Source organism: Pseudomonas sp. B21-031, assembly GCF_024748985.1.
Lineage (GTDB): Bacteria > Pseudomonadota > Gammaproteobacteria > Pseudomonadales > Pseudomonadaceae > Aquipseudomonas > Aquipseudomonas kermanshahensis.
Map to the genome: position 1 here is coordinate 3,094,457 of NZ_CP087181.1, position 115,343 is coordinate 3,209,799.

General features: G+C 62.2%; 99 protein-coding genes and 2 pseudogenes (2 of these 101 running past the window's edge). 57 read left to right on the forward strand and 44 right to left on the reverse strand.

Annotation, left to right across the window (positions count from 1 at the left end):
• Window positions 1-188: the 3' portion of a hypothetical protein gene (locus tag LOY53_RS13520; protein ID WP_258702774.1), read on the forward strand. The gene continues 163 nt to the left of window position 1, outside the view; 188 of the gene's 351 nt are visible here — the last part of the coding sequence; its start codon lies beyond the left edge, outside the window; its stop codon occupies window positions 186-188.
• A 12-nt stretch (window positions 189-200) separates the two neighbouring features.
• Window positions 201-464, forward strand: a complete 264-nt coding sequence (locus LOY53_RS13525; protein WP_258702775.1) for a PAAR domain-containing protein — start codon at window positions 201-203, stop codon at window positions 462-464.
• Between the two features lie 77 nt (window positions 465-541).
• Here LOY53_RS13525 and ptrR read toward each other — a convergent pair whose 3' ends face one another.
• Entirely contained in the window at window positions 542-1,432 is an 891-nt protein-coding gene (gene ptrR / locus LOY53_RS13530) for a putrescine utilization regulator PtrR (RefSeq protein ID WP_099430907.1), read from the reverse strand.
• A 106-nt stretch (window positions 1,433-1,538) separates the two neighbouring features.
• Between ptrR and LOY53_RS13535 the strand changes: the two genes are divergently transcribed.
• A complete protein-coding gene (locus LOY53_RS13535) occupies window positions 1,539-2,924 on the forward strand; it encodes an aldehyde dehydrogenase family protein (protein WP_258702776.1) in 1,386 nt (461 codons plus the stop codon).
• Window positions 2,925-2,960: 36 nt separating this feature from the next.
• Here LOY53_RS13535 and LOY53_RS13540 read toward each other — a convergent pair whose 3' ends face one another.
• On the reverse strand, window positions 2,961-4,874 hold the full coding sequence (locus tag LOY53_RS13540; protein WP_258702777.1) for an AAA family ATPase: 1,914 nt from the start codon (window positions 4,872-4,874) through the stop codon (window positions 2,961-2,963).
• 81 nt (window positions 4,875-4,955) lie between these two features.
• Window positions 4,956-5,855: a helix-turn-helix domain-containing protein gene (locus LOY53_RS13545; protein ID WP_252824252.1), complete on the reverse strand. Its 900-nt coding sequence runs from the start codon at window positions 5,853-5,855 to the stop codon at window positions 4,956-4,958.
• A gap of 152 nt (window positions 5,856-6,007) precedes the next feature.
• Here LOY53_RS13545 and LOY53_RS13550 point away from each other — a divergent pair, with 152 nt between their 5' ends.
• The 4 genes from LOY53_RS13550 (at window position 6,008) to LOY53_RS13565 (ending at window position 10,769) form a co-directional block, all read left to right on the forward strand.
• Window positions 6,008-7,366, forward strand: a complete 1,359-nt coding sequence (locus LOY53_RS13550) for a glutamine synthetase family protein (RefSeq protein ID WP_027596784.1) — start codon at window positions 6,008-6,010, stop codon at window positions 7,364-7,366.
• Between the two features lie 129 nt (window positions 7,367-7,495).
• A complete protein-coding gene (locus LOY53_RS13555; RefSeq protein ID WP_258702778.1) occupies window positions 7,496-8,584 on the forward strand; it encodes a polyamine ABC transporter substrate-binding protein in 1,089 nt (362 codons plus the stop codon).
• Window positions 8,585-8,598: 14 nt separating this feature from the next.
• The gene (locus tag LOY53_RS13560) at window positions 8,599-9,894 is read left to right on the forward strand and encodes an FAD-binding oxidoreductase (RefSeq protein WP_258702779.1); all 1,296 of its coding nucleotides are present in this window, start codon (window positions 8,599-8,601) and stop codon (window positions 9,892-9,894) included.
• 197 nt (window positions 9,895-10,091) lie between these two features.
• Window positions 10,092-10,769 carry a DUF3313 domain-containing protein gene (locus LOY53_RS13565; protein WP_027596781.1) on the forward strand — a complete coding sequence of 226 codons (678 nt, stop codon included), beginning with the start codon at window positions 10,092-10,094 and terminating at the stop codon, window positions 10,767-10,769.
• 165 nt (window positions 10,770-10,934) lie between these two features.
• Here LOY53_RS13565 and LOY53_RS13570 read toward each other — a convergent pair whose 3' ends face one another.
• Window positions 10,935-12,311 carry an L-serine ammonia-lyase gene (locus LOY53_RS13570; RefSeq protein ID WP_252824257.1) on the reverse strand — a complete coding sequence of 459 codons (1,377 nt, stop codon included), beginning with the start codon at window positions 12,309-12,311 and terminating at the stop codon, window positions 10,935-10,937.
• Between the two features lie 146 nt (window positions 12,312-12,457).
• Between LOY53_RS13570 and LOY53_RS13575 the strand changes: the two genes are divergently transcribed.
• A complete protein-coding gene (locus LOY53_RS13575) occupies window positions 12,458-13,393 on the forward strand; it encodes a LysR substrate-binding domain-containing protein (protein WP_252824259.1) in 936 nt (311 codons plus the stop codon).
• Window positions 13,394-13,425: 32 nt separating this feature from the next.
• On the opposite strand, the gene LOY53_RS13580 is transcribed toward LOY53_RS13575, so the two are convergent.
• The 11 genes from LOY53_RS13580 to LOY53_RS13630 all read right to left on the reverse strand — a co-directional run bounded on the left by LOY53_RS13580 (window position 13,426) and on the right by LOY53_RS13630 (window position 25,575).
• On the reverse strand, window positions 13,426-14,841 hold the full coding sequence (locus tag LOY53_RS13580) for an undecaprenyl-phosphate glucose phosphotransferase (protein ID WP_258702780.1): 1,416 nt from the start codon (window positions 14,839-14,841) through the stop codon (window positions 13,426-13,428).
• Window positions 14,842-15,052: 211 nt separating this feature from the next.
• Window positions 15,053-15,817: a WecB/TagA/CpsF family glycosyltransferase gene (locus LOY53_RS13585; RefSeq protein WP_252824263.1), complete on the reverse strand. Its 765-nt coding sequence runs from the start codon at window positions 15,815-15,817 to the stop codon at window positions 15,053-15,055.
• A complete protein-coding gene (locus LOY53_RS13590) occupies window positions 15,817-17,004 on the reverse strand; it encodes a glycosyltransferase family 2 protein (protein ID WP_258702781.1) in 1,188 nt (395 codons plus the stop codon). The genes LOY53_RS13585 and LOY53_RS13590 overlap by 1 nt, the downstream gene beginning before the upstream one ends.
• Entirely contained in the window at window positions 17,001-18,203 is a 1,203-nt protein-coding gene (locus tag LOY53_RS13595) for a glycosyltransferase family 4 protein (protein WP_258702782.1), read from the reverse strand. Before LOY53_RS13595 ends, LOY53_RS13590 begins: the two co-directional genes overlap by 4 nt.
• 49 nt (window positions 18,204-18,252) lie before the next feature.
• Window positions 18,253-19,254, reverse strand: coding sequence for a VirK/YbjX family protein (locus LOY53_RS13600; RefSeq protein WP_258702783.1), 1,002 nt, complete (start codon window positions 19,252-19,254; stop codon window positions 18,253-18,255).
• 7 nt (window positions 19,255-19,261) lie between these two features.
• Window positions 19,262-20,239 (reverse strand): glycosyltransferase family 2 protein, encoded by a 978-nt coding sequence (locus LOY53_RS13605; protein WP_258702784.1) that lies wholly within the window; start codon window positions 20,237-20,239, stop codon window positions 19,262-19,264.
• A 5-nt stretch (window positions 20,240-20,244) separates the two neighbouring features.
• Entirely contained in the window at window positions 20,245-20,775 is a 531-nt protein-coding gene (locus LOY53_RS13610) for a serine O-acetyltransferase (protein ID WP_027596772.1), read from the reverse strand.
• Between the two features lie 8 nt (window positions 20,776-20,783).
• Window positions 20,784-21,740: a glycosyltransferase family 2 protein gene (locus LOY53_RS13615; protein WP_099429445.1), complete on the reverse strand. Its 957-nt coding sequence runs from the start codon at window positions 21,738-21,740 to the stop codon at window positions 20,784-20,786.
• Window positions 21,733-22,350, reverse strand: coding sequence for a DapH/DapD/GlmU-related protein (locus LOY53_RS13620; RefSeq protein ID WP_258702785.1), 618 nt, complete (start codon window positions 22,348-22,350; stop codon window positions 21,733-21,735). The genes LOY53_RS13615 and LOY53_RS13620 overlap by 8 nt, the downstream gene beginning before the upstream one ends.
• A 106-nt stretch (window positions 22,351-22,456) precedes the next feature.
• Window positions 22,457-23,923, reverse strand: coding sequence for an FAD-dependent oxidoreductase (locus tag LOY53_RS13625; protein WP_258702786.1), 1,467 nt, complete (start codon window positions 23,921-23,923; stop codon window positions 22,457-22,459).
• Between the two features lie 275 nt (window positions 23,924-24,198).
• A complete protein-coding gene (locus LOY53_RS13630) occupies window positions 24,199-25,575 on the reverse strand; it encodes an oligosaccharide flippase family protein (protein ID WP_252824273.1) in 1,377 nt (458 codons plus the stop codon).
• A 94-nt stretch (window positions 25,576-25,669) separates the two neighbouring features.
• Between LOY53_RS13630 and LOY53_RS13635 the strand changes: the two genes are divergently transcribed.
• From LOY53_RS13635 to galE, 3 genes are all read left to right on the forward strand, one after another.
• Entirely contained in the window at window positions 25,670-27,196 is a 1,527-nt protein-coding gene (locus LOY53_RS13635) for an O-antigen ligase family protein (RefSeq protein ID WP_258702787.1), read from the forward strand.
• Between the two features lie 5 nt (window positions 27,197-27,201).
• On the forward strand, window positions 27,202-29,802 hold the full coding sequence (locus tag LOY53_RS13640; RefSeq protein WP_252824277.1) for a cellulase family glycosylhydrolase: 2,601 nt from the start codon (window positions 27,202-27,204) through the stop codon (window positions 29,800-29,802).
• 108 nt (window positions 29,803-29,910) lie between these two features.
• The gene (galE, locus tag LOY53_RS13645) at window positions 29,911-30,879 is read left to right on the forward strand and encodes a UDP-glucose 4-epimerase GalE (RefSeq protein ID WP_252824279.1); all 969 of its coding nucleotides are present in this window, start codon (window positions 29,911-29,913) and stop codon (window positions 30,877-30,879) included.
• Between the two features lie 135 nt (window positions 30,880-31,014).
• Here the strand turns inward: galE and LOY53_RS13650 are convergent, their stop codons facing one another.
• The 7 genes from LOY53_RS13650 to LOY53_RS13680 form a co-directional block, all read right to left on the reverse strand.
• Window positions 31,015-31,821: a CpsD/CapB family tyrosine-protein kinase gene (locus LOY53_RS13650; protein ID WP_027596764.1), complete on the reverse strand. Its 807-nt coding sequence runs from the start codon at window positions 31,819-31,821 to the stop codon at window positions 31,015-31,017.
• An 11-nt stretch (window positions 31,822-31,832) separates the two neighbouring features.
• Window positions 31,833-33,392, reverse strand: coding sequence for a Wzz/FepE/Etk N-terminal domain-containing protein (locus LOY53_RS13655; protein WP_085273382.1), 1,560 nt, complete (start codon window positions 33,390-33,392; stop codon window positions 31,833-31,835).
• A gap of 20 nt (window positions 33,393-33,412) precedes the next feature.
• Window positions 33,413-34,528 (reverse strand): hypothetical protein, encoded by a 1,116-nt coding sequence (locus LOY53_RS13660; RefSeq protein WP_258702788.1) that lies wholly within the window; start codon window positions 34,526-34,528, stop codon window positions 33,413-33,415.
• 23 nt (window positions 34,529-34,551) lie between these two features.
• Window positions 34,552-35,118, reverse strand: coding sequence for a polysaccharide biosynthesis/export family protein (locus LOY53_RS13665; protein ID WP_252824282.1), 567 nt, complete (start codon window positions 35,116-35,118; stop codon window positions 34,552-34,554).
• Window positions 35,119-35,465: 347 nt separating this feature from the next.
• On the reverse strand, window positions 35,466-35,642 hold the full coding sequence (eppA, locus tag LOY53_RS13670) for an EPS-associated small membrane protein EppA (RefSeq protein WP_077068395.1): 177 nt from the start codon (window positions 35,640-35,642) through the stop codon (window positions 35,466-35,468).
• 409 nt (window positions 35,643-36,051) lie between these two features.
• Window positions 36,052-37,170 carry a glycosyltransferase 61 family protein gene (locus LOY53_RS13675; protein ID WP_252824284.1) on the reverse strand — a complete coding sequence of 373 codons (1,119 nt, stop codon included), beginning with the start codon at window positions 37,168-37,170 and terminating at the stop codon, window positions 36,052-36,054.
• A 42-nt stretch (window positions 37,171-37,212) separates the two neighbouring features.
• The gene (locus tag LOY53_RS13680) at window positions 37,213-38,367 is read right to left on the reverse strand and encodes a hypothetical protein (RefSeq protein WP_258702789.1); all 1,155 of its coding nucleotides are present in this window, start codon (window positions 38,365-38,367) and stop codon (window positions 37,213-37,215) included.
• 331 nt (window positions 38,368-38,698) lie between these two features.
• Between LOY53_RS13680 and LOY53_RS13685 the strand changes: the two genes are divergently transcribed.
• The gene (locus LOY53_RS13685) at window positions 38,699-42,526 is read left to right on the forward strand and encodes a dermonecrotic toxin domain-containing protein (protein WP_258702790.1); all 3,828 of its coding nucleotides are present in this window, start codon (window positions 38,699-38,701) and stop codon (window positions 42,524-42,526) included.
• Window positions 42,527-42,546: 20 nt separating this feature from the next.
• Here the strand turns inward: LOY53_RS13685 and LOY53_RS13690 are convergent, their stop codons facing one another.
• The gene (locus tag LOY53_RS13690) at window positions 42,547-44,025 is read right to left on the reverse strand and encodes a bifunctional diguanylate cyclase/phosphodiesterase (RefSeq protein WP_258702791.1); all 1,479 of its coding nucleotides are present in this window, start codon (window positions 44,023-44,025) and stop codon (window positions 42,547-42,549) included.
• Between the two features lie 150 nt (window positions 44,026-44,175).
• Here LOY53_RS13690 and LOY53_RS13695 point away from each other — a divergent pair, with 150 nt between their 5' ends.
• The 3 genes from LOY53_RS13695 (at window position 44,176) to LOY53_RS13705 (ending at window position 47,634) form a co-directional block, all read left to right on the forward strand.
• Window positions 44,176-45,795 (forward strand): NADP-dependent glyceraldehyde-3-phosphate dehydrogenase, encoded by a 1,620-nt coding sequence (locus LOY53_RS13695; RefSeq protein WP_258702792.1) that lies wholly within the window; start codon window positions 44,176-44,178, stop codon window positions 45,793-45,795.
• 109 nt (window positions 45,796-45,904) lie between these two features.
• Entirely contained in the window at window positions 45,905-46,372 is a 468-nt protein-coding gene (locus LOY53_RS13700) for a VOC family protein (RefSeq protein WP_252824290.1), read from the forward strand.
• An 80-nt stretch (window positions 46,373-46,452) separates the two neighbouring features.
• Window positions 46,453-47,634 (forward strand): hypothetical protein, encoded by a 1,182-nt coding sequence (locus tag LOY53_RS13705; protein ID WP_252824291.1) that lies wholly within the window; start codon window positions 46,453-46,455, stop codon window positions 47,632-47,634.
• 121 nt (window positions 47,635-47,755) lie between these two features.
• Here the strand turns inward: LOY53_RS13705 and ilvA are convergent, their stop codons facing one another.
• From ilvA to LOY53_RS13725, 4 genes are all read right to left on the reverse strand, one after another.
• The gene (gene ilvA / locus LOY53_RS13710; RefSeq protein ID WP_099454010.1) at window positions 47,756-49,318 is read right to left on the reverse strand and encodes a threonine ammonia-lyase, biosynthetic; all 1,563 of its coding nucleotides are present in this window, start codon (window positions 49,316-49,318) and stop codon (window positions 47,756-47,758) included.
• Window positions 49,319-49,499: 181 nt separating this feature from the next.
• Entirely contained in the window at window positions 49,500-49,931 is a 432-nt protein-coding gene (locus LOY53_RS13715) for a PACE efflux transporter (RefSeq protein WP_027596753.1), read from the reverse strand.
• Window positions 49,932-50,031: 100 nt separating this feature from the next.
• Window positions 50,032-51,333 (reverse strand): ATP-binding protein, encoded by a 1,302-nt coding sequence (locus LOY53_RS13720; RefSeq protein ID WP_252824292.1) that lies wholly within the window; start codon window positions 51,331-51,333, stop codon window positions 50,032-50,034.
• A gap of 6 nt (window positions 51,334-51,339) precedes the next feature.
• Entirely contained in the window at window positions 51,340-52,041 is a 702-nt protein-coding gene (locus tag LOY53_RS13725; protein WP_027596751.1) for a response regulator transcription factor, read from the reverse strand.
• Window positions 52,042-52,198: 157 nt separating this feature from the next.
• Here LOY53_RS13725 and LOY53_RS13730 point away from each other — a divergent pair, with 157 nt between their 5' ends.
• The 5 genes from LOY53_RS13730 (at window position 52,199) to LOY53_RS13750 (ending at window position 60,011) form a co-directional block, all read left to right on the forward strand.
• Window positions 52,199-53,386, forward strand: coding sequence for an efflux RND transporter periplasmic adaptor subunit (locus LOY53_RS13730; RefSeq protein ID WP_099429461.1), 1,188 nt, complete (start codon window positions 52,199-52,201; stop codon window positions 53,384-53,386).
• Window positions 53,387-53,397: 11 nt separating this feature from the next.
• A complete protein-coding gene (locus LOY53_RS13735; protein WP_258702793.1) occupies window positions 53,398-56,526 on the forward strand; it encodes an efflux RND transporter permease subunit in 3,129 nt (1,042 codons plus the stop codon).
• Window positions 56,527-56,587: 61 nt separating this feature from the next.
• Window positions 56,588-57,163, forward strand: a complete 576-nt coding sequence (gene mobA, locus LOY53_RS13740; RefSeq protein WP_258702794.1) for a molybdenum cofactor guanylyltransferase MobA — start codon at window positions 56,588-56,590, stop codon at window positions 57,161-57,163.
• A 68-nt stretch (window positions 57,164-57,231) separates the two neighbouring features.
• Window positions 57,232-58,878: an MFS transporter gene (locus LOY53_RS13745; RefSeq protein WP_099429464.1), complete on the forward strand. Its 1,647-nt coding sequence runs from the start codon at window positions 57,232-57,234 to the stop codon at window positions 58,876-58,878.
• Complete coding sequence (locus tag LOY53_RS13750) at window positions 58,878-60,011, forward strand: HlyD family secretion protein (protein ID WP_186676797.1); 1,134 nt, start codon at window positions 58,878-58,880, stop codon at window positions 60,009-60,011. The genes LOY53_RS13745 and LOY53_RS13750 overlap by 1 nt, the downstream gene beginning before the upstream one ends.
• A 129-nt stretch (window positions 60,012-60,140) precedes the next feature.
• On the opposite strand, the gene LOY53_RS13755 is transcribed toward LOY53_RS13750, so the two are convergent.
• From LOY53_RS13755 to fdnG, 5 genes are read right to left on the reverse strand one after another with little or no spacing between them, the layout of a single operon-like run.
• Window positions 60,141-61,016 (reverse strand): AEC family transporter, encoded by an 876-nt coding sequence (locus LOY53_RS13755; protein ID WP_252824295.1) that lies wholly within the window; start codon window positions 61,014-61,016, stop codon window positions 60,141-60,143.
• Window positions 61,017-61,072: 56 nt separating this feature from the next.
• Window positions 61,073-61,975: a formate dehydrogenase accessory protein FdhE gene (fdhE, locus tag LOY53_RS13760; protein WP_252824296.1), complete on the reverse strand. Its 903-nt coding sequence runs from the start codon at window positions 61,973-61,975 to the stop codon at window positions 61,073-61,075.
• Window positions 61,972-62,607 carry a formate dehydrogenase subunit gamma gene (locus LOY53_RS13765; protein ID WP_252824297.1) on the reverse strand — a complete coding sequence of 212 codons (636 nt, stop codon included), beginning with the start codon at window positions 62,605-62,607 and terminating at the stop codon, window positions 61,972-61,974. Before LOY53_RS13765 ends, fdhE begins: the two co-directional genes overlap by 4 nt.
• Window positions 62,604-63,488 (reverse strand): formate dehydrogenase subunit beta, encoded by an 885-nt coding sequence (gene fdxH, locus LOY53_RS13770; protein ID WP_258702795.1) that lies wholly within the window; start codon window positions 63,486-63,488, stop codon window positions 62,604-62,606. The genes LOY53_RS13765 and fdxH overlap by 4 nt, the downstream gene beginning before the upstream one ends.
• Window positions 63,489-63,501: 13 nt before the next feature.
• Window positions 63,502-66,552 (reverse strand): formate dehydrogenase-N subunit alpha, encoded by a 3,051-nt coding sequence (fdnG, locus tag LOY53_RS13775; RefSeq protein WP_258702796.1) that lies wholly within the window; start codon window positions 66,550-66,552, stop codon window positions 63,502-63,504.
• Window positions 66,553-67,305: 753 nt separating this feature from the next.
• On the opposite strand from fdnG, the gene LOY53_RS13780 reads away from it, so the two are divergent.
• The 13 genes and pseudogenes from LOY53_RS13780 (at window position 67,306) to LOY53_RS13840 (ending at window position 82,073) form a co-directional block, all read left to right on the forward strand.
• Window positions 67,306-68,601: an MFS transporter gene (locus LOY53_RS13780; protein WP_252824301.1), complete on the forward strand. Its 1,296-nt coding sequence runs from the start codon at window positions 67,306-67,308 to the stop codon at window positions 68,599-68,601.
• A 205-nt stretch (window positions 68,602-68,806) separates the two neighbouring features.
• On the forward strand, window positions 68,807-69,112 hold the full coding sequence (locus LOY53_RS13785; RefSeq protein ID WP_099453998.1) for a hypothetical protein: 306 nt from the start codon (window positions 68,807-68,809) through the stop codon (window positions 69,110-69,112).
• Window positions 69,113-69,160: 48 nt separating this feature from the next.
• The gene (locus LOY53_RS13790; RefSeq protein WP_252824303.1) at window positions 69,161-69,712 is read left to right on the forward strand and encodes a YbhB/YbcL family Raf kinase inhibitor-like protein; all 552 of its coding nucleotides are present in this window, start codon (window positions 69,161-69,163) and stop codon (window positions 69,710-69,712) included.
• Between the two features lie 563 nt (window positions 69,713-70,275).
• A complete protein-coding gene (locus LOY53_RS13795; protein WP_252824305.1) occupies window positions 70,276-71,337 on the forward strand; it encodes a 3-deoxy-7-phosphoheptulonate synthase in 1,062 nt (353 codons plus the stop codon).
• Between the two features lie 79 nt (window positions 71,338-71,416).
• Window positions 71,417-71,698 (forward strand): peptidylprolyl isomerase, encoded by a 282-nt coding sequence (locus LOY53_RS13800; protein WP_027594867.1) that lies wholly within the window; start codon window positions 71,417-71,419, stop codon window positions 71,696-71,698.
• 127 nt (window positions 71,699-71,825) lie between these two features.
• Window positions 71,826-73,661 (forward strand): extracellular solute-binding protein, encoded by a 1,836-nt coding sequence (locus tag LOY53_RS13805; RefSeq protein WP_258704171.1) that lies wholly within the window; start codon window positions 71,826-71,828, stop codon window positions 73,659-73,661.
• Window positions 73,658-74,716, forward strand: a complete 1,059-nt coding sequence (locus LOY53_RS13810; RefSeq protein ID WP_258702797.1) for a microcin C ABC transporter permease YejB — start codon at window positions 73,658-73,660, stop codon at window positions 74,714-74,716. Before LOY53_RS13805 ends, LOY53_RS13810 begins: the two co-directional genes overlap by 4 nt.
• Window positions 74,716-75,732, forward strand: coding sequence for an ABC transporter permease (locus LOY53_RS13815; protein ID WP_252824307.1), 1,017 nt, complete (start codon window positions 74,716-74,718; stop codon window positions 75,730-75,732). Before LOY53_RS13810 ends, LOY53_RS13815 begins: the two co-directional genes overlap by 1 nt.
• A 139-nt stretch (window positions 75,733-75,871) precedes the next feature.
• Window positions 75,872-76,642, forward strand: a complete 771-nt coding sequence (hbdH, locus tag LOY53_RS13820; RefSeq protein WP_186702608.1) for a 3-hydroxybutyrate dehydrogenase — start codon at window positions 75,872-75,874, stop codon at window positions 76,640-76,642.
• 57 nt (window positions 76,643-76,699) lie between these two features.
• The gene (eco, locus tag LOY53_RS13825) at window positions 76,700-77,179 is read left to right on the forward strand and encodes a serine protease inhibitor ecotin (protein WP_027594862.1); all 480 of its coding nucleotides are present in this window, start codon (window positions 76,700-76,702) and stop codon (window positions 77,177-77,179) included.
• 145 nt (window positions 77,180-77,324) lie between these two features.
• A pseudogene (locus LOY53_RS13830) lies at window positions 77,325-79,282 on the forward strand (acetoacetate--CoA ligase).
• Between the two features lie 36 nt (window positions 79,283-79,318).
• Window positions 79,319-79,594: a peptidylprolyl isomerase gene (locus LOY53_RS13835; RefSeq protein ID WP_009686637.1), complete on the forward strand. Its 276-nt coding sequence runs from the start codon at window positions 79,319-79,321 to the stop codon at window positions 79,592-79,594.
• A gap of 145 nt (window positions 79,595-79,739) precedes the next feature.
• Window positions 79,740-82,073 (forward strand): autotransporter outer membrane beta-barrel domain-containing protein, encoded by a 2,334-nt coding sequence (locus tag LOY53_RS13840; RefSeq protein ID WP_258702798.1) that lies wholly within the window; start codon window positions 79,740-79,742, stop codon window positions 82,071-82,073.
• Here the strand turns inward: LOY53_RS13840 and LOY53_RS13845 are convergent.
• Complete coding sequence (locus tag LOY53_RS13845; protein WP_099453989.1) at window positions 82,070-82,693, reverse strand: LysE family translocator; 624 nt, start codon at window positions 82,691-82,693, stop codon at window positions 82,070-82,072. The two genes, LOY53_RS13840 and LOY53_RS13845, sit on opposite strands and share 4 nt — an antisense overlap.
• A 130-nt stretch (window positions 82,694-82,823) precedes the next feature.
• Here LOY53_RS13845 and LOY53_RS13850 point away from each other — a divergent pair, with 130 nt between their 5' ends.
• Both LOY53_RS13850 and LOY53_RS13855 read left to right on the forward strand, forming a co-directional pair.
• Complete coding sequence (locus LOY53_RS13850) at window positions 82,824-83,633, forward strand: AraC family transcriptional regulator (RefSeq protein ID WP_252824315.1); 810 nt, start codon at window positions 82,824-82,826, stop codon at window positions 83,631-83,633.
• A gap of 80 nt (window positions 83,634-83,713) precedes the next feature.
• Window positions 83,714-84,328: a LysE family translocator gene (locus LOY53_RS13855; RefSeq protein WP_258702799.1), complete on the forward strand. Its 615-nt coding sequence runs from the start codon at window positions 83,714-83,716 to the stop codon at window positions 84,326-84,328.
• Here LOY53_RS13855 and LOY53_RS13860 read toward each other — a convergent pair.
• Window positions 84,276-85,001, reverse strand: coding sequence for a metallophosphoesterase (locus tag LOY53_RS13860; protein ID WP_099453986.1), 726 nt, complete (start codon window positions 84,999-85,001; stop codon window positions 84,276-84,278). The genes LOY53_RS13855 and LOY53_RS13860 overlap by 53 nt on opposite strands.
• A 75-nt stretch (window positions 85,002-85,076) precedes the next feature.
• Here LOY53_RS13860 and LOY53_RS13865 point away from each other — a divergent pair, with 75 nt between their 5' ends.
• The 3 genes from LOY53_RS13865 (at window position 85,077) to LOY53_RS13875 (ending at window position 86,651) form a co-directional block, all read left to right on the forward strand.
• On the forward strand, window positions 85,077-85,592 hold the full coding sequence (locus LOY53_RS13865; RefSeq protein ID WP_258702800.1) for a DUF3016 domain-containing protein: 516 nt from the start codon (window positions 85,077-85,079) through the stop codon (window positions 85,590-85,592).
• Window positions 85,593-85,668: 76 nt separating this feature from the next.
• Entirely contained in the window at window positions 85,669-86,412 is a 744-nt protein-coding gene (locus LOY53_RS13870; RefSeq protein ID WP_258702801.1) for a carbon-nitrogen hydrolase family protein, read from the forward strand.
• The gene (locus LOY53_RS13875) at window positions 86,409-86,651 is read left to right on the forward strand and encodes a hypothetical protein (RefSeq protein ID WP_258702802.1); all 243 of its coding nucleotides are present in this window, start codon (window positions 86,409-86,411) and stop codon (window positions 86,649-86,651) included. Before LOY53_RS13870 ends, LOY53_RS13875 begins: the two co-directional genes overlap by 4 nt.
• A gap of 11 nt (window positions 86,652-86,662) precedes the next feature.
• On the opposite strand, the gene LOY53_RS13880 is transcribed toward LOY53_RS13875, so the two are convergent.
• Both LOY53_RS13880 and LOY53_RS13885 read right to left on the reverse strand, forming a co-directional pair.
• Window positions 86,663-87,163 (reverse strand): methylated-DNA--[protein]-cysteine S-methyltransferase, encoded by a 501-nt coding sequence (locus LOY53_RS13880; protein ID WP_252824323.1) that lies wholly within the window; start codon window positions 87,161-87,163, stop codon window positions 86,663-86,665.
• Between the two features lie 75 nt (window positions 87,164-87,238).
• Complete coding sequence (locus LOY53_RS13885) at window positions 87,239-88,039, reverse strand: lipopolysaccharide biosynthesis protein (RefSeq protein WP_252824325.1); 801 nt, start codon at window positions 88,037-88,039, stop codon at window positions 87,239-87,241.
• Between the two features lie 353 nt (window positions 88,040-88,392).
• On the opposite strand from LOY53_RS13885, the gene LOY53_RS13890 reads away from it, so the two are divergent.
• Window positions 88,393-88,599: a hypothetical protein gene (locus LOY53_RS13890; RefSeq protein ID WP_252824327.1), complete on the forward strand. Its 207-nt coding sequence runs from the start codon at window positions 88,393-88,395 to the stop codon at window positions 88,597-88,599.
• 212 nt (window positions 88,600-88,811) lie between these two features.
• Here the strand turns inward: LOY53_RS13890 and LOY53_RS13895 are convergent, their stop codons facing one another.
• Window positions 88,812-89,168: a hypothetical protein gene (locus tag LOY53_RS13895; protein WP_252824329.1), complete on the reverse strand. Its 357-nt coding sequence runs from the start codon at window positions 89,166-89,168 to the stop codon at window positions 88,812-88,814.
• Between the two features lie 191 nt (window positions 89,169-89,359).
• Between LOY53_RS13895 and LOY53_RS13900 the strand changes: the two genes are divergently transcribed.
• The 3 genes from LOY53_RS13900 (at window position 89,360) to LOY53_RS13910 (ending at window position 90,381) form a co-directional block, all read left to right on the forward strand.
• Window positions 89,360-89,581 carry a hypothetical protein gene (locus LOY53_RS13900; protein ID WP_258702803.1) on the forward strand — a complete coding sequence of 74 codons (222 nt, stop codon included), beginning with the start codon at window positions 89,360-89,362 and terminating at the stop codon, window positions 89,579-89,581.
• 78 nt (window positions 89,582-89,659) lie between these two features.
• On the forward strand, window positions 89,660-90,121 hold the full coding sequence (locus LOY53_RS13905) for a GNAT family N-acetyltransferase (protein WP_252824333.1): 462 nt from the start codon (window positions 89,660-89,662) through the stop codon (window positions 90,119-90,121).
• A gap of 50 nt (window positions 90,122-90,171) precedes the next feature.
• Complete coding sequence (locus LOY53_RS13910; RefSeq protein WP_027594847.1) at window positions 90,172-90,381, forward strand: hypothetical protein; 210 nt, start codon at window positions 90,172-90,174, stop codon at window positions 90,379-90,381.
• Between the two features lie 34 nt (window positions 90,382-90,415).
• On the opposite strand, the gene LOY53_RS13915 is transcribed toward LOY53_RS13910, so the two are convergent.
• Window positions 90,416-90,715, reverse strand: coding sequence for a hypothetical protein (locus LOY53_RS13915; protein ID WP_258702804.1), 300 nt, complete (start codon window positions 90,713-90,715; stop codon window positions 90,416-90,418).
• 212 nt (window positions 90,716-90,927) lie between these two features.
• Between LOY53_RS13915 and LOY53_RS13920 the strand changes: the two genes are divergently transcribed.
• From LOY53_RS13920 to LOY53_RS13940, 6 genes and pseudogenes are all read left to right on the forward strand, one after another.
• Entirely contained in the window at window positions 90,928-91,272 is a 345-nt protein-coding gene (locus LOY53_RS13920; RefSeq protein ID WP_258702805.1) for a hypothetical protein, read from the forward strand.
• Between the two features lie 95 nt (window positions 91,273-91,367).
• Window positions 91,368-91,703, forward strand: a complete 336-nt coding sequence (locus LOY53_RS13925; protein WP_258702806.1) for a hypothetical protein — start codon at window positions 91,368-91,370, stop codon at window positions 91,701-91,703.
• Between the two features lie 151 nt (window positions 91,704-91,854).
• Entirely contained in the window at window positions 91,855-92,112 is a 258-nt protein-coding gene (locus tag LOY53_RS13930; protein ID WP_099453975.1) for a hypothetical protein, read from the forward strand.
• Window positions 92,113-92,382: 270 nt separating this feature from the next.
• Window positions 92,383-92,732 (forward strand): annotated as a pseudogene (locus tag LOY53_RS26700) (integrase).
• Between the two features lie 32 nt (window positions 92,733-92,764).
• Window positions 92,765-94,351: an ABC-F family ATPase gene (locus LOY53_RS13935; protein WP_027594842.1), complete on the forward strand. Its 1,587-nt coding sequence runs from the start codon at window positions 92,765-92,767 to the stop codon at window positions 94,349-94,351.
• Between the two features lie 150 nt (window positions 94,352-94,501).
• Window positions 94,502-95,695 (forward strand): MFS transporter, encoded by a 1,194-nt coding sequence (locus LOY53_RS13940; RefSeq protein WP_258702807.1) that lies wholly within the window; start codon window positions 94,502-94,504, stop codon window positions 95,693-95,695.
• Here LOY53_RS13940 and LOY53_RS13945 read toward each other — a convergent pair.
• A complete protein-coding gene (locus LOY53_RS13945) occupies window positions 95,657-96,709 on the reverse strand; it encodes a dienelactone hydrolase (protein ID WP_258702808.1) in 1,053 nt (350 codons plus the stop codon). The two genes, LOY53_RS13940 and LOY53_RS13945, sit on opposite strands and share 39 nt — an antisense overlap.
• A gap of 198 nt (window positions 96,710-96,907) precedes the next feature.
• Here LOY53_RS13945 and yghU point away from each other — a divergent pair, with 198 nt between their 5' ends.
• From yghU to LOY53_RS13985, 8 genes are all read left to right on the forward strand, one after another.
• Window positions 96,908-97,747 (forward strand): glutathione-dependent disulfide-bond oxidoreductase, encoded by an 840-nt coding sequence (gene yghU, locus LOY53_RS13950; RefSeq protein ID WP_258702809.1) that lies wholly within the window; start codon window positions 96,908-96,910, stop codon window positions 97,745-97,747.
• A gap of 138 nt (window positions 97,748-97,885) precedes the next feature.
• Window positions 97,886-99,592, forward strand: a complete 1,707-nt coding sequence (locus LOY53_RS13955; RefSeq protein WP_252824388.1) for an amidase — start codon at window positions 97,886-97,888, stop codon at window positions 99,590-99,592.
• A gap of 74 nt (window positions 99,593-99,666) precedes the next feature.
• Window positions 99,667-100,359 carry a transcriptional regulator gene (locus LOY53_RS13960; RefSeq protein ID WP_027594837.1) on the forward strand — a complete coding sequence of 231 codons (693 nt, stop codon included), beginning with the start codon at window positions 99,667-99,669 and terminating at the stop codon, window positions 100,357-100,359.
• A 15-nt stretch (window positions 100,360-100,374) separates the two neighbouring features.
• Complete coding sequence (locus tag LOY53_RS13965; protein ID WP_252824390.1) at window positions 100,375-101,292, forward strand: pyridoxal-phosphate dependent enzyme; 918 nt, start codon at window positions 100,375-100,377, stop codon at window positions 101,290-101,292.
• A gap of 281 nt (window positions 101,293-101,573) precedes the next feature.
• Window positions 101,574-102,671 carry a carboxynorspermidine decarboxylase gene (locus tag LOY53_RS13970; RefSeq protein ID WP_186676554.1) on the forward strand — a complete coding sequence of 366 codons (1,098 nt, stop codon included), beginning with the start codon at window positions 101,574-101,576 and terminating at the stop codon, window positions 102,669-102,671.
• Window positions 102,672-102,702: 31 nt separating this feature from the next.
• Complete coding sequence (locus LOY53_RS13975; protein ID WP_027594833.1) at window positions 102,703-103,947, forward strand: saccharopine dehydrogenase family protein; 1,245 nt, start codon at window positions 102,703-102,705, stop codon at window positions 103,945-103,947.
• 146 nt (window positions 103,948-104,093) lie between these two features.
• The gene (locus LOY53_RS13980; RefSeq protein WP_099429500.1) at window positions 104,094-104,474 is read left to right on the forward strand and encodes a RidA family protein; all 381 of its coding nucleotides are present in this window, start codon (window positions 104,094-104,096) and stop codon (window positions 104,472-104,474) included.
• Between the two features lie 137 nt (window positions 104,475-104,611).
• Window positions 104,612-106,612 carry a U32 family peptidase gene (locus tag LOY53_RS13985; RefSeq protein WP_252824392.1) on the forward strand — a complete coding sequence of 667 codons (2,001 nt, stop codon included), beginning with the start codon at window positions 104,612-104,614 and terminating at the stop codon, window positions 106,610-106,612.
• Between the two features lie 335 nt (window positions 106,613-106,947).
• Here the strand turns inward: LOY53_RS13985 and LOY53_RS13990 are convergent, their stop codons facing one another.
• Window positions 106,948-108,270, reverse strand: a complete 1,323-nt coding sequence (locus LOY53_RS13990; RefSeq protein ID WP_027594830.1) for a sigma-54 dependent transcriptional regulator — start codon at window positions 108,268-108,270, stop codon at window positions 106,948-106,950.
• Window positions 108,271-108,612: 342 nt separating this feature from the next.
• On the opposite strand from LOY53_RS13990, the gene LOY53_RS13995 reads away from it, so the two are divergent.
• Complete coding sequence (locus LOY53_RS13995) at window positions 108,613-108,879, forward strand: hypothetical protein (protein WP_013972506.1); 267 nt, start codon at window positions 108,613-108,615, stop codon at window positions 108,877-108,879.
• 128 nt (window positions 108,880-109,007) lie between these two features.
• Here LOY53_RS13995 and LOY53_RS14000 read toward each other — a convergent pair whose 3' ends face one another.
• The 4 genes in view from LOY53_RS14000 to cobW are tightly spaced (at most 53 nt apart) and all read right to left on the reverse strand, a layout consistent with a single transcriptional unit that may run on beyond the window.
• Entirely contained in the window at window positions 109,008-109,622 is a 615-nt protein-coding gene (locus LOY53_RS14000) for a VWA domain-containing protein (RefSeq protein ID WP_252824394.1), read from the reverse strand.
• A 53-nt stretch (window positions 109,623-109,675) separates the two neighbouring features.
• On the reverse strand, window positions 109,676-110,686 hold the full coding sequence (locus tag LOY53_RS14005; protein WP_258702810.1) for an ATP-binding protein: 1,011 nt from the start codon (window positions 110,684-110,686) through the stop codon (window positions 109,676-109,678).
• Window position 110,687: 1 nt separating this feature from the next.
• Entirely contained in the window at window positions 110,688-114,449 is a 3,762-nt protein-coding gene (gene cobN, locus LOY53_RS14010) for a cobaltochelatase subunit CobN (RefSeq protein WP_252824398.1), read from the reverse strand.
• A 3-nt stretch (window positions 114,450-114,452) separates the two neighbouring features.
• Window positions 114,453-115,343, reverse strand: the 3' portion of a protein-coding gene (gene cobW, locus LOY53_RS14015) for a cobalamin biosynthesis protein CobW (protein ID WP_099429505.1). 177 nt of this gene lie beyond the right edge of the window; 891 of the gene's 1,068 nt are visible here — the last part of the coding sequence; its start codon lies beyond the right edge, outside the window; it ends in the stop codon at window positions 114,453-114,455.

The window sequence follows — 115,343 nt, forward strand, 5'->3', positions numbered from 1 at the left end:
TCCTTGACATGGTCATAGAGGAGACTGTAAAGGCAACGCTTTTTAGCTTTTTCTCAGTAATCGACGGCTCAAGAACTGTCGACAATGGTGTTGAAAAATTCATAATTTCAACGAGAGACTCACAGGGAGTTACAACACCAATAGCAAACACAGACTTTGATCTCCATAGTCACTTCGCGCCTGATTGAAGGATATCCTCAGTGAACAACATAGTAAGGATTGGTGACACGACGGATCATGGAGGTACTGTTACCGGATCGATTTCACACACAAACCTCAACGGCAAACCCATGGCAGGCAAAGGCAACATGGTCTTCTGCCCTCTGTGCAAAGGCGAGTTCCCAATCATCGAAGGCAGTGACACCTACCGAGTCGATGGCATCCCCGTCGCACTCGACGGCATGAAGACCGCGTGCGGCGCCAGCCTGATCGCCAGCGCTTCACACAGCAGCGTCCATCGCTGAGTTGATTAAACCAAGAAGAGAGAGCCTTCGGGTCGTGGCAAGCACCGGTAGCTACGCCCCCGCTCTCACAAGTTGATCTATACGGTATCTACAGCCATACCTAAACTCCCCTGCCGCTCTTCCAACAACTTCACAAACATACTCAAACTGCGCGAAACCGCCCCCCGCCGCCACACCAGCCAGGTCTTCAAATACCGAAAATCCTCCGACATCGGCCAGGCGCTCACCGTGCTGCAGCCCGGCATGTTGTCGAGCATGCTGCGCGGCATCATGGCCAACCCGGCACCAGCACTCACGCATGCCAGCATGCCGTGATACGACTCCATCTCGTGGATCTTGCCCGGCACAGCCTGATCCTGAACAAACCAGTTCTCGAAGTGGTGGCGGTACGAGCAGTTGGCCCGAAATGCGTAAATGTTCTCGCCGTTGACGTCTTGGGCGCGGGTTACCGGCGCATGGTTGAGGGGCGAGATGACCATCATCTCTTCCTCGAACACCGGCATGCCTTCCAGCGTCGGGTGCAACACCGGCCCATCGACGAACGCCGCGACCAATCGCCCAGACAGCACCCCTTCGAGCATCGTCCCCGACGGCCCGGTCGAGAGGTCCAGGTCGACTTTGGGGTAGCGCTGGTTATAGGCCGCCAGCAAGGCCGGGATCCGCACGGCTGCGGTGCTTTCCAGCGAACCCAAGGCAAAGGTGCCCTGCGGGTCTTCGCCGGCCACCGTTAGCCGCGCTTCGTGCACCAGGTCGAGAATGCGCCGGGTGTATTCGAGAAAGTTCCAGCCCGCTGGCGACAGGCGCAGGCGGCTTTTCTCGCGGATGAACAGTTCGACGCCCAGGTCTTCCTCCAGCTGTTTGATACGCGTGGTCAGGTTCGAGGGCACCCGATGGATATGCTGCGCGGCGGCACTGATGCTGCCTTGCTCGGCCACTGCCTTGAAGATTTCCAGTTGCACCAGGTCCACAGTCATTCTCCAAACGTGAATGTTTCGCTCATTATTATTCAGTTTTCATTAAATCCCTACACCACTAGTCTGGCGTCACGGATCAACAACAGCGAGAGTTTCCACCATGAGCGCGATCAGCAGCCTGACCCACGCCATCTCCCTCGACCCGCACAGCGGCGAGCAGATTGGCGCCTACCCGTTCGATACCGACGCCGCACTGGAAGCGGCGCTGCAACGCGCCAAGGTGGGCTATGGCCAATGGCGCCAGGTGTCGCTGGGTCAGCGCGGTGAGTGGTTGCTCGCCCTGGCCAACACGCTGGAAACCAAGGCCGAAGCGTTCGCGCAAATGATCAGCTGTGAAATCGGTAAGCCGATCACCCAGGCCCGTGGCGAAGTGAGCAAGTGTGTCGGGCTGTGCCGTTGGTACGCCGAGCACGGCCCTGCCATGCTGGCAGCGGAACCAACCCAGGTCGAAAAAGCGCGCATCGAGTACCGCCCGCTGGGCCCGATCCTGGCGGTGATGCCGTGGAACTTCCCGATCTGGCAAGTGCTGCGCGGTGCTGTGCCGGCGATCCTCGCGGGTAATACCTATGTGCTCAAGCACGCCCCGAACGTCATGGGCAGCGCCTACTTGCTGGGCGAACTGTTCAAGGATGCCGGCCTACCGGAAGGCGTCTTCGAAGTACTGAACGTCACGCCGGACGGTGTCACCCGCGCCATCAACGACCCTCGCATTGCCGCCGTGACCCTGACCGGCAGCGTGCGCGCTGGCATGGCGATCGGTGCGCAAGCCGGCGCCGCGCTGAAGAAGTGCGTGCTGGAGCTGGGCGGTTCGGACCCGTTCATCGTACTGGCCGATGCCGACCTGGATGCCGCAGTCAAGGCGGCCGTCATCGGTCGCTACCAGAACACCGGCCAGGTTTGCGCGGCGGCCAAACGCCTGATCATCGAAGAAAGCATCGTTGAAGCGTTCACCCAGAAGTTTGTCGAAGCAACGCGCCAGCTGAAGGTTGGCAACCCGCTGGAAGACGACACCTACATCGGCCCGATGGCCCGCTACGACCTGCGCGATGAACTCGATGGGCAGGTTCAGGCGACACTCGCCGAAGGCGCTACTTTGCTGCTGGGCGGCAACAAGATCGAAGGCGTGGGCAACTTCTACGCACCGACCGTGTTTGCCAACGTCACCCCGGAAATGACCGCGTTCAAGCAGGAACTGTTCGGGCCAGTGGCGGCGATCATCACTGCGCGGGATGCCGACCATGCCGTGGCATTGGCCAACGACAGCGAATTCGGCCTGGCGTCGACCATTTACACCGCCGACTATGCGCTGGCTGAACGCATGACCGCAGCACTGGATACCGGTGGCGTGTTCATCAACGGCTACTGCGCATCCGACCCCCGCGTCGCCTTTGGCGGCGTGAAGAAAAGTGGTTTTGGCCGCGAATTGTCGCACTTTGGTGTGCGGGAATTCACCAACGCGCAAACGGTGTGGCTGGACCGTAATTGACGGGACAATCGGGGCCGCCTGGCGGCCCCGATTTCCTCAGTCCCTGACCTGGTCCTTCACCCAGTCCAGCATTCCCCCCGGTACGATCAGTTCATGCCGTGCCCGCGAACAGGCGGTATACAACCCCGCCAGCATCCGCGCTCGTTCGTTGCGATTGCCCGCCGCCACGGGCGCGACCATCAGCTCCGGTGACACCATCACCCGGGCGAATTCCATGTTCTTCACGTCCCGCACCCGCCCCAGGAACAGCTTGGGCGCCTTGTCCCAGCGATAACGGCTCTTGGCCTTGGCGAAGTGCTCTGGCGTATAGCCCTTGCGCAGCATGTTGGCGACCGCCACGAAAGCTTTGTCATCGCCCTTGTCCTGCTCCAGCGCCTGCCAGCTGGCGTAGCGGAACAGCATGGGGTGACGCGGGCGGGTGCCGTAACGGTACAGCTCGATGCAGTCCTCGACGAACAGCTCGAAATCCTTGCGCGCACTCTTCAACAACACGAACGGCACCCCTTGGTGCGTAAGGCGCTGGAACCAGCCAAACAGGCCCCACTCGTCATCGACGATCAGTGCCGTGGGCTGCTCTGGCACCGTGACCGTATCGAAGAAACTGACCCGGGTGTAGTGCTCGGCACTGCCGCTGAATGCCGCCTGGATCTTGGCCGGGTGCGCCTGGATCAGCGGGTTGAGGACGTTATCCATCGCTGGCCCCGCGCGCAGCGAATGGTCGATGTAACGCTGGCGGATGAAGCCACCATGGTGCGGGCTCAGGCCATTGAGGTTCTGCAGCTCGTCGCCCAGGGTGATGATCGACTGCGGGCTGCGGTCCAGCACGGCGAGCATCGGTGCCGACAGCTCGTGGGCCTCGTCGACGATGACGTGGGTGTACCGACTGTCGATCATGTCAGCGGTCAGCGACAGCAGTTTGACCCGGTGGTAATCACGCACCGGCAGTTGAATCTCCCGCGCTGAGGGGCGAATCAGCTCCTGCCAGTACAGCCGGGCCTTTTCCAGCAGCACTTCCTGGTCCAGTGGCGAGGTGCCCGGCCCGGCCCAGGGCAAATGGTGCAGCTGGACCTCTGCATCGCCGCTGCGGCAGAAACTGCGCACGGCCTTGATGCACAAGGCAACCACGTCGCGGGCCGCGAGCGGGCCGATATCGGGGATATTCAGCCACTTCACCACCTGCGCCTCCTGCGGGCGCCAGGACAATTTGGTGCGGTACGGGTCACGCAAGCGCCAACCGTTGCTGGTGAGGTCTCGGTTGAGAAGCTCGTCTGCCAGTTGGCCGAAGGTCAGTGCGGTGTAGGCTTGGGCGTCCTTGACGCGTGCCTGCAACGCGCGCAGCTGGCCCTCGGTCAGGGCCAGCAGCAGCGTGCGCTGGGGGTCGAGCAAACGGGCGAACTGGTGAATCAGGAACGTCTTGCCGGTGCCGGCAAAGCCTTGCACCGCCACCGACTCGTCAACACCTGACAGAAACTCGCGCAGCAGGCGGTTTTGTTGATCGCTCAGCAGCAGGTCGCTGGCCAGCGATGGCAGATAAACCGGGTGCAGCGGCGTGACCTGTTGGCGGTAGGAATCGGCAAATTGGAAACTCCACTGGCCTTGGTCATCGTGCAGGTCCTCGACGTCGTATTTGACCTCGGCGGACAGCAAACCGATGCCATTCTCACCCAGCATGCCAAGGCCCATGGCGAATGCCTCGCGGTCGAAGTGCTGCGCCACCTGGCCTTGAAAGCGCCCCGGCGCGGCCGTTTCGACCTCGTTGGCGATGCGCACGATTTCGGCAAAGCGCCGCTCCTGAGCGTCGGCCGTTGCAGTGGCGGGCTGGCGTGGCAGATTTTGTACGAACAGCACCGCCGCGGCCTCCAGCAAACTGGCCGTCGGGAAAAAGTCGCTGGCGGTGGGTTCGCTGGCAAGGCGGTCGGCTTGGTCGCTGGGCAATGGCAGGTAGAACATCGGGACCTCGGGTGGGAACAGGTCGGCACGATAGCAACTTTCCGTGGGGGGTGCTGGGTTCAATGTGCCGGCTGCCGGCCCTCAGCCCCTGCCCCGCTTGAGGGTCTCGCTCGGCAACTCCTTGAACAGCTGCCGGTAACTCTCGGAAAACCGCCCCAGGTGCCAGAATGACCAGCGCATGGCGACTTCCGCTACCGTTACCTCGCCACCGCGCAACAAGTCCCGTCGCGCGCCGTTTAGCCGGCGTAACCGCAACCAAGTTCCCGGCGGCATACCGGTAAAGGCCTTGAACGCCTGCTGCAACTGGCGCAGCGAAACTCCGGCCACGTCAGCCAGTGCCACCAGGTTGAGGGTTTCTTCGGGGCAATCCGCCGCCCATTCACTGACTCGGCGCATGATCGAGCGCGCTTCACTGCGCCTGCCCAGCGCACCGCTGTCCAGCCGCTGGCAGGCACTGTCGAGGATGAACAGGCAGTCTTCCAGCAACTGTTCCGCCAGCGCCTGCCCCTGCAGCGGGCAATCGGCGTTGCCCAAACGGGTCAGGGTGGCGCTCAGCCAACTGCCGAACAAGGCGTTCTGGCCGCTGCCCAATGGCACCATGAACAAGCCTTCCAGGCGCTGCGTATCCAGGCCATGACGGGCCAGAAACGCCTGGTCGAACACCACGGCCACCTCTTCGTAGTTCTCCGGGGTGATCCAGATATTGCGGCTCTGCTCGTTGAGCAGGTACAGGCTGTTCTCGCTGCGGTCGAAACAGAACGCCAGCGATCCACTGGGGGGGCGGAAGAACTGCTCGACTCGGGTATTGAGCCGCTCTTCATAAACCTCCACGCCATCAAGCCCCAAGCAACGCAGTTCGCCGCTGAAATGCCCGGGCGACATCTGCCGGTATTGCTGTTGCCAGCCGGGGGTGGCACGCACCTGCTCGGTGACGTCGGTGGTGTGGAAAGCCTGAACCTGCAAGGCGTTGAGCGTTGTCACGCATTGTCCTGTATGCACTCTTTTGGTGCATTGATTGCCGGAGAAAGTGGATAGATCGCCCCTGGGGGCTGCGACCAAGATAGTCTCCAGCGCGTCACCTGGGAAGCCACCCGCTCCCGCCGCGCACACAAAAACCCAACCAAGAGGTCTGTATGAACGCCCCCTTCGATCAGCTGTCCACGTGGCTGAAAGAACACCGGATCACCGAAGTCGAATGCGTGATCAGCGACCTGACCGGCATCGCCCGCGGCAAGATCGCACCGACCGCCAAATTCCTGCACGAACGTGGCATGCGTCTGCCCGAGAGCGTGCTGTTGCAGACAGTCACCGGCGACTACGTTGACGACGACATCTACTACAGCCTGCTCGATGCCGCCGACATCGACATGGTCTGCCGCCCTGACCCGACTGCGGTGTACCAGATCCCCTGGGCAATCGAGCCGACCGCGATCGTGATTCACGACACCTTCGACAAGCAAGGCAACCCGATCGAGCTGTCGCCGCGCAACGTGTTGAAGAAGGTGCTGAAGCTGTACGCCGACAAAGGCTGGCAGCCGATCGTCGCACCGGAAATGGAGTTCTACCTGACCAAGCGTTGCGAAGACCCAGACCTGCCGCTGCAGGTACCCCTGGGGCGTTCGGGCCGCGCAGAAAGCGGTCGCCAGTCGTTCTCGATCGATGCCGCCAACGAATTCGACCCGCTGTTCGAAGACGTCTATGACTGGTGCGAACTGCAGGGCCTGGACCTGGACACCCTGATCCATGAAGACGGCCCGGCGCAAATGGAGATCAATTTCCGCCACGGCGACGCCCTGGACCTGGCCGACCAGATCACCGTGTTCAAGCGCACCATGCGCGAAGCCGCGCTCAAGCACAACGTGGCGGCCACCTTCATGGCCAAGCCGATCACTGACGAACCTGGCAGTGCCATGCACCTGCACCAGAGCGTGGTCGACATCGCGACCGGCAAGCCGGTGTTCGCCAATGAAGACGGCAGCATGAGCGAGCTGTTCCTGCACCACATCGGCGGGCTGCAGAAGTACATCCCCAAGCTGCTGCCGATGTTCGCACCTAACGTCAACTCGTTCCGCCGCTTCTTGCCGGACACGTCGGCACCGGTCAACGTCGAGTGGGGTGAAGAAAACCGTACCGCCGGCCTGCGTGTGCCTACCTCCAGCCCGGACGCAATGCGCGTGGAAAACCGCCTACCGGGCGCCGATGCCAACCCTTACCTGGCCATCGCTGCCAGCCTGCTGTGCGGCTACCTGGGCATGGTCGAGAAGATCAACCCGAGTGCGCCGGTGCAGGGCCGGGCTTACGAGCGACGCAACCTGCGCCTGCCCATCACCATCGAAGATGCCCTGCAGCACATGGAAGACTGCGAAACCGTGCAGCAGTACCTGGGCAAGCAGTTCGTCCAAGGCTATGTAGCGGTCAAGCGTGCCGAGCACGAGAACTACAAACGGGTGATCAGTTCGTGGGAACGTGAATTCCTGATGCTCAGCGTTTAAACCCAAGGGCACTGCCCGTGCGATGACGCAAGGCCATGCTTTCCTGTGGGGGCGGCCTTGCGTCGCGAAAGGGCTGCAACGCAGCCCCCGATACACCGAACCCAAGAACAAGACCAACGAGGTGTCGACATGCGTCATCTGCAATCCCTGGTTCCCGCTGCACTCACCTTACTGTTCGGCGCAGCTGCCCAGGCCGCTCCGACCGTCAGCGTGTACAACTGGACCGACTACATCGGTGACACGACACTGGCCGACTTCCAGGCCAGCAGTGGGATCAAGGTGGTCTATGACGTGTTCGATTCCAACGAAACCCTGGAGGGCAAGCTGCTGGCCGGCCGCACTGGCTACGATGTGGTCGTGCCCTCGAACCACTTCCTCGCCCGCCAGGCCCAAGCCGGTGCGTTTTTGCCGCTGGACCGCAGCAAGTTACCCAACTGGAAGCACCTGGACCCCAAACTGCTCAAACAGCTTGAGCAGAACGACCCCGGTAACCAGTACGCCGTGCCCTACCTGTGGGGCACCAATGGCATCGGCTACAACGTCGACAAGGTCAAGGCCGCGCTGGGCGTGGACCACATCGACTCGTGGGCGGTGCTGTTCGAGCCCGAGAACCTGAAAAAACTCAAACAGTGTGGCGTGGCCTTCATGGACTCGCCCGACGAGCTGTTCCCGGCCATTCTCAACTACCTGGGCATGGACCCACGCAGCGAAAAGCCCGAGGACTACGCCAAGGCTGAAGCCCGCCTGCTCGAACTGCGGCCCTACATCACCTACTTCCATTCTTCCAAATATGTCTCGGACCTGGCCAACGGCGATGTCTGCGTGGCCTTCGGCTACTCCGGCGACGTGTTCCAGGCCGCCAACCGCGCAGTGGAAGCCAAGAACGGCGTCAAGGTTGCCTACAGCATTCCCAAGGAAGGCAGCAACCTGTGGTTCGACCTGCTGGCCATCCCCAAGGACGCCAGCAACCCGAACCAGGCACTGGCGTTCATCAACTACCTGCTCGAACCTCAAGTAATCGCCAACGTCAGTGCCACGGTCGGCTATGCCAACGCCAACCCCGACGCCCAGGCCTACATGGATGCGTCCCTGGTGAACAACCCCGAGGTCTATCCACCCCAGCAAGTGCTGGACAAGCTGTACATCTCTAGCACGCCAAGCCCCAAGATCATGCGCGTGATGACCCGCTCCTGGAGCAAGATCAAGTCCAACCGTTGAGCCGAGAACGCACCATGCCTTTCGATACCCTGCACACCGCTTCGTACTACGCCGCCACGGCACGCGACGCGGCACCCTACCCCAGCCTGGACGGCGAACTGAGCGCCGATGTTTGCGTGGTCGGCGGTGGCCTGACCGGGGTCAATACCGCACTGGAGCTTGCCGAGCGCGGCCTTTCGGTGATTGTGCTGGAGGCCAGGCGCATCGGCTGGGGTGCCAGTGGGCGCAATGGCGGCCAACTGATCCGCGGTATCGGCCATGACGTCAGTGGTTTTGCCCGCTATGTCGGCCAGGACGGCGTACGCTACCTGCAACAGGCCGGTATCGATTCGGTGGCGTTGGTGGCCAGGCGCATCGAGCAATACGGCATTGCTTGCGACCTGCGGTGGGGCTTCTGCGAACTGGCCAATACACCCGCCCAGTTTGCCGCCTTCAAGGCGGAACAGGAGGACCTGGCCGCGCTGGGTTATCGCCACGAAACCCGCCTGGTCAGCGCCGCGCACATGCACCAGATCGTCGCCAGCGACCAGTACGCCGGCGGCCTGGTGGACATGGGCTCGGGCCACCTGCACCCACTGGACCTGGTACAGGGCGAAGCACGTGCGGCCGCTGACCTTGGCGTGCGCATTTTCGAGCAGAGCCCGGTGCTGCGCATCGAGCATGGCCCCACCGTGACCCTGCATACCGCCCACGGCAAGGTCAGGGCACAGAGCCTGGTGCTTGGCTGCAACGCGCACCTCGATGAACTGGAGCCGCGCCTGAGCGGCAAGGTGCTGCCGGCCGGCAGTTACGTGGTGGCCACCCAGCCACTGCCCGAGGCGCTCGCCAATAGCCTGATCCCCCAAAACATGGCGCTTTGCGACCAGAAGGTCGGCCTGGACTACTACCGCCTCACTGCCGACCGTCGTTTGCTGTTCGGCGGTGCCTGCCACTATTCCGGGCGCGACCCCAAGGACATCGCCGCGTACATGCGGCCGAAAGTGCTCAAGGTGTTCCCGCAGTTGGCCGAAGTACGCATCGACTACCAATGGGGCGGCATGATCGGCATCACGGCCAACCGCTTCCCGCAGGTCGGGCGGCTGCGCCAGCACCCTAACGTTTACTACGCCCAAGGCTATTCAGGACACGGGCTGAACGTGACCCACTGGACAGCCAAGCTGCTGGCCGAGGGCATTGCCGTGGGCCACAGCCAAGGATTGGACGTGTTCAGTGCGGTACCCCACCTGACCTTCCCGGGCGGCAAGGCATTGCGCTCACCGCTGCTGGCGTTGGGGATGTTGTGGTACCGGTTGCGCGAGGTGCTGGGGTAGCGCTCGACTCGAAGGTTGTTGCGCCTTTGAGATCGAGCGCCGCACGGGCGGCGCTCGATCTCAAAGGCGCTAAAAATCCACCGCCGTACCCATCGCAGCCTACCGCCTACACCGCCAAGAAATACACTGCCCACTGGCCAACTGCCCTGCACCTGCTAGCGTTGTTCTGGCCGACCTCTCATGGATGCATCACGATCATGAAATCATTGCCCCGCATCACCTTGTTGTGCGCAGCCTTGCTTGCCGTATCCGCCTGCTCCAGCAACCGCGTGGACCCCAGTGACTACTCCGGTTTCCTGAAGGACTACAGCCGCTTACAGCCCGCTGAGAGCCCATCCGGCGCGCCGGTAATGCGCTGGATCGACCCCAAGGTCAACGTCAATCAATACACCCAGGTGTTCATCGAGCCCAGCCAGTTCTACCCCAAGCCGCAACCGACAGCGGTCATTTCGGCGCAGACGCTGCAGGAGATCACTCGTTACTTCAACGAAGCCATGCGACGAGAACTGGGCAGCGTGCTGACCCTGGCCAAGGCCCCCGGCCCAGGCACCATCGTGGTACGCCCGGCGATCACCGCGGTGTCTACCAGCAACGAAGGCCTAAAGCCTTATGAGGTAATCCCGATTGCGCTGATCTCGGCGGGTGTCAATACCGCCATGGGCGGCCGTGACCAGGAAGTAGATGTTGGCGTAGAGGCGGCCTTCCTGGACGGTGCCAGTCAGAAAGTGCTCGCTCAGGTGGTGCGCAAGGGCGCTGGCAAGGAGCTGGAGAACGACACCCAGAAACTCACCCTGAATGACGTCAAGCCAGTGCTCGACGGCTGGGCCAAGGACATGCGCGCGAGCTTTCTGACGCTGAAACAGAAGAGCCGTTGACCGTGTAGGAGCAGCCTTGTGCTGCGAAGAGGCCAGTAATAGCAGCGAAGATTGATGATGTGTTCACTGGCCTCTTCGCAGCACAAGGCTGCTCCTACCGGGTAGCGTGTCAATGCCCTTGATCGGGTAAGGCAACGGCCCCCTGAGTAAACCTAGGGCTGCGAATCAGCACTCGACAAAGGCGACGGCCAGGCCGCCGCGCGAGGTTTCCTTATAGTTGGAATGCATGTCCGCACCGGTGTCGCGCAGGGTGCGGATAACCTGATCGAGCGAGATGAAATGCTCGCCATCACCGCGCAGGGCCATTTGCACGGCGTTAATCGCCTTGACCGCGGCAATCGCATTGCGCTCGATGCACGGCACCTGCACCAGGCCACCCACCGGATCGCAAGTCAGCCCCAGGTTGTGCTCCAGGGCAATTTCCGCGGCATTTTCCAGTTGCGGCGGCGTGGCGCCGAGCACTTCGGCCAGGCCAGCGGCAGCCATCGAGCAGGCCGAGCCCACTTCGCCCTGGCAACCCACTTCGGCACCAGAGATCGACGCGTTGGTCTTGCACAGGATGCCGACTGCGGCCGCCGCCAGCAGGAACCTCACCACATCATCGTCGCAGGCATCCGGGTTGAACTTCATGTAGTAGTGCAGCACAGCCGGGATGATCCCCGCCGCACCGTTGGTGGGCGCCGTCACCATGCGCCCGCCAGCGGCGTTTTCTTCGTTGACCGCCAGGGCAAACAGGTTGACCCATTCCATGGCGCTCAGGGTCGAGCCAATCACGTTCGGTTTGCCCAACTCCTGCAGGCTACGGTGCAAACGTGCAGCCCGGCGCTTGACCTTGAGCCCGCCCGGCAGGATGCCCTCATTGCGCAGGCCATTGTCGACGCATTCACGCATCGCCGCCCAGATGCGCATCAAGCCTTCGCGTACCTCGGCTTCCGGGCGCCAAACGCATTCGTTGGCCATCATCAGCTGCGCCACGCCCATTCCGTGCGCCTTGCACAGCGCCAACAGCTCAGCCGCACTGGCAAACGGATACGGCTGTTCGACCGCATTCGCCTCGCCTTGGGGGGCATCGATTTCTTGCTGCTCGACGATGAAACCACCGCCCACCGAATAGTAGGTTTGGCTGAACAGGCTGCCCTGCTCGTCCAGTGCTTCCAGGCTCATGGCGTTTGGGTGATACGGCAGGCTTTGCTCAAGCAGCAGCATGTCGCGGGCGTAATTGAACGCCAGGGGATGGCTGCCATCAAGCATCAGGCATTGCTCCTGCATCACCTGGCCGATGCGTGGTTCGATCGTGGCCGGGTCGATCCGGTCTGGCCACTGCCCCATCAGGCCAAGCAGGCAGGCACGGTCAGTGGCGTGGCCGACCCCCGTTGCAGAGAGCGAGCCATACAAACGCACTTCGACACGGCTGACCTGAGCCAGCAAGCCACGCTCACGCAGGGCCTGGGCAAAGGTTGCAGCTGCGCGCATCGGGCCTACGGTGTGAGAGCTGGAAGGGCCGATGCCGATTTTGAAGAGGTCGAAAACACTGATAGCCATACTAATGCCTGACCGCGTTGGGCAGAATCGCCAATGCGCGGTTCTCTGGGGAAATTGAACACTACTGCGAACTTGAGCGATACTGACCTGCTCCCGCGAAGATGACCAACGAAACTTCCTAAGCAAGGCTTTAGTGGTACTAAACGATGCGACGACAACTCAATGGCCAGATGTTCGTCTGGCTGCATGTATTCTCCTGTGCAGCCCGGCATTTGTCATTTACCCGCAGCGCCGAAGAACTGCACATCACTCCTGGCGCCGTCAGCCAGCAGATGCGGCAGCTGGAGGAACGGCTGGGCTATCGACTGTTCCTGCGCCGTGCCCGTGGGGTAGAGCTGAGCGCCGAAGGCCAACGCTTGGCGCAGACGGTTTCAGAAGCCTATGGCAGCATCGAGGCCGAGCTGCTGCGCCTGGACGCCGGCGAGATCCGCGGCACCCTGCGCCTGCGCTCAATCCCCTCCTTCCTGGCCAAATGGTTGACCCCGCGCCTGCCGCGCTTTCAGCAGCGGTATCCGGACATCGAGTTGCGGCTGGTGGCCGAAGACAGTGCGCAAGCCTTGCACCCGGGCGACTTCGACCTGGCCATCGACCTGAACGACGGCAGTTACCCTGGCATGTTGTCGACGCCATTGCTGGACGAGCAGATCTTTCCCGTGTGTTCCCCCACCCTGCTGCGCGGACGCCCGCCGCTGCACGGGCCGGCTGACCTGGCGCATTACCCGCTGCTGCACGACATCACCGCCTGGCGGGGGGCCTCGGAATACGCTGAATGGGAGTTCTACCTGGAAGGCATTGGCGCAGGTGGCCTGGACGTGCGCAGGGGCCACACCTTCAACCGCAACCACCTGACCATCGAAGCGGCGATTGCCGGGGTTGGCGTAGCAATCGCGCGGCGGACCTTGCTCAACGATGAACTGGAACGGGGGGCGCTGATCGTGCCGTTCGGTGTGGCGATCGCCAACCACAAGCGCTACGTGGTGCATTACCCACCAGGCGGGCTGACCCAGCCCGGTGCCCGCGCGGTGCATGACTGGCTGGTGGAAGAAGCCCGTGGGTTCAGAGAATTGCACCCGCTGGGTTGAGTGCCTGCCACGGGGCCGCTGGTCGGCCCCGGCTAATAGGCCTGCTTGCCGGTAAAGGCATTGAGCGTGCGCACCAAAATGACGAAATCGAGCCACAAGGACCAGTTGTTGATGTACTCGATGTCCGAGTCGATCCGTTGGATCATCTGCTCGATGTCCTTGGTCTCACCCCGAAAGCCCCTGACCTGTGCCAGGCCTGTCATGCCGGGCTTGATGTTGTGTCGCGCGAAGTAGTCGACAATATCCTGCGAATACAGCGTGTCGTGCTGAAGTGCATGCGGGCGCGGCCCCACTAACGACATTTCGCCGGTCAATACATTGAACAACTGCGGCAGTTCATCCAGGCTGGTCTTGCGAATAAAAGCCCCTACGCGGGTCAGCCGCGGGTCGTTCTTCTGGGCTTGTTTGACCACACCGTTTTCCGGTTGATGAACATGCATGCTGCGGAACTTCCAGATCCGGAACGATTCACCGGTCCAGCCCATGCGTTCTTGCCTGAAAAATACCGGGCCGCGACTGTCTAGTTTGATTGCAATGGCCACTGCCAACAGCACCGGCGATGCACACAGCAATATCAGTGCTGCCAGCACGCGATCTTCGAGGTTTTTAAGGAACAGGCTCATGCCGGTCAACGGCGTTTCTGACAACGTCAATACCGGGATACCGGCAATTTCGCGGACGCTGTGGTTGATCAAACGCAGCGAGAAAATATCCGGCACCCAGTTCACTGCAATGCACTTGTCGAGCAACTTCAAATACACTTCGTTAATGACCGCCGACCCCCCTAGTGGCGTCACCAGGTACACCGTGCGAATGGCATGTTTGGCAACGATCTCGTCAAGGTCAGCGACGTGGCCCAGCACAGGCAGGCGTTGCTTTGCATCAGCCGCGCCCTGTTCAGCCACATCGTCTATCAACACACACCCCAGCACACGCTCCCCGAACCACGGGTTGTTGCTGATCTTCTGGTGCAGGAAGTTGGCCAGGTCGCCCGCGCCAATAATAAGTGCGTTGTCCAGCCGGGCGTGCGCCGTAAACCGTTTTTGCAGTTCACGCACCGCAAAGTGCAAGAACAACTGCACCACATAACCAATGACAAACAACTGCACCACCAACAACCGCGAATAGGTTTCGCTCTGTTTGGTCAAAAACGCCATGACCACCAAAAAACAAAACGTTGCTGACCAGGCCTTGAATAACCTGAACGCCTTGATGGACAAGCCAACGTTGGTCCGGTAGATCGCGTAATGGTCATAGATAACCGCCAGCGCCCCAATCAACAAGAGCAGCATGATCACATAATCCGAGGTAATGTGACCAAACTGATCGTAGATCAAGTACCAGGCGACACCGGTGACTGCAATCCCATCAAGGCCGGCCTGAATGGCGTTACTTACGCTGCTTCTTCGTTGAAGTAAGGAACGACTGCTTCTGGGTTCGAGAACCATTTCAGACCTCATTAATTAGCGCGTAGCAAATGCCCGGCAGCTTATTCAGTCAATCAATACCAGCCTTTAAAATATAATCCTGTACACTGAATGGTCTTCGCCGCCCCCCTGGGCGCTTGCTATCACTGTAGCAGTCGCCCGCCCACGCGGCGGGCGGAATCACCCCTGCCATGGCTTTTGGCCGTTTCAGACGATTCAGTTGGCAGAATCATCAGATGCGCCTTGGGGTGTTTCGGGCCTCGAGCGACATCGCCTTGGTGCACATCAGGGTGCGTAAGAGGAACAGCGGATTGCCGACCACATAGCGCATGAACAAGCGCCTGGGCTCTCTCAGCAAGCGGTAGACCCACTCCCCGCCCAATCGCCGTAGCCATTGCGGTGCCCGGCTGACCTTGCCGCCGAGAAAATCCAGAATCGCCCCGCCACACACGATCAGGCACGGTCCCCCACTGGCAGCCAGGCGTGCGGCAACCGCCTCTTGCTTGGGCATCCCCATGCCCAGCACGATCAGCTCTGGCTGCGTTGCCCGCGCAAGCTCCAGGTAGGTGGCCATTTCAGCAAACCCGTCGTGAACAGACACCGGCAACACCCCAAACCGCGCCTCGCTGCACGCTACGGCCCGGCTCAAGAACGGCTCCTCAGTGCCCCAGAATGCCACCCGTCGCCCCTTGAAGGCCGCCAGCAGTTTGGGGATCAAATCCGTGCCATTCATGTTCAGCCCAGGGGCCAGGCCCAGGCGGCGATACAGGATTGCCATGCCGGCACCATCGCGTAACAAAACATCGGCCGAGGCCAGCGATTGGCAGTAATCGGCGTTGCCCGCGACCAGGTTCATGGCGTGGGCGTTGACGAAGCCCACTACCGTGGGCGCCTCAGGTTGGCACAGGGCCTTAAGCAAGCGCTGCTCGTGCGCAGGGTCACTGATGGTCTGAAGTTTGCCGATAATCGTTTTCCAGCTGTTTTGCCATTCGCCCATTAGCTGTCATCCCGTTTCGAGCGCACCCACTCCACCTGTCGCTTGATCAAGAACCCCAGGTACAGGGGAATCTTCCTCGCGGCGTAGAACGGGGCGTAAAGCAAGACCGAAAAGGGGATCAGTTCGCGAGAAAACCGGCCCCACGCCAGCAGAACTGCAACACCCAGCATGACCAGGGCACCCGTGACGACCCATGCAGGTGCAGTGATACCGAACAGCAGCGCGGCCAGCCAGGCAACACTTGCAACCCCTACCAGGGCCATGACCAGCAACGCCAACGGCGGCACCAGCAGGTCCAGAGTCATGGCCAGCAAGGGCGCGTTACGCCGAGTGACCGCGCTCACCAGCAGCTTGGGCACCTCAGCCAGGATCACCCCCAGGTGGCCATGCTCCCAGCGGGTGCGCTGGCTGCTCAAGCCTTCCTGGCTGAGCGGAAACTGGCTGGTGATCTGCGCGGCAGGGCAAAACAGCGGCGGTTTACCGATTCGGCAAAAGTCCAGGCCCAGCTTCAAGTCTTCCACCAGGTGTCCATTGGCCAAGTCGACCGTAGCCAGGTCGCGCCAGCTGAAGGCCATACCCGCGCCCATCAGCTGGCAGGGCAAGCCAAGGCGTGCCCAACCACGCGGGCGAACGAGGTTCTTGACCCGCCAGGCAAATTCAGCGATTTGCACTTTCAGGCCCGCGCCGACGGGTGCGCGCATCAGGTACAGCGCCTGCACCGGCCGTGAGGCTTCGAGGCAGCGGCGTGCCAGCAGGTCAATGGCGCCCTCGCCTACCTGGCAGTCGGCATCGACGATAATGACCACCTCGGGTGGACGCTGCGCCAGATGCCGTACACCGAAGTCCAGCGCATACCCCTTGCCGCGCAACAGGTCGTTGTCGCGCTCCACCACCTCAGCGCCCGCGCTGCGTGCCAACTGCGCGGTGTCGTCGGTGCAGTTGTCCGCTACCACCAGCAAGCGGTCATGCGCCAGCAATTGCGGGGCGACACTGGCCAAGGTCGACCGAATGATCAAGGCCTCGTTGTGCGCGGGCACCAGCACCGCCACGCGCGGGCGCCTACCATCCGCCCCTGGTCGTGATCGCACCGGCAGGCAAGCCAGCAATACCTGCGCAAACAACACCAGCGCGGGCACGAAGATGCAAAACGCCACCAGGCTCAGTAACCACGTCACCATGCTGATCATGCGGATGCCTTGAAGTAGCGGGCCAGCTTGGTGGCCTCGGTGTCGATGTCGTGGCGTTGCAGCACCCGCTCGTAAGCGGCTTCACCCATGCGCTGCAACACCTCGGCCGGTTGCGACAGGCAGTCGGCCATTGCTGCAGCCAGCTCTTCCACCGTGCCGGCGGGGAACAACCAGCCGTTTTCGCCCTGGCGCACCAACTCTGGGATGCCTGCCACATAGGTGGTCAGCACCGGCCGGCGCAATGCCATGGCCTCCATGATCACCACCGGCAGGCCTTCGGCGAAACTCGGCAGCACCAACGCACGGGCAGCGAGGATTTCTTCCCGCACCTGAGCGCTGCTGATCCAGCCGGTGATGCGTACCTGCGCCTGCAAATCATGCTGGGCGACCAGGGCTTCGATCTGCTGACGCATTTCGCCATCACCCGCCAGCACCAGCTCGAATGCAATGGCTTGAGTGGCCAGCAGGCGGGCTGCCTCGATCAGCAACAGCTGGCCCTTCTGCTCACACAGGCGCCCGACGCAGACCAAGCGTGGCGCCGAGGGTGCGGCAACGGCGGCAACCGCGTGGAAGTCGCGCTCCAGGCCGCAATGCACGACCTTCACCTTCTCCCAGTGCTCGTGCGCCACCCAACGGAACAACTGGCTGCGCCCATACGAGCTGACCGCCGCCACAAACGCGGCGCGCCGGACTTTTTCGCCCACGTGCAGAAACTGTGGTTTGTCGAATTCTTCCGGCCCGTGCACGGTAAAGCTGTAGGCAGGCCCGCCGAGGGCATGGGCCAGCATCACCACCTCGGTGGAGTTGGTGCCAAAATGCGCATGAACATGCTTCGCGCCAAAGGCCTGCAACCAGACCAGCACCTGACAAGCCTCGGCCAGGTACACCAAGTGATAGGGCCAGGCGCGGTCCGCCCGCTGGCCCAAGCGCAGGGCCAGCCACAGGGTGGCGAAAAAGCGTCGTGGCTCGGCACGCAGCACCTGCAGCGTGGGCGCCAACAACCCCTTCAGGCCGTGCTGCAACACGTAGCGGGTCTTGCCCCGCTCGGCGATGTCCTCGTCATCCTGCAGTTCGGCATCCCAACCCCGCAAGGCAATGCGCTGGATCTCCATGCCCTGGCGCTCCAACGCCAGAATTTCGCGTCGAATGAAGCTATGGCTGACTTTCGGGTACTGATTGATGAAGTAAGCAATGCGCATATAAATCCAGATCAATGCCTGCGTAATGAGCCTTACCAACTGCAACCCGTTACTTCAGGCTGTCGATCGCCGGCGGCGGGCTCCCTGCCGATGCACGTTCAAGCACATCCCCCTTCATCCCTTGTAGCCCATGGACGGGCTCGCTGCCTGATAAAGCCGCTTCAACGCGCGCGAATACCTCATCCAGCAAGGCATGCCGCCGGCGGTACATCGCACGTTTCTTCGGGGCGATGTCGTCTGCGGCGCGCTTGGCAGCGGCCAGCGGCAAGCTGAAGAAGTCGTCGCGCTCCGAAGCCGTGGCGCCATTTTCCAGCCAGATGGCATCATAGTGGGCGGCCAGGTCGTGCGCCTTGTCAGCGCCGAAGTAAGGATGGCGATGATGCCGGTGCGCATCGCCAACTGCGTAGATGCGCACCACCCCCAGCGTTCTGGCGATGCACTTGAAGGCCTCCAGCAGGAAGCTGCGCGGGCGCAGGCCCTCGAAGTCCTTGGTCAGGTCACGGTAGATGTTCAGCGAAGTTTCGCTGTCGATGCCTTTGTGAATGCCCTGCACGGCGCCAATGAACACGCACAGCTCACCGTGCTGGCGGCATAGGCTGAACGCCAGCGAAGCCACGCGCAAATCCCCTTGGAACAGGTTCAGCACCAGCTCCCCTTCGCGCTTGAACCAGATCGGCCGGTCCAGCACCAGGGCGCAGCCCTTCGAATAGGCCGACAGGTCGCACAGGGTCAGGCGCTCGTCGCGACCGAGCAGCAGCAACGTGGGAAACTGCCGGGCAACTACCTCAAAGTGCGACGCCACCACACCGAGCCGCTCCTGCGCCTCCCAGCCCTTGCTGATGTAGGGCCACTGCACGACGCCAATGCAATCGACCCCAAGCCTTGCAAACCGGTCATCACCCAGCGCCGTCGACATGCGCTGCATGAAGGCCTTCAGCGCGGGCCACTCGCGGGTGATCTGCCGCGTCAGCTTGACCTTGTTGTTCAAGGCCCGCAGCGAGTAGCCGGGCTGCAGGGTGAGCACACTTTTCACTATCGATCTGGCAATCATAGGAATCTCATTTGTACTCGATCAGCACGGCTTTGCCGGCAGAGAACCTGTTCATCAGGAACTTTACCTGCCCAAGCATTTCAGGGAATTTGCCGAGCACCAAAAACACCGCCTGTAGCCAGCGCTCGCGTGTCGGCTTGCCAGCGCGACGCGCCAGGCGCACCACTTGCAGCGGGTAGATCAGCAACAGCAGCAGCGCCCACACACCCAGCAGGCCACTGGCAAACACGATTGCCAGGGGGATGCCCAAGCCCCAGAGCCAGGCGCGGCGGGACTCTCGCAACCAATGGTGCTCTGGCGCTCGCCCGTGCAAAAAGGCACCTTCGGCATAAGCATGGCCGGCGCGCAAGCTGCGCCGCCACCACTGGCTGAAACGCGTCATGGCAGCATCGTGCAAGGTCATCTCAGCGGCCAGGCGCCAGATTTTCCACCCCTTGGCGCGCAAGCGGACGCACAGCTCCGGTTCTTCGCCGGCGATCAGGTCCGGGCGAAAGCCGCTCACCTGTGTGAAGGCGTCGACGCGCATCAACGCATCCCCCCCACATGCCTTGGCTTCACCGATGGGCGTGTCCCACTCCAAGTCACACAGCAGGTTGTACACCGAGCGTTGCGGGAACCGTTCACGGCGCCGCCCGCACACCACCGCTACGTCTGGGCGTGCGTCAAGAAAGGCCTGGGCGTTGCCCAGCCATGCCGCATCCACCTCGCAATCGCCGTCGACAAACTGCACGTAGCGCATCGACGGCAACAGGCGTTGCAAGCGGGTGAAGCCCTCGTTTCGGGCCCGGGCTGCGGTAAACGGGCGGCTCATGTCGAGCGCCAGCACTTCCACCCCTTGGGCCTGTGCCATCTGCACGGAACCGTCGGTGGAGCCTGAATCCACGTACACCACCCGGTCCGCACCGTGCGCCAACGAGCGCAGGCAGCGCTCCAGGCGTAGCCCCTCGTTGCGCCCAATCACTACAACGCCAATACCTGTGTCCATGGGCCTCACTCGACCGTGCACTGCGCCGCTTCGGTGGGGTTGCGCAGCTTGATGGTCGCAGGTACGCCGACCGCCAACGCGTTGTCTGGCACATCCACCAAGACCACGGCGTTGGCGCCGATGACCACGTTGTTGCCGATGCGGATGTTGCCCAGCACCTTGGCCCCAGTGCCAATATCGACGTTATTGCCGAACACCGGCGCAATCGGCTCGCTGACATTCTTCAGCCCCACCACCACCCCGTTGCGGATCCGGCAGTCATCGCCAAAACGGGCATAACCGCTGATTACGATGCCGCCGAAATGGTCGATGACGAAGTTGCGGCCGATCACGACCTCGCAGGGCAATTCAACACCCGTGATGATCTGCACGAACTTGAACAGGATCTTGTAGAGGATGGAGAACAGTTTGCGCAGCAGAGCCGGGCGCACGCTATAGCGCCAGCGCCCGAAGCGATACACCAGCAATACCCAGAACCCCTGGGCGCCCCAATCACCACCGTGTGCACGCAAGTCGGCGCGGATATTCTCGAACATGACGTCACCTACCGTGTGGGTTGGCTTGCGAACCGTGTCTTGAACAACAGCGACCACGTAGTTTGGCAGTGCCGCCAGCACGCCCGGATCGCCGCGCGGCCTCGCCCCTTCAGCAGTGCCTTGAGTGCCAGTACCAGGTCACCCACACACACCAACAGCATGTGCAGCGCCAGCCCGGCAACACCGTGATGCTTGCGAAAGTACAGCAGTTCGCTTTCGATCTGGTAGCTGGAAATCTGCCGGCTGGCCGCTTCCAGTTCGCTGACCGACTTGGAGCTTTCGCCGCCGATATGCACCACCGTGGTATGGGGATAGAAGACCACCTTCCAGCCCGCTTCCTTGACCCGCTTGCAATGGTCAACCTCTTCGTAATAGAGAAAGTAGCGCGGATCGAACAGGCCTACCTGGTCAAGCACTTCGCGACGCACCAGGTAGAAACAACCGGGCAGCCAATCGCATTCACGTACCGAGCCATGGTCCCAGGTCATCTCATCGACCATTTTCAACCCCGGGAAGAAACGGCCCAGCCCGGTGCGGCCGACAAACACGTTCAGGGGTGTCGGAAAGTAGCGGCAGCTGGGTTGCAGGTCGCCATCGCGCCCCTCCAGGCGCACGCCCAGCACGCCGCACTCGGGGTGGTTGTCCATGTACTCGAGGGTCTTGGCCAGTGAATCGGCCGCCACGAAGGCATCGGTGTTCAGCAGCAGTGCGTACTTGCCCTTCAAGTGCGCCAGCAGTTGGTTGTTGGCGCGCCCGAAACCGACGTTCTTCTTGTTGCTCAGCAACAGCGCCTCGGGGCACACCTTGGCCATGCGTTCCACAGAATCATCGACCGAGGCATTGTCGACGACCAGGTAACTGGCAAGCTTTTCGCTGTCGGCCTGGCGCAGCGCATCGAACATGGGCTGCAGCAAAGACGCAGTATTGAAATTGACCACCATCACATCGACGGGTTTTCTATCCATTGCTACCGTCCCCGAAGAAGTACTGCCGTCGTTGCGCGGCAAGGGCAGGCTCCACGGCCGGGTCAAAGGCACCTTTGCGCTGTTTGACCAGCTCTATCCACGGGTAGCTTTCGCAGCGCTCCTCCACCCTCTTGATCAGGGCTTCGGTGGTACAGATGAATTTGGCCGGGTTGCCACCCACTACAGTGCCTGGCAACACGTCCTTGGTGACCACCGCACCGGCAGCGACGATCGCATCGGGCCCGATGGTCACGCGGGGCATCACAATCGCGCCATGGCCGATGAAGCAGTTGTCCTTGATGTCGATATAGCCGACCGAATCGAGGTGCTTCCCGTAGCAGAGCTCGATCAATGCCACCACGCCGTCGTGGCCGATCAGTGTGCAATCCGACAGGCCGACGTTGTTACCAATGCGCACCAGCGCAGGGTCGGTCACGTTGCACCCTGGGTTCATATGAAAGTTGGCCCCTACCGAATGAAACTTACCCCAACGGGTTAAATAGCTCCCCCACTCTCGCCCCGTTGGATTGCACAATTTCTTGTACGTCGAGCTTCCCCGCCCGGTCGAGTTGACATAACGCGTCAGTGCACTCCGTATCCATCCATTCATTCTGCGAGCCTCGCAATTAAAGCGATTCTGAACTGTCCCTGAGGCGACTTCGGTCTCATTCTTCTTGGTGCTGACCGCCTCGCACTCAACCCATTTACAACGTGCGTTACACCGCGGCACCCGTAGCCGATTTCAACTTTTCATTGAGGTGGTCCGCCAGCCTGACGGCAAACTGCAACAACGGCATGGTCGGGTTGGAGGCGCCGCCCTTGGCAAAGATACTGCTTCCCGCCACGTAGAGATTCTGGGTGCCGAACACTTTGCAATTGGCGTCGACCACACCGAACTCAGGCGACGCAGCCATGCGTGTGGTGCCCATGTGATGGGCATGTGGCGCCATCTTCAGCGGCACTGATGTGTCGTAGACGAAGTCGTTGAGCTTGACGAAGCCCAAGTCCATGTCGGCAAATTGTTTGGCCAGTTCGGTACCGATGCACTTGATGGTGTGCCTGTCACTTTCGCTCAGTGCCCAATGCACGTTGACCTTGGCCACCCCCAGCTCGTCTTTCTCATTCAGCAATGAGATGCGGCTTTGCCGGTTGGGAAACTGCTCGATCATGGTGCCGATCACACCGTCGCCCGGGCAACTGAACTTGGCGACCAAGGCGATCTTGTCGGCAACGCCCATGTCACAGGCAAGGTTTTCCAGAAAGTGTTTGACCTCAGCCGTGCGGCCATACGTCTGCACGTCCGAGAGCAGTGCCGCAGTGATATTGCCTTTACCGGCCTGGTATTCCTCAACAAAGGCGTCGGTGGTGTAGTACTGACGCATCTGGGTGTCCTGGTCCGACTTCAGGATGAACGTGCCCATGTCGATGTTCAGGTGCTCCATGAAGCAACACCCAGTCAGCCCTTCCTTGCTGACGACACCCGCGGCCAGCAGGGATTCACTGTTCAATAACTGCCGGGCATTCTCGATGGCGCCCGTCGCCAGGATGAAGTTTCTGGCCACCACGCGCTGACGATGACGTTCGTAATCGGACACTACCGCAGCCACCACATGGCCCGACGCTTTGTCGAACTCCAGGTCGACGCAGTTGCAATTGATGAACACATCCAGCCCGTGGGTTTCGTTCAGTGCAGTCGCGTACTTCTGCGCAAAGCGCGTTGGGGGGCTCAGCAGGAAGCGGTCGGGTTCGAAGTCATCTCCCGCAAGCCCGGTGTTCATCGCGTGAAACTCAGAGCCTGGCGGCAAATCGACGATGTCCATGGCAGCAGCCAGGTAGCCCTCGATCTCCGAGTAGGGGATCGGCCAGCCGGGCAAGTCGCCGGGCGGCGCCACCGCGAAGTCTGAAGGGGTGAACGGCCGGCAGCGCCCTGCCCAGTGGTTGGACGTGCCGCCCAGGTAACGCAGGCGTGTTTCCTCGGCGTACAGTTCGAGCCCCGTCGAGGCGCACGTGTACAGCCCTTGCGAGTGCGGCGAATACTCACGCCCACCGCCCTCGGCCAGCAGCACGTTCCAACCCGCAGCTGCCAGCCGCAGGCCCAGGGTAATGCCAGCGGGGCCGGCCCCGATGATGCAAAAATCATAGTCGTCACGCAGCGTTTTCTGCTGCTGAAAGTCCTTGATCATGCTGGCTCGTTCCGGAAGTACTGAGAAGGCAACACCCAGCCGTTGATCACCACGAACCCGGTTTTTTCGACGGGTTTGCGTGCAACGTCTGCGGCCACCCCAAACACCGCGCCGCCAACACCCAGCAGGACACAGCTCTGGAGAAAACCCCTACGACCCAACTGCGGAGTACACAACGTAAGCTTCCCCATGATCCCCAGACCTATCTCGATGAAGTGTTAACAATCAGTCACTCGACCGCCCCCACATTGCACCATCGCCCGCCTCTGGCCTCATCACAGCCACTCAAAGAAACGGGTCGCCAACAGCCCACAGAGTGCCCCCACGGCCACCATCGGCAGTACCACCAACTCACGTTTGACACTGAAGATATCCAGCTTGCAGTTAACGTAGACGATCAACAGCAGCGTCGGGAAGGTATGCAGGGCCACCCCCCAGATTGCGTAGTCGACACCGCCAATGGCCAGCAGCAGTGGCAACAACCCCCATAACGAGACTAGCCGGATGATGTTGTCCATGGCCTGGTATTTCGTCAGGCCCAGGGCAATCCATATCTGATGTGCCAAGGTATAGCGCAGGGTGAAGAACGACAGCGAAAGAATCGCAAGAATCGTACCCGCCTCGGTGTAGCGCGCGTCGTACATCCAGCCGATCAACAACGGGCTGGCGGTCAGGAACACCCCGCAGGCAAACAGCATCACAAGGTCGACCAGCAACCTGAAACGGTAGTACAGCGCCTTCAGGCGTGCCTTGTCACCTTCCCGGGCGGCTTCGCTGAAGGCGGGCAGCGCTACCGAGCCCACCAGTTTCAGCAACCCGGTCTGCACGGACCCGAGGATCAGCACGGCAATCGAGTACACCCCCAACTGCCCCGCTGTCATGCTCGCACCAAACCAGATCCGGTCACCGTACATGGCCAGTACGCCGACCATCGACGACAGCAATATCCAGCGGCCAAACACGATCAGCTCGGTCAGCGCACTTCGGTCCCACTGCAGGCGGTTGTTCGGCCCTTCCAGCGCCAGGTGCCCCAGCAAGGTACCCGCCAGGGCACTGACCAGGCCGGCGATCACCAGCGACCAGATCGACCGGGTGAAATAACCGATCACCAGCATCGCGATCAAACCGACCACTTGCGAAGCCAGGTCCACCAATACCACGCGCTTCTGTTGGAAAGTTCGTACGGCGACATCTATCTTGGTCGATTGGAATCCCCAGATGATGGCCGAAAGGCCGGTCACCGCCAGCACCATCGGCAGCTCAGGCGCGGCGTAAGTGGAGTCCGCCGGCCACAGGTTGGCCAGCTGCGCGAACCAGGAGGCGGCGGCCAACAGCAAGGTCAGGGCAAACAGGACGAAGCCGCGGATGATCTGGACGGTCCAGGCGGTATTGAGAAACTCGGGGTCGTCGCCCCGGTGGCTCTGGATGATGTTCTGGCGCAGGCCAACATCGGACAGCAAGTGCAGAAGTACCGAAACCGTGGTGGCGATGACCATCACACCGAACATTTCCGGCAGCAACAAACGGGCCATGATCAGGTTGCCGCCCAGGCGCATGACCTGTGACGCCACCAGCGACACCAGGTTCCATGACCCGGCCTTCAGTGCGCGCTTGCGCAGGCTCGCGGAGGCTGACACATCAATCGACGGCATGACTTCAATCTCTGACTGATTGGCTAAAAGTCACTATAGTTTCAATTAGCCATGATGCTAGCCGTGCCCACCAAGGGAAAGGTGTCCTTAGCCAATGCCTGAACATTTTCGTGCGTTGATCGTCATTCTGTTTCTGGCAGGCGTCGTTTTTGTCATGGCGCGCCGCCCGGCGACAGACCTCATCCCTTACAGCGACTTCAAGCGCCGGCGTAACCTGTGGTTCGTCCTGACGCTGGTGGCCTTCGCCTCCCACAGCTTCTGGGTGTACGTGGCCGCTGCCGGGCTGATCATGTACATCGCCGGGCGGCGCGAACGCAATGCCATGGCGCTGTTTTTCATGTTGCTGTTCCTGATTCCGCCAGCCTCGGTGCAAATACCTGGGTTTGGCGTGGTCAACTACCTGGTTGACCTCAACCATGTTCGCCTGCTGACGCTGTGCGTGCTGCTGCCGGCGGCGCTGGCCCTGAGCAGGCAAAGCGATACCCTGCGCTTCGGCCGCACCTGGCCCGACAAGCTGCTGGCGGCCAGCCTGGTGCTGATGAGTGTGCTGTACCTGCGTGAAACCACCCTGACCGACACCTTGCGCCAGGCGCTCTACCTGTATGTCGATGTGTTCTTGCCCTACTACGTCGCCAGCCGAGGGCTCAAGGAGATCAGTGATTTCAAGGACGCCATGCTGGCGTTCGTGCTGGCATCCTTCGTCCTGGCACTGATCGGCGTTGCCGAGTTCGTCCGCCACTGGCTGCTGTACAACGCCCTGATCGATGCCATGGGCGTGCAGTGGAGCATGTCCGGCTACCTGAGCCGTGGCGGCTCATTGCGCGCCAGCGCCACCACTGGGCAGGCAATTGCACTGGGCTACGTGATGAGTGTGGCCATCGGCCTGTACCTGTTCGTCCAGGGCTATGTGCGCAGCCAGCAGCAGCGGGTGCTCGCCGCCCTGCTGCTGGCTGCAGGGCTTTTCGCGCCGTTGTCCCGCGGCCCCTGGATTGGTGCCGTGGTCATCGTCGTGGTGTTCATTGCCATGGGCAAAGGGGCCATCAAGCGCCTGACCGTGCTTGCCCTTGCCGGCATACTGGCACTGCCGCTGCTGACCGTGCTGCCTGGGGGCGACAAGGTGCTGGACCTGTTGCCTTTCATCGGCAATATCGAAAAAGAGAACATCACCTACCGGGAACGCTTGATCGACAACTCCTGGATCGTGATCCAACGTAACCCCTTATTCGGTTCGTTCGACTTCCGTAACACCCCTGAAATGCAGTCGATGATTCAGGGGGAAGGCATTATCGACATCGTCAACACCTACGTCAGCCTGGCCCTGCGGGTCGGGTTGGTCGGGCTCGCGCTGTTCGTGGCGTTTTTCGTTACCGTGTTGCTGGGCATCCGCAAGGCCATGCGCGCGTTCCCCGACAAGGATGACGAGCAACGGCAACTGGGCCGGACGCTGTTGGCGACGCTGGTGGGGATTCTGGTGATCATCTTCACCGTTAGCAGCATCACTATCATCCCCACCGTGTACTGGTCGGTCGCGGGGCTTGGGGTGGCCTACATACAGCGGGTGCGCAGGCTCCGTTCCAGCCAGGCCAGCGACCTTCCCGCTGCCGGCCTTCAAACCAGGTGATGCCCATGAGCCTTTTGCCTTTGCGCCCCTTCATGCGGGCATCCCTGTTCGTTGGCCTGGCCGTGATGTCCCAGGCTGGCTGGGCCTCCGGCTGGGTCGTCAGCGTCGAAGAACAAAACGGCCTACCCAGCGTGACACGCGGTGGCGGGCAGGTGATGAAAGCCAAGTTCGACTTCTGGGCGGCTAACTGGAGCTGGACTGGCTTTTACACCGCCATGAAGGTCAATGCACCCTACAACTACACCCTGCAGGGCAAGAACGAGCAGCTGGACTTCGACCTGACGGCAGATATCCGCAAGCCGCAAACACAAACCTTGACCTGGGCGTTCGACCTGACCGCACACAGCAGGCAGTCCAACGTGATGGGCGGCGGCATCGTTTTCCAGTTCGACCCGGCCCTGTTCAACGGGGAGATGGGCGCCCCCGTGCTGTTGCCCGACAACCGTGGCTGGTCCTGGGGCAAGGATGCGCAAGGCAGGCGCATCGAGATGCGCTTCGAACCCGCACTGGCAAAGGTGTACTTCGAGCCCGGCAGCAATGCCGAGATTCGCGCGTTCTTCTACAAAGACCCCATCAGCGCCGGCCAGCAGCAGATCAAGGCGACGTTGAACGTGACGGGCGATATCGAGCTGGGCCCAACCCCCACCGAGCGCTTTGGCCTGCAAAACCCCGCGCAGTGGCCCGATGACCAGCTTGACTGGCAAACCTCGCCGGTCGACCTGTCCTTTCTCAATGCGCCAGAAAAACCGGCTGGCAAACGCGGCTTTGTAAAGTCTTCCGGCGAGCAACTGATGTTCGAGGACAACACCCCCGTGCGTTTCTGGGGCACCAACCTGTCTGCGTACTCGCTGTTCAAGACGCCAGACGAGGAAATCATCAAACAGGCCAAACGCCTGTCGGCACTGGGTTTCAACCTGGTCCGGCTGCACCACCACGACTCCCCGTGGGTCAGCCCGAACGTGTTTGGCGACGGCAACTTGATTCGCGATACCCAGCAACTCAATGCCGAGTCGCTGCGCAAGATCGACCTGTGGGTCAAAAGCCTCAAGGACGAGGGCATCTACGTCTGGCTCGACATGCACGTACAGCGCGCCCTTACCGCCAATGACAACATCGAATATTTCGATGAGCTGCTCAAGGGCGAGCCCAGGGTCGACCTTAAAGGCTACGCCTATGTGAACCCAAGCATTCAAAAGGCCATGAAACGCTTTATTGGGCAGTACATGACCCATGTGAACCCCTACACCGGCCTTGCCTACAAAGACGACCCGGCAATTGCTGCGGTTTTGATCACCAACGAGAACGACATCACCCAGCACTACGGCAACGCCCTCATGCCGGACAAAAAAGTCCCCGCACATACCAAGCTTTACCAGGAACAGGCAGACGCCTTCGCCAAGCGCAATGACCTGCCTGCAGACCGCACTTGGCGCGCCTGGGAGCATGGCCCGTCGAAGCTCTTCTTGAATGATCTGGAACGCCGTTTCGATGTCGACATGATTGCGCACCTGCGCAGTCTGGGCGTCAAGGTACCCATTGCCACCACCAGCACCTGGGGTGGCAATGGCCTGAGCGCGCTGCCCGCGCTGACCTCGGGCGATGTGATCGATGCGCACAGCTACGGCGCCATCGGCCAGCTCGAGAAGAACCCGCTGACCAGCGACGGGATGATCAACTGGATTGCCGCGGCCCAGGTCGTCGGCCTGCCCCTGACGGTCACCGAGTGGAACGCCGAACCGTTCCCCCTGCCCGACCGCCACTCGCTGCCCCTGTATGTGGCGGGCACGGCCAGCCACCAAGGCTGGGACGCCATGATGCAATATGCCTACAGCCAGCAGGCCTTCAATAGCGGTTGGCGCACGGCAGACAACTGGCACGCGTACAACGACCCGGCCATGCTGGCCACGCTCCCCGCGGCCGCCCTGCTCTACCGCCGTGCGGACGTGCAGCAAGCCACCACCCGTTACGTCTTCGCGCCAACACCCGCCACCTTGTTCAACCAAGACATCACGCCGCGCAACTCGCCGCTGCTGCGCACCGCCATGGAAAAAGGCAGGCTGCAGATCGCCATGCCGCCGACGCCAGAGTTGCCCTGGCTGAAACCCAGCGTCATCCCAGCCGATGCCCAGGTGCTGCATGACCCTGCCCAATCGTTGCTGGCCGCTGATGCCAGCGAATCGGTGACCGATACCGGGGAGCTCAAGCGCAACTGGCAACAAGGCCTCTACACCATCGATACCCCCCTGACCCAGGCGGCGACCGGCTGGCTGGGCGGGCGAACCCTCAACCTTGGGCAGGTCGAAGTACAGGCAAAGACGCCTTATGCCAGTGTCGTCGTGCAGAGCCTGGATGCCAAACCGCTGGGCCAGGCACGCAGCCTGCTGATCTCGCTGGGCACCCGGGCCGTGCCCAAGGCCGACGACAAGACACCGTTCAATGTCGAACCCTTCGAAGGCACGCTGGCCATCCAGGCTGCGGCCGGCCTGAAACTGTTCGCGCGCGATGCACAGGCGCAGCTCAAGGAGTTGCCGGTGGCGTACCAGAACGGGCGCTATGTCATCACCTTCGATGGCCACTACATGTCCAACTGGCTGTTCTTGAAATAGGGCATTTGGCCATCTACAGTCTCAAGAGACCTGTAGCTGATACTCCCACCTGTTCGATTCAGGGACGACCCGCGGCGTCTGTACAACAGCAGAGTCCAGGAGGCACGGATGAAGTTTCTGGTTGTCGGTGGCGCAGGTTATATCGGCTCGCACATGGTCAAGCACTTGCTGGCCGCGGACCATGATGTGGTGGTGGCGGACCTTGTGTCGCCAGGGCCTGGGGTGCAGTGGGCCAAGCTCGACATTGCCGACGAGCCGGCGCTGGATGTGCTGTTCGCCGAGTGCCGTTTCGATGCGGTTTTTCACTTCGCATCGTTCATTCAGGTGGGCGAGTCGGTTTGCGCCCCTGGCAAGTACTACCAGAACAACGTAGCGGCCACCCTGACATTGCTGCAGGCGATGGTGAATGCGGGCATCAAGCGGCTGGTGTTTTCCTCCAGCGCTGCCGTTTACGGCAACCCGCTGTATGTGCCGATCGACGAGGCGCATGGCAAGGCACCGATCAACCCCTATGGGCTCAGCAAGTGGATGGTCGAACAAATTCTCGAGGACTTCGACCGTGCTTACGGGCTGAAGTCGGTGTGCCTGCGCTACTTCAACGCTGCAGGGGCTGACCCTGACGGGGAGCTGGGCGAGCGCCATGAGCCGGAAACCCACCTGATACCGTTGATCCTCCAGGCGGCCGCTGGCAGGCGTGAGGCGGTCACGGTGTTTGGCCGGGATTACGACACCGCCGATGGCACCTGCATTCGTGATTATGTGCATGTTGCCGACCTGGCTTCGGCACATGCGTTGGCGGTGGGCTACCTGGTCGCTGGCGGGCCCAGCACGGCGTTCAACCTGGGCAATGGCCTGGGCTTTTCAGTGCAGCAAGTGATCGATACCGCGCGCGCAGTGACGGGCCGGCAGATCCACACACTCGATGCACCCCGCCGTGCGGGCGACCCGCCCAGGTTGGTGGCGGATGCTGGCAAGGCGATGAGTGTGTTGGGCTGGAGGCCAGCGTATGCATCGCTGGAGCAGATCGTGGCGCATGCCTGGAGATGGGAGTTGCAGTACCCGTGGCATCGGCCGTGATCATGCGGCTATTCACTATCGGGTGTAGGAGCAGCCTTGTGCTGCGAAGAGGCCGGTGACAGCAGCGAAGATTCGCTATGTTTTCACCGGCCTCTTCGCAGCACAAGGCTGCTCCTACACTCCGATAGAGAATAGTCAGTAATAGGTGCGCGGCTTCTCATCCGCCTTGTTCAACACCGTGCCAATCAGGTTCACCGTCGCCAGGTGGTGCAGGCACTCCTCGATCTCTTGCTTGCTGTTCATGCCGTTGCCCACAACCAACAACACACAATCGAACTTGGGCATCACGGTGATTGCATCGTCCGAGCTCAGCAACGGCGGCAAATCGAAGATACAGATGCGCGACTCATAGCGGCTGCGCAAGTCGCTGATCAGGTTGTTCACCCTAGGGGACGACAGCATTTCGGTAGACATCGGAATAGGCACCCGCGTCGGCAGCACGACAAAACGCGGCAAGGTCGGGTTGACCAGCACCTCTTCCAGCCCGGCCTGGTCAGACAGCAACTCGTTGAGGGCCTTTTCCATCGGCAAACCCAGGCTGCTGCCGACCTTGGGGCGACGCAGGTCGAAGTCCACCAACAGCGCCGTCTTGGTCGTGTGGTGCGCGATGCTCATGGCCAGGTTGATCGCCAGCACCGTCTTGCCCGCCTCGGGCGTTGGCGAGGTGATGGCCAAGGTACGCCAGCCGTTTTCCTCCATGGCCTGCAGCACCTGTGTGCGCAACAGGTCGATCGGCCCACTCATGTTCGAGTTCTTGTTGAACGCGACAATCCGATTGCGCTCAAGGTGCTCCGCACGCAACGGCACCACCTTGGTCTTCACGTAATCGAATTGCCCTGGCACTTCTGGAGGTTCCGCCCCGTGGGCGGTTTGCGGTGCCTGGGCAGCACCTGGAGAAACTTGATGAATACCATTGCCAACTACCGGCTTGATCCTGTCCATCACTGCTTTCCCTATTCAAACCGCGCCATAGCCTTGAACAGCAACACATCCAACGGCATGTAGAACACGTGCACCAGCACTACCATCATAGCAATCAGCACAAGCACCGCCAGGATCAGCAGGTTGCGCCAGCGCTTACGCTTTGCCAGTTCCGCCTGGGTGGTGATGAAGGGCACCGTCACCAGCACACGCTTGCCCAACACGCTCTCTAGCGCCCCTACACCCCGTACCCGCTGATTGAGCATTTCCAGCAACATCACCAACGCGCCACCGCCTGCCGGTGCCAACACCAGGCCCAGGGCGGCGATCTTCTTGCGGTTGGGTTTGATCGGCTTCTCAGGCAGCAGCGGTGGCTCCAGCAGCACAAAACGCTCTGCCTTGTTTTCCTGTTCCAGGCTTTCGGTAATTTTCGCGCCCATTTCCTTGGCGCGGATTTCTTCGTACTTCTTGCGCGCGTTGTCGTGGTCGCGCATCAAGGTGACCAGGCCACGCTCCACTTGCGGGGCTTCAAGAATCTCCGCCTCGTAGCCTTCCATTTTCTTCACCAACTCACGCTTTTGCTCCGCCAGTGAGGTGATGCGCTCCTGGGCCGCGCCAATCCGCGCACGCACCCGCGCCACATCCAGGCTGACCGACGACGCAGCCTTGCTGCCGCCGCCGCTGGCCTGCAGGGCATCGATCTTGCGTTTGACCGCAACCACGTCCGGGTGCGCGTCCTTGTACTTGGTCAGCAGCCGGGCGTACTCAGCCTTGAGGCTGGGCAGGTCTTGTGGCTGGTCGACACTGGACGGCCGGGTACCGTCAGCCTTGGTGGTCAAGCCGGCATTGGCCGCCGACAGTTCAAGCTCCAGGTAACGCAGTTCCTCTTGCGCGGTCTTGTAATCGCGGTCGACCTCCCGGAACTCCAGCTCCGAGCGCGACAGCATGCTCATGCGCAGCGACTGGTGCTCAGGCAAGGCATTGGCGTGGGCTTGCTTGAAGTCCGCCAGCTGGTTCTCCAGGCTGGCAAGCTCGGCACCCAGCTTGTTGGCTTCCTGGGTCAGGAATTCGGTGGTTTCGTTGGCGCGCTCGGTGCGCTGCTTGAGGTTTTCGTTGAGGAACAGTGTCACCAGTTCGTTGGCGACATCTTTGGCCACCTGCGCTTGCTTGTGCTCGAAGGACACATTGAACGCGACCGTGGCCTCACCCCGCCCTCTGACGAACGTGCTGAGGGTAGCGACCACGATGGCATTGCGCATCTGGTCGATCTTGTCACTTTCGCTAAGCCGCTTGTCTGCGAACAGGCTGTACTTGTCGATGATCCGCAGCAGGTTCTCGCGGGTCATGACGCGCTGGCGAATAACCTCGATGCGCTCATCGGCAAAGCTGTTGTTGTTCGCCGACACCAGCTCGGGGGAAATCTGTTGCGACTCCACCAGAATGGTCCCGGTGGACTGATAGATCGGTGGCACGCTGACCGCGACCACCACGGTCGCGGCAAGAATGACTACGATACTGATCCCTAATAACAGGGCCCTATCCTTGATGATGGCGATGTAATCTTTAAGGGAAAGCTCGTAGTCAGACTTCATAAAGGCCACCAGGCTGAAGTTCAGAGGTCGGGGTACCTATACGTCAACGTCAAACCAACAATTGTTGCGTCCGCAGTGGGTGCATCGTCCTGCCGCCGCTCCTTGTACATCAACGATAGGCGCAGATCCCAAAAAGGCGAAAATTCCCGGCTGGCCCAGACACTGTACATTTGCAGTGTGTTGGGGGTTTGCCCTTTGCTGTCTTGCCAGGTGGCATCGGCGCCGACACGGGTCAGCTCGTTGACCGCGTAACTGAAGATACCGCGCACCATGTCAAGCTCGGCAAAACCACCCTCCGCGCTGGCGACCGTGCTGCGTTCGGCACTCAAACTGAGGTCGGAACGCACCCCGGTATACAGCAGCGAAGCCCCGCCCTCCCCGCGCCGACCGCCTTCAGAGCCGGACACCTGGTTGACGCCGACGTGCGCATCGGCACTCAGCCGCTCGGAAAACTGATACTTCACCCCAACTGCTGGGGTGTAGCTGTTCGAGGCGGTCGCAGTAAGGTCCTGTTCGGGCTCGTAGCGCCTTACCCCAAACCGGGTATACACATCGGCCCGCTCGTTCCAGGCGTAGGTCCAGGTCGTCACGTTGCCAAGCTCGTTGTAGCCGGTCAGCGTGTTGATGTCGTATCGCGCTCGGCTGTACTTGGTTTCGTTGGACAACGTGCTGCGCGCGGTGATGGCACTGCTCCAATTGCCTGCCAGCGTATACAGCTTCTGCGTGCCGTCGGTGGTCACCACACCGGTGTCTTGGACAATGCCAGACAACGTAGAGCTTTCGTTGTATTGGGCCACCAGGCCAAAACGCCCTTTCTCGGTGTCGCGTTGCCAGCCCAGGCTTACATTGGGGTCTTCGCGGTCGTCGACGATGTCCGTGTCTGAAGAACGCAACACATGCATGCCAAGCCCCAACCGTAATTCGTCGCGGTCGAAGGTACCGACAAGGGTGTAGTCGGGCGCAATGATGGTGCGCGTCACACCCTTTTCTTCAGACGACAGCAACAACGGGTTGCTGTCGTATTCGACCGAGGTCGGTACCACCACCGATGACTGCCAATTTGCTGCCTGGACCGCGTCCGTAAACGGCAAGACCATGATTGCCGTTGCAATGCTAGTTGTTCTAAGAAGAGGCATTAAGTGTTCTTATTAAGGCAAGATCAAGGAACGACCAGCGTATCGCCAGCCTGAAGTTGAATGTTGGTGGACATGTCACGCCCGGAAACCAGGTCCTTATATCTCACGGGCAGAATCCGTTGGGAAGCCCCCTGGCCGCGAACCACCTTGATGTCGCTTTCGTCAGCGAATTTGTCCAAACCACCCGACATGCTCAAGGCCTGCAATACGGCCGTGGGGCCCGCCATTTGTACGGGCCCTGGCTTGATCACTTTGCCCTGCACGTACACGAGGTTGCCGGCGATGCTTTTGACGACAACGCTGACGTTCGGGTCGGGGAGGAATTTTTCGAGTTTGGCAGCGACCTGTTTTTCAACGGCCGTGACATCAAGGCCGGCGACATCGATCCGCCCTGCCAAGGGGAAGGTGATACTGCCATCGGGTAGCACAGTGGCTTCTTGACGCAGGCTCTCCTCTTGCCAGACGGACACCATCACCACATCGCCAGGGCTGAGCCGATAAGCAGCTGCAGCTGCGCTATTTTCGACCGCGTTGCCGGTACCAGACCACAGCATCAGCACGCAAAAAGCGGAACACAATGAACGTACCATGAGGGTCCCTCCGGCCTACTGGCCTGACAAAGAGCACTGAATGAGAACGGCACACCAACTCTCGCTCCACTTCGCAACCGCACTGCTTGCTGCGATGGCCTCAACCTTCCTGGAGGCCCTGTACCTTGACACCTCGACACCCTGCCTGACCCGCCCGCTGCGACACCCTACGGCTAATGGCGATGAGTCGCCAATGGAATATAGCAACAGTTGGAAAATTGACAAGCTGTCAGCAGCTGCGAAGCCATCAACAACAAACCTCAGACGTCAATTTACCGACAGCCCAAAAAAGCCCCGTAATTGATCAACTGTTAAAGCCCCCTATTACCCTTGCCACGCAAGAATGTTTAAATCTTTCTTCTATTGGCAACGGCAACAAAACCGATCACTGCAAACGCGAAGAACCACCCTGCCGTTGCGACAGGAATGACACTGTTTTGATTGACATACGAATCAGCAGCGCGCGCTGCGCCACTTAAAAGCACCAACAAGAAGATTGATTTAATGAACAGTGTCGAGCGCATAACCCCCTCCTATAAAGAGGATAATAAAAATATTTATTGGTGGGTTTAGCGGGAGACTTCCTCGCTGTTGATTTGAGCTTATGGGCACAATGACACTACGTCAATGATCCGACACCATAATAAAATTCAATGAGCAAGGGGTGGCTTCGTCAAAATGCCGTCACACATAAACTGCAGGCGTTTGTAGGTATTGCCAGATAAGGATCAATTAAGTGTAAGGCGCTGATATAGCGAACTTTTCTACGATAGAGGCCGCACAGGAGACCCCGGCGGCTGGCGCTATCGTGGTTGCTGATCAATCGACGACGTGAAGGAAGCAAGCCCTTGCGTTTCATCGCTGAGAAACCAAATGCTAATGGTTGGCCTTACGAACGAAATCTGGCGCTTTTAGCTGAGGCTTAACAGGTTGCTACACCGGCATCAAATCCAGGGTGCGCTCCACCTCATCAATGTCGATCCTGAACCCATCGCCTTCCGGCATGCCCACCACAAAGCCAAAGTGCTGCTGATCACGGTCTGTCAGGTATTTGTAATAGCTGACAAAACGGTTCGGTGGCTGCAACGTCAACACTGAGCCGCCGGCCTGCAGCACGTTCACGCCATGTACCAGCTGACTACCTTCGACCCCGGCCACCACTCTGGCGCCCGCGCACGCCGCGATAATGCTCGGCACGTCGGTTTTCAGCGGGTCGACAATGCGAAAGCCCCTGTGCGTGCGCAGGTGCTCTGCTACGGCCATTTCATTGCGCAGGAAGCGCAAGTCGCCGTCGCCACCACGCAATATGAACACACCAGGGTGTGGTTCGTGGGGCACATGCGACAGCAGCTTTTCGCCCATGGCCCGGTAGCGCAAGTGGCGGCTTTGGTTATTGCTCTGGTCGTCGAACAGCACCAACTCACGGAAAAACGCACTGCGTAAACGTAGGGGCTTCATGCCCAGCCAGCCTTCATAGGCCGGCGCCTGGGTAAACAGTGGGTAGCGCGCAGAGGGCGCAGTCGTCACCGGTACGCCCTCGTTGCAGGCCAGGGCATAGGTGACACAGTCTTCCATCAACCAAGTGCCAAACCAGGAGTTGCCATTTTGCGTGCAGTAGATGGCCGCGCGCTCGATCTCGTGCTCCACCACAACCCGCGGGAAGGTGCTCGGTTTCAACGACAACCAGTGGCTGGCCTTGCCTTTGTAGAGCGCGCCATCGATCAACCACACGTCCTTGATCAGGTACCCGCGTGTAGGGCCCTGCGCCACGCTGAGCCCACCCTCCATCGTGCGGGCGGGATGCACGTAGGGGTAGAAGCGCTTTGCCTCCCACCCCGTCACCCGCTCCAGCTGATTGGGCAAATAGAAGGCGGGTGGAGAAACTGTTGTTTCACCAGGCGCGATATCCCAGCTTTTTGACGCGATGCTTTTCAGGTCGATGGCAGAATTACGTGCGAGCCGCTTGCGCGCCATGTATTTGTACGCGGCAAGGGTCCACTTATGCCGTTTACCGGCAGACGGTGCGCTGAATTTGGAGTTATCGCTGCCCATGAAGTGCTCCCCGGGGTGGCGTGGTCACAGCCTTTGAACGACTTAGTTGGATGTGATCCTTTCCATCGTCGGCGGCGACTGTAAATTGGCGTAACGCGTGCGCAAGGTCTCGATAAACGACTCGCCCGAACGTTTGTCACCATAGAGGTAAATCTTGTGCAGGCCGCCAAAGACCATCTCGTGGTACCGGCTGGCGACCTCTTCATCGCTTGGCCCGTCCGGTAAGCCCAGGTGCAGGGTCAATTTGTCGCCTTCAACCGCAAACATTGGCGTTTCCCAAAGAAACTTCGCCGTCCCGGTCTTGGGTAGCCGCACGAACAGGTAGGCATGGTTACCCAGCGAGTCAATGTCGCCACCGCGCCTTCTTTTCCACTTCAGCAAACCGTCATCTGGCCGCGCCAGACACAGGCCGATATCGTAATAATCAAAGTCATGCTGCAACGCCCACTCCAGCGCCATGAAGGTGGTGATGGAGTTCACCTCACGCAGTTTTTTCGCATCTGAAAACACCGCTTCGCTATAACCAAAACGCAGGGTGCTCCAGTAGCGCTTGCCACCGCGGGTGACTTCACAACCCAGGTGGCAACCGATCACTTCGTCGCCCAAGGTGATGAGGTCAAGGCGCCCGACGCTCTTGGCAATGCGAAAGACATCGTCCGTGGGAAACTGCGCAGCATGAATACCCTGCCTGGCCGTGGCATAAGGGCGCAGCAACTGGCTATCGGCCATTGCGATTTCTTCATCCGACAGCGTCTGCCTCATCTGATAAAGCGGCCGGTTCTTGCGGATGCTGCGGCGCAGCTCGCTGTCGTAGCGGGCGGTAATGTCATCCAGCGCTCGCCCCAGTGGTACCACGGCACTCAGGTAGTGCGGCACGGACAACGCGCCTGTGGTGGGCATTTCACTGACCACCACGACATGGTTTGACGCGTCTGGCGCTGCACTGCTGGCGGCAACCGGAGCGTTGCCCGGAGCCTTGCCACCAATCAGCAGCTTAGCCATCTCGCGCTGTTGCTTGCGCCCGATGTAGAGGATTTCGTAGGGGCTTTCCTGTTGCAGCCTGAATCTGGCGACCTCCCACCGCCAAAAACAAGCGCGGCCAAGTACTTCTCTTACTTGGCTGGCAAGCAGCCTGATCTCGTAGCGCGTGGAAGGAGAGATGAGTTTTCGTGCCACCGCCGCCAAGTGCTGTTTCATTCTTCTTCGACGTCCTTTGATGTTGTCTATGGGCAGATCAGAACAAGATCATAATTAGCTGTAATAAACACACCCAACGCACTGATATACAAAAGATTACTATCGAAACTTCACTCTCACATTCAGTAACAATTTAAGATGCCAGGCAACGGTTTGGCAAGCGGCACTTTGACAGCATGCCAAACTATTTTATGACGTCAAAAACGCCTTTTGTTTTGATGATTATGTGACGCTATCACATGACGCCTGGCGAGTTGCAGGCAATACCGGGTTACCACCTGGTTATCAACCAATACCGTTTGATGCTCTCTCCTCATAAAGGAGCATCGACATGCCTACCCTTTCAACGCTCGAACCGCATCAAAAACTGCTGGAAGCACAGCTGCCCATCTGGGCACACTCAATAGCACCGCCTCAATGGCACAGCTTGAGGCAAAGCCAACTACCGGCCTATTACACGCAGGCCTGGTTTGCAAACGCCGCGCCCGATCTTCGCCAGGCCGTGCACCTTAGCCAGTCGCGCCTGCTGCGCTCGCAAAGCACCCTGGCCCGGGCCCTTGAGGGGCTGGAGCAAATCACTGCGTTCGCTGAGTCCCGGCTGACGGCACGCCTTGCCGAACACGGGTGCAGCGCCCCGCTGCGTGGCACCGAACTGCTTCGAGTAGAAAGCACCTGGCATTGGGCAGGCATGCGTTACCTGAACAGCCATCGCCGTGACACGCTGCTGCAGGCCGCGCTGCAGAACTTCGCCGATGACGAACGCTTCAGCGCCCAAAGCGCCATTGCCCTTAGCCCCAACATCCAAGTCACAGCCGTCCAGGTACAAGGCACTGCGGTAGTGGGCCCGCAAACATCTCCGGCGCATTTTCCTCTGGTCTCGGAACGGTACGAAGTGGAGCGGCTGCCGCTGACACCCGCCGCCTTCGCCGCACTGTGCCGTTCGCTCGATTTGGGGCAGCAATACCAGGCCCATCTACAGCACCATTTCGCCAAGCCACACGTACGCGAACAGGCGATCGCCGTGTACAAGGATAGGCTGCACCTGCAGGCTGACCTGGCTTACTTGCGGCATGTGCTCAGTGGCGCCGCGCGCGACCAGGTCGACCTGTTGCTGCAGGGCGACAAGCTGCCGTGCTGGCAATTGGCGCTGTTCGGTATCACCTTGCACGAGGTGATGCTGATCGACACTGGCAGTGCCGGGCTGTTGCTCTATCTGCCAGGCCACGACCAGGCCCTGCGTCAATGCGCTGACCTTGAGGCTGTACACGAGGCTCTGGCAGCCCTGCTGCTCGAACCCACCGACCGACAGACGTTCATGGCGTACGTGGAGCAGGGTCAGCAACAACACTTTCTTGAGTTGCTGCACCAAAACCTTGACGCCTCAGGCGGTTCTGCCGACGACAAGGCATGGCAGCGAGCCCCTGAGGCGGATTTGCGCCCCACCCGGCTGGCAATCACCGAGGAACCGTTTGGTTTGTATCAGGCGCTGCACCTTGACCGCCTCAAACGCGAAGCTCGCCAGCTGGCGGTGCCGACTGCCGAAGCCGACGCCACGGCGCGGGCAAACCGCCTGCAAGCGTGGGAAGACCTCGGCATGGACGCGCTCAACCTGGCCGGCTTCTTCATCCCCGCCGTGGGCACGCTGATGCTGGCGGTGACGGCGTGCCAACTGCTTGGCGAAGTGTACGAAGGCTATGAAGCCTGGCATCAGGGTGACCGCCACCTGGCATTGCGTCACCTGGAGGCGGTCGGCCTGAACGTAGCTCTGATGGGTGGCCTGGTGGTCGCTGGCCACGTGGTGCCGAAGTTGTTCAAAAGCCCTCTGCTGGAAAGCCTGCAGGAAGTTCGCAAGCCCGATGGGCGCTACCGGCTCTGGCAGCCAGACCTCACGCCCTATCGCTGCCCCTTGGACTTGCCGGAAAACGTGCACGCCAATGCTCAAGGCCAGTACCTGCATGATGGCCGGTATTTCATTCGCATGGATGGCCACCTCTACGAACAGCGCCTGGACACGCAGACACAGCAGTGGCGGCTTGTGCACCCTCACGCGCAGGACGCTTGGCAGCCGCCTCTGGAACACAACGACAAGGGTGCCTGGCGCGCCAGCCATGAACAGCCATCACAGTGGTCCTTCGCAATACTGGCTCGCCGCTTGGGGGAAAACTACGCAGCGTTCACACCCGAACAACTTGAGCTGGCTGGCCGCATGTGTGGGACCGACGCCGCGCACCTGCGCCGCGTGCACCTAGAAGGGCATCCGCCACCGGCTTTGCTGCTCGACACCCTGCAACGTATGGCCGCGCAAGCGAAGGTGGTTGCGCTGGGCCGCGACGCGCCAGGCAACTTGTTCGAACGGTTGTATAACGGCGATGCGCCCATCGAGCCGGCAACACGCAAATTGCTGGAAGCCTACCCTCGCCTGTCGGCCGTACTCGCCAGGCGTCTGCTGGCGCCCCTGCGCGCCGCGCAATTCCTCGCCTGGGAAAACGAAGCAGTGTTACCTGGCTGGCTGCGTCAGCAGGTTGAGCACACGCACAGCGAACTGCCTCTGGTACGCGCCGTGGAAGGCGTGCTGATTCCCGCTCGGGCCGGTGCCGATAGCGAACGCCTGCTGTTCAATGCCCTCGATGGCCTGCCCGACTGGCCGCGCGATGTGCGCCTGGAACTGCGTGCGGGTAGCCCCGAGGGCCCTCTGCTTGAACATATCGGCAGCAGCTCAGCAGGCCGTGTCTGCCGGGTGATCAAAAGCGCAGAAGGTTATGAGGCTGACCTGGGGCCGCGCCCTGCCCCCGCCACGCGGGACCTGGACCTGTGCCGCGCTGTGGAGCAGGTACTGCCGCACAGCCAACGCGACGCGCTGGCGATCGTCCAGGCCGATGGGCTTACGTTACGCCAGCGCGTCCTGGCTTGGGTCAACGACAACCGAGATGACCTTGCACAACGGCTGTGGGGGCCTCGCGCCAGGCGTCGCGCCCGCTCAGTACAACTGCGTGGAGGTCGCCCACTCGATCCGCAAGCCCCGCACCCGCGCCACACAAGTTCACTGGCCGGCGCCTATCGCCGCCTGTACCCCGATGCCACTGATTCGGAGATCGAGGATGTACTAGGAAGCGGCCCTGAAGACAATGACCTTCGCTCACCGACACAAAGGCTGCGCGACCTGCAACAACGCCTGGATACCTTGCGCCGCAACCTGCAGGAATGGGCCCGCCCCGACCCTCACCGCCCGCACCAACGCCAGCGGGCGATCCGCCCAATCATCAACGCCTGGCGGCGCCTCTCGAGCGTGCCACTCGCAGGCGGTGGCCGGATCGCCAGCCTCGACCTCTCTGGCCTCGAACTGGAAAACCAGGACCTGGCCAGCCTGGCTCTGCCGGACGACTTCACCCATGTGGAGCACGTATCGCTGCACAGCAACCCAGCACTCAGCCAGCTCCCTGCAGAATTCCTGGAACGCTTTCCCAAATTGAAACGCTTATTGCTGTCCAATTGCCGTTTCGATGCCCTGCCCCGTGTGACCACCCCAGAACGATTGACCTGGCTTGATCTGGACAACAACCGCATCACCTGGGACAACCGCAACCAGGTAGCGCTGAACCAGTGCGCCGGGCTTATCGTGCTGGACCTGTCGGGCAACCCGCTGCTGGAGGCGCCAGACCTGCACGGGCTTGAACACCTGAAAACCGTGTTCCTGTCCGAGTGTGGGCTGACCGAGCTGCCCCTTGGCTTGGACGTCGTTACCGAACCGCTCGTCCTGGACCTGTCTGGCAACCAGTTCCAGCGGCTGCCGGTAGGTTTCAACATCCCCGGCCCGTCCGCCGAAGCCCTGTGCCTGGAGAGTGAGTGGCTGAGCGAAGGCATGCTGGCCCAGGTCGATGCTTACAATGTCGCCCATGAAGTCGATTTGCTGGTGTGTGAGGGGGACTATGCAGAATTCTTCGAGGGGACGGGCCCGGAACAGGCTGCGCTGTGGCAGCGCTTGCCACTTCAGTACCGCCGCGACCTCAGGCCGTTGCTTGAAAACGATTTTTTCATAGCTCGCCCGCAACAAGCCCGCGCGGAGTTCTGGCGGCGTCTAGCGGCCATCGATGCTGACCCGGTACTACGCCAGGAGTGGTTGACGCACCCGCCCTATAACTTGTTCCGCCTTCCCCTGTAGCGCGCGGCGAAAAGCGCCTGTTACCCAGATGACAGGCGCTGCCTACGCGGGTTACGCGCTATCCAGCCTTGCAACTCGGCGGCCGGCATCGGCCGCCCCATCAGGTAGCCCTGCCCCTGATCGCAGCCGGCATTTCGCAGAAAATCGTACTGCTCCTGAGTTTCGATGCCTTCGGCAGTGATGCGATAACCCAAGGCATGCCCCAGGTCGATGATGGCACGGGCAATGGCCACCGCATCATCGTCTGCGGGCAGGTCCTTGATGAACGCACGGTCGATCTTCAGGTGGTCGATAGGCAGCGCACGCAGGTAGGCCAGCGACGAATAACCGGTGCCGAAGTCATCCACCGCAGTGGCCACGCCCATGGCCTGCAACTGCGCGAGTACCGCGCAGGCCTGCTGCTGGCTTTCCATCAATAGGCTTTCAGTAATCTCCACCTCCAACAGATTGGCGGCCAAGCCATGACGCTCCAGCGCCATGGCCAGGCTCGACACATAGTCGCTGCGCTCGATCTGCAATGCCGCGACGTTGATCGCCAACGGCCCGGGCAGGCAGTCATCGCGACGCCAGGTTGCCAACTGCGCACAGGCCAGCTCCAGCACGCGCTCGCCCAAGGGGATGATCAACCCGGTACGCTCTGCCAAGGGGATGAACTCGGCCGGTGACACCAGACCTGCTTGCGGGTCGCGCCAGCGCAGCAGCGCCTCGACACCCTCCAGCTTGCCGCTGAACAGGTCCACCTTGGGCTGGTACCAAAGTTCGAATTCATCATTATTGAGCGCCCGCCGCAAGTTGCGCTCCAATTCCAGGCGTTGCTGCAAGCGCGCGGTCATATCCGGGTGATACGCCCGCCAGGTGTTGCGCCCGCTTTCCTTGGCGGCGTACATGGCGGTATCGGCGTGGCGCAGCAGGTTGTCGACATCCTCGCCATGCTGCGGGCACCAGGCCAGGCCAATGCTGCCGGTAACCAATGCAGCGTTACCTTTGAGGTCGAACGGCCGCTGCAGGCAACGCAGCACATGGCGCAACTGGTGAGTTACCTGGCCCTGGGTGCCCTGGAGCATGAACACGAACTCGTCGCCGCCCAGGCGGCAGACGCGGTCGTGCAGGTCCAGCTCCTGCAGGAAGCGCGCGGTGGCTTGCTGCAGCAGCAGGTCGCCCATCGCGTGACCGAGGCTGTCGTTAACCTGTTTGAAACCGTCGATGTCGAGCATGAGCACAGCCAGGCCATGCCTCTTGTCGATGGCCTCAGCCAATTGCCGCTGGAACAGCACCCGGTTGGGCAACCCGGTAATGGTGTCGTAGTGCGCCAGGCGTTCGAACTGTGCCTGTGCCAGGCGCAGTTCGAGGTTAAGCCGCTGCAGCTGGCGCTGCTTGCAGGTGAGCCGCACGACGCAGAGGCCGAGCAGGCCGATGGCGGCCAACGCCAACCAGAACAAGGGCGAAGCCAGCAGTGCGGCCGTCTGTGTGTCGTCGCTGGGGGGAATGGAAGTGATCATAGGCCTGCTGACGCACCGGGTTAGCTCTGTATCGGCGCAGTGCAGGCAATGTTGAGCCAGACTGGTGTTTTTCCTGTGACCGGTGCATGCTCGAAGCTGAAGCGTTTCACCTGGCACGAACTCCGCTCAGATATGTGAGGTGCAGTACCCATGGACCGTCTGCTCGATTCACTTTTCCCGACCGCCGAGAACATCCCCGACACCTGGCGCCTGGAAGCCCCCCTGGAACAACGCGACTATTTGGTGAACGGCCAGCTCAGGCGCTGGGACGGCCCTCTGGCCACGGTGCGCAGCCCGGTCTGGCTGAAGGAAACCGACGGCGAGCGCCAGGTCATTCTCGGCAGTGCCCCGATGCTTGACGCCGACACCGCCCTCACCGCGCTCGACGCTGCCGTGCAGGCCTACGACAAGGGCCGCGGCGCCTGGCCGACGATGCGTGTTGCCGAACGCATACAGCACGTCGAAGGCTTCCTGGCGCGCATGCGCGAGCAGCGCCAGGCCGTGGTCAAGTTGCTGATGTGGGAAATCGGCAAGAACCTCAAGGACTCGGAAAAAGAGTTCGACCGCACCTGCGACTACATCGTCGACACCATCAATGCGCTCAAGGACCTCGACCGCCGCTCCAGCCGTTTCGAGCTCGAACAGGGCACCCTTGGCCAGATCCGCCGTGCCCCGCTGGGCGTGGCGTTGTGCATGGGGCCCTACAACTACCCCCTGAACGAAACGTTCACCACGTTGATCCCGGCGCTGATCATGGGCAATACCGTGGTGTTCAAACCGGCCAAGTTTGGCGTCTTGCTGATCCGCCCGTTGCTCGAAGCCTTCCGCGACAGCTTCCCGCCGGGGGTGATCAACGTCATTTATGGCCGCGGCCGCGAAACCGTCAGCGCGCTGATGGCCAGCGGCCTGGTCGATGTGTTTGCTTTCATCGGTACCCACAAGGCCGCCAGCGACCTGAAAAAACTGCACCCGCGCCCACACCGCCTGCGCGCGGCCCTGGGCCTGGACGCCAAGAACCCCGGCATCGTGCTGCCCCAGGTCGACCTGGACAACGCGGTCGAAGAGGCCGTGACAGGTGCCCTGTCATTCAACGGCCAGCGCTGCACGGCGCTGAAGGTACTGTTCGTCCATGAAGATGTGGTCGACGCCTTTCTGGAAAAATTCCAGCGCAAACTCGCCGCGCTCAAACCTGGCATGCCATGGGAACCCGGTGTGGCGCTGACACCACTGCCGGAACCGGGCAAGGTCGACTACCTCGATGGCCTGGTGGCCGATGCCACGGCCAAGGGCGCACGGGTGATCAACGAGGGCGGAGGGCAAAGCCGCGGTTCGTTCTTCTACCCCGCCCTGCTCTACCCGGTGAGCCATGTCATGCGCGTGTACCACGAGGAGCAGTTCGGCCCAGTGGTGCCGGTGGTGCCCTATCGCGACCTGGAAACCGTGATTGATTACGTGCTCGATTCCGACTACGGCCAGCAACTGAGCCTGTTCGGCAACGACCCGGCGACCATCGGCAGCCTGGTGGACACCTTTGCCAACCAGGTCGGCCGCATCAATATCAACGCACAGTGCCAGCGCGGGCCAGACACCTACCCGTTCAACGGCCGCAAGAACAGTGCCGAAGGTACTTTGTCGGTGCATGACGCCCTGCGCGTGTTCTCGATCCGCACGCTGGTGGCGACCAAGTTCCAGGAGGCCAACAAAACGCTGATCAGCGAGATCATCCGCAATCGCCAATCGAGTTTCCTGACCACCGATTACATCTTCTGACGGCCGCCGTTATAGATAATCGGTCTAGCGCCACTGTCGATTTTCCATCCGTGCAAACGACTCTAAGCAAAAGGGCGCCAACCGGCGCCCGTTGTGAAGGAGAGCGAACATGGCAGTCAAACCCATCCCCGAAGGCCAGCACAGCATCACGCCCTACTTGGGCATCAACGACGCCGCCAAGGCCATCGAGTTCTACAAGAAAGCCTTTGGCGCCGTCGAGATGTTCCGCCTCGACGCCCCGGGCGGTCGCGTGGGGCATGCTGAATTGAAAATCGGCGATTCGTCGCTGATGCTCGGCGACCCCTGCGACATGGAAGGTGGCCTGACCGCCAGCCAGAAACTCCCGGGCGCGGCGGTAGGCCTGCACCTGTATGTCGAAGACTGCGACAAGGTCTATGCCCAGGCCCTGGCGTGCGGCGCCACTCAGCTGCGCGAAGTGACGGACCAGTTCTATGGCGACCGCAGCGGCACCCTCAGGGACCCGTTCGGCAATATCTGGTTCGTCTCGACCCACAAGGAGGACCTCAGCCCTGACGAGATTCGCGCCCGCGCCGCCAAACTGTTCGGCGGTAACTGAGCGGCCCGCTACCAGCCTCAAGTTGAAAGTGCGGACGCTTTGCTTGAAGCTTGAGGCTCGTAGCTTGGAGCTGCCCATTAATGCGAATCATCGATAAGACCGCCGCGCAGGTGCGCAGCCTGACCCCCGCTGAAGAAGAGCTGCTGGTCGGCTTCAACACAGGTACGCTCGCTGGACCTCGCCTGCTGCAGGCCAACCAGTTGCTGATGAAGGTGCGTAACGCCAACCAATGGCTGGCCTGCGACTGCCGCAAGGACGCGCTACCGGTGCTCAATGTGACCCTCAACGGCAACACCGGCACGCTGTTCCTGAAAAACAACCCAGGCACTGCCGAGCATGCACCTGGCTGCCCGTTCACCAAAGACGAGCGTGAAGCCGCAGAACGCGATGACGACCCTGCCCCACCTGCGGCCTGGCTGCCACCCGATACGCCATTGCGCCTGATCGGTGACTTTCGCCCGGCCCAGGACAACAGTGGCAGTGAGGGCACTGACCGGCGCGAACAACAACGGCTGTTGTCGCTGCTGCTGACCTGGATCGAGATCAGCGGCTTGAACCTCTACGCCACCCACCTGAAAAAAGACCTCACTGGGCAGTTTGCCGAGCTGCGCAGCGTTGCCAGCCGCTACCCGCTGCTGGAGCGAGTGCCAGCCAGCAACTACCTGGAAACCCGGCTGGACATGAAGCACATGATGATGCTCAAGGCCCGCCTGCGCGAGGCCACGGTGTTCGGCAATCATCGCCGGCATGGCCTGATGCTGGACTGCGTCGACCAGATCAAAGGGCGCAAGCTGTTCAATAGCCGCAGTGAGGATGGGTTCGACTTCCAGGGCCATCACCTGTACTGGGGCGGTAGCCGTGCAGCCGGGCCGCTTTTGGCATTGGCGCTGTACTCGCCCGCTTCTGCTGGCAGCCACTTCTACGAACTGATCCATGTCGCCAGCGTGCCAGTGCTGTCACGCGCTCACCTGTTCCCGGTGTACCGCGATGAAGAGCGTGAGCCACTCAAGGCGTTGGTGTCGCTGATCGACTGGATGGCCAGCAAGGGCGTGAAGGTCCAGATGCGTCGACCGGTGATCGGCGGGCAGGTGATGGATGAACTGGTGCTGACCTCGGATCAGGACCGGGTGCTTTCGGTGTCGCTGCTGGAGCAACCGATTGGCCCCGAGCCGGACGCCGAGAACTTCAAGCGTTATGCCGATTTCAAGAGCCTGGAAACCTTCCGCAAGTATGTGGCGGGCTTCTTTATGCGTGAGCGCTGAGCAGCCCAGCGCTACGCGCAACCTGTAGGAGCAGCCTTGCGCTGCGAAGAGGCGGGTGGCAACACTGTGAATCTTCACTGCTGCAACCGGCCTCTTCGCAGCACAAGGCTGCTCCTACAGGTCACCCCAGAAACAGCTTGTACGCTGGGTTTTCGGTTTCATCCCAATAGCGGTAGCCCATCTCATCCAGCGTCTGCGGCAACTTCGCCAGCTCATCCCCTGGTACTTCCAGCGCAGCAAATACCCGCGCCTCCGCTGCACCATGGTTACGGTAATGGAACAGGCTGATGTTCCAGCGTTTGCCCAACCGCTCCAGGAACCCCAACAGCGCCCCGGGCCGCTCCGGGAACTCGAAGCGCAGCACACGCTCATCCGCCCCCGGCGCCGCATGCCCGCCCACAGTGTGGCGCACATGCAGCTTGGCCAGTTCGTTTTCGGTCAGGTCGAGCACGCTGTAACCCTGCTCGGCAAGGCTGGTCAGCAGGTTCTCCCGAGGGTCGTGCAGCGGGTGCGTCTGCACCCCGACAAACAAACGCGCTTCCTTGCCCGGGTAATAGCGGTAGTTGAACTCGGTGATCTGGCGTTTGCCCAGCGCCTGGCAAAATGCACGGAAACTGCCCGGCTGCTCAGGAATGGTCACGGCAATGATCGCCTCACGCTGCTCACCCAGCTCAGCCCGCTCCGCCACATGGCGCAGGCGGTCGAAATTGACATTGGCACCAGAGTCGATCGCCACCAAGGTCTGCCCCTGCACGCCTTCGCGGGCCACGTATTTCTTGATGCCGGCCACAGCCAGGGCACCGGAGGGTTCGGTGATCGAGCGGGTGTCGTCGTAGATGTCCTTGATGGCTGCGCACAGTTCGTCGCTGTTGACGGTAATCACTTCATCGACGAAGTGCCGGCACAGCTCGAAACAGTGAGCACCCACCTGCGCCACCGCCACGCCATCGGCAAAGGTGCCGACTTGCGGCAGGATCACGCGCTCGCCCGCGGCCAAGGCAGCCTGCAAGCAGTTGGAGTCTTCCGGCTCGACGCCGATCACCTTGACCTCGGGCCGCAGGTATTTCACGTAGGCCGCAATGCCCGCCACCAAGCCACCACCGCCCACCGGGACGAAGATCGCATCCAGTGCACCTGGGCGCTGGCGCAGGATCTCCATGGCCACGGTGCCTTGGCCGGCGATCACGTCTGGGTCATCGAACGGCGGCACGAAGGTGGCACCTTCGCTGTCGGCCAATTGCAGGGCGTGGGCCAGTGCATGGGGGAAGCTCTCACCGTGCAGCACCACATGGCCACCGCGCGAGCGCACCCCTTCCACTTTCAACGAGGGCGTGGTGGTTGGCATGACGATGGTGGCTTTCAGCCCCAGGTGCGAAGCCGCCAGCGCCACGCCTTGGGCATGGTTGCCAGCCGACGCGGTGATCACCCCGCGTTCGCGCTGGGCGGGCGTCAGCCGTGACAGGCGGGTGTAGGCACCGCGGATCTTGAACGAGAAGGTGGGTTGCAGGTCTTCACGCTTGAGCAACACCTGGTTGCCCAGGCTGGCGGACAGTGCTGGCGCTGCTTGCAGCGGCGTTTCGATGGCCAGGTCGTACACCGGTGCGGCGAGAATACGCCGTACCTGCTCCGACAGCAGTTGCTGTGGCGTGGCTGGGGTACGCAGGTTGGCGCTGAAGCTGGTCATCGATGACTCCTTGGCTATTTTCACGTTGCCCAGGAGTCAGAGAGTAAAAACCCGCCTCCAGGGCGGGTTAGGTGCACGTACGCGCTAGCCCGCCAAACTGATAATGGCGGTAATAATAATGGCGTTCACGTGCGGGAAGGTATTCATGGGGTAGGAACTTATCCCGCCGCAGGGCAGCAAGTCAACACTTTGCCTGCTGGGCCGAAAGCGGCACGTCGAACACCTTGTCGAACCCCCACTGGAAAACGAACGCGTACACGAAGAAGAACACGAACAGCGCCAGGTTGGTCAAGAAGGCCGCCCACAGGCTGACATCGAGCCACCACGCCACCAGCGGCAGCAGAATCACTACCAGCCCGCCTTCAAAGCCCAAGGCATGCAAGACACGGCGCATGAAGGTGCGTTCGCGTTGCGGCTGACGCGCCTCCCAACGCTCGAACCCCCAGTTGAATGCCATATTCCAGCTCATGGCGATCCCTGACATAAGGACGGACAACACCGCCGACTGAGCCATCCCGGCGCCAAACGCCAGTTCCAGCGCGGGGGCTACGCAGGCAACGGCGATGGCTTCGTAAAGAATGGCCTGGACGATCTTGCGGGCCTTGCCTTGCATGTTCAACTCCCTGAAATACGATCTGCCAAACGACACGATTTGGCCCACAAGAGTACCAGTGCCGTGCGCGCGGGCAAACCGGCACTGTGGCACCGCCAGCCTAACCACCCGCCGGCAAGCGAATCCTGAACTGCGCCCCACCCAGCGCCGATTGCGCCACCGTCAGTGTGCCCCCCTGCCCTTCGATGGCCCGTCGACTGATTGCCAGCCCCAAGCCAAACCCGCCAGTATTGCGATCACGGCTACGGTCCAACCGGTAGAACGGCTGGAAAATCCGCTCACGCTCCTCGACCGGGATACCAATCCCGTCATCCTCTACCGTGAGCAGACACGCACCGTCATTCTCGAGCCGCAACCTCAGCAGCAGGCTTTCGTCGCAATAACGCATCGCATTGCGTACCAGGTTCTGCACGGCCCGCGCGGTCAAACGGGGGTCGAGCACAAAGCGTGGCAGTTCACGCTCTGCCCGCACTTCCCATTGGATACCGCGGCTGTCGAGCTCTTCGGCAAAGCTGCCCAGCACGCTGTCTACCAGCTCCAGCAGCGATACCTCGACCCGCTCACGCGCCTGGTCGGCGTTGTACAAACGGCTGTAAGACAACAGCTCCAGCACCAGCTCATCCAGTTCACGCACATGGCCGACCAGCTCCAACAGCCGCTTGCGACTGGCAGCCGGCACTTCGTCGAACAGCAGCACCAGGCCGAAGTCCAGGCGGGTCAGCGGGGTGCGCAGCTCGTGGGACACGGCATTGAGCAGCTCGCGCTGCTGGTTGACGTGGCGTTCCAGGTCGCTGGCCATGGTGTCGAACACCCCGGCCAGCTCACCGATGTTCGAGTGCGGCGAGATGTGCGTACGTTCTGCCATCTGCCCCTGCCCCAGGCGTCGGGCGGTTTCCTTGAGCCGCTCCAGGTCACGCCAGTGCGGCCACACCCACAGCAGCAGGCAGCCGAGCATGGCTGCACCGATCAACACCGTCACGCCCCAGGACAGCACGTTGATGTCCAGGGGATCAGGCGGGGCATGCAGGCGCACCAGCCAGTCCTTGTCGAGCGGTGCCAGCACCGTCTCGTAATAACCCCAGTCTGCGATGCGCACGGCGTACAAACCATGTTCCAGCCGCGCCTGTTCATCCGCGCTGAGGTCGGCCTGGTCCATGCGCAGCAGCTTGACCTCCAGCGGTGCGAAGGCATCGGCCAAGTCTCGCTCCACCGCTGGCCACTGCTCATGCGGGGCCTGGTGGAACTGGCGGACGATCAGCGACTGCACGCCTTTGGTCTGGTCCAGGTTGTACGCCATGAAGCGTTCATGGAACAGGCCGACGATGGAGTCAGGGATGAACAGCAGCGCACCGGCGTAAGCGACGATGATCAACAGGTACAGGCGCACCAGGATCTTCAGCATGCTCGGTCAGCACTCCCACTCGACACGGCTGAACAGGTAGCCTTTACCCCAGACAGTCTTGATCTTGCGCGCCTCGCCAGCACTGTCGTCGAACTTGCGGCGCAGTTTGGAGATGGCGACGTCCACCGAACGGTCGGTGCCGTTGAACTCGATGCCGCGCAGTTGCTGCAGGATGCGGTCGCGGTTCAGCACTTCGCCCGCGTTGCGCGCCAGCACCACCAGCAAGTTGTACTCGCCGCTGGACAGTTCCACCTCTTCGCCGCGCCAGCTCACGGTGCGCTCGGCCAGGTCGATGCGCAGGCCGCCGATCTGGATCAAATCGCTGTCAAGGCGTGGCTCATTGACGCTGCTGCGGCGCAACAACGTGCGCACACGGGCCAGCAGCACACGGGGCTCACAGGGCTTGGTCACGTAATCGTCCGCGCCCATTTCCAGGCCCAGCACCTGATCGTGGCTGTCGTCACGGGCGGTCAGCATGAGGATCGGCAAGCTCTGCGATTCCTGGCGCAGCAGGCGGCACAGTTGCAGGCCATCGATGCCGGGCAGCATCAGGTCAAGGATCACCAGGTCAGGCTTTTGCCGGCGAAAGGCGTCCAGCACGTGGTCGCCGCGGGCGATCACCTGAACATGGAAATCATTGCGTTGCAGGTAGCTGGCGATCAGTTCGGACAAGGCACTGTCGTCTTCGACCAATAAAAGGTTTGGCATAAGCGCTTTGACACAAGAGGAAGTCCAGGCAGGATATAGAATCCTACGCCGAGGCAGGACGCTTCTTCACACTTTTTCACACTCGCCCTACAGGTATTAACAGCCACCAAGGGAACGCCTGCCGTAGCATACACCGCGTCATCATCGGAAGATCCGTATGCCTACTAGCCTCCCCCCTCGCCTGCGCCCCGTGGCGCTTCTGGCGTTTCTGAGCATATCCCTGGCCGGCTGTGGCGACAGCGCCGAGCAGGACGAAAAAGAGCCCACCCCGCAGGTGCGCGTCGAAACCCTGCAACTGCAGCCGCTGGCCATCAGCAGCGAACTCAGCGGCCGTATCCTGGCACCGCGGACCGCGGAAGTGCGCGCACGTGTGGCAGGTGTGGTGCTCAAGCGCGTCTACCGCGAGGGCAGCGACGTCAAGCAAGGCGACGTGCTGTTCCTCATCGACCCGGCGCCGTTCAAGGCCGACCACGACAGCGCCCGCGCCACCCTGGCCAAGGCCCAGGCCAACCTGTATCAAGCGCGCCTGCAAGAGCAACGCTACCGCGAACTGGTCGACGACAAGGCCGTGAGCCGCCAGGAATACGACAATGCCCGGGCCAGCTTCCTGCAGGCTGACGCTGAAGTTGCCGAGGCCAAGGCCGCCCTGGAGCGCGCGCGCCTTAACCTGGGGTATGCCACGGTGACCGCGCCGATTTCCGGACGCATCGGCCGAGCACTGGTGACTGAGGGTGCGCTGGTCGGGCAGAACGAGACCACACCCCTGGCCACCATCCAGCAACTGGACCCGATTCATGCCGACGTTACCCAGTCGACCCGCGAGCTCAACGCCCTGCGCCGTGCCCTGCGAGCCGGCGAGCTGCAGCAGGTCGGCGACGGCCAGGCCCGCGCCACGCTGATTCAGGACGACGGCAGCGCCTACCCGCTGCCCGGCAAGCTGTTGTTCTCTGACATCAGCGTCGACCCGAGCACCAACCAGATCACCCTGCGCAGCGAGTTCCCCAACCCAGACCTCGACCTGCTGCCGGGCAGCTATGTGCGCGTGCGCCTGGAACAAGCGGTGCAGCCCAAAGGCCTCAGCGTGCCGCAGCGCGCCATCCTGCGCGACAGCGCCGGTGTGCCGAAAGTGCTGGTGGTCGACCCGCAGGCCCGCGTCAGCGACCGCCAGGTCGTGCTGGGCAGCGCCCAAGGCGACCGCTGGGTGGTCAGCGAAGGCCTGGCGCCCGGTGAACAAGTGGTTATCGAAGGCCTGCAACACGTCAAGGCCGGCGACCAGGTGCAGGTCGAAGCGAGCCAGGGCACAGCGCCCGGCGCGCCGCCGATCGCACAGCACAACCGCCAGTGAGGGGCTGATTGATGCCGCACTTTTTCATTGACCGCCCCGTGTTCGCCTGGGTGGTCGCGCTGTTCATCCTGCTCGCTGGCGCCTTGGCCATTCCGCAATTGCCGGTGGCCCAGTACCCCAACGTGGCCCCGCCGCAAGTGGAAATCTACGCCGTGTACCCAGGCGCCTCAGCGGCGACCATGGACGAGAGCGTGGTCAGCCTGATCGAGCAGGAACTCAACGGCGCCGACAATCTGCTGTATTTCGAGTCGCAAAGCAGCCTGGGCAGCGCCACCATCACCGCCACCTTCGAACCTGGCACGCACCCGGACCTGGCTCAGGTCGATGTGCAGAACCGCCTCAAGGTGGTCGAGTCGCGCCTGCCTCGCCCCGTGACCCAGCAAGGCCTGCAGGTGGAGAAGGTGTCCACCGGCTTCCTGCTGCTGGCCACCCTGACTTCGGAGGACGGCAAGCTCGACGAAACCGCCCTGTCGGATATTCTCGCGCGCAACGTGATGAACGAGATCCGCCGCCTGAAGGGCGTCGGCAAGGCCCAGCTGTATGGTTCTGAGCGTGCCATGCGGATCTGGATCGACCCGAGCAAGCTGATCGGTTTCAACCTCACGCCTAACGATGTGGCTGATGCCATTGCCGCGCAAAACGCCCAGGTCGCCCCTGGCAGTATTGGTGACCTGCCCGCCCGCGGCACCCAGGAAATCACCGCCAACGTGCTGGTCAAGGGCCAGCTGAGTACGCCAGAGGAGTTCGCGGCCATTGTCCTGCGCGCCAACGCGGACGGGTCTACAGTGACCGTCGGCGATGTCGCCCGGGTTGAGATCGGTGCCCAGGAGTACCAGTACGGCACGCGCCTTAACGGCAAGCCCGCGACCGCGTTCAGCGTACAGCTGGCCCCCGGCGCCAACGCCATGGAAACCGCCGACCTGGTGCGGGCCAAGATGCAGGAGTTGTCGCGCTACTTCCCGGAAGGCGTCAAATACGACATCCCGTATGACACCTCGCCCTTCGTCAAGGTGTCGATCCAGCAGGTGATCAACACGCTGTTCGAAGCCATGCTGCTGGTGTTCGCGGTGATGTTCCTGTTCCTGCAGAACCTGCGCTACACGCTGATCCCGACCTTGGTAGTGCCGGTGGCGCTGATGGGCACCTTCGCCGTGATGCTGGCCATGGGCTTCTCGGTCAACGTACTGACCCTGTTCGGTATGGTCCTGGCCATCGGCATTCTGGTCGACGACGCCATCGTGGTGGTGGAAAACGTCGAGCGGATCATGGCCGAAGAAGGCCTGCCGCCCAAGGAAGCCACGCGCAAGGCCATGGGCCAGATCAGCGGGGCGATTGTCGGCATTACCCTGGTGCTGGTGGCCGTGTTCCTGCCGATGGCCTTCATGAAAGGCTCGGTGGGCGTGATCTACCAGCAGTTCTCGGTGTCGATGGCGGTGTCGATCCTGTTCTCGGCGTTTCTCGCTCTCAGCCTGACCCCAGCGCTGTGCGCGACGTTGCTCAAACCGTTGGGTAAAGGCGAGCACCACGAGCGCAAGGGCTTCTTCGGCTGGTTCAACCGAGGCTTCGAACGCATGAGCAACGGCTATCAGCATTGGGTGGTGCAAGCGCTCAAGCGCAGCGGTCGTTACTTGCTGGTGTACGGCGTGTTGCTGGCTGTGCTGGGCTATGGCTTCAGCCAATTGCCCACGGCGTTCTTGCCCACCGAAGACCAGGGCTACACCATCACCGACATCCAACTGCCGCCAGGCGCCAGCCGCATGCGTACCGAACAGGTGGCGGCGCAGATCGAAGCGCACAACGCGGAAGAACCCGGTGTCGGCAACACCACGCTGATCCTCGGCTTCAGCTTCTCTGGCAGCGGGCAGAACGCGGCACTGGCGTTCACCACGCTCAAGGACTGGTCCCAGCGCGGTGCCGATGACAGCGCCCAATCGATCGCCGACCGCGCCACTATGGCCTTCACTCAGCTCAAGGATGCCGTGGCCTACGCCGTGCTGCCACCGCCCATCGATGGCCTGGGCGAGTCGACCGGTTTTGAGTTCCGTCTGCAGGACCGTGGCGGCATGGGCCACACCGCGCTGATGGCCGCCCGCGATGCGCTGCTGGCAGGTGCTGGCAAGAGCAAAGTGCTGACCAACGTGCGCGAAGCGTCGCTGGCCGAAAGCCCGCAGGTGCAACTGGAAATCGACCGTCGCCAGGCCAATGCCCTGGGGGTGTCGTTCGCCGACATCGGCGCGGTGCTGGATACCGCCGTCGGCTCCAGTTACGTCAACGACTTCCCCAACCAGGGCCGTATGCAACGGGTGGTGGTGCAGGCCGAAGGCGACCAGCGTAGCCAGGTCGAAGACTTGCTGAAAATCCATGTGCGCAACAGCAGTGGCAAGATGGTGCCGCTGGCAGCCTTCGTCCAGGCGAAGTGGGTCAGCGGCCCGGTGCAGCTGACCCGCTACAACGGTTACCCGGCGGTGTCGATCTCCGGTGAACCGGCGGCGGGCTACAGCTCGGGTGAAGCCATGGCCGAAGTCGAGCGCCTGGTCGCGCAGCTGCCGGCCGGCGCAGGCCTGGAATGGACCGGCCTGTCGCTGCAGGAGCGGCTGTCCGGCAGCCAGGCGCCGATCCTGATGGCGCTGTCGCTGCTGGTGGTGTTCCTGTGCCTGGCTGCGCTGTACGAGAGCTGGTCGATCCCCACCGCCGTGCTGCTGGTGGTGCCGCTTGGGGTACTCGGTGCGGTGCTGGCAGTCACCCTGCGGGGCATGCCCAATGACGTGTTCTTCAAGGTCGGCCTGATCACCCTGATCGGCCTGTCGGCCAAGAACGCGATCCTCATCATCGAGTTCGCCAAGAGTTTGGTGGACCAGGGTGTCGATGCCGTCGATGCCGCGGTACAGGCCGCCCGTCTGCGTCTGCGGCCGATTGTGATGACCTCGCTGGCGTTTATCCTCGGCGTGGTGCCCCTGGCCATCGCCACCGGCGCCAGCTCGGCCAGCCAGCAGGCGATTGGCACGGGTGTGATCGGCGGCATGCTCAGCGCCACCCTGGCGGTGGTGTTCGTGCCGGTGTTCTTCGTCGTGGTGATGCGCCTGGCCGGGCGCGGTCGCGGCGCTAAAGCCGAGGCGACCCCAGCGCTTGACGCACGCTGACTGGACAAGCACCGCATGACATGGGAGGGTTCCTGGCATTAACTGCCCGGAACCCTTTTTCATGCCTGATGCCCTGCCCCCTTGCTCCATTCTCATCCTCGCCGGTGGCCGCGGCCAGCGCATGGGCGGCCGCGACAAGGGGTTACTGGCCTGGCAAGGCGAGCCATTGGTGGCGCATGTGCAACGTGTGGTACGCCCGCTGAGCGATGACCTGATCATTTCCTGCAACCGTAACCAGGACGCCTATCGAGCCTATGCTGACCAGTTGGTGGGCGATGCAGCCCCCGATTTCCCTGGTCCGTTGGCCGGGGTGATTGCAGGCCTGGCGGCGGCGCGCCACGAATGGGTGGTGGTACTGGCCTGCGATGCACCGCTGATCGACCAGCCGTTGATCGAAGACCTGCTACGGCTGGCGGTGGCCGGCGACAGTGCGGCGATGGTGCGCCAGGCAGGCTTTTGGCAGCCGATGTTCAGTGTGCTGCCGCGCAAGGTGTTGCCGGTGCTGGAGCAGGCGTGGGCGGCCAATGAGCGAAGCTTGCAGAAGGCCCTGCTGAAAGGGGCTTTGCACGCGCTGGTGTGTGCCGAGGATGATCCCCGTTTGAGCAACTTCAATAGCCCGGAAACACTGCAAAACTGACGCACGCCGCGCGGCAAACTTGAGCCCAGACGGTGTTAATGCCCCAGCCCCTCACGTAAAGTCTGCCCATGGACAAATACGCCCCCCGCCAGTGGCTCCCCCACGAAAAACCCAGCCTGCCCGGATCGCCGTCCACGCCTTTGCACTCGCCCGCCAAACGCCTGGCCTTTGGCCTGGTGGGCCTGTTGGTGGCGATCACCGGTGGGTTGGGCAACGCGCTGGTAACAGCCAACCTGGTGTTCCTGCAGGGTGCGCTGGGGGCGACCACCGCCGAAATGGCCTGGCTGCCGGCCGCCTATGTGATGACCAACGTGTCCATCAACCTGCTGCTGGTCAAGTTTCGCCAGCAGTTCGGCCTGCGTGCCTTCACCGAAGTGTTCCTGGTGCTTTATGCGCTGGTCACCTTTGGCCACCTGTTCGTCAATGACCTCAACTCGGCAATTGCCGTGCGCGCCGCCCATGGCATGGTTGGCGCCGCGTTGAGTTCGCTGGGCCTGTACTACATGATCCAGGCGTTCCCCGCGCAGTGGCGGCTCAAGGCCATGGTGCTGGGCCTGGGCGCCTCGCAATTGGCCTTGCCGCTGGCGCGGCTGTTCTCTGAAGACTTGCTGCAGATTGCCGAATGGCGCGGTCTATACCTGTTCGAGCTCGGCTTGGCGTTGGCCGCACTGGGCTGCGTGCTGATGCTCAAGTTGCCACCGGGCGACCGCTTCAAGACCTTCGAGCCGCTGGATTTTTTGACCTTCACCCTAATGGCCAGCGGCACAGCCCTGCTCTGCGCCGCGCTGTCGCTGGGGCGCATTGACTGGTGGCTGGACACGCCCTGGATCGGTGTGGCACTGGCCGCGTCGATTGGCCTGATATTCAGTGGGCTGGCCATCGAGCACAATCGCCAGAACCCGCTGCTGATGACCCGCTGGCTGGGCAGCGGCACGATCATCCGCCTGGCCCTGTGCGTGATTCTGATCCGCATGGTCACCTCGGAGCAGTCCACCGGCGCAGTCGGTTTTCTGCAAGTGTTGAACATGGGCAGCGAGCAGATGCGCACGCTGTACGCGATCATGTTGTTGGGTGCGGTGGCGGGCCTGGCGACCAGCGCTCTGACCATCGACCCCAAGCACCTGGTGATCCCGTTGCTGGTGTCGCTGCTGGCGATGGCCACCGGGGCGTTCATGGACAGCAGCTCAAGCAACCTCACGCGCCCGGCGCAGATGTACCTGAGCCAGTTCCTGCTGGCCTTCGGCAGCACGTTCTTCCTGGGCCCGTCGATGGCCTTGGGCATTAGCCATGTGCGCGCCAACCCGCGCAACCTGGTGAGCTTTTCGGTGCTGTTCGGCATCTGCAACAACCTCGGCGGCCTGATTGGCGCGGCGCTGCTCGGCACCTTCCAGACCTGGCGCGAGAAATTCCACTCCAGCCACCTGATGGACCGCCTCAGCTACCTCGAACCCCTGGTCAACGCCCGGGTGCAAAGCGGCGGTGGCGGGTATGCCGGCCTGCTTGCCGACCCCGCGCTGCGCAGCGAGGCCGGCATGCGCGTGCTGGCCAGTGCGGCCACCCGCGAGGCCAACGTGATGGCCTACAACGATGTGTTCATGCTGATCGGCAGCATCGCTATCCTGACCATGATCTGGATCTGCATCCGCAGCACCTGGCTCTGGTACACGGCCCGCAAGGCCACCTCCCCTGACTCTAGCCGCGGCGCGCCTACCTGATGACCGACGAAACCCGCACGACCACCACCACTGCCCTTGCTGAAACCCCAGAGGGCACGCCGCCGCCCAGTGAACCGACCAGCCCGGTACGCTCGCGCCGGATGCGCATCCTGTCGTCGATCAGTTTTGCCTGTGTGGCCCTGGCCGGCATCCTGCTGGTGCTCTACGCCTGGCGCCTGCCGCCGTTCGGCAGCGCCATCGAGAGCACCGAAAACGCACTGGTGCGCGGCCAGGTGACGATCATCGGCCCGCAACTGAGTGGCTATATAGTCGATGTGCCGGTGCATGACTTCCAGTTCGTCAAGGCAGGCGACCTGCTGGTGCAACTGGACGACCGCATCTATAAGCAACGGCTGGCCCAGGCCATCGCGCAGTTGCAACAACAGCAGGCGGCACTGGCCAATAACCTGCAGCAACGCAACAGCGCCGAGGCCACCATTGCCCAGCGCCAGGCGGCCATCGGCGATGCAACGGCCCAGGCGGCCAAGGCCAAGGCCGACCTCAGCCGTAACCAGGCGCTGGTCAGCGACGGTTCGGTGTCGCGCCGCGAGCTGGACCTGGCCCGTGCCAGCCAGGCGGCTGCTGTCGCCAGCCTGGCCCAGGCCAAGGCTGCCCTGGAAATCGCCCGGCAGGACCGAGAAACCGTGGTGGTCAACCGGGCCGCGTTGCAGGCCTCGGTGGAAAATGCCAAGGCCGCCGTCGAGCTCGCCCGTATCGACCTCGACAATACTCGCGTGACCGCCCCACGCGATGGCCAGCTGGGGCAGATCGGCACGCGCCTGGGGGCCTACGTGAATTCCGGAGCGCAACTGATGGCGCTGGTGCCTGATACCCTGTGGGTGATCGCCAACATGAAGGAAACCCAGATGGCCGCGGTGCGCATCGGCCAGCCGGTGAGTTTCACCGTGGATGCGCTGAACCACCAGAAGCTGTACGGCCATGTGCAGCAGATTTCGCCGGCCACCGGCTCCGAATTCGCCCTGCTGCAGGCCGACAACGCCACCGGCAACTTCGTCAAGATTGCCCAGCGGATCCCGGTGCGCATTACCGTGGATGCCGACCAGCCAGAGGCGAAGCGGTTGCGGCCAGGGATGTCGGTGGTGGTCAGTATCGACACCCGGGATGCACAGTAGATTCCAGTGTAGGAGCAGCCTTGTGCTGCGAAGAGGCCAGTGAAAACACCGTAGATCTTTGCTGCTTTTACCGGCCTCTTCGCAGCGCAAGGCTGCTCCTAAACAAAGCGCGTATGACAAGGCAGCGCGCTACATCCACCCCGCCAGCACAATCGGCAGCCAGGCGAATGACAGCACCGTTGAACACATCACCAGGTTCGCCACCTGCTCCGGTGAGCGGTTGGCGCGCACGGCCATGAGGTAATTGAACACCGCCACCGGCATCGCCGATTGCACCATCAGTACCGCACGCTCCAGGGTATCCATGCCCAGGGCCACGCCAACCGCCCACCCCACCGCCGCGCCCAGGCCGATGCGCAAACCACCCAGCAGCATGCCGCTGCCCACATGGCGCAGGCGAATGCTGGCCAGCGAAACGCCCAGGGTCAGTAGCATCAGCGGGATGGTCATGCCACCGAGCAGGTTCACCGTGTTGGCCAACCAACGCGGCAATTCGAAATCCAAAAAGATGATCGGCATCGCGCCCGCCAGGCTGATCACGATGGGGTTGCGTACCAACGCCTTGAGCGAAGCTGCTGTGCCAGAGATGGCCATGCCGACCGTGAACTGCACGATCGACAGGGTCAGGAAAAACGCCACCGCCAGGGCCAGGCCGTGCTCGCCGAAGGCATACAGGCTGATCGGCAGGCCCATGTTGCCGGTGTTGGGGAACATGAACGCCGGCAGTAGCACACGCCAGTGTTGCCCCGAGGCACGGCTGACCAAAAGGCCTGCCAAGGCCATGCCCAACGTGCACAACAGGCAGGCCAGCGCCATGCTGGTGAATGCCGTCGGGTCCAGTTCCGTGCGGCTCAAGGTCGACAGCACCAGCGAGGGCGTGCCGACCGTCATCACCAGCCTGGCGATGAACTCAGTGGGGTAGTCCAAGCCTTTGCGGGCCCAGGCAAAACCAATGCCGGCAACGATGAACACAGGTGCCAGAACGGCGAACAACGATGCCAGCATGAGCCTTACCTTCCTGGTGTGCGAAAGGCGTCAGTATGCCGCAGTCCTAGCCCGCTTCAACCCGGAAACAGAAATGGGTTGATGCTGCTACGGGCAAAGCCTTGCCCTTCAAGCTCGGCATCCAGCTGCAAGGAGGCCAGGTCATCAGCGATAGGCTCCAGTGCCGGGTCGTGCTCGTAATAGAACGCCTTCAGGTAGCTTTCGCAGTCACCGCAGCTTTCCGCCTTGACCGCACTGTCCTGACGCTCCAGGGACCAATAGTCCAGCTTACCGGTGTGCTCGCAGTTGCTGCACTTGACCCGCACCATGTGCCAGCGACTCTCGCACAGCCCACAATGCAGGTACCGCAGCCCGGCACGCTTGCCAGTGAGGATGACGCTGGCCACCGGCGCGCTGGCGCACACTGGGCAAAACTGGCGATGCTCGCCCACCGCCGCATGCGCATGAGCCGGCAAAGCCGCAGCCAGTTGCACGAAGTACAGCCCCAGGGCGGCCCACAAAAACACCGCCTCGCCACTGTTCACATTGCCATATTGGCCTTGCAGCAAGTCTTGGGCGCAGGCTTCGCGCTGGTCGGCGCTCAGCGCGGCGAGCCTGTCCAGGGCCGCGCATACCGGGTCGCTGGCGTCAGTGCGCAGGTCCTCGAGCAAATGCTCGAGCGCCTGCTGCCAGTAACCTGAGTGCAACTGCGTCGATAATGGCGCATCCGCGCCCAGCCGCTCAGCCAGTGCCCCAAGCGCGTTTGCCGGCACGGGAAAATGATCGAGCAAACGCTGCTGGGCCTGCGCGATGGTGGCGGCGAATTCCAGGTAGTCGGCTTGCTCATGCCCTTGTGCCAAATGACGCAAACGCGCCGCGCGCTTGGCGAAGTGTTGATCCAGTTGCGGCAGCAACAAGGCGCTGATGGCGCCCACGCCCCCGGTGGGCTGCTCGACCGCCGTCAGTTTGATGCTGCTCATTTCTTCTCGCTCTTGCTGTTGATCTGCTGATACCAGCGATCGTGGTGCGACTTGGCCCAACTGCGTGAGACATAGCCGGTGATCATGCCGCGAATCGAACCTTTCACCCAGAACGCCAGGTACGCATGGCCAATGATCAGCAGGATCAGCGAGATGCCTGCCAGTGCGTGAGTAAACAAGGCAATCCGAATCAGCGGGATGCTGAAGTAGTCGGCAAACCACGGCCGCCAGATGATCACGCCACTGAGCATCAGCAAGGTGATCAGGCCCATGATCCCCCAGAACAGGACCTTCTGGCCGGCGTTGTATTTGCCGATGCGCAGCGGCTGGCTGTGGTCGCCTGCCAATACGCGCTTGACGTTGCGAAACCAGATGCCGTCTTCACGCTCGGGCAAGTTGTACTTGACGAAGCGCACGAACAGGAACATCAGCACCACGAACACCACCACCCCGAAAAACGGGTGAAGGATGCGCGCCAGCTGCGGTGTGCCGAACACGCCATTCAGCCAGTTCAACGACGGGAAAAACCACGACAGCCCCGACATCGCCACCAGGAAGAAGCAGATCACCATGAACCAGTGGCTGGCCCGGTCGATGAAGCGCGTGCGCAGAATCAGTCGGTCCTTGTTCATACCAGGGTCTCCTTGTCGTCTTCCTCGACGTCGTTGGGGCCAACGCCGATGTAGTGGAACACCGTGCCCGCCAGGGTGGCGAAGAACGCAGCCGCGGCCACCGGTTTGAGCCAGCCTTTCCAGCCCTCGATCGCGCTGCTGATGCGTGGGTCCGGGTTGAGCTTGTGGTACAGCTGCGGCTTGTCAGCGTGTTGCAGCACGTAGAACACATGGGTGCCACCGACCGCCTGCGGGTCGTAGATGCCGGCACCGGCAAAGCCGCGGTCTTGCAGTTCGCTCACGCGTTCCTCGGCCTGCACCAGCATATCGGCCTTGCTGCCGAAGTTGATCGCGCCGGTCGGGCAGGTTTTCACGCAGGCCGGTTCCTGGCCGACGCTGACCCGATCAACGCACAGCGTGCACTTGTAAGCCTTGTTGTCCTTTTTGCTGATGCGCGGCACATCGAACGGGCAACCGGCCACGCAGTAGCCGCAACCGATGCAATGCTCGGACTGGAAATCGACGATACCGTTGGCGTACTGGATGATCGCACCCGGTTGCGGGCACGCCTTGAGGCAGCCCGGGTCGGCGCAATGCATGCAGCCATCCTTGCGGATCAGCCATTCCAGCTTGCCGCTTTCGTCCTGGTGCTCGTCAAACCGCATCAGCGTCCAGGTGTCTGGCGTGAGGTCGGCCGGGTTGTCGTACACGCCGACGTTGTGGCCCACCTCGTCACGCAGGTCGTTCCATTCGTTGCAGGCCACTTGGCAGGCCTTGCAGCCGATGCAGATGCTGACGTCGATCAGCTTGGCCACCTCGGCCTGGTGGTCGCGGGCACGCGGCGCGGGGGTGAAGGCGTTGGTCGCCGAACGGCGAATGATGTCTTGGGATTGCAGGGACATGTGCGTCGCTCCGTCAGGCCTTTTCCACGTTCACCAGGAACGCCTTGTATTCCGGGGTGTTGGTGTTGGAGTCACCCACCCCCGGAGTCAGCGTGTTGGCCAGGAAGCCTTTGCGGGTGGCACCCTCGAAGCCCCAGTGGCACGGGATACCGATGGTGTCGACCATCTGGCCAGCGACCTCCAGGCGCTGGACCCGCTTGGTCACCACCGCCTTGGCCTTGATGTAGCCGCGCTTGGTGCTGACCCGCACCAGGTCGCCCTGGACGATGCCTTTTTCCTTGGCCAGCACTTCGCCGATCTCGATGAACTGCTCGGGCTGGATGATCGCGTTGAGCCGCGAATGCTTGGTCCAGTGGCGGAACAACTCGGTGATCGAGTAGGTGGTGGCTACGTAAGGGAACTCCTCACGGCTGCCCATCCGCGCACGGTCGCTTTCATACAGGCGTGCGGTCGGGCTCTTGCTGACATTGGGGTGCAGCGGGTTGGACGCCAGTGGGCTTTCGATCGGTTCGTAATGCTCAGGGAACGGCCCATCGTTCATGGCGCCAACCGAGAACAACCGGCCTACCCCTTCGGGCAGCATGATGAACGGGTTGACGTTGCTGCCTGGCGCGGCGGTTACCGGATAGTCGGGGACATCGCTGCCGCTCCAGCGGCTGCCATCCCAGGCAATGATCTGGCGCTTGGGGTCCCAGGCGTTGCCCTGCGGGTCGGCCGAGGCACGGTTGTAAAGGATGCGCCGATTCTGCGGCCAGGCCCACGCCCAACCTGGAGTGCAGCCCAGGCCGCTGTCAGCGTTGTCGCGGCGGGCCATCTGGTTGCCGGCCTCGGTCCAGGAGCCGGCAAACACCCAGTTGAAGCAGGCGGTGCTGCCGTCATCGCGCAATTGGGCGAAGTTGTCCAGCAACTGGCCTTTGCGCAGCACCAGGTTGCCCTTGTCGTCATGCAGGTCCGCCAGGGCGTAGCCGTTGGACTCTTTGGCGACTTCTTCTGGCTCTGGATCGTAGGGGTTCTTGTAGTCCCAGGCCATGTTCAACACAGGCTCGGGGCATACGCCGCCCTCGTCGCGGTACAGCTCGCGCAGCTTCATGAACAGGTGGCCGAGGATCTTGCCATCGTGCCAGGCCTCACCGGGCGGGGCCGCCCCGGCCCAGTGCCATTGCAGCCAGCGGCTGGAGTTGACGATCGAGCCGTTCTCCTCGGCAAAGCAGCTGGAAGGCAGGCGGAAGACCTCGGTCTGGATCGTCGCGGGGTCGACGTCATTGGACTCTCCGTGGTTCTGCCAGAAGCTCGACGTCTCGGTCGCCAGCGGGTCGATGATCACCAGGAACTTGAGCTTGGCCAAGGCCTCGGCAGCCTTGTTCTTGTCCGGGAAGGCCGCGATCGGGTTGAAGCCCTGGGCAATGTAGCCGTTGACCTTGCCTTCATACATGCGGTTGGAATAGTTGAGTACGTCGTAGCTGTCGTCCCACTTGGGCAACCAGTCGAAACCCCAGTTGTTCTCAGGGGTGGCCTTGTCGCCCCACAGGCTCTTCATCAGGCTGATGAAGAATTTGGGCGTGTGCTGGTAGTAGTTGACCTGACCGGGCAGTTGGGCGCTGGGCGTGGTTTCTTTCAGGTAGGTCTCGACCGTGGCCTGGTTGTCGGACGGCAGGTTCATGTAACCCGGCAGGCGTTGCGACAGCAGCCCTAGGTCGGTGTAGCCCTGGATGTTGGAGTGCCCGCGCAGGGCGTTGACGCCGCCACCAGCCATGCCGATATTGCCCAGCAGCAGCTGGATCATGCCCGAGCCACGGATCATCTGGGCGCCCGTGGTGTGGTGGGTCCAGCCCAGGGCATACAGGAAGGTGGCGGTCTTGTCCGGTGCGCTGGTGCTGGCAAGGATTTCGCAAATCTGCAGGAAGTCGTCCTTTGGCGTACCGCACAGCTCGCTGACCCGCTCCGGCGTGTAGCGGCTGACATGCTGCTTGAGCAGGTTGTACACGCAGCGCGGGTGGCTGAGCGTCACGTCACGCTTGGCAAAGCCCTGCTCGTCGAGCTCATAGGCCCAGGAGCTGCGGTCATAGCGCCGGGTGCTGGCGTCGTAGCCGCTGAACAGGCCGTCGTCGAAACGGTAGTCGCTGCGCACGATCAGGCTGGCATTGGTGTAGGCGCGCACGTACTCGTGCTGGATACGGTCATGGCTGATCAGGTAGTTGACCACCCCCATCAGGAAGGTGATGTCAGAGCCTGCGCGAATGGGCGAATACAGGTCGGCCACTGCAGCGCTGCGGTTGAAGCGCGGGTCAACGACGATCACCTTGGCACCGTTGCGGATCTTCGCCTCGATCACCCATTTGAAGCCCACCGGGTGCGCTTCGGCGGGGTTGCCGCCCATGATCAGCACGACGTTGGCGTTCTTGATGTCTACCCAGTTGTTAGTCATGGCGCCACGGCCAAAGGTGGGTGCCAGCGCCGACACCGTCGGGGCGTGGCAAACCCGCGCCTGGCTGTCGGTACCGAGGATACCCAGGGCACGGGTGAAGCGCTGGTCGAGCGAGCCGGTTTCGCTGCTGGCCGCTGAAGAACACAGCATGCCGGTGGACAGCCAACGGTTGACGGTAACGCCCTGGGCGTTTTTCTCGATGAAGTTGGCGTCGCGGTCAGCCTTCATCAGCCGGGCGATGCGCTCGATGGCATGGTCCCAGGTGATCCGCTGCCACGTGTCCGAGCCTGGCGCGCGGTACTCCGGGTACAGCAGGCGCTGTTCGCTGTGGATGTAGTCCACCAGCCCTGCCCCTTTCGGGCACAGCGAACCTCGGCTGACCGGGTGGTCCGGGTCGCCCTCGATATGGAAGATGCGTGCCTTGGCGTTTTTCGCGCCGTCGCCCAGGCTGTACATGAGGATGCCGCAGCCTACCGAGCAGTAGGTGCAGTTGTTGCGGGTCTCTTTGGCGCGCAACAGCTTGTATTGGCGTGACTGGCTGGCATTGGCCACTGCCGGAGCAAAGCCCAGCGACACGGTGGTCGCTGCCGCCGCACCGGCCGTGCACAGTTTGAAAAATTGTCGTCTGCCAAGTGCCATGGGATCTCCTCATCTCGGCCCGGTTAAATACCGGGCACACAGGCGTTACTTATCAACGGGTGTTATCGACTGGTCGTTCTAATTCGGTGACGGGCACACGTCAGGGGCAATAGAAATCTACAGCGCGTTATTAAAACGCAACTTCTTTTGCAACTACTAAATGGACCGCGGCATCACACGTTTATCGAGGCGCCCCTTGCGGGCCGCGCCCGCCATTGTAGTGGCAGGATGCCGCAGGGACCAATTGAGCGGCTTGATCGCTTGATAAGCTTTGTCGATCAACAGGCTGATACGGTAATTAATTACATACCTGTATTGATCCAGATCAATAAACACTCACCGCCAGCCGTTAAAACAATTAATCCATACGACTAAAGTTAGTTTTCCATTCAACTTATTATTAAGCCGGCGAACGAGCCTGTACCTCGCGACGCCCTGCGGCGTCTCGTCGCAGGCCAATGCCCCTTGGGCAAATGGTTGCAAGCACGTAGAATCGCGGTTCCTTTTCGCCCGTCGCCTTGAACGGTGGCAACCGGCAGCAATGACAGAGTCCGCGCCTGAACACATGACCGCCCATGTGAAATAGGCTCAACCGACCCCGCCCGGCCCAGCTCCCTTACGGCCCAGCGGTTGAGTCTTGCCCAGGTCGCATCCAGCCCAGGCACATCCGTGCAGCCTCTTGGCCCCTTTCGGGCCCAGCCGGCGTGCGCGTCCGAAGAGGCGCTCATTCCGCTCATCCAACTTGAGGTACGTATGTCTCCGCGTTTGCTGGCCATGGCGCTGGCGCCCCTGCTCGGGCTTTTCATCATTGCCCTGGGCAACGGTTTCATGTCTTCCCTGACCACCCTGCGCCTGGGCGCGGCCGGTGAATCAGCCACCACCATCGGTATCGTGTCGTCCAGTTACTTCATTGGCTTGACCCTTGGCGCGATCTTCAATGACCGGCTGATCCTGCGCATCGGCCATATCCGCGCCTACACCAGCTTCGCCTCGCTGATCGCCGCGACCATCCTCTTGCAAGGGCTGTTTTACGACACTACGTGGTGGTCGATCCTGCGCCTGATCAACGGCTGGGCTGCGGTGGGCGTGTTCCTGGTGATCGAGAGCTGGTTGCTGCTGGCCGGCGACGCGAAAATCCGTGGCCGCCTGCTCGCGCTGTACATGATTGCCTTCTATGGCGCCGGCGTTATTGCCCAGGCAGGCCTTGGCGAAATCACCCGCCTGGGCGACACCGCGCCGTTCATGCTCGCGGGCATGCTGGCGGCGCTGTCGGTGCTGCCGATCGTGATCCTGCCGCGGGTGTCGCCGCTGCTGGACCAGGTCGAACCGCTGAAGCCCCGCCAACTGCTGGGGGTCGCGCCGTCGGGCCTGGTTGGCTGCTTTGGTTCGGGGGTGGCCATTGCCGGCATTTATGCGCTGCTGCCGCTGTACCTGCAGCGCATCGGCCTGGACGTGGGCGAAGTCGGCAGCATGATGGCCTGGGTGATCTTGGGTGCCATGCTGCTGCAATACCCAGTTGGCCGCTGGTCCGACCGCAAAGACCGCCAGGATGTGCTGATTGCCCTGGCCGGCTTGTGCGTGGTGCTGTCGTTGGTCACGGTGTTCTTGCCCTCTGAGTCGTCATTGCTGCCCGCGATGCTGTTCCTGCTGGGTGGCGGCGTGTTCGCCCTGTACCCAGTAGCAGTCAGCCACGCTGCCGACCGCGCGCCGTCCGACGCGCTGGTGCCGATGATCCAGGGCTTGCTGCTGATCAACTCGCTGGGCTCGGCGCTGGCCCCATTGGCGATTTCGCCGATGATGACGTCGTTTGGCGAGGCCGGGCTGTTCTGGGCCTTTGCAGTGGTCAACCTGGCCATGGTCAGCTTCTTCCTGTGGCGCCGAGGCAAGCGCCCGGCGGCCGAACATCCGGCGCCGTTCGCGGCGTCCACCACCTTCTCGCCCACCGGCGCCGAGTTGCGGGTGACTGAAGACCTGATGCATGCCGCACAAGAGCATCCGCCGCTGGAGCCGGTGCAAGGCACAGGGGCAGCGCAAGCCGAAACTCGATAACCCTACCTCGGTAGGAGCAGCCTTGTGCTGCGAAGAGGCCAGTGATAGCAGCGAAGATCTGTTGTGTGGTCACCGGCCTCTTCGCAGCACAAGGCTGCTCCTACACAGAAAACGCGTCTCTGAGTGACCACCCGTCGCCCAGAGGGCACCGCGCCGTCCTGCTCCAGCCAAACGAATGACAGATCATCCGTACTGGAGATTCATCATGATCCGCATTCGCCCCCTTTCGCTGTGCCTGGCCTTGGCCCTGGGCGCCATCACCGGCACCAGCTTCGCTGCAACCGAACCCACCAATACCGACACCCGCCCACAAACCGACCAGTCCGGCGGCAAGACCGCAGGTGACGGAAGCAGCGTCAACAGCCCCGGCAGCGGCCAGGACAACGACAGCAGCAACACCGGCACCGATGCCGCAGACGGCGCCAGTGGCGGCTCCAACAGCACCGGCGAAGCCACAGGTTCCGGTGCCGGCTACGATGGCGGTACCGCTGAGGACCAAGACAGCCGTTGAGGCTTGGCTGGACTACACTGCGCTCCATCGCCCTGCCAAGGAGTTGTCATGAACGCCAAACCCTGGCTGCTCGCTGCCCTGATGCCTTTCAGCGTACTGGCCGCCGGGCCGGGCTCTGGCGCATTGTCAATCAGTTCTTCCTCATTCACCGACGGTGGCGTGATCGCCCTGCAACAGGTCGGGCCAGACCCGGCCTGCGGCGCAGGTGAAGAACGCACCCCGCAACTGAGCTGGGACAACCTGCCCGCCGGGACGCGCTCGCTGGCGCTGGTGATGTTCGACCCCGATGGCGGCAAAGGCCTGGGGGTGGTGCACTGGGTCGCCTACAACATCGACCCGGGCCTGGATGGCTTGAAAGAAGGCGTGGCCGGGCTGACCAGCCCTGCCGTGACGGTGGGACGCAACTCTCGCGGCACCGCCAGCTACCGTGGCCCATGCCCGCCCGCCGGGGACAACCCGCACCACTACGCGCTGACGTTGATTGCAACCGACCTTGAACCCGGCATCCTGCCAGCAGACCTGGACCGCAACGGGCTGCTGCAGCTGCTGCAAGACCATGCCTTGGGCGCGCAAACCCTGGTGGGGCGTTACGGCCACTGAACAGGCCATGGCCCCCATTACCGGCAATGATCACCGTCATCGCATTTACCCATTGAACGCCGCGCCTGATCTGAAGTAAGCTCGGGCTCATTCACTGGAGAGCAACATGCCGAAACACACCTGCAATCACGCCAATCACACCGGTCGCACCCTGCGCCCTGTGCTGGCCGTTGCCGGTTGCAAGGCCCCTGCCAGCTTTTATTTTGGGTATTGGTTTAGCCACTAGGCGCCGCTGATACCCACACGGCGCCCACTTTCGAGGGGCCGCCGAACATGAGAATACTCAAACCCCCGGTCGGCTCCCCGACCGGGGGTTTTGCTTTTCAGGCCTTTGAACATTACCGATTTACCTTGAGGACAGATTCATGAACTACGCCACTTATTACTGCGCAAACACCTATGCCTGGCGATTTAGCCAATCCCGTTCGGGCCAGCCTGCCGCCTCCGATCGGTCCTTCAAGGGTGGCAACGCTGCAGCCAACACACCTACAACGATCTGTCGAACACCTCGATAGGGCCGACGACGCGGGCCAGAACCCGCCGTCCGCCCAGGGAAAAACGCCATGCAAGCCTCGAACCTCGCCCTGCCCCTGAACCAACCGCAAGCTGCCAATACTACCGTCAGCCAGCGCCTGCCCAGCCCCCACCTGCTCAAGCAGCAAATGCCGCTGTCCGCTGAGCTCACCCAGCAAGTCCATGCCCACCGCCAGGCCATCCGCGCCATTCTCGAAGGCCGCGACGAACGCCTGTTGGTAGTGGTAGGCCCCTGCTCGATTCACGACCCTCGCTCGGCCCTGGAATACGCCGACCGCCTGGCCGCGCTGAGCCGCGAAGTGGATGACAAGCTGCTGCTGGTGATGCGCGCCTACGTCGAAAAACCCCGCACCACGGTGGGCTGGAAGGGCCTGGCCTACGACCCGCACCTCGATGGCAGCGATGACATGCACGCCGGTATCGCCCTGTCGCGCGGCCTGATGCTGAACATGATCGAGCGTGGCCTGCCCATTGCCACCGAGCTGCTGCAGCCGATGGCCGCGGGCTACTTCGACGACCTGCTGGGCTGGGCCGCCATCGGCGCACGCACCACCGAGTCGCAAGTGCACCGTGAAATGGTCAGCGGCCTGGAATTGCCTGTGGGCTTCAAGAATGGCACCGACGGCGGTATTGGCATCGCCTGCGACGCCATGCGCAGCGCTGCGCACCCGCACCGCCATTTCGGCATGGATGCACAGGGCTACCCGGCCATTATCGAGACCCTGGGCAACCCCGACACCCACCTGGTGTTGCGCGGCGGCCATAAAGGCCCGAACTACGATGCCACGAGCATCGCCCAGGCCCGCCAGGGGTTGGCCAAGGTGGGGTTGCAGGCGCGGATCATGGTCGATTGCAGCCATGCCAACAGCGGCAAGGACCCAGCGCAGCAGCCCGCGGTATTCGAGGACGTGCTGGCACAGCGCGTGGCCGGTGACCGCTCGATTGTTGGCGTAATGATCGAAGGGCACCTGTTCGATGGCTGCCAGGCCTTGGGCAAAGGCGCACTGAAGTACGGCGTGTCGATCACCGATGGCTGCCTGGGTTGGGCGTCGACTGAAACCCTGTTGCGCGAGGCAGCACAAAAACTGTAGGAAGCCGCTAGCAAGCCTTGCGAGACATTTCCCGAACAAGTGCGCTAGGCTTGCGTTTTTACCCTAAGGAGCAGTACCCATGGCACGTGCCACCGCCCGCCACATCCTGGTCAGCAGCGAAGACAAATGCAACGAACTGAAAGCCCAGATCGAAGCTGGTGCCGATTTCGCCGAAGTCGCCAAGGCCAACTCCACCTGCCCATCCAGCCGCCAAGGCGGTGACCTGGGCTCGTTCGGCCCGGGCCAGATGGTGCGTGAGTTCGATACCGTGGTCTTCAGCGCGCCGCTGAACGTTGTCCAGGGCCCAGTGAAAACCCAGTTCGGTTATCACCTGCTGGAAGTGACCAGCCGTCAGGACTGATACCAGGTTGTTCCTCAGGAACGACTCAGCCTCTGTAGGAACAGCCTTGCGCTGTGAAGTGGCCCGGCCGGGCAATTTCGTTGACCGTGCTGACGCCTTCGCAGCACAAGGCTGCTCCTACAAGGGCTTGTTTCGCCTGGGCTGGCTGGTTTTGTTTCTGTGCTTTTGCGCCAACACCCACGCTGCACCCACCCATGCGTTGACTGTCTACGGCGAAGCCCCCCGCTACAACCAAAGCTTCCACCATTTCGACTACACCAACCCCAATGCCCCCAAGGGCGGCATATTGCGCCGCTCGGCCATGGAGATTGGCCAGTTCGACCATATCCTGCCGTACATCGACAAAGGCATCGGCGTCAACGAAGTCGATGGTTGGCTGTACGCGCCATTGGCCGTGCGCTCATTCGATGAACCCTACACCGTCTACGGCCTGATTGCCCGGCGCATGGAACGTGGCCCGGACGATGCCTGGCTGCGCTTCGAGATCGACCCCCGCGCCACCTTCGCCGACGGCAAGCCGGTGCGCGCCGAAGACGTGCGCTTTACCTTCGAGCTGCTGATGAGCAAAGGCAGCCTCAAGTACCGCACCCAGTTCGCCGAGGTCGCTGGGGTAACCGTCGAGGGCCCGCATCGCGTGCGCTTCGACTTCAAGCAACCCCATGGCCGCACCCTGCCCTTGGATTTGGCCAGCCTGCCGGTGCTGCCCGAGCATGACTGGCAACAACGCGATTTCGCCAACGGCGCCGGCTTCGAAAAACCGGTCGGCAGCGGCCCGTACCGCATCGGCCAGATCGACAATGGCCGCAGCATCAGCTTTGAACGTGACCCAACCTGGTGGGCCAAAGACCTCCCCGTCAGCCGTGGCCGCTACAATTTCGACACGCTGCGCATCGAATACTTCGGCGACACCGAAGTGGCGCGGCAGGTGCTGAAAGGGGGCGGCTACGATTACAACCGCGAGTTTTCTGCCACGGCCTACACCCTCGGCTACAACGGCGCGCAGCTGGACGACGGCCGCCTGCAGCGTGCTCACTTGGGCCCGGCCAAACCGCAGGTTGCCCAAGGTTATGTGTTCAACCTGGACAAGCCGCCGTTTCGCGACCGCCGCGTGCGCCAGGCGCTGGGCATGCTCTGGGACTACGAGTGGAGCAACCGGCAGATGATGCGCAACCTCTACATCCGCCAGCAGAGCGTGTTTTCCAACACCCCACTGGCCGCCCGCGCATTGCCGGACGCCAGCGAACTCGAACTGCTGCAGCCGTTGCGCGGCAAGGTGCCGGATGAGGTCTTCGACCGCGTGTTCACGGCCCCGGTCACCGATGGCACGGGCCTCATCCGCGCGCAACAGCTGCAAGCGTTGGCCTTGTTGCAGCAAGCCGGCTGGCACCCCGAGGGCGACCGCCTGGTGAACGCCCAAGGCGAGCCACTGGAATTCACCTTCCTCAACGGCCAGGCCGGCCTGGAACGCCTGCTGCTGCCATGGAAGCGCAACCTGGCGCAGATCGGCGTCACCCTGAACATCCGCAATGTCGACTCGGCCCAATACGTCAACCGCCTGATGGCGCGTGACTACGACATGATCGTGACCGGCTACCCGGTCACGCTGTCGCCAGGGGCGGAGCTGTACAACTACTTTGGCTCGGCAGCGGCCCACGACCCCGGCTCGAACAACCTGATGGTGCTCCAGGACCCTGCAGTGGACAGCCTGATCGACGGCCTGGTACGCGCCAGCACGCAAGCCGACATGCTGCGCCATGCCCATGCCCTGGACCGCGTGCTGCAGTGGAACTACTACTGGATCCCCAACTACTACCCGCCCGGCAGCTCCACGGCCTGGTGGAACCGCTTTGGCTTGCCCAAGGTTCAGGCCACCTATGACGAAGGCCTCGACACCTGGTGGGAGGTCAGCCCTACCCCGCTGACCAACGCGCAGATGGCCGAACGCCTGAAGGCCTCACCATGACGGCCTATATTCTGCGGCGCCTGTTGCTGATCATCCCGACGCTGCTGGCGATCCTGCTGGTCAATTTCGCCATCGTCCAGGCCGCGCCAGGTGGCCCGGTGGAGCACGCAGTGGCGCGCCTGCAGGGTATCGGCGGCGGCGCACCAGGTGCGCGTGCCGAGGTGGCGCATGGCGAGTCACGGGCCACCCGCGGCCTGGACCCCAAGCTGATCGAGGCGATCAAACACCAGTACGGTTTCGATAAATCAGCCCCCGAGCGCCTCTGGCTGATGCTGAGCCAGTACGCCCGCCTCGACTTCGGCCAAAGCTTCTTTCGTGGGGCCAAGGTCACCGACCTGATCCTCGACAAGCTGCCGGTCACCTTGTCGCTCGGCTTCTGGGCCACGCTCATTACCTATCTGGTTTCGATCCCCTTGGGCATTCGCAAAGCGGTGCGCCATGGCAGCCGCTTCGATGCCTGGAGCAGCGCACTGATCGTGATCGGCTACGCGCTGCCCTCGTTCCTGTTCGCCCTGTTGCTGATCGTGCTGTTCGCCGGCGGCACGTCGCTGAACTGGTTCCCGGTGCGCGGCCTGGTGTCGGAAAACTTCGACCAGCTCAGCCTGCTGGGCAAGGTCGCCGACTATTTCTGGCACCTGGTGCTGCCGGTCGGCGCACTGGTGATTGGCGGTTTCGCCACCCTGACGCTACTGACCAAAAATGCATTCCTCGACGAGATCTCCCGCCAGTACGTGGTCACCGCCCGGGCCAAGGGGCTGAGAGAACGCCGCGTGTTGTACGGCCACGTGTTGCGCAATGCCATGCTGCTGGTGGTGGCAGGGCTGCCCCAGGCACTGATCACAGTGTTTTTTGCCGGTTCGCTGCTCATCGAAGTGATTTTCTCCCTCGATGGCCTTGGGCGGATGAGTTACGAAGCCGCCGTGTCGCGTGACTACCCGGTGGTCTTCGGCACGCTGTTCATCTTTACCCTGGCGGGCTTGTTGATCCGTCTGATCGGCGATGTGTGCTACACCCTGCTCGACCCGCGCATCGACTTCGACACGAGGGCAAACTGATGCTCTCGCCCGTGTCGCGCCGCCGCCTGCAACGCTTTCGCCGCAACCGCCTCGGCTGGGTATCGCTGTGGTTGTTCGCCGCACTGTTGCTGCTGAGCCTGGGCGCAGAGCTGGTGGCCAACGACAAGCCCTTGCTGCTGGGTTACAAGGGCGAGCTGTACACCCCGGCGCTCAAGCGTTACACCGAACAGCAATTCGGCGGCCAATTGCCGTTCCAGCCAGATTACCGCAGTGCCTACGTGCGCCAGTTGGTCGAGGCCCAGGGCGGCTGGATGCTGTTCGCCCCCATCCCCTTCAGTGCCGACACCCCTAACTACGACCTGCAAGTGCCCACCCCCAGCCCACCCAGTACCAGCAATTGGCTGGGCACCGACGACCAGGGGCGCGATGTGCTGGCCCGGGTGCTGTACGGCACACGGGTGTCGCTGCTGTTCGCCTTTGCCTTGACCCTGGTCAGCGTGCTGATCGGCGTGACGGCCGGGGCTTTGCAAGGCTACCACGGCGGCTGGGTCGACCTGCTGGGGCAGCGCCTGCTGGAGGTCTGGTCGGGGTTGCCGGTGCTGTACCTGTTGATCATCCTCAGCGGCTTCGTCGAGCCTGATTTCTGGTGGCTGCTGGGGATCATGGCGCTGTTTTCGTGGCTGGCCCTGGTCGATGTGGTACGCGCCGAGTTCTTGCGCGGGCGCAACCTGGAATACGTCAAAGCCGCCCGGGCGCTGGGCCTGCCAGACAGCCAGGTGATGTTGCGGCACATTCTGCCCAACGCCATGAATGCCACGCTGACCTATGTGCCGTTCATGTTGACCGGAGCCATTACCACACTGACTGCGCTGGACTTCCTGGGCTTCGGCATGCCGGCTGGCAGCGCCTCGCTGGGCGAGCTGGTGACCCAGGGCAAGCAGCACCTGGAGGCGCCCTGGCTTGGCTTTACTGCGTTTTTCGCGTTAGCGGTGATTTTGTCGCTGCTGGTATTCATCGGCGATGCGCTGCGCGAAGCGTTCGATCCACGTGGTTAATGCACTACCCCTGTAGGAGCAGCCTTGCGCTGCGAAGAGGCCAGTGAAAACCCTGTAAATCTTAGCTGCTTCACCGGCCTCTTCGCAGCACAAGGCTGCTCCTACAAAAAGACCCACAACCTGCACTGGGAGCATTCGCATGACCCTCAAAGGCAAGACTGCACTCGTCACCGGTTCCACCAGCGGCATCGGCCTTGGCATCGCCCAGGTGCTGGCCCGTGCTGGGGCCAACATCCTGCTCAACGGTTTTGGCGACCCGGCGCCGGCCATCGCCAGCATTACCAGCCATGGCGTGAAGGCCGTCCACCACCCTGCCGACCTATCGGATGTAGCCCAGATAGAGGCCCTGTTCGCCATGGCCGAGCATGAATTCGGCGGCGTCGACATTCTGGTCAACAACGCCGGTATCCAGCACGTGGCGCCGGTCGAGCAATTTCCCGTGGAGAGCTGGGACAAGATCATCGCCCTCAACCTATCGGCGGTGTTCCATGGCAGCCGCCTGGCCCTGCCCGGCATGCGCGCACGCAACTGGGGGCGGATCATCAACATCGCATCGGTGCACGGGCTGGTCGGTTCGACCGGCAAGGCCGCCTACGTGGCGGCCAAGCATGGCGTGGTGGGCCTGACCAAGGTCGTGGGCCTGGAAACGGCCGCCAGCAATGTCACTTGCAATGCCATCTGCCCGGGCTGGGTGCTGACCCCGCTGGTGCAAAAGCAGATCGACGACCGCGCCGCCAAGGGTGTAGACCCGCAGCAGGCACAACACGACCTGTTGGCCGAGAAGCAGCCTTCGTTGGCCTTCGTCACCCCCGAGCACCTGGGCGAGCTGGTACTATTTCTGTGCAGCGAGGCCGCAAGCCAGGTCCGTGGTGCCGCCTGGAATGTCGACGGTGGCTGGCTGGCCCAGTGAGGGCCGGCCACGACCTGGCAATGGTCTTGCACCCTTTTCAACTGCAAGGAGGCCTACATGCGCCCACTCCCACTGTCCGCGATCCTGACCTTGACCCTGGCTGCCGCCGCCCCGGCGATGGCTGCCAGCTTGAAGGATGTGGCGCCCTATCCCGAGGCGGAAAAAGGCTTCACCCGGCAAGTCATCCACCTGCCGGCCCAGGCTGACGAGTCGGCCTATAAACTGGAAATTCTCGCGGGCAAGACGCTCAAGGTCGACTGCAACCGCCAACGCCTGGCGGGCAGCCTCGAAGAACGCACGCTCGAAGGCTGGGGCTACAGCTACTACCGCCTAGACAAGGTCGGCGGCCCTGCCAGCACCCTGATGGCCTGCCCAGATGGCAAGAAGACCGATGCGTTCGTCCCGGTGGTCGGCGAAGGCTTCATGTTGCGCTACAACAGCAAGTTGCCAGTGGTGGTGTATGTGCCCAAGGACGTCGAGGTACGCTATCGCGTCTGGTCGGCCTCACAAGACGTGCAGAAGGCTAAAGTGGAATAAGAAGGTCGCATCACGCTGACAGGTAGGAGCAGCCTTGTGCTGCGAAGAGGCCAGTGAAAATACAGTAAATCTTCACTGCTATTACTGGCCTCTTCGCAGCGCAAGGCTGCTCCTACCCCCCTCCCGCAACAACTGGAGGTTCGCCATGAACGACGTACTCTGGAGCCCCTCCACAGCGCAGATCGAGGCCAGCCGGATGGTTGCGTTTCGCCGCTGGGTCAACCTGCGCTACAACCTCGAATTAAACGACTACCAGGCACTGCACCGCTGGAGCATCGAGCAGCGCTCAGCCTTCTGGCAAAGCCTTGCCGAGTACTTTCACGTCAACTGGCACCAACCACCGAGCCACGTGCTGCGCGAAGGCCCGCAAATGCCCGATGCCCAGTGGTTCACTGGCGCCACCCTGAACTACGCCGAACACCTGCTGCGCCGGCGCGATGACCGCCCGGCATTGATCGCCGTGCGCGAAGACGGCCAGCGCCGAGTGCTGACCCATGCGCAGTTGGCCGCCGAGGTCGCGGGGCTGCAACGGGCGTTCGAGGCCTGCGGTGTGAAACCGGGCGACCGCATCGCTGCCATCATGCCCAACACCTGGGAAACCCTGGTAGCCATGCTGGCCTGCACCAGCCTCGGTGCAATCTGGTCCAGCGCTTCACCCGAATTCGGCGTGCACGGCATCATCGACCGATTCGGCCAGATCAGCCCCAAATTGCTGATCGTCTGCGCCGGTTACCACTATGCCGGCAAGGTCATCGATCAGGTCGACAAGGTCAACCAGGTCTGCGCCCAATTACCCGCCCTTGAGCAACTGATCGTGGTACCCCATACCCGCAGCGGGACCCGCGCCGACGAATTCCACGCGTCCCGTGTCGACTTGTGGGAGGGTTTTTTCCAGCCTGGCGGCATGCCTCGATTCACCCCGCTGCCCTTCGATCATCCGCTGTGCATCCTCTACTCCAGCGGCACCACCGGCGTACCCAAGTGCATCGTTCACCGCGCCGGTGGGGTGCTGCTGCAGCATCTCAAGGAACACGGCCTGCACAATGACCTCAAGGCCGATGATGTGCTGTTCTACTACACCACCTGCGGCTGGATGATGTGGAACTGGCTGGCCAGCGGCCTGGCGGTAGGTGCCACACTGGTGCTGTATGACGGCTCGCCCTTCCACCCCGGGCCAGCGCGGCTGCTGGACTTGATCGACGCCGAGGGCATCCATGCCTTCGGCACCAGCGCCAAGTACCTGGCCGCACTCGAACAGGAAGGCCTTGAGCCTGCCGCCACGCACCGCCTGACCAGCTTGCGCCTGCTGCTGTCGACCGGCTCGCCACTGTCGCCGCACAGTTACGATTACGTTTACCGCAAGATCAAGGCCGATGTATGCCTGGCCTCCATGTCCGGTGGCACCGACATCGTCGCCTGCTTCGTGTTGGGCAACCCGACGCTGCCGGTGCATCGCGGCGAAATCCAGTGCAAGGGGCTGGGCATGGCGGTGGAGGTCTGGAACGCGCAACGCCAGAGCGTGTATGACGAAAAAGGTGAACTGGTGTGCCTGCAGCCGTTTCCGTCCATGCCGCTGGGCTTTTGGCACGACACCGATGGCAGCCGCTATCACGCGGCCTACTTCAGCCAATTTCCGGGGTATGGGCGCAAGGCGACTATGCCGAGCAACGCGCCAGCGGTGGCCTGATCATCCACGGCCGCTCCGATGCCGTGCTCAACCCTGGCGGGGTGCGCATTGGCACGGCAGAGATTTACCGCCAGGTGGAGAAGGTCGAAGAGGTGCTGGAAAGCGTCGCCATCGGCCAGGACTGGCAAGGCGATGTGCGGGTGGTGCTGTTCGTGCGCCTGCGGGATGGCCTGCAGCTGGATGACGCCTTGCGCCAACGCATTCGCCAGGTGATACGCCAGTACACCACGCCGCGCCATGTGCCTGCGGTGATTGCCCAGGTCAACGACATACCGCGCACCATCAGCGGCAAGCTGGTGGAGCTGGCGGTACGTGATGTGGTCCATGGCCTGCCGGTGAAAAACACCGACGCCCTAGCCAACCCGGAGGCGCTGGAGCAGTTCCGCGACCACAACGCGCTGCACAATGAGGCATAATGGCGCCCTTTTTTTACCCCGAAGCACAGGTGTCCCATGAAAGCTCAAGCCCGCCACATCCTGGTCAAGACCGCTGACGAAGCCGAAAAGCTCAAGCAGCGCATCGCCAATGGCGAGGCCTTCGACGTGCTGGCGAAGAAGTTTTCCACCTGCCCGTCGGGCAAGCGCGGCGGTGATCTGGGTGAGGTGCGGCCCGGCCAGATGGTCGGCGCCATCGACCAGGTCATTTTCAAAAAGCCGCTGCGCGTGGTGCATGGGCCGATCAAGAGCAAGTTCGGCTACCACCTGGTGCAAACCTTCTACCGCGACTGACAGCGTCAGGTGGCAACAGGCCACCTAGCATTATTGCCAGTTGTTCAACGTCAGGCCTTTCCCTACAACTCAGGCAGGACCGGGGCGGTGCGCCTAAGCGCCGCGTCAGGCAGTGGTCCCCCTCTGAGGCCCCGGAGACCTGCCGATGCGTTATCACCGCCTGCTTGCCCCTGCCGCGTTGCCACTGCTCGTACTGCCGACGCTTGGCTACCCTGATTCACTGACCGTCCTGCCGGGCGACAGCCTGGAGGCGACCTCGCAAACCTTACAGATCGACACCTTCACCATGCGCGGGGGCACGGTCCAGTCGCTGAACCAGGGCCAAGGGTTCGATAATTTCACAATGTCGGGCGGGCGCATTATCGGTGCGTTCGAGGATGGCGATCATGCAATCTTTTCGGGCGGCCAGATAGGCCGAGTCGACTTGAAGCTCGCTGACAACTACTTCGAAATGTCCCAGGACACCGCCGTTGCAACCAAGATTGACGGCAACTTGGTGAGCGGCTTTGGCAACGACACGATCCTACTGCGCGGGGGCTCGATTGGCGGCAATATCAGCACCAGTGGCGGCCAGGACCGCATTACCATCAGTGGTGGTTCGCTCAAGGGGAATGTGCTCGCCAGTGCCGGCAACGACACCTTCACGTGGTCCGGCGGCGGCATCGGCGGCCGGGTCGATATGGGTATTGGCGATGACTCCGCGACAATCGACAGCCTCGATGCCAAGGCCTTGGACATCAGCATCGACGGCGGCGCTGGCAATGACACCCTGGTGTTCAACCGCAGCCAGGTGACGCGCGGGGCGTTGTACACCAACTGGGAGTCCGTGGCGTTGACCAACGCCAGCCGATTCACCCTTGACGATACCCTCACCTTGGGCGACCTAGGCACCGACTCCCTCCCCGCGACCGGTACAGGCAGCTTCACAATCGATGCGAGCAGCGCGCTGATCGCACGCCAAGGCAGCATTGCGAGTATTCAGAACGGGAACAAGGTGTCGGTCGAAAACGCCGGCACGATAGACCTGTCGCGGGGCAACGATGCCAAGGGGCGCCTGAGCATTCAAGGCGATTACACCGGCAACAACGGCACTCTGCGCGTGAACAGCGTGCTGGCCGGGGATGGCGCGGCCTCCGACCGCCTGGTCGTCAGCCGCGGGGTTATCGCTGGCCGCACTGGCCTGCTGGTCAATAACCTGGGTGGCGCAGGCGCGCTGACCACACAAAACGGTATCCAAGTGGTCGAAGCCCGCAACGGCGCTGTCAGCCGGAACGACGCTTTCGTCCAGACCCAGACGCTTTCGGTGGGTGCCTACGACTATCGCCTGTTCAAGGGTGGTATCACGGCAGGCAGCGAAAACAGCTGGTACCTGCGCTCGACCTTGGTCGCCCCGCCCGCTGCGGCGCCTGCACCGCAGCCCGGCGAGCCATCCGTAATCGAACCGGCTGCGACCCCGCCTGTGGTTGCGGCGGCGCCCGGGCAAGCTGAATTGCCTGCGCCCGTGCAGGGCAAGCCCTTGGCGCTGTACCGCGCCGAAGTCCCTGTGTACGCCGCAGCCCCCAGAGGCGCCGCGATCATCGCCCGCCAAGCCTTGGGTACTTTTCACCAGCGCCAGGGCGATCAGCAGTTGCTTACCGGCCAAGGCGGGCTCCCCGCCAGCTGGGGCCAGGCCTACGGCGGCACGCTGCGCCAGCAATGGACCGGCACGGTCAGCCCCAGCCTGGACGGTGACCTGTATGGCTTCAAGGTCGGCCAGGACGTGTATGCCAAGGTCAATGACAGCGGTTATCGCCAACAGGTCGGCGTGTATGTCAGCCACAGTCGCCTGGACGCCGACGTCAAAGGGTTTGCCCTGGCCGTACAAGACCGCAGCGTCGGTGACCTGAAGCTCGATGGCGACAGCGTCGGCGCTTACTGGACGCTGGTTGGCGCACAGCGCGGGTACCTCGACGCCGTGCTGCAGTACACCGACCTGGATGGCCGGGCGCGCTCGCACCGTGGTGACAAGCTGAACGTCAATGGCCATGCCTGGACAGCATCACTGGAGTCCGGCTACCCCATCGCTCTGTCGCAACGCTGGACCGTGGAGCCACAAGCCCAGTTGATCGCTCAGAAGGTCTCGCTGGACACCGCCCGTGACAGCGTCTCGCGCATCAGCCATGACGCCCAGGTTGAACTGACCGCGCGCCTTGGTGCACGCCTTGAAGGCACCTTCACGGGCACCGGTGGACGCCTGCTGCAACCCTATGCGCAGGTCAACCTGTGGCACGGCGACGGTGGCCGCGACACGCTGACGTTCGATGAACTCGACACGATCAAGACCGACTACCGCTACACCTCGGTGCAACTCGAAAGCGGTGTGGTGGCGCAAGTGAGTGAAGCGCTTAGCCTGCACGGCGGCGTGCAGTACAGCGCCAACCTGGACAGCCGCCAACAGGAAGCCAGCGGCGTGAACCTGGGTGTGCGCTGGCAGTTCTAGCGGCGCGCTGCCAGCAGACCGAGGCCAGCGCAGCCCAGCAAGGAGGCGCTGACCCGGTTGAACATACGGCGCGGCCCAGGTTGGCTGAACCAGCGCTGCATATAGGCGCCAAGGCCCGCATAGATGGCGATGGCGGCCCACTCCAGCAGCAGGAACAGCACGCCCAGCCACAGGAACTGCTCACTGACCGGGGTAGCACTACCGACCGAGACGAATTGGGGCAGGAAGGCCGTGAAGATCAGGATCGCCTTGGGGTTGCCCGCCGCCACCCAGAACTCTTGCCGCGCCAGGCGCCAGGTGCCGCGCGGGTGATCACCCGCCACCACGGCTTCACCAACAGGGGCCCGCCACAGCTGCCAGGCAATGTAGAACAGGTAGGCGGCACCAATCACCTTGATGGCGAGGAACAGGTATTCACTGGTATGCAGCACCACCGCCAGGCCCATGGCCGCCAGCGCAATCATGCCGCTGAAAGCGACAATGCGCCCACCACCGGCCACGCAGGCCGTGCGCAGGCCGTAGCGGCTGGCGTTGTGCAACGACAGCAGGTTGTTGGGCCCGGGCGCCATGTTGAGGGCGAAGCAAGCGGGGATGAACAGCAGCAAACTGGCAAGATCCATTATTATTGTCCTCTGACATCAAGCGCTTATTTCGACCGCAGAAGCGCAAAGGGTCAAGTTACAGCCAGCCAAAAAAACTGTACGGGTCCCCTGCTACTGGTAAGCTTTTGCCCCCGTCGAGGACCCCTTCATGCCCCGCTCCCAAGCCCGCGTCTGGCGCGACCCCGCCCTGCCCTTCGTCGAAAGCCGCCGCGCCTGCCATAGCCGCGCCTGCTACAAGGCGCATAGCCATCCGACTTTTTCCATGGGGGCAGTGGATGCTGGCTTCAGCCTGTTTACCGGGGCAAGTGGTGGTCAACAACGCCTGACACCCGGCACCTTGGTGATGGTCCCGGCAAAGCGTGTGCATGCGTGCAATCCGGCGCCTGGCCAGGCCTGGAGCTACCAGATGCTGCACGTGGATGCCGATTGGCTGTCGCAACTGCGACTGGAGTCTGGGCTGCGCGGTGCGCAGGCGGGTGAGCCGGCCCGCATCAGCCATGCACCTGCCTTGTACCGCCAGTTCTGCGCGTTGAATGCCTTGCTGTTCTCCGGTGCGAGCAACGGCGAGAAAGAGGCGGCGCTGATTGCCTTCATGGGGGACCAGGACTTCTGCGCGCACCCGACGCTGGAGGCGACACCGGCGCTGGGCGCCTCCCTGCTCAGTGGCCTGGTCGAACGGATCGAGGCTGAGAACCCTGCGCAACTGAGCCTGACGTTGTTGGCCCAGGAGACAGGACTGGGGCGGTATCAACTGATCCGGGCGTTTCGCGCAGCCACCGGCCTGACGCCCCATGCCTACCTGCTCAATGCCAGGGTCAATCGCAGCCGGCTTCTGTTGAACCAGGGCCTGGCGCTGGCAGAGGTCGCCTACCAGCTTGGGTTTGCCGACCAAAGCCACTTTCAGCGGGTGTTCAAGGCGCACGTGGGGGTAACGCCCGGGCAATACCGAGGCCATTGAGGCCCCGCGCAATAATCTTCAATACGGGCTCCAGGCTCGACGCCAGACTGCGGCTTTCCCCTGCCGGAGTCGTCCCGCCCATGGAGCAGTTCCTGATCGTCGCCCTCGCCCACTTCCTAGCCCTGCTTTCACCCGGCCCAGACTTTTTCCTGGTTGCCCGCACCTCCATCAGTGGCGGTTGGCGCAGCGCCAGCGGCGCGTGCCTGGGTATCGCCTTGGCCAATGGCGCCTTCATCGCCATGGCCTTTACCGGCCTATCGATTTTGCGCGAAGGCAGCCTGTTGTTCATCGCTTTGCAGCTGGCCGGCGCGGCTTACCTCTTGTACATCGGCACACAATTCTTGCGCTACGCCGGGCACTCCAGCCTGGCCGCCGTTGCCGGCGACGGCGCTGTACCAGGTGGGTGGCGTAGCCTGGCGATGGGCTTTTTGTCGGGCATTCTCAACCCCAAGAACGCGCTGTTCTACGCCAGCCTCGCCAGCATGGTCGCCAGCAGCAGCGTCGGCTGGAAGGTGGTGTATGCGGGCTGGATGTTCAGCATCGTGCTGCTCTGGGACCTGCTGGTCGCCATGGCCATCGGCAACCAGCGCGTGCTGCAGCGCTTCGCCCGTGCCTTGCCCTGGCTGGAGCGGGCCTCGGGGGTCATGCTGATGGTGTTAGCCGGGGCGTTGCTTGTGCACCTTGTACGGGGCTGACCAGCTCCAGTGTCGCCAGGTCAAGCAGGCTGAAATGGCCGCTGGCCCAGCCGCCGGTGTCCAGGTGCCAGACATTGCCCAGCTGTTTGACCTGCAGCACCGGTGTATGCCCGACCAACAAGGCACGGATGCCGTGCACAGGCCGGGTGTCGCCCTCCTTCAGCCGGCGCCGCGACCATTGGCAGACTTCGCGTACCTCAGGGTCGTCATCCAGTTCCAGCCAGCTGCGTAATACGGGCCAATCGGCGAAGGGGCTGTCGGCATGCAACAGGCCGATCAGGCCCGCTGCACTTTCAACTTCCATACCGATCGGCAATTGCTCGAAGCGTTCGACAAAGCGCCGCTGCTCGGCCTTGGGCAGCTCGAGAAACCAGCCACCACCGGCAGCGTGGTACATCTCCAGGTCGAGCCGGCCACCGCGCAAGTAGGTAACCGCCAGCGCCTCATGGTTACCTTGCACGGCATGGAACCAGGGCAAGTCCAGCCACGCCAGTGCCGCGTGGCTGAGCGGCCCGCGGTCGACCAGGTCACCGACGCTGAACAGGCGGTCCACTGCAGGGTTGAACCCGACCGCTTGCAGGCACCGAACAAGGCGCCCGAAGTGCCCGTGGATATCACCCACCGCCAGGTCTCGACCCAGTGGGTTGGCGGCTACCCGCCGAAACCGACTCATTACAATCTTCCTCTGCGGGTGCTGTCAGGGCAGGCGTAGAATAAAGGGACACGTCTTTCACCTTGGAGGTGCATCATGCGTACCGCCCTCGTGTGTGCCGTGCTCGTGGCGCTGTCATTGAACAGCATGGCACAAGGTGCTTCCGCTGCGCAGGTCGAGGTGCGATTCGACCATCCCGAGACATTTCGCGATGCCAGCCTCGACAGTGCCGGCTACGAACGGGGTGCAGACGCCTATGTCATGAAGACCCTGACCGAGTACCTGCACAAGCTCGGCCAGCGCTACTTGCAGGCAGACCAGCAGCTGGTTATCGACATCCGTGACATCGACCTCGCCGGGCGCTTCGAGCCTTGGCACAGCAATGCCTACGATGTGCGTTTCATGCGCGAAATCACCTGGCCGACCATCGACCTCAGCTACACCCTCAGCCAGCCCGGCAAACCTGACCAGCAAGCGCAGGAACGGGTCAGCGACAAGATGTACCTCAGCCGCCCGGGGCGGGTGACCAGCAGCAGCGACCGCCTGTATGCCGAAAAGGCCATGCTGAATGACTGGTTCCGCCAGCGCTTCGCACCGCACTCCGCTTCCTGAAAAACCCTTCACTGGTACAGGTGTTGCGGCCAGGCGTATGCTCGGCCCTTGACTCGTACCAGGGAAGGAGCTGTTGATGAAGATCTGCGCCGTGCAACTGGCGTCGCTCAAAGGCGATATTCAGGGCAACCTTGCGCGTCACCTGGATTGCATCGAGCAGGCTGCGGCGCTGGGTGCTGAGCTGGTGGTGTTTCCTGAACTGTCACTGACCGGCTATGAGCCGACCTTGGCCCGCCAGCTCGCCCTGCCACTATCCTCCCCATGTCTGGAGCCACTTCAGGCGCTGTGCGACCAGCATGCACTCACAGTCGCTGTGGGCCTGCCCTTACCAACGCCTGACGGGATTCTCATCGGCATGCCGATCCTGAGCCCAGGCATGCCCCGCCAGGCGTATGCCAAACGGCGCCTGCACGGCGATGAACTGCCCTACTTCGCCGCCGGCGATCAACCGTTGGTACTCGAGGTGGCCAAACACCGGGTAGCGCCAGCCATCTGCTACGAGTCGATGTTCATCGAACATGCTGCAGAGGCGCGGGCACAGGGTGCGCAGGTGTACCTGGCCAGTGTGGCGAAAACGGCCAAGGGCATTGGTGAGGGCTACCAACACTACCCGGAGGTCGCCCGCACCCTGGGCCTTACTGTCTTGCTGGCCAACTGCGTGGGGCCTGCCGATACGTTCATCGGCGCAGGTGGGTCTGCGGCCTGGGATAGCCAGGGTCAGCTGCTGGCCAGCCTGGATGACACCTGCGAAGGGCTGATTCTGCTGGACACCACCCACTCCAGCGCGACCGCTGTGCCACTGAGGGTGCTGACTGCGTGAAGTATCTGTTGTTGACGCTGGCGAGCTACGCATCCACGCATTATCTGGTCGGTCTGTTGATCCAGGGCCAATTGGCCGAAATCGCCGAAGGCCTGCGCCATCGACCGGGTGCGCCCACCCCTGGCGAATACCTGCGAGAGGTCCGCCCCCATGCACGGCGGGCCCACCGCCAGTACACCTTGATGGCCGGATCAGCGCTGGCGCTGGTGGCCTGCCTGGTCGCCAGCTGGGTCTTTTAGGTGTGCCTGACTCAAAGCGCCAATGCCAGGCTTTCTCGGCCTTCCAGCGCCAGCAGGTATTGCTTCGCCTGAAGCCCTCCGGCAAAGCCGGTAAGGCTGCCTGAAGCACCGATCACCCGATGGCACGGCGCAATGATGGAGATCGGGTTACGGCCATTGGCCGCGCCCACCGCACGGACCGCGCTGGGGTTGCCGATCTGCCGGGCAATGTCGCCGTAACTGCGGGTTTCACCGAAAGGGATGGTCAGCAATGCAGCCCACACCTCGCGCTGAAACGGCGTTCCGGCAAAATCCAACGCCAGGTCGAAGCGTCGCCGCGTGCCGGCAAAGTACTCGCCCAGCTGGCGGGCGGTGTTCAGCAGTACCGGGCACCGGTCATCACGGTGAAGCTCACCGAGCCGCACGCGGTTTTCCCGCTCCTCCTCCCAGAGCACGGCTGCCAGCCGTTCGCCACGGGCGACCAGCGTCAGCGTGCCAACGGGAGATTGCATCAAGGTGAAGGCGCTGGACATTGGGGACTCCTGCAGGGTGCGAGATGGTCAGCGCACTCTACGCAGGCGCCAGGCCGCACGCACCCGCTTTCTTGCTCAACCAATCCCGCAGCCGGCAATCCGCCTGGCTTCTGACAGGTTGACCTTAGGGATCAGTTCGGCCGGAATGCGCGATGCTGCCGACAGGTTGTAGACGTGAAAATGCTCATTGACCACTTGCCGCGCCATCAAGGTCAGTGAAGGCAGGATACGGCTGTCCCAATGCTGGTCCAGGCCGCACGGCGAGTGTTGCCCCTCTTCGGTCTCGTAAAAGCGCCCCACCGTCTGGTCAAGGTCGACCCCCACCAGCAACACCTCTTCGAAACCCAGGTGATAAGCCAGTTGCAGCGCCACGTAGGCGACTGTGCGGGCATCGAAAAAACCCTGCGACAGGTCTTTGCTGAAGGCGATCGATCGTGCCCGTTTGCTCCACAGTGCGCGGCTGCAGACGCAGCTGTCACCGTGCCCGCGCACACCGTCGAGCAGGCCGGGTGTGTGCGCCTTGTGCAAGGCATAGCATTCGCTGGCAGCTGGGATGTCAGCACCCTCGAATTGCTCTGGCCACAGCGCGAGCCGTTGGCTGTCACGCAGGGCGGTTGCAAACAGTTCAGGTTGCTGGAGGCCGAAGCTCTTGTCAGTGCACACGTAGAAAAACGGTTTCACGCCATGCTCTGCTGTCATAGCGACTGAGCCGTTCATGGCGATGATGGGCAGGTGGGCAAAATCAGCCAGCGGGAAATGCCTGGCGGAGGCGCCCGACGCCAGAATCACCACGGGGCCTTGCTGGGTATTGCGACACGCCTCAAAACTGGAGAACGCCCCGCGTTCAGCACTGGGCTGCGACGGAAGTGTGTTCATCGTTTGCCACTTTGGACTGGACAGTACAAAACACGATACCGTTCCTTGTACGCACAACGGACGCTTTTACATAAACCTTACACAAAGCGACTATTGGGTCTAAATCTGTCCAAATTTGAAAGTAATGACAGCGCCCTTCTCCACACAGGCGCGGTGTGTCTAAAGACCCGTCGTTCCGGTCATTGTTCACCCGCCTGCAGGTCTGGCAGGCGCTTTGCCCCCATTGCACCGACGAACGGGCGTGCGGGAACCGATGCTCGGTCCCGGGCTATTCGTCGCTTGCCCATGAGCCTGCTTGATGGTTACCAACTGCCCGACTAATACTTAGGTCTCTGCCTGGGGAGGCACGAAACATGCAACCAAGATTCGTTATCGTTCCGGCGGTACCCATCGAAATGGAGTCTTTCCGCGTCGGTAGCCGTTATTACGCAGCGACCGTATGCGGGGGGTTCGATATTTATGACAACCTGGCGAAGGAGCGGCTCAAACCCAGTTACCCGAACAGGACCGATGCAGAAGTGCAATGCCAGCGGATGAACACAAAACTCGAAGCACGCTGAGGGAAGTAGCCGAAGCAGGTGCGCTCAAATGACGTGTGAAGTACTTGCGGCCTCACCTCATGACCCTGCCCCGATTAATGCCAGTCAGTTACGGCCAAGGGGGCGGCTGCGATGGGCTGCACAGCATGCCCATTCACCGCCGATGACGCTTAACTGACTGGCAAGCCGGCGACCAACATGGGCGGTATGGGCGGCTCAGGTTACTGAGCTCATTACAGGCACTCTCTTGCTGCTTGGCGCAGTTTGTCGCCCGAAAGGAAGCTGCCTTTATAGAAGGTGGCGCGGCTGCCGTCGCGCGACTCAACCACCTCAAGTACATCGTCGGAGGCCACTGCGCTTGGCGCGGTCAAACGATAGCCGTGGGCAATGGATTTCTGGTTGGCAAGGGGCGCCAGTGCTTGCCACTTGGGCAGTACACAGGCGGCATATTGTGCTGGGGTTTTGGAGGTGAGCTTACTGGCTGTAGGGTTACCCGGTGTTGCGCAACCGGCAAGGCTGGCAGTCAACAAGGTGCAAACAAAGATACGAAATGTAGGCATTTGCAATTGACCAATAGGGATACGTGGCATTCTACCCAGCGTTGCAGCTTGCTTCCAATCAACCAAGGTCGAGGTGCGCTCTATTAATCATTGAGGATTTTATTGAAGTGTCAGTAAAGCTGGCCACCTGTTAATTCTGCTAGTAGCCAAACCCGTGAAGCAGGCAGAGAGTAGGCCGTGCAGATACACATCATCTTGCTGCACAACAGGGAGCGCTCCACATGCCATCCGACCGTACGCATTTTTTCTATCAGAATGGTCACCTGCACACACTGAAAACAGGTGACGAAAACTGCGCTTTCTTTCGGGGTGCAGCAAACGTCACGCATGCAGAGCTGCACTCTGCCAGTGCGCAAAGTGACTTGTTGGCAACGGACGATAAAGGCTCAGTATTACAGGTACAAGGTAATGAAGCCGGCAAGTCGGACACTGACCAGCCTTAGCATGAAAAGCTTCACTTGCGTGTCCACTTGAGGGTTGTGTCATGATGCGCTGACCAGGTACTACCGCGCAGGATGCCCATGCCTCAGTTTGATTGGCTCGCGAACCACATGAACCACTGCAACGCCTTCGCTCAGTGGATTCATCAGCAGTTCACGTATGAGTTCGACGGCATCGACCTTTCGCGATGGCAGCAGGAGTTCGCAGAAGGCCAGGGCAATGGCCAGTGGCAATGCCTGATTGCCCTGGAGCAAGGCCAGTTGTTGGGCGGCGCCGCCCTGGCAGCGCAAGACCTGCCCTCCCGCCCGGACCTTGGCCCTTGGCTTGCCTGCGTGTTCGTTGACCCAGCAGCCAGAGGGGCCGGTATCGCCGAGCACCTGATCGAAGGCCTATGTGCCCATGCGCGCACTGCCGGCCTCGAAACCTTGTACCTGCACACCCATGATAAACAGGCTTACTATGCCAAGCGTGGCTGGGCGGTCATTGAGCAGTTCGAGGCGTGGGGCAACCCGCAGTGGCTGATGTCACGCACGCTTCGCTAAACCGTCGCCCAGGGTTGTAGACACACACTTCAAGGAACGCACTCACGCTCATGGAACCGCTTCATACCATCAAAGCCGATCTCGTCAAAACAGCCGACCACCTCAATGAACTCAGCAAAGCCATGACCGGGCACGCTAAGTTCATGGAAGCTCGGGCCACCTCAGACAGTGAGATCGATGTACGCGCTCATATCAAGTCCATCGATGGGGTTGCCAGTGAGTTGAGGTCCGTCGCAGCAAAGATCAAGGATGAGACCTGAGCCACGCCCAACCCACTGCAACCTTCAGCGCTCGCTATTTAGCGCAGGCGAACTGCTCGGTCACGGGAATAGCATCGCTTGCTATCCGCCGCGCCCTGCCCACGCCCCACGCCAAGGCACGGGTCATCGATTCGCCTGGACGCGAATCGAATGCTTCTTCATGAATGGCCATGCCACTGGGGGCATAGACCCCGATGAACATCTGCGTATTGCTTGTTCGCGACAGTCGCACCTGGACATCGATGTAAGTACCGTCACTTAACGTTTCGTCGTGAGTCCGATGGTGAAGCGTTGGGTCTGCCCAGCCCCAGAAAACGTCGCCGCGAATCCGCATGTCGCCCCTCCTACGACTTTAGTTGTATACCTAAAGCCACCATAGCCAAAGGCAAACGGCGCGCAACTGTGCTCAGTCAAAATGTGAGCTGAATCGGACAACTGGCAATCACCTGTAAACAAAGCGTTATTCATTTGCACACGCAGGCCATCACGTCGCGCAAAGTCCAAGCACCCACAGTCGACGCCAGAGGTCGCTTGCACGGTGAATTTATGGCAATCTGCCGCGAAATCGAAAACGCAAAATCATGGAAACTAAATTTCAAGAGCACGCTAATGCCAGAAATTTCAGCAGATAACGCCAGCCTGATTCATAGCATTGCTACAACAACCGCCATCATTGCCGCCTTAGTCTCAGCCTGCGCGGTCATCTTGGCGCACCTGACGTCCGAGGTGCAAAGCAGCGAGTCCGACAGGTCCATGGCAGAGGCCAGCCAACTGATCGCCACAGCCAACCAGTCCGCCGCCCAGTCCCAGTTGAAAATCGAAGAGCTCCTGCAACAGAACGCGGCGTTGACGGCACAACTGGACGCCGCAAAAAAGAACGCCAGGCCATAGAACATCGCCTGCGGCCCAGAAAGCTGACAGCGCAGGCACAGGCGGCGTTCCAGGCATTGGCGGTAGCGCTCGCCAAAGACAAAGTAGCCCCAACCGTGTTGCTCAATATTGTCAGAAACGACGACGAAGCATTGGCGTTCTCCAAGCAGATCGCCGTTGCCCTGACCAAAGCGGGCGTACGGGTACAGATAAAGCAGTTGATGCTAACCAAAGAAGCCACAGGTGTTCAGGCAGTGCTGTATGACAGCCCGGGAAGCCAGCAAATCGAACGTGCGCTGAGGGCCGCTAATTTTGCTACCGACATCAGTCGATCGTCGCAAACACCGAAGATCAATATTGATGATGACGATAAGCCTGCTATCAGTGCGTTTATCAACGTATTTCCAAAGGAGATGTCGTTAACGGACACTGCAGCGCCGCACGCAGACTAAAATTAACGATCATGACTGGCCACCCATCCAGCATGGACGCAAAGCCAGTAACTAACACGCTCGGCTCCGTAGTAGCGTTGCGCATTCTACGAACTTCCAGGCCCGATAACCGCAAGGCCACGGGCCTGGGCGATTCAGACCAGGAGGTCAAATGCAGCGTGTTGAGGTGATAGACCAAGCGGCGATAGATTCGGCGCTGATTGCGTTTGCTCGCTACAAAATCGGAGAAACAAAGATCTTCGACCTAGAGCGTGCAATGAGCTTTGAAGTGGGTGAGGCTTTGTCCAAGAGCGGACTGGTGAGGTTCACCATTACACAGTCAGTGTCCGGTCGCTATCGCATCAGCGATGAAGGCGAAAACGCCATTACGGACGCTGGGCGGGCGCGCCTTAAGGTGATCCGAGGGTAAGCCCGCTTTTATTAGGCCGATCTGAATACTGACAGCGCTGCCTTCCACAGCAACACGTCGGACTATACGACTGCGCTGCAGTTATCTAGGGTTTGCCCTCGCGTATTTTTACGCGAGGGCAAACCCTTGCAGAATAGGCGGCCGTACCGCTTCTCAGGTAAACACGTTAAAAAAAGGCACCGGTGCTCTCCACCATCACCGGACAGCCTACTCGACGAGCGGGCCCTTAACGCCATCAAGCAAGCCCTGCAGTTGGCAACGCTCCAACGCATGGCGTGCAAGTCCGTGCCCCCTGCCAGCCCTTTCGTGGTCCAACCAAGCAAAGGTGGGCTGTGGAGCTGCGATCCAAGTGTTACAATCCGCCCATTCAAATCAGCGCTCAAGCGCTGGACATCCGTGATCGCCGTCAGTACGACACCCGCCACACCGACGCAACCCTGTGCCTGATGCCTGAGATGAACCCTGCGTTCATCGCGAATCAGCTCGGCCATAGCGTTGAGATGTTGCTCTCTACCTACGCGAAATGGATCAGCTCCTCCTCGGACTGGAGGGAGCTGGAGAAGCTGCCGCCCCGCGTCGAATTGGCCCAAAATTGGCCCAAAACTGACACGAGGGCCTAAATACACCTCTGGAACCCCCGCAGGACAAGCACTTGATTTCTACCGCCAACATCACCATGCAGTTCGGCTCCAAGCCGCTGTTTGAAAACGTTTCCGTCAAATTCAACAACGGCAACCGCTACGGCCTCATCGGCGCCAACGGTTGCGGCAAGTCGACCTTCATGAAAATCCTCGGCGGCGACCTGGAGCCGTCCGGTGGCCAGGTCATGCTCGAGCCGAACACCCGCCTCGGCAAGCTGCGCCAGGACCAATTCGCCTACGAGGAATTCACCGTGATCGATACGGTGATCATGGGCCACGGCCAGTTGTGGAAGGTCAAGGCTGAGCGCGATCGTATCTACTCGCTGCCAGAAATGACCGAGGAAGACGGCATGGCCGTCGCCGAGCTGGAAACCGAATTCGCCGAGATGGACGGCTACACCGCCGAATCGCGCGCCGGTGAACTGCTGCTGGGCCTGGGTATCCCGCTGGACCAGCACTTCGGCCCGATGAGCGAAGTGGCGCCGGGCTGGAAGCTGCGTGTGCTGCTGGCCCAGGCGTTGTTCTCGGACCCGGACGTGCTGCTGCTCGACGAACCGACCAACCACCTGGACATCAACACCATCCGCTGGCTGGAAACGATCCTCACGGCGCGTAACAGCACCATGATCATCATTTCCCACGACCGGCACTTCCTGAACAGCGTCTGCACTCACATGGCCGACCTGGACTACGGTGAGCTGCGCCTGTTCCCAGGCAACTACGACGAGTACATGACCGCCGCGACCCAGTCGCGCGAGCAATTGCTGTCGGACAACGCCAAGAAGAAAGCCCAGATCGCCGAGCTTCAGACCTTCGTCAGCCGCTTCTCGGCCAACGCCTCCAAGGCCAAGCAGGCCACCTCGCGCGCCAAGCAGATCGACAAGATCCAGCTTGCCGAGGTCAAGCCGTCGAGCCGGGTCAGCCCGTTCATCCGCTTCGAGCAGACCAAGAAGCTGCACCGTCAGGCCGTCGTGGTCGAGAAAATGGCCAAGGCCTTCGACGACAAGGTTCTGTTCAAGAACTTCGACATCACCGTCGAAGCCGGCGAGCGTGTTGCGATCATCGGCCCCAACGGTATCGGCAAGACCACCCTGCTGCGCACCCTGGTTGGCGAAATGACGCCGGATGCGGGCTCGGTGAAGTGGACCGACAGCGCCGAAGTGGGCTACTACGCCCAGGACCACGCCCACGACTTCGAGGACGACCTGAGCCTGTTCGACTGGATGGGCCAGTGGACCTCCGGTGAGCAGGTGATTCGCGGCACCCTCGGGCGCATGCTGTTCTCCAACGACGAGATCCTCAAGTCGGTGAAGGTGATTTCCGGTGGTGAGCAAGGCCGCATGCTGTTCGGCAAGCTGATCCTGCAAAAACCGAACGTGCTGGTGATGGACGAACCGACCAACCACCTGGACATGGAATCGATCGAAGCACTGAACCTGGCGCTGGAAAACTACCCAGGCACGCTGCTGTTCGTCAGCCATGACCGCGAGTTCGTGTCATCGCTGGCCACCCGCATCATCGAGCTGTCGCCGGACGGTGTCGTGGACTTCAGCGGCACCTATGACGACTACCTGCGTAGCCAGGGCGTCGTAGTGTGATGTAGTGCGCTCCGCCTGGTCGCGTTGAGTTGACCAGGCGGATCCCATGGATGGGTCATTCACCCGGAATAATTCGTTAGCCTGCTTTCATTTCCTTCGCGCAACGGCCATGATGAAACAACGCCCAACCGCCCGCCCGCGAAAGAGCCCATGACCGCGCAACAGCCCGCCCCCGCCAGCAATACCTTCAACGTCACCCTGCAGATCCTGTCGATCGTCTTCTACACGTTCATTGCCTTCCTCTGCATCGGCCTGCCGATTGCGGTGTTGCCCAGTTATGTGCATGACCAGTTGGGCTTCGGCGCGGTTGTCGCCGGGATAACAATTGGCCTGCAATACCTGGCCACCTTGTTGAGCCGCCCCTTTGCCGGGCGGGTGGCGGACACGCTGGGCGGCAAGCAAGCGATTCGTTTCGGCTTGCTCGGCATTGCCAGTTGCGGGGTGCTGACGCTGTTGTCGGCCTGGACCCTGAGCGTGCCGTTACTGAGCCTGGCGCTATTGCTGGGCGGGCGTCTGCTGCTGGGCATCGCCCAGGGACTGATCGGCGTAGCCACCTTGAGCTGGGGGATTAGCCAGGTTGGACCAGAGCACACCGCCCGGGTGATCTCGTGGAACGGTATCGCGTCTTACGGCGCCATCGCCATTGGTGCCCCGGTCGGCGTGCTGGCGGTGGATGGCCTGAACTTCAGCGTGCTGGGGCCAACCTTGCTGGTGCTTGCGCTGCTGGCCATGCTGGTGCTGCGCAAACGCCCGGACGTGGTGGTGGTACGGGGCGAACGGCTGCCCTTCTGGTCTGCCTTCGGCCGCGTTGCGCCCTGTGGCCTGGGGCTGACATTGGCGTCGATCGGCTATGGCACGCTGACCACGTTCGTCACCCTCTATTACCTGGAACGTGGCTGGGCCGGTGCAGCCTGGTGCCTGAGCGCCTTCGGCGTGTGCTTTATCATTTCGCGGCTGTTGTTCGTCAATGCGGTCAACCGGTTTGGCGGCTACAACGTGGCAGTGGTGTGCATGGCCACCGAGGTGATCGGCCTGGGGCTGCTGTGGCTGGCGCCCTCGCCGCCTTGGGCGTTGGCAGGTGCCGGGCTCACAGGGTTCGGCTTGTCGCTGGTGTACCCGGCACTGGGCGTAGAGGCCATCAAGCAGGTGCCTAGCAGCAGCCGCGGTGCTGGGTTGGGGGCTTACGCGGTGTTTTTCGACATGGCCTTGGCCATCGCCGGCCCGGTGATGGGCGCGGTGGCAGTGCACCTGGGCTATGCCTCTATCTTCTGCGTTGCCGCCCTGCTCGCCTTGGCAGGCGTTGGCTTAACGCTGCTTCTGGCGCGGCGCAGCCGACGCAGCTGAGCGCTCATCCGGTAGCGGTGCGCTGAGGGCCTGGCTGAAGAACGCTGCGGTGTCGCGTTGCAACGAGTGATGAATATGGCGGCGGTCAACGCCTTCGGCATCCTTGCACAGCGCCGGCATGCGAGCGTGTTGTTCTTCGTCGCAGCGCGCCATGAACACGAAATGCCCGGCGCCGGCCAGCAGACGGTAATCCGGTGTAACAGGCAGCTTGCGTGCTAACGCTTCGGCATTGCGGTCCACGGCCACCAGTTGGTCGCTGTCGCCACTGTAGATCAGCACCGGGATGTGCACACTTGCCAGCGCATGGCGACCAAACAGCAGGCTCAGCGGCGCCATCAGCATCGCCGCGCCCACCCGTGAATCAGCTTTGGGTGCCAGCTCGCTGCGGTCGGCAATCAGTACGCCATGGGTCTTGCAGGCGTCGCCATCGCTGGGACGCTCAAGGCAGTACTGGCGCAGGCGGTCCAGGTCGGGTTGCGCACCCGAGACAATCAGCGCCGTTTCGCCCCCGGCCGAATAGCCAATGACACCTACCTTGCCATCATTCAGGTAGGGCCCGAGCAGCGCGTCGTCACGGGCTGCCGTGATCGCGGCGCTGACTTGCAGCGGCCGGCCATACAGGTTGCTCAAGGTACCCAGGCGACTGTGATCGCGGGCGTTGTCCCCCGGGTGCACCACCGCCACGACCACAAAACCCTGCCGTGCCAGCGCGGTGGCCAGGTAATGCAAAGCCAGCGGGCTGCCGGTATTGCCGTGAGAGAGCACCAGTAAAGGGAACTGCCCCAAGGCCACCGGCGCCTCTTCGGCGACGTCGAGCGGATAGCCGTCGATGCGCAGGTTATGGGGCACGCCAGTCGCCGGGTAAAACGCCAGGGCCTGCATCGGGCGATCATCGACAGGGTCGGCCAGGGTCATGTGGTGCAGGCCGGCGACCCAAGGCGCGGCGTGGGCGTGGGCGTGGGCCAACAGGCCGCCGAGAAGGACCAGCGCCAACACGCTGCGAGGGATGTTCATCGCCAGCCGTTCCGTGCAGGGCCAAGAGATAGCGCCAGCATAGAGCCGCCGACGCCAAGGGCAGATGAAAACTGGATGAAACCCTGCATGCACGCAACGCCCGCGCCCAATGCAATTGCGCTTTTCCGAGAACCCATGGCATAGATGCAGGTCAACCGCTTTACCTGACCCTTTCGCGACCTTGAAGGAGCACCCTGCATGAGCAAGCACCCTTACGCCCCACCCAAGGTCTGGCGCAATGACGCAGCCTCCGGTGGCCAGTTCGCCAGCATCAACCGCCCGGTAGCCGGCCCGACCCATGACAAGGCACTGCCAGTGGGCAAGCACCCCTTGCAGTTGTATTCGCTGGCCACGCCCAATGGCGTGAAGGTCAACATAGCCCTTGAAGAGTTACTCGCCCTTGGCCACAGCGGCGCCGAATACGACGCCTGGTTGATCCGCATCGGCGAGGGTGACCAGTTTTCCAGCGGCTTCGTGCAGGTCAACCCCAACTCGAAGATCCCCGCCCTGCTCGACCGCAGTGTCGAGCCACCGGTACGGGTATTCGAGTCGGGCTCGATCCTGTTGTACCTGGCGGAAAAGTTCGGTGCGCTATTGCCCACGTCTGCCGCTGCACGTACCGAAAGCCTGAACTGGCTGTTTTGGCAGATGGGCGCGGCGCCTTATCTGGGCGGCGGCTTTGGCCACTTCTACGTGTACGCCCCGGAAAAGTTCGAATACGCCATCAACCGCTTCACCATGGAAGCCAAGCGCCAGTTGGATGTGCTCGACCGCCGCCTGGCCGAAACTCGATACCTTGGCGGCGATGAATACAGCATCGCCGATATCGCCGTGTGGCCTTGGTATGGCGAGCTGGTGCGCGGCAATCTTTATGGCGCAGCAACGTTTCTGGCGGTGCACGAATACACCCACGTGCAGCGTTGGGCCGAAGAGATCGCCCAACGGCCTGCCGTGCAACGTGGGTCACGGGTCAATCGCACCTGGGGCGATGAAGCCAGCCAAGTACCAGAACGGCACTCGGCGGCCGACTTGGATTGACCGTTCGGGGCCGCCTCGCGGCCCCGACAATGCCCGCCTGCATAAAACCATTTGCCCCTGCGCAAACCTGCGTCCGGCAATGCCTTCTTGTACACTCCTCGCACTAGCCCCCACCTGCAAAACTTTTTTGGTGAACGCATGATCGAGGTAACCGAGGTTTCCATTGCCGAGCTGCGCGACGCACTCGAGTCGGGCCGCACGACGGCGGTCGAACTGGTCAAGGCCTACCAGGCGCGCATTGACGCCTACGATGGAGCCGACACCGCTACCGCACTGAACGCCGTGGTGGTACGCAACCCAGACGCACTGAAGGAGGCTGAAGCTTCCGACGCCCGCCGCGCCAAGGGCCAGCCCCTGAGCCCGCTGGACGGCATCCCCTACACAGCCAAGGACAGCTACCTGGTCAAGGGCCTGACTGCAGCTTCCGGCAGCCCGGCCTTCAAAGACCTGGTCGCCCAGCGGGATGCCTTCACCATCGAGCGCCTACGCGCCGCCGGTGCCGTGTGCCTGGGCAAGACCAACATGCCGCCCATGGCCAACGGTGGCATGCAGCGTGGCGTCTATGGCCGCGCCGAAAGCCCGTATAACGCCGCCTACCTGACTGCGCCCTTCGCCTCTGGTTCGTCCAACGGTGCCGGCACCGCGACGGCCGCCAGCTTCAGTGCCTTTGGCCTGGCCGAGGAAACCTGGTCCAGTGGCCGTGGCCCTGCATCGAACAACGGCCTCTGCGCCTACACCCCTTCGCGCGGGGTGATCTCGGTCCGTGGCAACTGGCCGCTGACCCCGACCATGGACGTGGTGGTGCCTTATGCCCGTACCATGGCCGACCTGCTGGAAATCCTCGACGTGGTAGTTGCCGACGACGCCGACACGCGCGGTGACCTGTGGCGCTTGCAGCCCTGGGTAACTATCCCGGCCGCCTCTTCGGTGCGCCCGGCGTCGTACCTGGACCTGGCTGTGGATGCCAGCGCGCTCAAGGGCAAACGCTTTGGCGTGCCGCGCATGTACATCAATGCCGATCCAGAAGCTGGCACCTCCGAGAAACCGGGTATCGGCGGCCCAACCGGCCAGCGCATCAACACCCGCGACAGCGTCATCGACCTATGGCAACAAGCGCGCCAGGCGTTGGAAGCGGCAGGTGCCGAAGTGCTCGAAGTGGACTTCCCGCTGGTGTCCAACTGCGAAGGCGACCGCCCTGGTGCCCCGACCGTGTACAACCGCGGCATCGTCAGCAAGGCATTCCTCCATGACGAACTGTGGGAGCTGTCGGGCTGGGCCTTTGACGACTTCCTGCGGGCCAACGACGACCCCAAGCTCAACCGCCTGGCCGATGTCGATGGGCCGAAGATCTTCCCGCACGATCCCGGCACCCTGCCCAACCGTGAGGACGACCTGGCCGCAGGCATGGACGAATACGTCAACATGGCCAAGCGCGGCCTGAAGACCTGGGACCAGATCGAGACGCTGCCCGACGGGCTGCGCGGCCTGGAGAAAACCCGCAAGCTGGACCTGGAAGACTGGATGGACACCCTGGGCCTGGACGCGGTGCTGTTCCCGACCGTGGCCGACGTAGGGCCAGCGGATGCTGACGTCAACCCGGCTTCAGCCGACATTGCCTGGAGCAACGGCATTTGGGTGGCCAACGGCAACCTTGCGATCCGCCACCTGGGCGTACCGACCGTCACCGTGCCCATGGGCCTGATGGCTGACATCGGCATGCCGGTGGGGCTGACCTTCGCCGGCCGCGCCTATACCGACAACCACCTGTTGAGCTTCGCAGCGGCCTTCGAGGCGACCGGCTCGCGCCGCATGATTCCGCCGCGCACGCCAGCACTGGGCAAGTAAACCCGCCCCCTCACATCGCCATTTTCAACGTATTGTGTAAAAATGCACAAACCGTTGAATTTGGCGATGCATTCATGCCGCTCTCTCCCCCTGAAGAACGTCAGCTCACCCTCACCGTTCTCAAGGCCGCTATCCAGGCTTTGGGCAGCGTTGCCGCGCGCAACATGGAAATCCTCCTGCACGACCTCGACCACCCGGAACACTCCGTGGTGGCGATCGTCAACGGCCACCTCTCCGGCCGTGTCGTCGGCAGCCCAATCCTCGCCGCGCCCGAACAGGACCTAGGCTTCAAGGCCTTGATGCGGGCCACCGTAGAACAGCGCGGCTGTGCGCCTGTGGTCTTGCCGGATTACCCGACCACGCTCAAGGGCCGCACCCTGCGCAGCGCCACGGCCATTTTCCGCGACAGCACTGGCCACCCGTTCGCCAGCCTGTGCATCAATACCGACGTTACGGGGCTGGACGCTGCGATGAATTTTCTGCAGCAGTTGCAGCCCCTGAGCGACTCGCCAGCGGTCAGCGAACCCGCCGACATGGCGCTGTTGATGAGCGAAATCATCCAGGGCGCGCTGCAACGCAGCGGCCAAGGCCGGATGACCAAGCAGGCCAAGGTCGACGCGGTGCGGGTGATGCAGGAGCGCGGCTTGTTCATCGTCAAGGGCGGCGTGGAAAAGGCCGCCAGCGCCCTCGGGGTTACCCGCTACACCGTTTACAACTACCTCGAGCAGTTGCGTGGCGAACAGCCGGCAGCGGCTCGTGAAGACTGACGCTTGGAGCTAACGATGACTTTGCATATACAGACGCCGCTGATCGAATCCCGCCCGCTTTCGCTGGCGTCAGGCTGTACCGTTTGGCTCAAGCTCGAGGCAGTGCAGCCTTGTGGTTCGTTCAAGCTGCGTGGCGTGGGCCATGCCTGCGAAGTCCACCATGCCAGGGGCGCGCGCCATTTTGTGTCGTCGTCCGGGGGTAACGCCGGGCTGGCGGTGGCGTATGCCGGCCGCAAACTGGGGGTGCCGGTGACCGTGGTGGTACCCGAGACCACCACCGAGCGCGCCAAGCAACTGCTGCGCCTTGAAGGCGCCAAGGTGGTGGTGCATGGCAGCTCCTGGCAGGAGGCCAACGAGCTGGCCCAGACCCTGCTCGGCAGCGGCGATGCGTTCATTCACCCCTTCGACGACCCACTGCTGTGGGCCGGACATGCCAGCCTGATCGACGAAGTTGCCGCCAGCGGGCTCAAACCTGATGCGGTGGTGCTGTCGGTCGGCGGTGGCGGATTGCTCAGTGGCGTAGTCGAAGGGCTGAAACGCAATGGCTGGGATGATGTACCCGTGCTGGCGGTGGAAACCACCGGTGCCGCCTCGCTGAACGCAGCGGTGCAAGCAGGCCACCCGGTTGAACTGGAGCGCCTCGCCTCGGTGGCCACCTCCCTAGGTGCGAAGCGCGTTGCTGATCAGGCATTGGAATGCGCGCGTAACCATCCGCTACAGAGCCATCTGGTCAGCGACCGTGCCGCGCTGGAAGCCTGCGAGCGCTTCTTGCTCGATCATCGGGTATTGGTGGAGCCCGCGTGTGGGGCTGCATTGGCGGTAGCTTACGAAGCCGAGAAATTGGCCGAGTACAACAATGTGCTGATAGTGGTTTGCGGGGGCGCCACGGCGACACTGGCGCAGATTCAGGATTGGTTGAAGCAGGTCGATTGAGGTTGCCTGTTCCGGCCCTTTCGCGGGCAAGCCCGCTCCCACCGGTACCTACTGTTTTTAAGGTTAGCGTGTAGGTGCGGGCTTGCCCGCGAAGGGGCCTGTGGTGGATAGAAAAACCCCCGTGAGATCAGGATAGTCACACAGGCCTGTTCTAATGAGCCTCACGCACCTGGGAAAATTCCAGCGAGCCTGACGAAAAGCGCATCTCGCCCTTTCGATCTGTAGCGAGTGAAGGCACAATGCGTGTCCTTTTTTTGGCCGGCCTTGCCGGGGGCCTTTAAATGATCAAGACGCCGTACTACCTCATCGATAAAACCAAGCTGCTGGGCAACATGGAGAAGATCGCGTATGTGCGCGAGAAGTCCGGTGCCAAGGCGCTGCTCGCCCTCAAATGTTTCGCGACCTGGTCGGTGTTCGACCTGATGCAGCAATACATGGACGGCACCACCTCTTCGTCGCTGTTCGAGCTCAAGCTCGGCCGCCAGAAATTCGCAGGCGAAACCCACGCCTACAGCGTTGCCTGGGCCGACGACGAAGTCGAGGAAATGCTCGAGAACTGCGACAAGATCATCTTCAACTCGATCGGCCAGCTGCAACGCTTCGCCGAACAGTCCGAAGGCAAGGTCCGCGGCCTGCGCGTCAACCCGCAAGTCAGCAGCTCCGACTACCTGCTCGCCGACCCGGCACGCCCGTTCAGCCGCCTCGGTGAGTGGGACCCAGAGAAGATCGAGAAGGTCATCGAGCAGATCTCCGGCTTCATGTTCCACAACAACTGTGAAAACGGTGACTTCAGCCTGTTCGACAAGATGCTTACGCACATCGAAGAGCGCTTCGGCCACCTGCTGCACAAGGTCGAGTGGGTCAGCCTCGGTGGCGGCATCCACTTCACCGGTGAAGACTATGCAGTCGATGCGTTTTGCGCGCGTCTGAAAGCCTTCTCGCAAACCTACGGTGTGCAGGTCTACCTGGAGCCGGGCGAAGCTGCCATCACCAACAGCGCCTCGCTGGAAGTGACCGTGCTCGACACCCTGTACAACGGCAAGCACCTGGCCGTGGTCGACAGCTCGATCGAAGCGCACCTGCTCGACCTGCTGATCTACCGCCTCAACGCCAAGATGGCCCCCAACGATGGCGAGCACACCTACATGGTCTGCGGTAAGTCGTGCCTGGCCGGTGACATCTTCGGCGAGTACCAATTCGATCGTCCGCTGGCCATTGGCGACCGCCTGTCGTTCATCGACACGGCCGGCTACACCATGGTCAAGAAAAACTGGTTCAACGGTCTGAAAATGCCATCCATCGTGGTCAAGCAACTCGACGGTAGTGTCGAGGTGGTGCGCGAGTTCGGTTTCGAAGACTACGTTTCCAGCCTGTCGTAAGACCGGCTTTCAGTAAGGAGCAAGGGATAAATTGAAGAAGAACGTTCTTATCATTGGTGCAGGAGGTGTCGCCAAGGTGGTGGCCCACAAGTGCGCGCAGCATAACGACGAACTCGGTCGTATTGCCATTGCGTCGCGGAACATCTCCAAATGCCAGGCCATCATCGACAGCGTCAAGGCCAAGGGTAGCCTCAAGGTACCCGCCGACATCCAGGCCTTCTCGCTCAACGCCCTCGATGTCGAGGCGACCAAAGCACTGATCCGCGAGACCGAATCGCAGATCGTGATCAACGTGGGCTCTGCCTTCCTCAACATGTCGGTGCTGCGTGCCTGCATCGATACCGGTGTCGCCTACCTGGACACCGCGATTCACGAAGAACCGGGCAAAATCTGCGAGACGCCGCCCTGGTACGGCAACTACGAGTGGAAACACCTCGAAGAGTGCCAAGAAAAGAACATTACCGCCATTCTCGGCGTCGGTTTCGACCCGGGTGTGGTGAACAGCTACGCAAAACTTGCGCAGCAGCAATACTTCGACAGCATTGATTCGATCGACATCCTCGACGTCAATGCCGGTTCGCATGGCAAGTACTTCGCCACCAACTTCGACCCGGAAATCAACTTCCGCGAGTTCACCGGGCAAGTATGGAGCTGGCAGAACAGCCAGTGGACCAGCAACACCATGTTCGAGGTCAAGCGTACCGACGACCTGCCCGTAGTAGGCTCGCAAAACCTGTACCTGACCGGCCACGATGAAGTTCACTCGATTTCGAAGAACCTCAACGTGCCGAACGTGCGCTTCTGGATGAGCTTCGGCGAGCACTACATCAATGTGTTCACCGTGCTGAAAAACCTCGGCCTGCTCTCCGAGCAACCGGTCAAGACCGCCGAAGGCCTGGAAGTGGTGCCATTGAAAGTGGTCAAGGCCGTACTGCCAGACCCAGCCTCCCTGGCCCCGGGCTACACCGGCAAGACCTGCATCGGTGACCTGGTCAAGGGCACCAAGGACGGCCAGCCGCGCGAAGTGTTCATCTACAACGTGGCGGATCACGAAGAAGCCTTCGCCGAGACCGACAGCCAAGGTATTTCCTACACCGCCGGTGTACCGCCAGTGGCTGCCGCCCTGCTGGTCGCCCGTGGCGAGTGGGATGCCAAGCGCATGGTCAACGTCGAAGAACTGCCAGCCGAGCCGTTCCTCAAGGCGCTGGACGTGATGGGCCTGCCAACCCGCGTCAAAGATGAGAAAGGCGATCGTCCTTGGGACGCTGAAGCCTAAGCAACATAAAACAGGGCGCCTATCAGGCGCCCTGTTTTTTTTGGGGATGTGCCAGCGGTACCTGCGGCAGCGCCCGAACGACTCGACCCCTGCCGCCTGCTCGCGTACGCTTGCCGCTTTCCTTCCGTAGCAAGGCAAACGCGCCCATGGCAAACACAGACATCATCTACACCCCCGATCCGGACGCCGATTCCATCTCGTCCGACGTCGCCGAATACAACGGTGTGCTGGTCTCCACTCAGATCCCCACTCGCGCCGATGGCAGCCTCGAGCTGGGCGACATCGTTGCGCAGAGCGAATGCACCCTACAGGCGCTGAAAGTAGCCCTGGAAAAAGCCGGCAGCGGCATGGACCGCGTGCTGCACCTGACCATCTACCTCACCGACATGGCTGAACGTGCAGCGTTCAACGAGGTGTACCAGCGCTTCTTCAGCAAGCCATGGCCCGTGCGCGCCGCCGTTGGCGTGGCCTCGCTGGCGGTCGAAGGCATGCGCGTGGAAGTTACCGCGATGGCTGCGAAACGCTGATTCCCCGCTCGATCACTGGAGCGGCCTTGCCGCTCCTACTCCAGGTCGCGCCGCCTCTGGGCAGCGTAGGGATGCCACCAGCCCGTTTCACCGCTACAATGCCCGCCTAAACCGTGACCGCCCGAAACTATAACGACATGTCCCTTCCAAAGAATCACCTGGAACTGCTCAGCCCTGCCCGTGACGTGGCCATCGCTCGCGAAGCGATCCTGCACGGCGCTGATGCCATCTATATCGGCGGCCCGAGCTTCGGCGCGCGCCATAACGCCTGCAACGAAGTCAGCGAAATCGCCGAACTCGTCGAGTTCGCCCGTCGCTACCATGCACGCGTGTTCACCACCATCAACACCATTCTCCACGACAACGAGCTGGAGCCGGCGCGCAAGCTGATCCATCAGCTCTACGACGCGGGCGTCGACGCCTTGATCGTGCAGGACCTGGGGGTGATGGAACTGGACATCCCACCGATTGAGCTGCACGCCAGCACCCAGACCGACATCCGTACCCTGGAGCGCGCTAAGTTCCTCGATCAGGCGGGCTTCTCGCAGCTGGTACTGGCCCGTGAGCTGAACCTGCAGCAGATCCGCGCCATTGCCGCCGAAACCGACGCCGCCATCGAGTTCTTCATCCACGGTGCGCTGTGCGTGGCCTTCTCCGGCCAGTGCAACATCTCCCACGCCCAGACCGGGCGCAGCGCCAACCGTGGCGACTGCTCGCAAGCCTGCCGCCTGCCCTACACCCTGAAAGATGACCAGGGCCGCGTGGTGGCCTTCGAGAAGCACCTGTTGTCGATGAAGGACAACAACCAGACCGCCAACCTGCGCGACCTGGTCGACGCTGGCGTGCGCTCGTTCAAGATCGAGGGCCGCTACAAGGACATGGGCTATGTGAAGAACATCACTGCCCACTACCGCAAAGAGCTCGACGCCATCCTCGAAGACCGCCCGGCCTTGGCCCGCGCGTCGAGCGGCCGCACTGAGCACTTCTTCGTCCCCGACCCGGACAAGACCTTCCACCGCGGCAGCACCGACTACTTCGTCAGCGACCGCAAGATCGACATCGGCGCGTTCGACTCGCCAACGTTCACCGGCTTGCTGGTGGGCGTGGTGGAAAAGGTCAACAAACGCGACATGCTGGTCACCACTGACGTGCCGCTGACCAACGGCGACGGCCTGAACGTGCTGGTCAAGCGCGAGGTGGTGGGGTTCCGCGCCAACATCGCCGAACCACGGGGCGAGTTCGAGGAAGACGGCCAGAAGCGCTATCGCTACCGCGTCGAACCCAACGAAATGCCTGACGGCCTGTACAAACTGCGGCCAAATCACCCGCTGTCACGCAACCTCGACCACAACTGGCAACAGGCCTTGCAGCGCACGTCGGCCGAACGCCGAGTGGGTGTGGAATGGCACGCGGTGCTGCGCGAGCAGCGGCTGATGCTCACCGTCAGCAGCGAGGAAGGCGTCAGCGTGCAAGTGGCCCTGGACGGCCCATTTGGCGCGGCCAACAAGCCGCAACAGGCGCTGGACCAACTGCACGACCTGCTGGGCCAACTGGGTACCACCCAGTACCACGCCAACGCCATCGAACTGGATGCCCCGCAGGCGTATTTCATCCCTAACTCGCAGCTCAAGGCCCTGCGCCGTGAAGCCATCGAGGCGCTGACCGCTGCTCGGGTCAAGGCGCATCCGCGCGGCGGCCGTAAAGCTGAAACCACGCCACCTCCGGTGTACCCGGAGTCGCACCTGTCGTTCCTGGCCAACGTTTACAACCAGAAGGCGCGCGATTTCTACCACCGTCACGGCGTGCAGCTGATCGACGCGGCCTACGAGGCCCATGAAGAGCACGGCGAAGTGCCGGTGATGATCACCAAGCACTGCCTGCGCTTCTCGTTCAACCTGTGCCCCAAGCAGGCCAAGGGCGTGACCGGCGTGCGCACCAAGGTGGCGCCGATGCAGCTGATTCAGGGCGACGAAGTGCTGACCCTGAAATTCGACTGCAAACCGTGTGAAATGCATGTGGTCGGCAAGATGAAAAGCCACATCATCGACCTGCCGACCCCCGGCAGCGCGGTGGCCCAAGTAGTTGGCCATATCAGCCCGGAAGACTTGCTCAAGACCATCCCGCGCGCACCGCATTGATCGCCCCCTTGTAGGAGCAGCCTTGTGCTGCGAAGAGGCCGGCGGCAGCATCCAAGATCTTAGTGCTGCCACCGCCCTCCTTGTAGGAGCAGCCTTGTGCTGCGAAGAGGCCGGCGGCAGCATCCGAGATCTTAAGTGCTGCCACCGCCCTCCCTTGTAGGAGCAGCCTTGTGCTGCGAAGAGGCCGGCGGCAGCATCCGAGATCTTAAGTGCTGCCACCGCCCTCCCTTGTAGGAGCAGCCTTGTGCTGCGAAGAGGCCGGCGGCAGCATCCGAGATCTTAAGTGCTGCCACCGCCCTCTTCGCAGCACAAGGCTGCTCCTACACAGGCAGGCGTCAACGAATCTGGTGCTTGTGCAGCAGCCGATAGAATGTCGGCCGCGAGATCCCGAGTACTTTCGCAGCAATGCTCAAGTTGTCGCTGTGCCGGTTAAGCACATCACACAAAGCCTGGCGCTCTGCCCGGTGCTTGTACTCCTCCAGCGTACCCAGCGGCTGCTGCTCTTGCTCGATCTGCAAGCCCAGGTCCTGCGCCTCGATCTGCCGCCCCTCGGCCAACACCAGCCCGCGCCGCACTCGGTTGGCGAGCTCACGCACATTGCCCGGCCAGTCATGCCGGCCCATGGCCGCCAACGCATGGTCACTGAACGAGCGCGGCCTGCGACCGGTCTCCAGGCTGTAGAAATGGGCAAAATGGCTGGCCAGCATCGACAGGTCACCATGCCTGTCTCGCAGGGGCGCCGTCACCACCTGCAACACATTCAGCCGGTAATACAGGTCCTCGCGGAAACGCCCCTGTTCGATGGCTTTTTCAAGGTCCACGTGGGTCGCCGCCAACACCCGCACATCCACGGGGATAGGCTGGCTGCCGCCGACCCGTTCAATGTGTTTTTCCTGCAGAAAGCGCAGCAGGTTGGCTTGCAGCTCCAACGGCAAGTCACCCACCTCGTCCAGGAACAAGGTACCGCCATGGGCCGCCTCTATTCGCCCGGCCTTACGCTGATGCGCACCGGTAAAGGCCCCCTTCTCGTGCCCAAATAGCTCGGACTGGATCAGGTGCTCGGGTATCGCCCCACAGTTGATCGCGATGAACGGCTGATCGTGCCGCTGCGACTGCCGATGCAGGGTACGCGCCACCAGCTCCTTGCCTGTGCCACTCTCGCCGCGGATCAGTACCGGCGACTCGGTGGGCGCCAGTTTTCCCAACAGCTTGCGCAACTCGCGGATCGGCCGGCTTTCACCCAGCAACTCGTGAACCGAGTCGTCGACCCGCACCGCACCCTTGCCACGCAGCCGCGCCATGCCGAAGGCACGCCCGAGGGTAACCTGAACGCGGGAAACGTCGAACGGCAAGGTATGGAAGTCGAAAAACCACTCGCAGACGAAATCACCGACGTTCTGCATGCGCAATTGCTCGGCGCTGAGCACGGCGATCCACTCGGTATTGCTGCGCTTGATCATGTCCTTGACCGCGTCGGGATGGCGCAGGTGCGATGCCTGCAGCCGCAGCAGGCCAACATCGCAGGCGTGGTCCAGGGCAGCGCCGAGCATACAACTGTCCACATCCCAGCCGGCACTGCGCAGGCCTGGCAATAAACGGTGGCAGTCGTCGCAGGGGTCGACGATGAGCAAACGGCGTTGGGAAGCGGGTTGCTGCATGACCGTTCCTTGGCGCCAGAGTTTGGTTTTGTGAAGTAAAACAGCAAGTTGTGGCGCCCAATTAACAGTAGCAACGAACTTGACGGTGCCCAGTACCGTCTGTCTGCCGAATCATTTTTTTACAAACCCTGACGGGAATTTTCGCACTTTATCGACATCCCATGGCGGCGCAGGCAAGAACGGATTCAAACCTGACACAAATTTTTACACCCAATGTGTGACTTGCCCCCGGACAACGAGCATCAGTACACATAACCCCGCGCTGCATATCGCGATGATTGAGGCGAATTTAACGCAACGCGGACTTCACTTCGATGTTTGGGACCATAGAGAGACCGAACCATGAATGCCCCGCTCCGTGTCAACGAAGCACTGCTGATTGCCGACCACGCCTTCGAACCTTTCCAGTGCGTAGCCTGGGATGCGCCCAATGGTACTGGTGAATTGAGCCTGGCAGTGATCGACCGGACCAGCACCCGCATCGGCAGCAAGCAAGTGTCCTCGCGCATTTATTCCGACCCTGCGCAATGGGCCAGCCTGATCGAGGAAGTGCGCGCCGAGCTGTGCGAAAAAGGTTATGACCTGCAACCTTGGTCGATGCCGAAGTAATTGCGATTGCCCCTCCAAGTGCGTGCCCTGCCACGCACTTGTGCAACTTCCAGTTGCTGGCGCTGCAACTTTTCTTATTGCGACACCTTATTGCGACATTGTGTCGCACTATCACGCCGCATTGTTAATCAGTCCACGACCTTGAAATGTTCCAGGTGCTGATAATCGGCCTGCAATTGCTCAGCCAAGTGTTGCGCGCGGCCCAGACGAACGGGCGCCAGCTCCATGTCGACCAGTAGCGTGGCACAGCCCATCGGCTGCACGTTATCCGAGTGCTGCAGGCGACCGTCGGTAAACACCAGGCAGCGCACAGCTTCATGAGGGTGGGCCTGCTGCCGCGCCTGCAGCCACTGCCGCGCTTGCTCCAGCGCAGCGATCAACGGCGTACCGCCCCCTGCCCCCAGTGCTTGCAACCAGGGCTGCAAGGCCGCCGAGGCCTTCAAGCCGTGTCGCTGCCACTGCGGCGTTTGCCCGCTCGCCGTCAGCAGGGCCAACCGCGCCCGCTGACGGTATGCCTGGTCGAATAACGCCGCCAGCAAACCTTTGGTCTGTGCCAGCGCCTGGTGCCGGCGGGTTGAGGCCGAGGCGTCGACGATCACCAGCCACAGTTCGCCAGGCTGAGCCTTGCGCTGTTGCCAGCAGAGGTCTTCACGCAGCCGTGGCCGCCCCTTGAGCAAAGTCGGCAGCCAGGCTACTCGGCCCAACGTGGTGCTGTGTACACGGCCACGGCTGGCACCTTTCAACTGCCCTGCACGTGGCCTCGCATCCGTCCCCTGGGCTTTTCGCTGGCGGATGCTCAGGGCTTTTTTGCCCAGTTCGGCACCTCACGGCGCGCACCACTGGTCACTGGCTGTGGTGGCAGCGCGCCCCAGTCACCCTGCCCGCCTTGGCTGCCCTGGCTGCTTGCGCTCTGCTGGCCCGTCTCAGGCGGTGTCGAAGGCGGTTGCTGCTGGGGCGATACACGGCGACGATGGCGCAATGCGAATTCGGCCACCGCCTCGACATCGGCTTCTTCAATGGCCTCGCCGCCGCGCCAGGCACAGTGCGCGCGTGCTGCGCGCAGCCAGACCAAGTCCGCCCGCAGGCCATCGACCCCGGCGCCGTAGCAGCGCTCGGTGATCCAGGCCAGGGCCTGATCGTCCAGGGCAATCTGGGCGAGGTCGTGGCGCGCCTGCTGGCAGCGCTCGCGCAGTTGCGACTGGGCAGTTGCCCATTGCGCGCAGAAGGCCTGCGGGTCGCTGTCGAACGCTAGGCGACGGCGGATGATCTGCTGGCGCGCCTGGGGCTCCGGCAAGCCTTCGAGGGCCACATTCAAGCCAAAACGGTCAAGCAGCTGCGGTCGCAACTCGCCCTCTTCCGGGTTCATGGTGCCAATCAGCACAAAACGCGCGCTGTGCCGGTGCGAGATGCCATCACGCTCGATGCGGTTGGTGCCGCTGGCGGCCACGTCGAGCAATAGGTCGACGAGGGTATCGGGCAACAGGTTGACCTCATCCACGTACAGCACGCCGCCATCAGCCTGGGCCAGCACACCGGGTGAAAACTGGGCCTTGCCCTGCCCCAACGCGGCGTCCAAGTCGAGGGTGCCGACCAGGCGCTCTTCGCTGGCGCCCAACGGCAGCGTGACGAACGGCCCCTCGCCGAGCAGGTCGGCGAGGCCACGGGCCAACGTACTCTTGGCCATGCCGCGCGGGCCTTCAATCAGCACGCCACCGATCTTCGGGTCGATGGCGGTCAGGCACAGGGCCAGTTTCAGCGCGTCGGCACCGACCACGGCGGCCAGCGGAAATTGTACGGGTTCACTCATTTCAAGCCTGTTCCTCGCCGTCGAGCAGTTGCGCCTCAAGGGCTTCGCGGTAATCGCCGGGCGCCTCCCACAGGCCGCGTTGTTGGGCCTCCAGCAGGCGTTCGGTGAGGTCGCGCAGGGCCTCGGGGTTATGCTCGCGCATGAAATCGCGGGTCGCCGGGTCGAGCACGTAGGCATCGGCCAGCGACTGATAATGATGGTCGTCGATCAGGTGCGTGGTGGCATCGAAGGCGAACAGGTTGTCGACCGTTGCCGCCATCTCGAAGGCCCCCTTGTAGCCATGGCGCTTTACCCCGTCGATCCACTTGGGGTTGAGCGCACGGGCACGAATGACTCGGTTGAGCTCCTCCTTGAGGGTGCGGATGCGCGGCCGATCGACCTGGCTGTGGTCGCCGTGGTAGCTGGCCACCGACGCGCCAGACAAGGTTTCCGAGGCGGCCAGCATGCCACCCTGGAACTGGTAGTAGTCGTTGGAATCGAGCAGGTCATGCTCGTGGTTATCCTGGTTCTGCAGTACCGCCTGGACCTGCCCCAGGCGGCGGGCGAACTGTTCACGGGCCGGGGTGCCTTCATCACTGCCGCCATAGGCGTACCCGCCATAGTTGAGGTAGACCTCAGCCAAGTCGTCACGGCTGTGCCACAAGCGGCCATCGATTGCATTCTGCACACCGGCACCGTAGGCACCGGGCTTGGCCCCGAATACCCGCCAGCCTGCCTGGCGCACCGCCTGCTCAGGTTCCACGCCCTGCGCCTGCAGTGCCTCACGCTCGCTGCGCACGCGCGCTGCCAGCGGGTTGAGGTCATCAGGCTCATCCAGCGCCGCCACCGCCTGAACTGCAGCATCGAACAGACGGATCAAGTTGCCGAACGCGTCGCGGAAGAACCCCGACACCCGCAAGGTCACGTCCACCCGCGGGCGGTCGAGCAGGCTCAGCGGCAGGATTTCGAAATCGTCGACCCGCTGGCTACCGGTGGCCCACACCGGGCGTACCCCCATCAGGGCCATTGCCTGGGCGATATCGTCGCCGCCGGTGCGCATGGTCGCGGTGCCCCATACCGACAGCCCCAACTGGCGCAGGTGGTCGCCGTGGTCCTGCAAATGGCGCTCGAGAATCAGGCTCGCCGAGGTAAAACCCAGGCGCCAGGCTGTGGTGGTGGGCAGGTTGCGCACATCCACGGTATAGAAGTTGCGCCCGGTCGGCAGTACATCCAGGCGCCCGCGGCTTGGCGCACCACTGGGGCCGGCCGGCACGAAGCGACCAGCCAGGGCCGCCAGCAGGCCGTTGATCTCAGCCGCACCACAAGCATCCAGGCTCGGCGCCACCGCGTCACACAACGCCCGCAACACATCACGTACCGGTTGCCATTCGCTCAGGGCGGGCAGTGCCAGCGTGCCGCCAAGCGCCTGCTCTATCACCTGCAAGGCCAGCAGCTCTAGGCGCTCGCGGGTATCGCCACAGGTGCGCCATGGCGCGTCGCTGATCGCCTGCAAAGGCCCAGGTCGCAGTCCCTGCCACGGCTGCCCAAGGTCGCAATCGAGCGGGTCAAAGCCCGGCACCAGCGCCTTGGCCAGTGCACGCAACAGGCTGGCATTACCACCCCGGCCGTCACCACGCTCCACACGTAACAAGGCCAACATAGTGTCCAAACGCAGCCGGCCCTCGGGCGACTGGCCAAACACGTGCAAGCCATCGCGAATCTGCGATTCCTTGAGGTCACACAGGTAGGTGTCCAGACGCGGCAGCCACACAGCGGCATCGTCCAGCTGCCCTTCCAGTTGCAGCTCCCGGTCGATGTGGTTGGCCTTGACCAGTTCAAGAATGTCGCGCTGCAGCTCACGGGCACGCCGCGGGTCGAGCAGCTGCGCCTCGTAGAATTCGTCGGCCAGTTGTTCCAGGTGACGCAGCGGGCCATAGGTTTCGGCACGGGTCAGCGGCGGCATCAGGTGGTCGATGATCACCGCCTGGGTCCGGCGCTTGGCCTGGGCGCCTTCGCCCGGGTCGTTGACGATGAACGGGTAGATGTTCGGCAGCGGGCCCAGCAGCGCGTCTGGCCAGCATTGCGCAGACAACCCTACCCCTTTGCCAGGCAGCCACTCCAGGTTGCCGTGCTTGCCGACGTGGATCACCGCGTCGGCGGCAAAGGCATGGCGCAGCCAGAAGTGAAACGCCAAGTACGCGTGTGGCGGCACCAGGTCAGGGTCGTGATACACCGCACTCTGATCGACCTGATAGCCCCGTGCCGGCTGGATGCCGACGAAGGTCAGGCCATAGCGCAAGCCCGCAACCATCAAGCGGCCACTGCGGTACATCGGGTCTTGCTCCGGCGGCCCCCAGCGCTCCAGCACTGCCTGGCGGTTGGCTTCAGGCAGGCGGGAAAACGCTGCCTGGTAGTCATCCAGGCTCAGGCTCTGCGCGCACGGGCGTTGGTCCAGGTGATCGAGGTCATTGGTCACGCCGCCCAGCAACTGCTGGATCAACTGCGTGCCAGTGCCTGGCAGGTCAGCCAACGGATAACCTTCGGCCTGCAGTGCCTTGAGGATATTCAAGGCCGCTGCCGGCGTATCCAGCCCCACCCCGTTGCCGATCCGGCCGTCACGGGTCGGGTAGTTGGCCAGCACCAAGGCTACGCGCTTCTGGCCATTGGCTAACCGGGCCAGCTCGACCCAGCGCCGAGCGAGCTCGGCGACAAAATCCATGCGCTCGGGGTGGGCGCGGTAACAGACTACGTCGGACTGGCTGCGCTCACTGCGCCAGGCCATGTCCTTGAAACTGACCGGGCGGGTGATGATCCGCCCGTCCAGCTCCGGCAAAACGATGTGCATGGCCAGGTCACGCGCGCCCAGGCCCTGCTCGCTGGCTTCCCACGCCGGTTGGTTGTCCTGCGCGCAAATGGCCTGCAACACCGGGATGTCGCGACGGAACGGGCGCAGGTTGGGGCGTTCGGGGCTGGACAAGGCAAACCCCGTGGTGTTGATCAAGACCTCGGCGCCGACTTCGTCCAGCCAGGCTTCGACCTGTTCGAAGCAGGCGCTTTCCTTGAGGCTGGCCACGGCAATCGGCAAGGGGTTGAGCCCCGCCGCCAGCAAACGCTCGCAAAAGACGTCGATGAACGCGGTGTTGGCCGCTTGCAGGTGTGAGCGGTAGAACAGCAACGGTGCCACCGGATGCTCCGGGTGCCACTGCGCGTACCAGTCCTCAAGCAGCGCACTGCCTTTGACCGGGTGATACACCGAGGTGCGTGGCAGTGGCTGCGGCTCGTCCCAGCCATAGTCACGGCCCAGCCATTGGTTGGCCAGGCAGTTGAACAGGTTGAGTGCGTTAGCCTTGCCGCCCTGGCGCAGATAGTGCCAGAGGCGTTCGGCCTGATCGCCGGTCACGCTGCCCAGGCCGGTCAGCTCAGGGTCCGGGCGATCATCGCCCGGCACCAGGATCAACTGCACGCCGCGGGCCGCCAGGGCGACCAGTTGCTCGACGCCATAGCGCCAATAGCCAACGCCACCGTGCAACGACACCAGAATGACCTTGGCATGGCGCAGCACCTCGTCGACATACAGGTCGACCGAGGCGTGGTTCTGCACCTGCATCGGGTTGGCCAAGCGCAAGCTGGGGTAATCCTCAGGCAATTGCTCGGCGGTATCGGCAAGCAATGCCAGGTGTGAATCGCCGCTGCAGAGGATCACCAGTTCGGCGGGTGTCTGGCCGAGGTCGGCAATGCTGTCATCCGGCACGAAGCCGCCGGGCTGGGTCCGCAGCAGGTGCATGGGTCAGGCGCCCAAGGCCTGGCGCAGACGCGCTTCGAGCTGCACGGCATCCAGGTCCTGACCGATCAGCACCAGGCGCGTGATACGCGGTTCGTCAGCGCGCCAGGCGCGATCGAAGTGCTTGTCGAAGCGGGTACCCACGCCTTGCACCAGCAGGCGCATCGGCTTGCCCGGGATGGCGGCGAAACCTTTGGCGCGCAGGATGCCGAACTCGACCACCAACTGGGTCAGGGCATCGAGCAACAGGCTTTCGTCGGCTTCTGGCAGGTCAATGGAGATCGAATCGAAGGCGTCGTGGTCATGATCGTCGTGATCATCGCCATCGTGGTGCGAATCGTGGTGGGTACGGCGGCCATCGATGTGCACCTCAGACTCGGCGCCCACGCCCAGCAGTACGTCCAGTGGCAGACGGCCACTGCTGGCCTCGATCACCTTGACCGCGGGCGGCAGCTCTTCGGCCACCTCGGCGCGGACCTTGGCCAGGCCTTCGGCGTCGATCAGGTCGGCCTTGTTCAGCACCACCAGGTCGGCACTGGCCAATTGGTCGGCGAACAGTTCGTGCAGCGGCGACTCGTGGTCCAGGTTCGGGTCGAGCTTGCGCTGTGCGTCCACCTGGTCTGGGTAGGCGGCAAAGGTGCCGGCCGCCACAGCCGGGCTGTCGACCACGGTAATGACCGCATCGACGGTGCAGGCGTTACGGATTTCTGGCCACTGGAAGGCCTGTACCAACGGCTTTGGCAGGGCCAGGCCACTGGTTTCAATGAGGATGTGGTCAAGGTCACCACGGCGTGCGACCAACTCGCGCATGACCGGGAAGAACTCTTCCTGCACGGTGCAGCACAGGCAGCCATTGGCCAGCTCGTACACGCGGCCGCTGGCCTCTTCTTCGGTGCA

Excerpts from the sequence above, each read along its gene's own strand:
- LOY53_RS13535 (WP_258702776.1), top strand. The coding sequence starts at position 1,539 with ATGAGCGCGATCAGCAGCCTGACCCACGCCATCTCCCTCGACCCGCAC.
- LOY53_RS13540 (WP_258702777.1), bottom strand. The coding sequence starts at position 4,874 with ATGTTCTACCTGCCATTGCCCAGCGACCAAGCCGACCGCCTTGCCAGC.
- LOY53_RS13550 (WP_027596784.1), top strand. The coding sequence starts at position 6,008 with ATGAACGCCCCCTTCGATCAGCTGTCCACGTGGCTGAAAGAACACCGG.
- LOY53_RS13555 (WP_258702778.1), top strand. The coding sequence starts at position 7,496 with ATGCGTCATCTGCAATCCCTGGTTCCCGCTGCACTCACCTTACTGTTC.
- LOY53_RS13560 (WP_258702779.1), top strand. The coding sequence starts at position 8,599 with ATGCCTTTCGATACCCTGCACACCGCTTCGTACTACGCCGCCACGGCA.
- LOY53_RS13565 (WP_027596781.1), top strand. The coding sequence starts at position 10,092 with ATGAAATCATTGCCCCGCATCACCTTGTTGTGCGCAGCCTTGCTTGCC.
- LOY53_RS13570 (WP_252824257.1), bottom strand. The coding sequence starts at position 12,311 with ATGGCTATCAGTGTTTTCGACCTCTTCAAAATCGGCATCGGCCCTTCC.
- LOY53_RS13575 (WP_252824259.1), top strand. The coding sequence starts at position 12,458 with ATGCGACGACAACTCAATGGCCAGATGTTCGTCTGGCTGCATGTATTC.
- LOY53_RS13580 (WP_258702780.1), bottom strand. The coding sequence starts at position 14,841 with ATGGTTCTCGAACCCAGAAGCAGTCGTTCCTTACTTCAACGAAGAAGC.
- LOY53_RS13585 (WP_252824263.1), bottom strand. The coding sequence starts at position 15,817 with ATGGGCGAATGGCAAAACAGCTGGAAAACGATTATCGGCAAACTTCAG.
- LOY53_RS13590 (WP_258702781.1), bottom strand. The coding sequence starts at position 17,004 with ATGATCAGCATGGTGACGTGGTTACTGAGCCTGGTGGCGTTTTGCATC.
- LOY53_RS13595 (WP_258702782.1), bottom strand. The coding sequence starts at position 18,203 with ATGCGCATTGCTTACTTCATCAATCAGTACCCGAAAGTCAGCCATAGC.
- LOY53_RS13600 (WP_258702783.1), bottom strand. The coding sequence starts at position 19,254 with ATGATTGCCAGATCGATAGTGAAAAGTGTGCTCACCCTGCAGCCCGGC.
- LOY53_RS13605 (WP_258702784.1), bottom strand. The coding sequence starts at position 20,239 with ATGGACACAGGTATTGGCGTTGTAGTGATTGGGCGCAACGAGGGGCTA.
- LOY53_RS13610 (WP_027596772.1), bottom strand. The coding sequence starts at position 20,775 with ATGTTCGAGAATATCCGCGCCGACTTGCGTGCACACGGTGGTGATTGG.
- LOY53_RS13615 (WP_099429445.1), bottom strand. The coding sequence starts at position 21,740 with ATGGATAGAAAACCCGTCGATGTGATGGTGGTCAATTTCAATACTGCG.
- LOY53_RS13620 (WP_258702785.1), bottom strand. The coding sequence starts at position 22,350 with ATGAATGGATGGATACGGAGTGCACTGACGCGTTATGTCAACTCGACC.
- LOY53_RS13625 (WP_258702786.1), bottom strand. The coding sequence starts at position 23,923 with ATGATCAAGGACTTTCAGCAGCAGAAAACGCTGCGTGACGACTATGAT.
- LOY53_RS13630 (WP_252824273.1), bottom strand. The coding sequence starts at position 25,575 with ATGCCGTCGATTGATGTGTCAGCCTCCGCGAGCCTGCGCAAGCGCGCA.
- LOY53_RS13635 (WP_258702787.1), top strand. The coding sequence starts at position 25,670 with ATGCCTGAACATTTTCGTGCGTTGATCGTCATTCTGTTTCTGGCAGGC.
- LOY53_RS13640 (WP_252824277.1), top strand. The coding sequence starts at position 27,202 with ATGAGCCTTTTGCCTTTGCGCCCCTTCATGCGGGCATCCCTGTTCGTT.
- galE (WP_252824279.1), top strand. The coding sequence starts at position 29,911 with ATGAAGTTTCTGGTTGTCGGTGGCGCAGGTTATATCGGCTCGCACATG.
- LOY53_RS13650 (WP_027596764.1), bottom strand. The coding sequence starts at position 31,821 with ATGGACAGGATCAAGCCGGTAGTTGGCAATGGTATTCATCAAGTTTCT.
- LOY53_RS13655 (WP_085273382.1), bottom strand. The coding sequence starts at position 33,392 with ATGAAGTCTGACTACGAGCTTTCCCTTAAAGATTACATCGCCATCATC.
- LOY53_RS13660 (WP_258702788.1), bottom strand. The coding sequence starts at position 34,528 with ATGCCTCTTCTTAGAACAACTAGCATTGCAACGGCAATCATGGTCTTG.
- LOY53_RS13665 (WP_252824282.1), bottom strand. The coding sequence starts at position 35,118 with ATGGTACGTTCATTGTGTTCCGCTTTTTGCGTGCTGATGCTGTGGTCT.
- eppA (WP_077068395.1), bottom strand. The coding sequence starts at position 35,642 with ATGCGCTCGACACTGTTCATTAAATCAATCTTCTTGTTGGTGCTTTTA.
- LOY53_RS13675 (WP_252824284.1), bottom strand. The coding sequence starts at position 37,170 with ATGGGCAGCGATAACTCCAAATTCAGCGCACCGTCTGCCGGTAAACGG.
- LOY53_RS13680 (WP_258702789.1), bottom strand. The coding sequence starts at position 38,367 with ATGAAACAGCACTTGGCGGCGGTGGCACGAAAACTCATCTCTCCTTCC.
- LOY53_RS13685 (WP_258702790.1), top strand. The coding sequence starts at position 38,699 with ATGCCTACCCTTTCAACGCTCGAACCGCATCAAAAACTGCTGGAAGCA.
- LOY53_RS13690 (WP_258702791.1), bottom strand. The coding sequence starts at position 44,025 with ATGATCACTTCCATTCCCCCCAGCGACGACACACAGACGGCCGCACTG.
- LOY53_RS13695 (WP_258702792.1), top strand. The coding sequence starts at position 44,176 with ATGGACCGTCTGCTCGATTCACTTTTCCCGACCGCCGAGAACATCCCC.
- LOY53_RS13700 (WP_252824290.1), top strand. The coding sequence starts at position 45,905 with ATGGCAGTCAAACCCATCCCCGAAGGCCAGCACAGCATCACGCCCTAC.
- LOY53_RS13705 (WP_252824291.1), top strand. The coding sequence starts at position 46,453 with ATGCGAATCATCGATAAGACCGCCGCGCAGGTGCGCAGCCTGACCCCC.
- ilvA (WP_099454010.1), bottom strand. The coding sequence starts at position 49,318 with ATGACCAGCTTCAGCGCCAACCTGCGTACCCCAGCCACGCCACAGCAA.
- LOY53_RS13715 (WP_027596753.1), bottom strand. The coding sequence starts at position 49,931 with ATGCAAGGCAAGGCCCGCAAGATCGTCCAGGCCATTCTTTACGAAGCC.
- LOY53_RS13720 (WP_252824292.1), bottom strand. The coding sequence starts at position 51,333 with ATGCTGAAGATCCTGGTGCGCCTGTACCTGTTGATCATCGTCGCTTAC.
- LOY53_RS13725 (WP_027596751.1), bottom strand. The coding sequence starts at position 52,041 with ATGCCAAACCTTTTATTGGTCGAAGACGACAGTGCCTTGTCCGAACTG.
- LOY53_RS13730 (WP_099429461.1), top strand. The coding sequence starts at position 52,199 with ATGCCTACTAGCCTCCCCCCTCGCCTGCGCCCCGTGGCGCTTCTGGCG.
- LOY53_RS13735 (WP_258702793.1), top strand. The coding sequence starts at position 53,398 with ATGCCGCACTTTTTCATTGACCGCCCCGTGTTCGCCTGGGTGGTCGCG.
- mobA (WP_258702794.1), top strand. The coding sequence starts at position 56,588 with ATGCCTGATGCCCTGCCCCCTTGCTCCATTCTCATCCTCGCCGGTGGC.
- LOY53_RS13745 (WP_099429464.1), top strand. The coding sequence starts at position 57,232 with ATGGACAAATACGCCCCCCGCCAGTGGCTCCCCCACGAAAAACCCAGC.
- LOY53_RS13750 (WP_186676797.1), top strand. The coding sequence starts at position 58,878 with ATGACCGACGAAACCCGCACGACCACCACCACTGCCCTTGCTGAAACC.
- LOY53_RS13755 (WP_252824295.1), bottom strand. The coding sequence starts at position 61,016 with ATGCTGGCATCGTTGTTCGCCGTTCTGGCACCTGTGTTCATCGTTGCC.
- fdhE (WP_252824296.1), bottom strand. The coding sequence starts at position 61,975 with ATGAGCAGCATCAAACTGACGGCGGTCGAGCAGCCCACCGGGGGCGTG.
- LOY53_RS13765 (WP_252824297.1), bottom strand. The coding sequence starts at position 62,607 with ATGAACAAGGACCGACTGATTCTGCGCACGCGCTTCATCGACCGGGCC.
- fdxH (WP_258702795.1), bottom strand. The coding sequence starts at position 63,488 with ATGTCCCTGCAATCCCAAGACATCATTCGCCGTTCGGCGACCAACGCC.
- fdnG (WP_258702796.1), bottom strand. The coding sequence starts at position 66,552 with ATGGCACTTGGCAGACGACAATTTTTCAAACTGTGCACGGCCGGTGCG.
- LOY53_RS13780 (WP_252824301.1), top strand. The coding sequence starts at position 67,306 with ATGTCTCCGCGTTTGCTGGCCATGGCGCTGGCGCCCCTGCTCGGGCTT.
- LOY53_RS13785 (WP_099453998.1), top strand. The coding sequence starts at position 68,807 with ATGATCCGCATTCGCCCCCTTTCGCTGTGCCTGGCCTTGGCCCTGGGC.
- LOY53_RS13790 (WP_252824303.1), top strand. The coding sequence starts at position 69,161 with ATGAACGCCAAACCCTGGCTGCTCGCTGCCCTGATGCCTTTCAGCGTA.
- LOY53_RS13795 (WP_252824305.1), top strand. The coding sequence starts at position 70,276 with ATGCAAGCCTCGAACCTCGCCCTGCCCCTGAACCAACCGCAAGCTGCC.
- LOY53_RS13800 (WP_027594867.1), top strand. The coding sequence starts at position 71,417 with ATGGCACGTGCCACCGCCCGCCACATCCTGGTCAGCAGCGAAGACAAA.
- LOY53_RS13810 (WP_258702797.1), top strand. The coding sequence starts at position 73,658 with ATGACGGCCTATATTCTGCGGCGCCTGTTGCTGATCATCCCGACGCTG.
- LOY53_RS13815 (WP_252824307.1), top strand. The coding sequence starts at position 74,716 with ATGCTCTCGCCCGTGTCGCGCCGCCGCCTGCAACGCTTTCGCCGCAAC.
- hbdH (WP_186702608.1), top strand. The coding sequence starts at position 75,872 with ATGACCCTCAAAGGCAAGACTGCACTCGTCACCGGTTCCACCAGCGGC.
- eco (WP_027594862.1), top strand. The coding sequence starts at position 76,700 with ATGCGCCCACTCCCACTGTCCGCGATCCTGACCTTGACCCTGGCTGCC.
- LOY53_RS13835 (WP_009686637.1), top strand. The coding sequence starts at position 79,319 with ATGAAAGCTCAAGCCCGCCACATCCTGGTCAAGACCGCTGACGAAGCC.
- LOY53_RS13840 (WP_258702798.1), top strand. The coding sequence starts at position 79,740 with ATGCGTTATCACCGCCTGCTTGCCCCTGCCGCGTTGCCACTGCTCGTA.
- LOY53_RS13845 (WP_099453989.1), bottom strand. The coding sequence starts at position 82,693 with ATGGATCTTGCCAGTTTGCTGCTGTTCATCCCCGCTTGCTTCGCCCTC.
- LOY53_RS13850 (WP_252824315.1), top strand. The coding sequence starts at position 82,824 with ATGCCCCGCTCCCAAGCCCGCGTCTGGCGCGACCCCGCCCTGCCCTTC.
- LOY53_RS13855 (WP_258702799.1), top strand. The coding sequence starts at position 83,714 with ATGGAGCAGTTCCTGATCGTCGCCCTCGCCCACTTCCTAGCCCTGCTT.
- LOY53_RS13860 (WP_099453986.1), bottom strand. The coding sequence starts at position 85,001 with ATGAGTCGGTTTCGGCGGGTAGCCGCCAACCCACTGGGTCGAGACCTG.
- LOY53_RS13865 (WP_258702800.1), top strand. The coding sequence starts at position 85,077 with ATGCGTACCGCCCTCGTGTGTGCCGTGCTCGTGGCGCTGTCATTGAAC.
- LOY53_RS13870 (WP_258702801.1), top strand. The coding sequence starts at position 85,669 with ATGAAGATCTGCGCCGTGCAACTGGCGTCGCTCAAAGGCGATATTCAG.
- LOY53_RS13880 (WP_252824323.1), bottom strand. The coding sequence starts at position 87,163 with ATGTCCAGCGCCTTCACCTTGATGCAATCTCCCGTTGGCACGCTGACG.
- LOY53_RS13885 (WP_252824325.1), bottom strand. The coding sequence starts at position 88,039 with ATGAACACACTTCCGTCGCAGCCCAGTGCTGAACGCGGGGCGTTCTCC.
- LOY53_RS13890 (WP_252824327.1), top strand. The coding sequence starts at position 88,393 with ATGCAACCAAGATTCGTTATCGTTCCGGCGGTACCCATCGAAATGGAG.
- LOY53_RS13895 (WP_252824329.1), bottom strand. The coding sequence starts at position 89,168 with ATGCCACGTATCCCTATTGGTCAATTGCAAATGCCTACATTTCGTATC.
- LOY53_RS13900 (WP_258702803.1), top strand. The coding sequence starts at position 89,360 with ATGCCATCCGACCGTACGCATTTTTTCTATCAGAATGGTCACCTGCAC.
- LOY53_RS13905 (WP_252824333.1), top strand. The coding sequence starts at position 89,660 with ATGCCTCAGTTTGATTGGCTCGCGAACCACATGAACCACTGCAACGCC.
- LOY53_RS13910 (WP_027594847.1), top strand. The coding sequence starts at position 90,172 with ATGGAACCGCTTCATACCATCAAAGCCGATCTCGTCAAAACAGCCGAC.
- LOY53_RS13915 (WP_258702804.1), bottom strand. The coding sequence starts at position 90,715 with ATGCGGATTCGCGGCGACGTTTTCTGGGGCTGGGCAGACCCAACGCTT.
- LOY53_RS13920 (WP_258702805.1), top strand. The coding sequence starts at position 90,928 with ATGGCAATCTGCCGCGAAATCGAAAACGCAAAATCATGGAAACTAAAT.
- LOY53_RS13930 (WP_099453975.1), top strand. The coding sequence starts at position 91,855 with ATGCAGCGTGTTGAGGTGATAGACCAAGCGGCGATAGATTCGGCGCTG.
- LOY53_RS13940 (WP_258702807.1), top strand. The coding sequence starts at position 94,502 with ATGACCGCGCAACAGCCCGCCCCCGCCAGCAATACCTTCAACGTCACC.
- LOY53_RS13945 (WP_258702808.1), bottom strand. The coding sequence starts at position 96,709 with ATGAACATCCCTCGCAGCGTGTTGGCGCTGGTCCTTCTCGGCGGCCTG.
- yghU (WP_258702809.1), top strand. The coding sequence starts at position 96,908 with ATGAGCAAGCACCCTTACGCCCCACCCAAGGTCTGGCGCAATGACGCA.
- LOY53_RS13955 (WP_252824388.1), top strand. The coding sequence starts at position 97,886 with ATGATCGAGGTAACCGAGGTTTCCATTGCCGAGCTGCGCGACGCACTC.
- LOY53_RS13960 (WP_027594837.1), top strand. The coding sequence starts at position 99,667 with ATGCCGCTCTCTCCCCCTGAAGAACGTCAGCTCACCCTCACCGTTCTC.
- LOY53_RS13965 (WP_252824390.1), top strand. The coding sequence starts at position 100,375 with ATGACTTTGCATATACAGACGCCGCTGATCGAATCCCGCCCGCTTTCG.
- LOY53_RS13970 (WP_186676554.1), top strand. The coding sequence starts at position 101,574 with ATGATCAAGACGCCGTACTACCTCATCGATAAAACCAAGCTGCTGGGC.
- LOY53_RS13980 (WP_099429500.1), top strand. The coding sequence starts at position 104,094 with ATGGCAAACACAGACATCATCTACACCCCCGATCCGGACGCCGATTCC.
- LOY53_RS13985 (WP_252824392.1), top strand. The coding sequence starts at position 104,612 with ATGTCCCTTCCAAAGAATCACCTGGAACTGCTCAGCCCTGCCCGTGAC.
- LOY53_RS13990 (WP_027594830.1), bottom strand. The coding sequence starts at position 108,270 with ATGCAGCAACCCGCTTCCCAACGCCGTTTGCTCATCGTCGACCCCTGC.
- LOY53_RS13995 (WP_013972506.1), top strand. The coding sequence starts at position 108,613 with ATGAATGCCCCGCTCCGTGTCAACGAAGCACTGCTGATTGCCGACCAC.
- LOY53_RS14005 (WP_258702810.1), bottom strand. The coding sequence starts at position 110,686 with ATGAGTGAACCCGTACAATTTCCGCTGGCCGCCGTGGTCGGTGCCGAC.
- cobN (WP_252824398.1), bottom strand. The coding sequence starts at position 114,449 with ATGCACCTGCTGCGGACCCAGCCCGGCGGCTTCGTGCCGGATGACAGC.